The sequence below is a fragment of the Agromyces neolithicus genome, from assembly GCF_039529735.1.
Lineage (GTDB): Bacteria > Actinomycetota > Actinomycetes > Actinomycetales > Microbacteriaceae > Agromyces > Agromyces neolithicus.
Genome location: NZ_BAAANJ010000001.1, coordinates 113,784 through 226,492, shown reverse-complemented (window position 1 = coordinate 226,492; position 112,709 = coordinate 113,784). Strand labels below are relative to the sequence as shown.

The 112,709-nt window shown below is 70.0% G+C and carries 109 protein-coding genes (2 of these 109 cut by a window edge); 59 read left to right on the top strand and 50 right to left on the bottom strand.

Going from position 1 to position 112,709, the window contains the following annotated elements; translation table 11 throughout:
• Nucleotides 1–754: the 5' portion of a LysR family transcriptional regulator gene (locus ABD164_RS01065; RefSeq protein WP_344292530.1), read on the bottom strand. Its footprint begins 164 nt before the window's first position; the window shows 754 of its 918 coding nt (coding positions 1–754); it begins with the start codon at nucleotides 752–754; the stop codon falls past the left edge of the window.
• Between the two features lie 138 nt (nucleotides 755–892).
• Here ABD164_RS01065 and ABD164_RS01060 point away from each other — a divergent pair, with 138 nt between their 5' ends.
• From ABD164_RS01060 to ABD164_RS01040, 5 genes are all read left to right on the top strand, one after another.
• Nucleotides 893–1,015 carry a hypothetical protein gene (locus ABD164_RS01060; RefSeq protein ID WP_344292528.1) on the top strand — a complete coding sequence of 41 codons (123 nt, stop codon included), beginning with the start codon at nucleotides 893–895 and terminating at the stop codon, nucleotides 1,013–1,015.
• Between the two features lie 206 nt (nucleotides 1,016–1,221).
• Nucleotides 1,222–1,794, top strand: a complete 573-nt coding sequence (gene pyrE, locus ABD164_RS01055; protein WP_344292526.1) for an orotate phosphoribosyltransferase — start codon at nucleotides 1,222–1,224, stop codon at nucleotides 1,792–1,794.
• Complete coding sequence (locus ABD164_RS01050; RefSeq protein WP_344292523.1) at nucleotides 1,794–4,310, top strand: hypothetical protein; 2,517 nt, start codon at nucleotides 1,794–1,796, stop codon at nucleotides 4,308–4,310. The genes pyrE and ABD164_RS01050 overlap by 1 nt, the downstream gene beginning before the upstream one ends.
• A 1-nt stretch (nucleotide 4,311) precedes the next feature.
• Complete coding sequence (locus ABD164_RS01045; protein WP_344292521.1) at nucleotides 4,312–5,256, top strand: ribokinase; 945 nt, start codon at nucleotides 4,312–4,314, stop codon at nucleotides 5,254–5,256.
• A 10-nt stretch (nucleotides 5,257–5,266) separates the two neighbouring features.
• Nucleotides 5,267–6,199 carry a nucleoside hydrolase gene (locus ABD164_RS01040; protein WP_344292519.1) on the top strand — a complete coding sequence of 311 codons (933 nt, stop codon included), beginning with the start codon at nucleotides 5,267–5,269 and terminating at the stop codon, nucleotides 6,197–6,199.
• Between the two features lie 268 nt (nucleotides 6,200–6,467).
• On the opposite strand, the gene ABD164_RS01035 is transcribed toward ABD164_RS01040, so the two are convergent.
• From ABD164_RS01035 to ABD164_RS01025, 3 genes are all read right to left on the bottom strand, one after another.
• Nucleotides 6,468–7,265, bottom strand: coding sequence for an HAD-IIA family hydrolase (locus ABD164_RS01035; protein ID WP_344292517.1), 798 nt, complete (start codon nucleotides 7,263–7,265; stop codon nucleotides 6,468–6,470).
• Nucleotides 7,266–7,329: 64 nt separating this feature from the next.
• Nucleotides 7,330–7,983, bottom strand: a complete 654-nt coding sequence (locus tag ABD164_RS01030) for a metal-dependent transcriptional regulator (protein ID WP_344292515.1) — start codon at nucleotides 7,981–7,983, stop codon at nucleotides 7,330–7,332.
• Nucleotides 7,984–8,019: 36 nt separating this feature from the next.
• Nucleotides 8,020–9,537: an Nramp family divalent metal transporter gene (locus ABD164_RS01025; RefSeq protein ID WP_344292513.1), complete on the bottom strand. Its 1,518-nt coding sequence runs from the start codon at nucleotides 9,535–9,537 to the stop codon at nucleotides 8,020–8,022.
• Between the two features lie 70 nt (nucleotides 9,538–9,607).
• Between ABD164_RS01025 and ABD164_RS01020 the strand changes: the two genes are divergently transcribed.
• Both ABD164_RS01020 and ABD164_RS01015 read left to right on the top strand, forming a co-directional pair.
• Nucleotides 9,608–9,955 carry a hypothetical protein gene (locus ABD164_RS01020; RefSeq protein ID WP_344292511.1) on the top strand — a complete coding sequence of 116 codons (348 nt, stop codon included), beginning with the start codon at nucleotides 9,608–9,610 and terminating at the stop codon, nucleotides 9,953–9,955.
• Nucleotides 9,956–10,065: 110 nt separating this feature from the next.
• Complete coding sequence (locus ABD164_RS01015) at nucleotides 10,066–10,692, top strand: TrmH family RNA methyltransferase (RefSeq protein ID WP_344293359.1); 627 nt, start codon at nucleotides 10,066–10,068, stop codon at nucleotides 10,690–10,692.
• Here the strand turns inward: ABD164_RS01015 and ABD164_RS01010 are convergent.
• A complete protein-coding gene (locus tag ABD164_RS01010; protein WP_344292509.1) occupies nucleotides 10,655–11,971 on the bottom strand; it encodes an MFS transporter in 1,317 nt (438 codons plus the stop codon). The two genes, ABD164_RS01015 and ABD164_RS01010, sit on opposite strands and share 38 nt — an antisense overlap.
• Before the next feature lie 83 nt (nucleotides 11,972–12,054).
• Here ABD164_RS01010 and ABD164_RS01005 point away from each other — a divergent pair, with 83 nt between their 5' ends.
• The 3 genes from ABD164_RS01005 to ABD164_RS00995 all read left to right on the top strand — a co-directional run bounded on the left by ABD164_RS01005 (nucleotide 12,055) and on the right by ABD164_RS00995 (nucleotide 14,235).
• Complete coding sequence (locus tag ABD164_RS01005) at nucleotides 12,055–12,705, top strand: TetR/AcrR family transcriptional regulator (RefSeq protein WP_344292507.1); 651 nt, start codon at nucleotides 12,055–12,057, stop codon at nucleotides 12,703–12,705.
• A gap of 67 nt (nucleotides 12,706–12,772) precedes the next feature.
• Nucleotides 12,773–13,789 carry a magnesium and cobalt transport protein CorA gene (locus ABD164_RS01000; protein ID WP_344292505.1) on the top strand — a complete coding sequence of 339 codons (1,017 nt, stop codon included), beginning with the start codon at nucleotides 12,773–12,775 and terminating at the stop codon, nucleotides 13,787–13,789.
• A gap of 77 nt (nucleotides 13,790–13,866) precedes the next feature.
• Nucleotides 13,867–14,235: a nuclear transport factor 2 family protein gene (locus ABD164_RS00995; protein ID WP_344292503.1), complete on the top strand. Its 369-nt coding sequence runs from the start codon at nucleotides 13,867–13,869 to the stop codon at nucleotides 14,233–14,235.
• A gap of 26 nt (nucleotides 14,236–14,261) precedes the next feature.
• On the opposite strand, the gene ABD164_RS00990 is transcribed toward ABD164_RS00995, so the two are convergent.
• From ABD164_RS00990 to argG, 3 genes are all read right to left on the bottom strand, one after another.
• Nucleotides 14,262–14,930: a GAP family protein gene (locus ABD164_RS00990; protein ID WP_344292501.1), complete on the bottom strand. Its 669-nt coding sequence runs from the start codon at nucleotides 14,928–14,930 to the stop codon at nucleotides 14,262–14,264.
• Nucleotides 14,931–14,951: 21 nt separating this feature from the next.
• Nucleotides 14,952–16,424 carry a cardiolipin synthase gene (gene cls / locus ABD164_RS00985; RefSeq protein ID WP_344292499.1) on the bottom strand — a complete coding sequence of 491 codons (1,473 nt, stop codon included), beginning with the start codon at nucleotides 16,422–16,424 and terminating at the stop codon, nucleotides 14,952–14,954.
• Nucleotides 16,425–16,589: 165 nt separating this feature from the next.
• Nucleotides 16,590–18,017, bottom strand: coding sequence for an argininosuccinate synthase (gene argG, locus ABD164_RS00980; protein WP_344292497.1), 1,428 nt, complete (start codon nucleotides 18,015–18,017; stop codon nucleotides 16,590–16,592).
• Nucleotides 18,018–18,215: 198 nt separating this feature from the next.
• Here argG and ABD164_RS00975 point away from each other — a divergent pair, with 198 nt between their 5' ends.
• From ABD164_RS00975 to ABD164_RS00965, 3 genes are all read left to right on the top strand, one after another.
• Nucleotides 18,216–19,661: a S8 family peptidase gene (locus ABD164_RS00975; protein ID WP_344292495.1), complete on the top strand. Its 1,446-nt coding sequence runs from the start codon at nucleotides 18,216–18,218 to the stop codon at nucleotides 19,659–19,661.
• A gap of 99 nt (nucleotides 19,662–19,760) precedes the next feature.
• Entirely contained in the window at nucleotides 19,761–20,306 is a 546-nt protein-coding gene (locus ABD164_RS00970) for a DUF3151 family protein (protein WP_344292493.1), read from the top strand.
• Between the two features lies 1 nt (nucleotide 20,307).
• Nucleotides 20,308–21,594, top strand: coding sequence for an adenylosuccinate synthase (locus ABD164_RS00965; RefSeq protein WP_344292491.1), 1,287 nt, complete (start codon nucleotides 20,308–20,310; stop codon nucleotides 21,592–21,594).
• 67 nt (nucleotides 21,595–21,661) lie between these two features.
• Here ABD164_RS00965 and ABD164_RS00960 read toward each other — a convergent pair whose 3' ends face one another.
• Nucleotides 21,662–21,883 carry an Rv0909 family putative TA system antitoxin gene (locus ABD164_RS00960; RefSeq protein ID WP_344292490.1) on the bottom strand — a complete coding sequence of 74 codons (222 nt, stop codon included), beginning with the start codon at nucleotides 21,881–21,883 and terminating at the stop codon, nucleotides 21,662–21,664.
• 119 nt (nucleotides 21,884–22,002) lie between these two features.
• On the opposite strand from ABD164_RS00960, the gene ABD164_RS00955 reads away from it, so the two are divergent.
• Nucleotides 22,003–22,647 (top strand): GNAT family N-acetyltransferase, encoded by a 645-nt coding sequence (locus ABD164_RS00955; RefSeq protein ID WP_344292488.1) that lies wholly within the window; start codon nucleotides 22,003–22,005, stop codon nucleotides 22,645–22,647.
• Nucleotides 22,648–22,675: 28 nt separating this feature from the next.
• Here the strand turns inward: ABD164_RS00955 and ABD164_RS00950 are convergent, their stop codons facing one another.
• The 5 genes from ABD164_RS00950 to ABD164_RS00930 all read right to left on the bottom strand — a co-directional run bounded on the left by ABD164_RS00950 (nucleotide 22,676) and on the right by ABD164_RS00930 (nucleotide 27,372).
• The gene (locus tag ABD164_RS00950) at nucleotides 22,676–23,416 is read right to left on the bottom strand and encodes a TSUP family transporter (RefSeq protein ID WP_344292486.1); all 741 of its coding nucleotides are present in this window, start codon (nucleotides 23,414–23,416) and stop codon (nucleotides 22,676–22,678) included.
• Nucleotides 23,417–23,466: 50 nt separating this feature from the next.
• Entirely contained in the window at nucleotides 23,467–24,930 is a 1,464-nt protein-coding gene (locus ABD164_RS00945) for a sodium/solute symporter (protein ID WP_344292484.1), read from the bottom strand.
• Nucleotides 24,927–25,277, bottom strand: a complete 351-nt coding sequence (locus tag ABD164_RS00940) for a hypothetical protein (protein ID WP_344292482.1) — start codon at nucleotides 25,275–25,277, stop codon at nucleotides 24,927–24,929. Before ABD164_RS00940 ends, ABD164_RS00945 begins: the two co-directional genes overlap by 4 nt.
• A 161-nt stretch (nucleotides 25,278–25,438) precedes the next feature.
• Complete coding sequence (locus ABD164_RS00935; RefSeq protein WP_344292480.1) at nucleotides 25,439–26,185, bottom strand: LytR/AlgR family response regulator transcription factor; 747 nt, start codon at nucleotides 26,183–26,185, stop codon at nucleotides 25,439–25,441.
• A complete protein-coding gene (locus ABD164_RS00930) occupies nucleotides 26,182–27,372 on the bottom strand; it encodes a sensor histidine kinase (RefSeq protein WP_344292479.1) in 1,191 nt (396 codons plus the stop codon). Before ABD164_RS00930 ends, ABD164_RS00935 begins: the two co-directional genes overlap by 4 nt.
• A 193-nt stretch (nucleotides 27,373–27,565) precedes the next feature.
• Here ABD164_RS00930 and ABD164_RS00925 point away from each other — a divergent pair, with 193 nt between their 5' ends.
• Nucleotides 27,566–27,940 (top strand): DUF485 domain-containing protein, encoded by a 375-nt coding sequence (locus ABD164_RS00925; protein WP_344292477.1) that lies wholly within the window; start codon nucleotides 27,566–27,568, stop codon nucleotides 27,938–27,940.
• On the top strand, nucleotides 27,940–29,553 hold the full coding sequence (locus ABD164_RS00920) for a solute symporter family protein (protein ID WP_344292475.1): 1,614 nt from the start codon (nucleotides 27,940–27,942) through the stop codon (nucleotides 29,551–29,553). Before ABD164_RS00925 ends, ABD164_RS00920 begins: the two co-directional genes overlap by 1 nt.
• A 107-nt stretch (nucleotides 29,554–29,660) precedes the next feature.
• Here the strand turns inward: ABD164_RS00920 and lpdA are convergent, their stop codons facing one another.
• Together lpdA and lspA are read right to left on the bottom strand one after the other, a co-directional pair.
• Entirely contained in the window at nucleotides 29,661–31,061 is a 1,401-nt protein-coding gene (gene lpdA, locus ABD164_RS00915; protein WP_344292473.1) for a dihydrolipoyl dehydrogenase, read from the bottom strand.
• A 10-nt stretch (nucleotides 31,062–31,071) separates the two neighbouring features.
• The gene (gene lspA, locus ABD164_RS00910; RefSeq protein WP_344292471.1) at nucleotides 31,072–31,635 is read right to left on the bottom strand and encodes a signal peptidase II; all 564 of its coding nucleotides are present in this window, start codon (nucleotides 31,633–31,635) and stop codon (nucleotides 31,072–31,074) included.
• A 111-nt stretch (nucleotides 31,636–31,746) separates the two neighbouring features.
• Between lspA and ABD164_RS00905 the strand changes: the two genes are divergently transcribed.
• The 14 genes from ABD164_RS00905 to erm all read left to right on the top strand — a co-directional run bounded on the left by ABD164_RS00905 (nucleotide 31,747) and on the right by erm (nucleotide 42,098).
• A complete protein-coding gene (locus ABD164_RS00905; RefSeq protein WP_344292469.1) occupies nucleotides 31,747–32,745 on the top strand; it encodes a DMT family transporter in 999 nt (332 codons plus the stop codon).
• A 94-nt stretch (nucleotides 32,746–32,839) separates the two neighbouring features.
• Nucleotides 32,840–34,324, top strand: coding sequence for an HNH endonuclease signature motif containing protein (locus ABD164_RS00900; RefSeq protein WP_344292467.1), 1,485 nt, complete (start codon nucleotides 32,840–32,842; stop codon nucleotides 34,322–34,324).
• Between the two features lie 154 nt (nucleotides 34,325–34,478).
• Nucleotides 34,479–34,838 carry a GntR family transcriptional regulator gene (locus tag ABD164_RS00895; RefSeq protein ID WP_344292465.1) on the top strand — a complete coding sequence of 120 codons (360 nt, stop codon included), beginning with the start codon at nucleotides 34,479–34,481 and terminating at the stop codon, nucleotides 34,836–34,838.
• A complete protein-coding gene (locus ABD164_RS00890) occupies nucleotides 34,835–35,743 on the top strand; it encodes an ABC transporter ATP-binding protein (protein ID WP_344292463.1) in 909 nt (302 codons plus the stop codon). Before ABD164_RS00895 ends, ABD164_RS00890 begins: the two co-directional genes overlap by 4 nt.
• Nucleotides 35,740–36,507, top strand: a complete 768-nt coding sequence (locus ABD164_RS00885) for a hypothetical protein (RefSeq protein WP_344292461.1) — start codon at nucleotides 35,740–35,742, stop codon at nucleotides 36,505–36,507. The genes ABD164_RS00890 and ABD164_RS00885 overlap by 4 nt, the downstream gene beginning before the upstream one ends.
• 100 nt (nucleotides 36,508–36,607) lie before the next feature.
• Nucleotides 36,608–36,937 (top strand): chorismate mutase, encoded by a 330-nt coding sequence (locus ABD164_RS00880; protein WP_344292459.1) that lies wholly within the window; start codon nucleotides 36,608–36,610, stop codon nucleotides 36,935–36,937.
• Entirely contained in the window at nucleotides 36,934–37,866 is a 933-nt protein-coding gene (locus ABD164_RS00875) for an SDR family NAD(P)-dependent oxidoreductase (protein WP_344292457.1), read from the top strand. The genes ABD164_RS00880 and ABD164_RS00875 overlap by 4 nt, the downstream gene beginning before the upstream one ends.
• Complete coding sequence (locus ABD164_RS00870) at nucleotides 37,863–38,057, top strand: hypothetical protein (protein WP_344292455.1); 195 nt, start codon at nucleotides 37,863–37,865, stop codon at nucleotides 38,055–38,057. The genes ABD164_RS00875 and ABD164_RS00870 overlap by 4 nt, the downstream gene beginning before the upstream one ends.
• A gap of 182 nt (nucleotides 38,058–38,239) precedes the next feature.
• Nucleotides 38,240–38,911 (top strand): HAD family hydrolase, encoded by a 672-nt coding sequence (locus tag ABD164_RS00865; protein ID WP_344292453.1) that lies wholly within the window; start codon nucleotides 38,240–38,242, stop codon nucleotides 38,909–38,911.
• 9 nt (nucleotides 38,912–38,920) lie between these two features.
• Nucleotides 38,921–39,373: an alcohol dehydrogenase catalytic domain-containing protein gene (locus ABD164_RS00860; RefSeq protein ID WP_344293357.1), complete on the top strand. Its 453-nt coding sequence runs from the start codon at nucleotides 38,921–38,923 to the stop codon at nucleotides 39,371–39,373.
• Nucleotides 39,374–39,400: 27 nt separating this feature from the next.
• Nucleotides 39,401–40,081 (top strand): zinc-binding dehydrogenase, encoded by a 681-nt coding sequence (locus ABD164_RS00855; protein WP_344292451.1) that lies wholly within the window; start codon nucleotides 39,401–39,403, stop codon nucleotides 40,079–40,081.
• A gap of 42 nt (nucleotides 40,082–40,123) precedes the next feature.
• A complete protein-coding gene (locus ABD164_RS00850; protein ID WP_344292449.1) occupies nucleotides 40,124–40,543 on the top strand; it encodes a pilus assembly protein CpaE in 420 nt (139 codons plus the stop codon).
• The gene (locus ABD164_RS00845) at nucleotides 40,540–41,085 is read left to right on the top strand and encodes a hypothetical protein (RefSeq protein ID WP_344292447.1); all 546 of its coding nucleotides are present in this window, start codon (nucleotides 40,540–40,542) and stop codon (nucleotides 41,083–41,085) included. Before ABD164_RS00850 ends, ABD164_RS00845 begins: the two co-directional genes overlap by 4 nt.
• A 200-nt stretch (nucleotides 41,086–41,285) precedes the next feature.
• A complete protein-coding gene (erm, locus tag ABD164_RS00840; RefSeq protein ID WP_344292444.1) occupies nucleotides 41,286–42,098 on the top strand; it encodes a 23S ribosomal RNA methyltransferase Erm in 813 nt (270 codons plus the stop codon).
• 12 nt (nucleotides 42,099–42,110) lie between these two features.
• Here the strand turns inward: erm and ABD164_RS00835 are convergent, their stop codons facing one another.
• Nucleotides 42,111–43,742: a glycerol-3-phosphate dehydrogenase/oxidase gene (locus tag ABD164_RS00835; protein ID WP_344292442.1), complete on the bottom strand. Its 1,632-nt coding sequence runs from the start codon at nucleotides 43,740–43,742 to the stop codon at nucleotides 42,111–42,113.
• Complete coding sequence (locus ABD164_RS00830; RefSeq protein WP_344292440.1) at nucleotides 43,709–44,341, bottom strand: TetR/AcrR family transcriptional regulator; 633 nt, start codon at nucleotides 44,339–44,341, stop codon at nucleotides 43,709–43,711. Before ABD164_RS00830 ends, ABD164_RS00835 begins: the two co-directional genes overlap by 34 nt.
• A gap of 20 nt (nucleotides 44,342–44,361) precedes the next feature.
• Here ABD164_RS00830 and ABD164_RS00825 point away from each other — a divergent pair, with 20 nt between their 5' ends.
• From ABD164_RS00825 to ABD164_RS00810, 4 genes are all read left to right on the top strand, one after another.
• Nucleotides 44,362–45,990: an FAD-binding oxidoreductase gene (locus ABD164_RS00825; RefSeq protein ID WP_344292438.1), complete on the top strand. Its 1,629-nt coding sequence runs from the start codon at nucleotides 44,362–44,364 to the stop codon at nucleotides 45,988–45,990.
• A 1-nt stretch (nucleotide 45,991) separates the two neighbouring features.
• A complete protein-coding gene (locus ABD164_RS00820) occupies nucleotides 45,992–46,906 on the top strand; it encodes a YegS/Rv2252/BmrU family lipid kinase (protein ID WP_344292436.1) in 915 nt (304 codons plus the stop codon).
• Nucleotides 46,903–48,555, top strand: coding sequence for a GMC oxidoreductase (locus ABD164_RS00815; protein ID WP_344292434.1), 1,653 nt, complete (start codon nucleotides 46,903–46,905; stop codon nucleotides 48,553–48,555). Before ABD164_RS00820 ends, ABD164_RS00815 begins: the two co-directional genes overlap by 4 nt.
• A gap of 107 nt (nucleotides 48,556–48,662) precedes the next feature.
• Nucleotides 48,663–49,610, top strand: coding sequence for a leucine-rich repeat domain-containing protein (locus ABD164_RS00810; RefSeq protein WP_344292432.1), 948 nt, complete (start codon nucleotides 48,663–48,665; stop codon nucleotides 49,608–49,610).
• Nucleotides 49,611–49,692: 82 nt separating this feature from the next.
• Here ABD164_RS00810 and ABD164_RS00805 read toward each other — a convergent pair whose 3' ends face one another.
• From ABD164_RS00805 to ABD164_RS00775, 7 genes are all read right to left on the bottom strand, one after another.
• Complete coding sequence (locus ABD164_RS00805; protein WP_344292430.1) at nucleotides 49,693–50,067, bottom strand: hypothetical protein; 375 nt, start codon at nucleotides 50,065–50,067, stop codon at nucleotides 49,693–49,695.
• Nucleotide 50,068: 1 nt separating this feature from the next.
• Nucleotides 50,069–50,569 (bottom strand): NUDIX hydrolase, encoded by a 501-nt coding sequence (locus ABD164_RS00800; RefSeq protein ID WP_344292428.1) that lies wholly within the window; start codon nucleotides 50,567–50,569, stop codon nucleotides 50,069–50,071.
• A 64-nt stretch (nucleotides 50,570–50,633) separates the two neighbouring features.
• Nucleotides 50,634–52,967, bottom strand: coding sequence for a phosphoribosylformylglycinamidine synthase subunit PurL (gene purL / locus ABD164_RS00795; protein ID WP_344292425.1), 2,334 nt, complete (start codon nucleotides 52,965–52,967; stop codon nucleotides 50,634–50,636).
• Nucleotides 52,968–53,092: 125 nt separating this feature from the next.
• On the bottom strand, nucleotides 53,093–53,326 hold the full coding sequence (locus tag ABD164_RS00790) for a hypothetical protein (protein WP_344292423.1): 234 nt from the start codon (nucleotides 53,324–53,326) through the stop codon (nucleotides 53,093–53,095).
• A 114-nt stretch (nucleotides 53,327–53,440) separates the two neighbouring features.
• Nucleotides 53,441–54,271, bottom strand: coding sequence for a shikimate 5-dehydrogenase (locus ABD164_RS00785; RefSeq protein WP_344292421.1), 831 nt, complete (start codon nucleotides 54,269–54,271; stop codon nucleotides 53,441–53,443).
• A gap of 22 nt (nucleotides 54,272–54,293) precedes the next feature.
• Nucleotides 54,294–60,329 (bottom strand): toxin TcdB middle/N-terminal domain-containing protein, encoded by a 6,036-nt coding sequence (locus tag ABD164_RS00780; RefSeq protein ID WP_344292419.1) that lies wholly within the window; start codon nucleotides 60,327–60,329, stop codon nucleotides 54,294–54,296.
• Between the two features lie 9 nt (nucleotides 60,330–60,338).
• On the bottom strand, nucleotides 60,339–63,404 hold the full coding sequence (locus ABD164_RS00775) for a SpvB/TcaC N-terminal domain-containing protein (RefSeq protein ID WP_344292417.1): 3,066 nt from the start codon (nucleotides 63,402–63,404) through the stop codon (nucleotides 60,339–60,341).
• A gap of 266 nt (nucleotides 63,405–63,670) precedes the next feature.
• Here ABD164_RS00775 and ABD164_RS00770 point away from each other — a divergent pair, with 266 nt between their 5' ends.
• Together ABD164_RS00770 and ABD164_RS00765 are read left to right on the top strand one after the other, a co-directional pair.
• Nucleotides 63,671–64,876 (top strand): AAA family ATPase, encoded by a 1,206-nt coding sequence (locus ABD164_RS00770; RefSeq protein ID WP_344292415.1) that lies wholly within the window; start codon nucleotides 63,671–63,673, stop codon nucleotides 64,874–64,876.
• A 208-nt stretch (nucleotides 64,877–65,084) separates the two neighbouring features.
• Complete coding sequence (locus ABD164_RS00765) at nucleotides 65,085–66,305, top strand: MFS transporter (protein ID WP_344292413.1); 1,221 nt, start codon at nucleotides 65,085–65,087, stop codon at nucleotides 66,303–66,305.
• An 11-nt stretch (nucleotides 66,306–66,316) separates the two neighbouring features.
• On the opposite strand, the gene ABD164_RS00760 is transcribed toward ABD164_RS00765, so the two are convergent.
• The gene (locus tag ABD164_RS00760; RefSeq protein WP_344292411.1) at nucleotides 66,317–66,802 is read right to left on the bottom strand and encodes a DUF3817 domain-containing protein; all 486 of its coding nucleotides are present in this window, start codon (nucleotides 66,800–66,802) and stop codon (nucleotides 66,317–66,319) included.
• Nucleotides 66,803–66,931: 129 nt separating this feature from the next.
• On the opposite strand from ABD164_RS00760, the gene ABD164_RS00755 reads away from it, so the two are divergent.
• The 4 genes from ABD164_RS00755 to ABD164_RS00740 all read left to right on the top strand — a co-directional run bounded on the left by ABD164_RS00755 (nucleotide 66,932) and on the right by ABD164_RS00740 (nucleotide 70,198).
• Nucleotides 66,932–67,651, top strand: coding sequence for a flavodoxin family protein (locus tag ABD164_RS00755; RefSeq protein WP_344292409.1), 720 nt, complete (start codon nucleotides 66,932–66,934; stop codon nucleotides 67,649–67,651).
• A 20-nt stretch (nucleotides 67,652–67,671) separates the two neighbouring features.
• Nucleotides 67,672–68,040, top strand: coding sequence for a DUF1801 domain-containing protein (locus ABD164_RS00750; RefSeq protein WP_344292407.1), 369 nt, complete (start codon nucleotides 67,672–67,674; stop codon nucleotides 68,038–68,040).
• A 178-nt stretch (nucleotides 68,041–68,218) separates the two neighbouring features.
• Complete coding sequence (locus tag ABD164_RS00745) at nucleotides 68,219–68,659, top strand: Fur family transcriptional regulator (protein WP_344292405.1); 441 nt, start codon at nucleotides 68,219–68,221, stop codon at nucleotides 68,657–68,659.
• A 78-nt stretch (nucleotides 68,660–68,737) separates the two neighbouring features.
• On the top strand, nucleotides 68,738–70,198 hold the full coding sequence (locus ABD164_RS00740; protein ID WP_344292403.1) for a catalase: 1,461 nt from the start codon (nucleotides 68,738–68,740) through the stop codon (nucleotides 70,196–70,198).
• A 59-nt stretch (nucleotides 70,199–70,257) separates the two neighbouring features.
• Here the strand turns inward: ABD164_RS00740 and ABD164_RS00735 are convergent, their stop codons facing one another.
• From ABD164_RS00735 to ABD164_RS00720, 4 genes are read right to left on the bottom strand one after another with little or no spacing between them, the layout of a single operon-like run.
• Nucleotides 70,258–70,593 (bottom strand): hypothetical protein, encoded by a 336-nt coding sequence (locus tag ABD164_RS00735; protein WP_344292401.1) that lies wholly within the window; start codon nucleotides 70,591–70,593, stop codon nucleotides 70,258–70,260.
• Nucleotides 70,594–70,615: 22 nt separating this feature from the next.
• On the bottom strand, nucleotides 70,616–71,521 hold the full coding sequence (locus ABD164_RS00730) for an ATP-grasp domain-containing protein (protein WP_344292399.1): 906 nt from the start codon (nucleotides 71,519–71,521) through the stop codon (nucleotides 70,616–70,618).
• 5 nt (nucleotides 71,522–71,526) lie between these two features.
• A complete protein-coding gene (locus ABD164_RS00725; protein ID WP_344292397.1) occupies nucleotides 71,527–72,390 on the bottom strand; it encodes a hypothetical protein in 864 nt (287 codons plus the stop codon).
• Nucleotides 72,391–72,402: 12 nt separating this feature from the next.
• On the bottom strand, nucleotides 72,403–74,340 hold the full coding sequence (locus ABD164_RS00720; RefSeq protein WP_344292395.1) for a M6 family metalloprotease domain-containing protein: 1,938 nt from the start codon (nucleotides 74,338–74,340) through the stop codon (nucleotides 72,403–72,405).
• 170 nt (nucleotides 74,341–74,510) lie between these two features.
• Between ABD164_RS00720 and ABD164_RS00715 the strand changes: the two genes are divergently transcribed.
• A complete protein-coding gene (locus ABD164_RS00715) occupies nucleotides 74,511–75,164 on the top strand; it encodes a DUF6624 domain-containing protein (protein WP_344292392.1) in 654 nt (217 codons plus the stop codon).
• A gap of 33 nt (nucleotides 75,165–75,197) precedes the next feature.
• Here the strand turns inward: ABD164_RS00715 and purQ are convergent, their stop codons facing one another.
• Nucleotides 75,198–75,896 (bottom strand): phosphoribosylformylglycinamidine synthase subunit PurQ, encoded by a 699-nt coding sequence (purQ, locus tag ABD164_RS00710; protein WP_344292390.1) that lies wholly within the window; start codon nucleotides 75,894–75,896, stop codon nucleotides 75,198–75,200.
• A gap of 16 nt (nucleotides 75,897–75,912) precedes the next feature.
• Entirely contained in the window at nucleotides 75,913–76,245 is a 333-nt protein-coding gene (gene purS, locus ABD164_RS00705) for a phosphoribosylformylglycinamidine synthase subunit PurS (RefSeq protein WP_344292388.1), read from the bottom strand.
• A gap of 192 nt (nucleotides 76,246–76,437) precedes the next feature.
• Here purS and ABD164_RS00700 point away from each other — a divergent pair, with 192 nt between their 5' ends.
• Together ABD164_RS00700 and ABD164_RS00695 are read left to right on the top strand one after the other, a co-directional pair.
• On the top strand, nucleotides 76,438–79,089 hold the full coding sequence (locus tag ABD164_RS00700; RefSeq protein WP_344292386.1) for a choice-of-anchor Q domain-containing protein: 2,652 nt from the start codon (nucleotides 76,438–76,440) through the stop codon (nucleotides 79,087–79,089).
• Nucleotides 79,090–79,109: 20 nt separating this feature from the next.
• Nucleotides 79,110–80,408, top strand: a complete 1,299-nt coding sequence (locus ABD164_RS00695) for a wax ester/triacylglycerol synthase domain-containing protein (RefSeq protein WP_344292382.1) — start codon at nucleotides 79,110–79,112, stop codon at nucleotides 80,406–80,408.
• Nucleotides 80,409–80,433: 25 nt separating this feature from the next.
• Here the strand turns inward: ABD164_RS00695 and ABD164_RS00690 are convergent, their stop codons facing one another.
• Genes ABD164_RS00690 through kynA form a run of 3 tightly spaced genes read right to left on the bottom strand, consistent with a single transcriptional unit; the run spans nucleotide 80,434 to nucleotide 83,562 of the window.
• Complete coding sequence (locus ABD164_RS00690) at nucleotides 80,434–81,657, bottom strand: kynureninase (protein ID WP_344293355.1); 1,224 nt, start codon at nucleotides 81,655–81,657, stop codon at nucleotides 80,434–80,436.
• 32 nt (nucleotides 81,658–81,689) lie between these two features.
• Nucleotides 81,690–82,679, bottom strand: coding sequence for an amidohydrolase family protein (locus tag ABD164_RS00685; protein ID WP_344292379.1), 990 nt, complete (start codon nucleotides 82,677–82,679; stop codon nucleotides 81,690–81,692).
• Between the two features lie 4 nt (nucleotides 82,680–82,683).
• Entirely contained in the window at nucleotides 82,684–83,562 is an 879-nt protein-coding gene (kynA, locus tag ABD164_RS00680) for a tryptophan 2,3-dioxygenase (RefSeq protein WP_425545876.1), read from the bottom strand.
• A 134-nt stretch (nucleotides 83,563–83,696) separates the two neighbouring features.
• Here kynA and ABD164_RS00675 point away from each other — a divergent pair, with 134 nt between their 5' ends.
• On the top strand, nucleotides 83,697–84,662 hold the full coding sequence (locus ABD164_RS00675; protein ID WP_344292377.1) for an acetylxylan esterase: 966 nt from the start codon (nucleotides 83,697–83,699) through the stop codon (nucleotides 84,660–84,662).
• A 21-nt stretch (nucleotides 84,663–84,683) separates the two neighbouring features.
• Here ABD164_RS00675 and ABD164_RS00670 read toward each other — a convergent pair whose 3' ends face one another.
• Nucleotides 84,684–85,469, bottom strand: coding sequence for a FadR/GntR family transcriptional regulator (locus tag ABD164_RS00670; protein ID WP_344292375.1), 786 nt, complete (start codon nucleotides 85,467–85,469; stop codon nucleotides 84,684–84,686).
• Between the two features lie 77 nt (nucleotides 85,470–85,546).
• Between ABD164_RS00670 and ABD164_RS00665 the strand changes: the two genes are divergently transcribed.
• The 7 genes from ABD164_RS00665 (at nucleotide 85,547) to ABD164_RS00635 (ending at nucleotide 93,697) form a co-directional block, all read left to right on the top strand.
• Nucleotides 85,547–87,136 (top strand): ABC transporter substrate-binding protein, encoded by a 1,590-nt coding sequence (locus tag ABD164_RS00665; RefSeq protein ID WP_344292373.1) that lies wholly within the window; start codon nucleotides 85,547–85,549, stop codon nucleotides 87,134–87,136.
• A gap of 89 nt (nucleotides 87,137–87,225) precedes the next feature.
• A complete protein-coding gene (locus ABD164_RS00660; RefSeq protein WP_344292371.1) occupies nucleotides 87,226–88,182 on the top strand; it encodes an ABC transporter permease in 957 nt (318 codons plus the stop codon).
• A gap of 1 nt (nucleotide 88,183) precedes the next feature.
• On the top strand, nucleotides 88,184–90,283 hold the full coding sequence (locus ABD164_RS00655) for a dipeptide/oligopeptide/nickel ABC transporter permease/ATP-binding protein (RefSeq protein WP_344292369.1): 2,100 nt from the start codon (nucleotides 88,184–88,186) through the stop codon (nucleotides 90,281–90,283).
• Nucleotides 90,280–91,077, top strand: coding sequence for an ABC transporter ATP-binding protein (locus ABD164_RS00650; RefSeq protein WP_344292366.1), 798 nt, complete (start codon nucleotides 90,280–90,282; stop codon nucleotides 91,075–91,077). The genes ABD164_RS00655 and ABD164_RS00650 overlap by 4 nt, the downstream gene beginning before the upstream one ends.
• Nucleotides 91,078–91,134: 57 nt before the next feature.
• Nucleotides 91,135–92,058 (top strand): dihydrodipicolinate synthase family protein, encoded by a 924-nt coding sequence (locus ABD164_RS00645; RefSeq protein WP_344292364.1) that lies wholly within the window; start codon nucleotides 91,135–91,137, stop codon nucleotides 92,056–92,058.
• The gene (locus tag ABD164_RS00640; protein WP_344292362.1) at nucleotides 92,058–93,023 is read left to right on the top strand and encodes an ROK family protein; all 966 of its coding nucleotides are present in this window, start codon (nucleotides 92,058–92,060) and stop codon (nucleotides 93,021–93,023) included. The genes ABD164_RS00645 and ABD164_RS00640 overlap by 1 nt, the downstream gene beginning before the upstream one ends.
• Entirely contained in the window at nucleotides 93,020–93,697 is a 678-nt protein-coding gene (locus tag ABD164_RS00635) for an N-acetylmannosamine-6-phosphate 2-epimerase (RefSeq protein ID WP_344292360.1), read from the top strand. Before ABD164_RS00640 ends, ABD164_RS00635 begins: the two co-directional genes overlap by 4 nt.
• 60 nt (nucleotides 93,698–93,757) lie before the next feature.
• Here the strand turns inward: ABD164_RS00635 and ABD164_RS00630 are convergent, their stop codons facing one another.
• From ABD164_RS00630 to purD, 3 genes are all read right to left on the bottom strand, one after another.
• Nucleotides 93,758–94,600: a VOC family protein gene (locus ABD164_RS00630; RefSeq protein WP_344293351.1), complete on the bottom strand. Its 843-nt coding sequence runs from the start codon at nucleotides 94,598–94,600 to the stop codon at nucleotides 93,758–93,760.
• Between the two features lie 266 nt (nucleotides 94,601–94,866).
• Nucleotides 94,867–95,817, bottom strand: a complete 951-nt coding sequence (locus ABD164_RS00625; protein ID WP_344292358.1) for a phosphoribosylaminoimidazolesuccinocarboxamide synthase — start codon at nucleotides 95,815–95,817, stop codon at nucleotides 94,867–94,869.
• Nucleotides 95,818–95,920: 103 nt separating this feature from the next.
• Entirely contained in the window at nucleotides 95,921–97,255 is a 1,335-nt protein-coding gene (gene purD, locus ABD164_RS00620; protein ID WP_344292356.1) for a phosphoribosylamine--glycine ligase, read from the bottom strand.
• A 233-nt stretch (nucleotides 97,256–97,488) separates the two neighbouring features.
• On the opposite strand from purD, the gene ABD164_RS00615 reads away from it, so the two are divergent.
• Both ABD164_RS00615 and ABD164_RS00610 read left to right on the top strand, forming a co-directional pair.
• Nucleotides 97,489–97,881 (top strand): sterol carrier family protein, encoded by a 393-nt coding sequence (locus tag ABD164_RS00615; protein WP_344292353.1) that lies wholly within the window; start codon nucleotides 97,489–97,491, stop codon nucleotides 97,879–97,881.
• 41 nt (nucleotides 97,882–97,922) lie between these two features.
• Entirely contained in the window at nucleotides 97,923–98,312 is a 390-nt protein-coding gene (locus ABD164_RS00610) for a potassium transporter Trk (RefSeq protein WP_344292351.1), read from the top strand.
• A gap of 7 nt (nucleotides 98,313–98,319) precedes the next feature.
• Here ABD164_RS00610 and purF read toward each other — a convergent pair whose 3' ends face one another.
• From purF to ABD164_RS00595, 3 genes are all read right to left on the bottom strand, one after another.
• Entirely contained in the window at nucleotides 98,320–99,777 is a 1,458-nt protein-coding gene (gene purF / locus ABD164_RS00605) for an amidophosphoribosyltransferase (protein WP_344292349.1), read from the bottom strand.
• 167 nt (nucleotides 99,778–99,944) lie between these two features.
• Complete coding sequence (locus ABD164_RS00600; protein WP_344292347.1) at nucleotides 99,945–100,379, bottom strand: hotdog fold thioesterase; 435 nt, start codon at nucleotides 100,377–100,379, stop codon at nucleotides 99,945–99,947.
• Nucleotides 100,380–100,673: 294 nt separating this feature from the next.
• On the bottom strand, nucleotides 100,674–101,285 hold the full coding sequence (locus tag ABD164_RS00595; protein ID WP_344292346.1) for a zinc-binding alcohol dehydrogenase: 612 nt from the start codon (nucleotides 101,283–101,285) through the stop codon (nucleotides 100,674–100,676).
• 184 nt (nucleotides 101,286–101,469) lie between these two features.
• Here ABD164_RS00595 and purM point away from each other — a divergent pair, with 184 nt between their 5' ends.
• Together purM and ABD164_RS00585 are read left to right on the top strand one after the other, a co-directional pair.
• Nucleotides 101,470–102,573, top strand: a complete 1,104-nt coding sequence (gene purM / locus ABD164_RS00590; RefSeq protein ID WP_344292344.1) for a phosphoribosylformylglycinamidine cyclo-ligase — start codon at nucleotides 101,470–101,472, stop codon at nucleotides 102,571–102,573.
• 7 nt (nucleotides 102,574–102,580) lie between these two features.
• Complete coding sequence (locus ABD164_RS00585) at nucleotides 102,581–103,360, top strand: LLM class flavin-dependent oxidoreductase (RefSeq protein ID WP_344292342.1); 780 nt, start codon at nucleotides 102,581–102,583, stop codon at nucleotides 103,358–103,360.
• Nucleotides 103,361–103,448: 88 nt separating this feature from the next.
• Here ABD164_RS00585 and ABD164_RS00580 read toward each other — a convergent pair whose 3' ends face one another.
• Nucleotides 103,449–103,661 (bottom strand): DUF3073 domain-containing protein, encoded by a 213-nt coding sequence (locus ABD164_RS00580; protein WP_344292341.1) that lies wholly within the window; start codon nucleotides 103,659–103,661, stop codon nucleotides 103,449–103,451.
• A 185-nt stretch (nucleotides 103,662–103,846) separates the two neighbouring features.
• On the opposite strand from ABD164_RS00580, the gene ABD164_RS00575 reads away from it, so the two are divergent.
• Nucleotides 103,847–105,022 carry an FAD-dependent oxidoreductase gene (locus tag ABD164_RS00575; protein ID WP_344292339.1) on the top strand — a complete coding sequence of 392 codons (1,176 nt, stop codon included), beginning with the start codon at nucleotides 103,847–103,849 and terminating at the stop codon, nucleotides 105,020–105,022.
• A gap of 259 nt (nucleotides 105,023–105,281) precedes the next feature.
• A complete protein-coding gene (locus ABD164_RS00570; protein ID WP_344292336.1) occupies nucleotides 105,282–105,947 on the top strand; it encodes a copper resistance CopC family protein in 666 nt (221 codons plus the stop codon).
• Here ABD164_RS00570 and crcB read toward each other — a convergent pair.
• From crcB to ABD164_RS00545, 5 genes are all read right to left on the bottom strand, one after another.
• Nucleotides 105,933–106,313 carry a fluoride efflux transporter CrcB gene (gene crcB, locus ABD164_RS00565; RefSeq protein ID WP_344292334.1) on the bottom strand — a complete coding sequence of 127 codons (381 nt, stop codon included), beginning with the start codon at nucleotides 106,311–106,313 and terminating at the stop codon, nucleotides 105,933–105,935. The two genes, ABD164_RS00570 and crcB, sit on opposite strands and share 15 nt — an antisense overlap.
• Nucleotides 106,310–106,729, bottom strand: coding sequence for a fluoride efflux transporter FluC (locus ABD164_RS00560; RefSeq protein WP_344292332.1), 420 nt, complete (start codon nucleotides 106,727–106,729; stop codon nucleotides 106,310–106,312). Before ABD164_RS00560 ends, crcB begins: the two co-directional genes overlap by 4 nt.
• 9 nt (nucleotides 106,730–106,738) lie before the next feature.
• A complete protein-coding gene (locus ABD164_RS00555) occupies nucleotides 106,739–107,245 on the bottom strand; it encodes a GNAT family N-acetyltransferase (RefSeq protein WP_344293349.1) in 507 nt (168 codons plus the stop codon).
• A 69-nt stretch (nucleotides 107,246–107,314) separates the two neighbouring features.
• Nucleotides 107,315–107,950, bottom strand: coding sequence for a PadR family transcriptional regulator (locus ABD164_RS00550; protein ID WP_344292330.1), 636 nt, complete (start codon nucleotides 107,948–107,950; stop codon nucleotides 107,315–107,317).
• The gene (locus ABD164_RS00545) at nucleotides 107,947–108,864 is read right to left on the bottom strand and encodes a DUF4097 family beta strand repeat-containing protein (protein ID WP_344292328.1); all 918 of its coding nucleotides are present in this window, start codon (nucleotides 108,862–108,864) and stop codon (nucleotides 107,947–107,949) included. The genes ABD164_RS00550 and ABD164_RS00545 overlap by 4 nt, the downstream gene beginning before the upstream one ends.
• Nucleotides 108,865–109,129: 265 nt before the next feature.
• On the opposite strand from ABD164_RS00545, the gene ABD164_RS00540 reads away from it, so the two are divergent.
• The gene (locus ABD164_RS00540; protein WP_344292327.1) at nucleotides 109,130–109,888 is read left to right on the top strand and encodes a MerR family transcriptional regulator; all 759 of its coding nucleotides are present in this window, start codon (nucleotides 109,130–109,132) and stop codon (nucleotides 109,886–109,888) included.
• Nucleotides 109,889–110,060: 172 nt separating this feature from the next.
• Here ABD164_RS00540 and yczE read toward each other — a convergent pair whose 3' ends face one another.
• Nucleotides 110,061–110,762 carry a membrane protein YczE gene (gene yczE / locus ABD164_RS00535; RefSeq protein WP_344292326.1) on the bottom strand — a complete coding sequence of 234 codons (702 nt, stop codon included), beginning with the start codon at nucleotides 110,760–110,762 and terminating at the stop codon, nucleotides 110,061–110,063.
• A gap of 62 nt (nucleotides 110,763–110,824) precedes the next feature.
• Here yczE and yczR point away from each other — a divergent pair, with 62 nt between their 5' ends.
• Nucleotides 110,825–112,306: a MocR-like transcription factor YczR gene (yczR, locus tag ABD164_RS00530; protein WP_344292324.1), complete on the top strand. Its 1,482-nt coding sequence runs from the start codon at nucleotides 110,825–110,827 to the stop codon at nucleotides 112,304–112,306.
• A gap of 78 nt (nucleotides 112,307–112,384) precedes the next feature.
• On the opposite strand, the gene ABD164_RS00525 is transcribed toward yczR, so the two are convergent.
• Nucleotides 112,385–112,709: the 3' end of a hypothetical protein gene (locus ABD164_RS00525; RefSeq protein ID WP_344292322.1), read on the bottom strand. The gene runs 905 nt beyond the window's last position; only the last 325 of its 1,230 coding nucleotides appear in the window; its start codon lies off the right edge, out of view; its stop codon occupies nucleotides 112,385–112,387.

The following is a 112,709-nucleotide window of genomic DNA, read 5'->3' as shown; positions in this document are numbered from 1 at the left end:
CCGTGCCGGATGTGAGCCGGGGCACGAACGCGATGCCGAGTCCGCCGACGATGAACGCCTCGATGATGCGCATGTCGCTGAACCGCTGGCTGACGTTCGCCCTGCGGCCGGCCTGTTCCTCGATCGCGTGCAGGATGCGCTCGAACGGGAAGCCTGGCGGGACGCCGAGCCAGGTCTCGTCGACGAGGTCGGCGGGGGTGACGTACGCGCGGTCGGCGAGCCGGTGGTCGGCAGGCAGGCCGATGTCGAGCGGCTCGGTGAGCAGCTGCACGGCCTTGAGGCCTCGTCCGCCCCAGGGCAGCACCCCGGGCATCGTGTGGGCCAGGACGATGTCGTAGTCGCTCGTCAGGTCGGCGAACTCTGCGAGTTCGGGGTCGAGGTCGGTCGCCTTCACCACGAGCCCCTCGACGTTCGCGAGCTCGGCGAGCACCCCCGGCAGCAGCGCCGCGCCGATGGTCGGGAAGGTCAGCAGGGTGACCTCGCCGCTCGGGTCGTTGCGGAACTCGTCCCACAGGGCCGTGGCACGCTCGAGCGCGATGGCGACGTCGGCGGCGCTGCGGGCGAGTGCATGGCCTGCGCTCGTGAGTACGAGCCCCCGGCCGCTGCGCTCGGTGAGCGGCATGCCGGCTTCGCGCTCGAGGACCTTGAGCTGCTGCGAGACCGCTGACGGCGTGCGCCCGGTGGCCTCGGCCACGGCGGTCACGGAGCCGCGCTCGGCGAGTTCGCGAAGCAGATCGAGACGGCGCACATCCATGAAGCAAGACTACATCGTCATTGTAGAATTGTGAGCTTGTGCTGAAAAGTTGTCAGGTGCACAATTGAAGAGTCGAACACGTGCAACGGCGCATCGGTCGCTCGACCAGCCACGCAACGTCATTCGAAAGGGTTCATCATGATCGGCCTCCTCATCCTGCTCGGCGCCGTCTCGGTCGTCGGCATCGTCAGCTCCTTCGTCGTCACCGCACGCGACGGCTACCGCCGTCAGCCGCGCGAGACCTTCGCGCTCACCGTCTAGGTCGCGCGATTCATCCCGGGGTTTCGTCCTCGGGAAGCAGGGCCGCAGTGCGGGGGAGGGACACCCCGCAGTGCGGCCCTTCGCCGTCCCTGTGGGGCGGACGGCGCTCGAAGCGCTCGGCGTCGCGGGCGCCCGATCGACGAGAATCAACATCGGACGAGACATCCTCGCCTTCCTCTCAGGCGCCTGCGCCGTAGAGTATTCGGGTGACCTCAAGCGCACCGCACGCCGCAACCGACGCACGTCGGCAGCTCATCGACTTCATCTCGGCCGACGCCGTGTTCCACGGGGACTTCACCCTGACCAGCGGCAAGAAGGCCAGCTACTACGTCGACCTGCGCAAGGTCAGCCTCGACCACCGCGTCGCACCGCTCATCGGGCAGGTCATGATCGACCTCATCGCCCAAGTGCCCGACGTCGCAGCGGTCGGCGGCATGACGATGGGCGCCGACCCGATCGCCGCCGCCATCCTGCACCAGGGCGCGGCGCGCGGACTGGCCTACGACGCGTTCGTCGTGCGCAAGGAGCCGAAAGATCATGGTCGCGGCAAGCAGGTCGAGGGGCCCGACCTCGCAGGCAAACGAGTGATCGTGCTCGAAGACACCTCGACCACGGGGGGTTCGCCGCTCAAGGCCATCGAGGCGTTGCGCAAGGTCGGTGCAGAGGTTGCAGCGGTCGCCGTCGTCGTCGACCGCGCCACGGGCGCGCGCGAAGTGATCGAGGCCGCGGGCGTGCCCTACCTGTACGCGATCGGTCTCGACGACTTGGGATTGACCTGATGGCTCGCAAGAAGAACGACGACCACGACCACGACGATGACGGCACCGACTGGCTGCTCGCCCAGCTCGTGACCGGGCGCATCCCCGAGCAGCAGCAGCAACAACAGCCGCCGCCCGCCGCGCCGAGTCAGCCCGAGCCCGAGCCCCAGCCCGAGCCCGAGGCTGTGGTTCCGGCGCCGGCAGCTGCAGAGCCCGACCTGCCCCTGCGCCCGCCGGCACCCCGGCGAGACGAGGAGCTCGACTGGTTCTCGCTCGCCGAACCGCCGGCACCGAAGGCCGATGCAGCCACGCGAGCGCTGCCGGTGGTCGGTGAGCCCGGCGCCCTGCCGGTGGTCGGCGAGCCCAGCGCGGTGCCGCCGCCGCCCGCCGCCGCCCCCGAGCCTGCGGCACCCTCGGTGGGTGGCCCGCCCGAGCCGACGCCCCCGCCTGGGCTGCCCGCCTGGTCGCCGCCGTTCGTCGCGGCCCCGCCGCCACCCGGCACCGAGCGCGTCGGCCGTGTCGAACCGCCTGCCGGTGAGCCCGTTGGTGGGGCCGAGCCCGCTCCCGGCCCGGTGACGCCGACCGGGCCGTTCGCACTGAGGTGGGGCTCGAACGAGCCCGAAGCCGCCGACTCCGCCCCCGAAGGTGAGCCAGCTCGGCCCGCCGCCGACGCGTTCGAGGGCTTCACCCCTCCGCCCGTCGGGCGCGGCTCATTCCCTGCCGAGAATGCCGTGTCGCGGCATCCGACGGCACCGGATTCGGCTCCCCGCGGTTGGGATGAACGCGCGACCGAGCCGTCGCAGCCGGCACCGTACGACGACGAGCTCTGGGCGGCGCTCAACGAGCCCGAGCCCGAGCCCGAGTCCGAGACGCCTCGTTCCGACGATTCTGCGTCGACGCCGTCGGCACCGACCCACCCCGGGATCGCCCTGAATCTGCCCATCGTTCCACCGCCGGCGCTGCCGACACCACCGCCGGCAGCGCCTTCCCCGTTCCCGGCATTCGCTTCCGGCGAGCAGCCCGCCCAGCCGCAGAGCGGCGAGCAGATCGACGACCTGCTCGCCGAGCTCGGCAATCGGTGGGCGGCGCGTGAAGCCGGAGCCGACGCCGCACGGGCAGCCGATGCCACGCCGATCGCCGACGCCGATGCCACGCCGATCGCCGACGCCGATGTCGCCGAGCCGACAGCCGAGCCGTTCGTCGAGGAGACCGGCGAGCCCGAGTCGCCGATCGCCCGGCAGGTCGCCGAGGCCGGGTACTTCTGGAACCTCACCCCCGACCCGACGGCCGCCGACCCCGAGGCCGATGTCTCGGGCGCAGCGGCGACGATCAATCGCCTGCGTGCGACGTCGCCCGGGTCCGAACCCGAACCCGAGTCCGAGTTCGAATTCGAATCCGACGGTGAACTCGCGACCGAAACCGAGCCCGGGCCCGAGTTCGGATGGACCGCCGAGCCGCAGCCCGAGCCCGGGCCCGAGTTCGAATGGACCGCCGAGCCGCAGCCCGAGCCCGAACCCGAGTTCGAGTGGCGGCCCAGCCTCGAGTCCGAGTCCGAGTCCGAGTCCGAGTCCGAGTCCGACTACTCCGACCTCCCGATGGGGCAGCCTGAACCGGCTCCAGATCCGGCCGCCGACACCGCGACGACCGGTCACCACGAACCCGACGGCAGGCCCGACGACATCGACCCGCTCGCGGCACTCTTCAGCGGCGCCGCCACGACGCCTCCCCAGACCCCGCCGGCGGCACCGCTCAATGACCCGTTCGCCCACCTGGCACCTCCGGTGGCAGCGAAGGCCGCGGCAGCGACCGCCGGAAACCCGTTCGCGACCGTGCCGCCCGCGGCGGCGAACGCCCGTGCAGCCGCCCCCATCGTTGCCGCTTCCACTGCACGCAGCGCCTACGACGTCTCGGGTGGCACGCCGGGTGGCACCGGCGGTGGCTCGGGCACCACCGGCTCCGGCACGCCGGGCCGCCGCAACAGCCCCGCCCGAGTGCTCACCTGGATCGCCGGCGCCCTCGCCGCGGTGCTCGTGCTCGCAGGACTGTTCTGGCTCGGCACCCAGCTCGGCGGCGGGGGCTTGGCCGCACCGGCCGAGACGCCCGCCGCGAGCGCCACGCCGACCCCGACCCCCGAGCCCACGGCCGCACAGCCGGTCGGCGTGCACGCGTGGGACACGCTCTTCGGCGGCGAGTGCCTCGAACCGTTCGAGGGCCCGTGGCAAGAGGAGTTCACCGTCGTCGACTGCGCCGCACCGCACGCCGCACAGCTCGTGTACCGAGGGGTGCTTCCCGGTGACGCGGCCGCGCCGTTCCCCGGCGAGGCCGAGCTCGCCTCGCAGATGAACCTGCTGTGCACCGCGACGGGCGTGGTCGACCTCGCCGTCGTCGCCGGCATGGAAGACCTGCAGGTGCAGGCCTCGTACCCCGTGACCGAGGCCCAGTGGGCCGAGGGCGAGCGCAACTACTACTGCTTCGCGAACCGTGCCGGTGGCGAGCCGCTCACGGCCAGCATCGCCGGGCCCGGGCCCGCCGCCTGACATGGCGGCCGGGCCGGGCGCGCTCGTCGTCGTGGGGTCGCTGAACGTCGACTCCACGAGCTACGTCGCCGCGTTCCCCGAGCCCGGCGAGACCGTCACGGCGCACGGCTTCGTCGTGGCCCTCGGCGGCAAGGGCTCGAACCAGGCGGTCGCCGCGCACGTCGCGGGCGCCGACGTCGAACTGGTCGCCCGAGTCGGCGACGACGCGAGCGGCGACTTCGCGCTCGCCGCACTCGGTCGATTCGGACTGCCGGTCGACGCGATCGAACGCGTCACCGATGCGCCCACCGGCGTCGCACAGATCACCGTCGCCGACACGGGCGAGAACACCGTGATCGTGACACCGGGCGCGAACGCCGAGCTCACGCCGGCCGTCGTCGACGCCGAGCGCGACCGCCTCGCGAGCGCGCGCCTGGTGCTCACGCAGGGTGAGTTGCCCGTCGCCACCATCGAACGGCTCGCCGAAGTCGCATCGGGCGAGGGTGCACGGTTCGTGCTGAACCTCGCGCCGCCGGTGGCTCTGTCGCCGGCGACGCTCGCGGTCTGCGATCCGCTCGTGGTCAACGAGCACGAGGCGCGCGCGGTCGGCATCGGCGCGGATGTCCCTGCCGGGGCATCCCTCGAGACCTGGTCTCCGCTCGCCGCCGACGCGGCGGGCCGCCTCGCCCGATCGATCGTGATCACGCTGGGCGCCGCCGGCGCGGTGGCGGCCTCGGCCGACGGCACGTACGCGGTGCCCGCGCCACGCGTCGACGCGGTCGACTCGACCGGCGCGGGCGACGGCTTCACCGGAACCCTCGCCGCCTACCTCGCCGAGGGCCGCACGCTCGACGAGGCCGTGCGCATCGCGGTCGCCGCCGGCTCGCTCGCCGTGCAGGCCCGCGGCACCGTCGACTCGTACGCCCCCCGCGCCGCCGTGCTCGCCGCCGCCGGCCTCACCGAGTGAATCGAGCCGCATGAGCATCCCCGTCATCGTCGACTGCGACCCCGGGCACGACGACGCCCTCGCGCTGTGGTTCGCGGCGGGACATCCGTCGCTCGATCTGCTCGCCGTGACGACCGTCGGCGGCAACGTGCCGCTCGAGCACACGAGCCGCAACGCGCGCGTCGTGCTGTCGGTCGCCGGCGTGACCGACGTGCCGGTCGCCGCCGGGGCCGAGGGCCCGCTCGCCCGCGTGCTCGAGACGGCGGAGTGGATCCACGGAGCCAACGGCCTCGGCGGGCCGGTGCTGCCCGAGCCGACGGTTCCGCTCGACCCGCGCACGGCGACCGAACTGATGGCCGACGTGCTGCTCGCGGCCGGCGAGCCCGTCGCGATCATCGCCACGGGGCCGATCACGAACGTCGCCGTGCTGCTGCGGGACCGGCCCGAGCTCACCGACCGCATCCGCGAGATCGTCTGGATGGGCGGCTCCACCGAGCGCGGCAACGCGACGCCCTACGCCGAGTTCAACGCGATGGTCGATCCCGAGGCGCTCGATCTCGTGGTGCGCAGCGGCGTGAAGTTCACGATGGTCGGCCTCAACGTCACGCACCGCGCGCTCGTGACCCCGGCGGTGCGGGCGCGGCTGGCCGCAGTCGGCAACCGCACCACGGCGTTCGGCGACGAGCTGCTCGAGTTCTTCTGCCGCACCAACGCCGAGGTGTTCGGCATGCCCGACGGCCCCCTGCACGACCCTGTTGCGGTGGCGGTGCTCGCCGACCCCGGCTGCGTCGACGTCGTGCACACGCGGCTCGACGTCGAGCTCACCGGCACCCTCACGCTCGGGGCCACGAGCGTCGACTTCGACGGCATGCTCGGCCGCGAGCCGAACGCCTGGATCGCGACGGGCATCGACGTCGACCGGTTCTGGGCCGCGGTCGAGTCATCCGTCGCCCGTCTCGCCTGAAATCGCTCTGGCCGAGCGGGCGCCGCAGGATCACGAGCGCGTAGCTGGCGACGCCGATCCACGCGCCTGGCGCTTCATGGGGGTTGATGAACCAGTACGAGTAGAAGTCGGTGAACGTCCCGACGATCAGCGAGTAGACCACGCCCGAGAAGACCGTCACCGTGATGTCGCGCGAACGGTCGCCTCTCGCGGGTGAAGCGACGATTCGCGCGACATCACCGCATTCGGGACCGTGAGGGACGGGACGTGAGTGCGGGACCCAGACTCGCTACAGCTCGGTCTCGACCGGCGTCGCCGCGACGAGTTCGTGCACGCCCGTGAGGATCTCTTCGGGCCGGAACGGATACTTCTCGATCTCGGCCTGATCGCTGATGCCGGTGAGCACGAGCACGGTGTGCAGGCCGGCCTCGATGCCGGCGACGATGTCGGTGTCCATGCGGTCGCCGATCATCGCCGTGTTCTCGGAGTGCGCGCCGATCTTGTTCAGTGCCGACCGGAACATCATCGGGTTCGGCTTGCCGACGACGTAGGGCTCTTTGCCCGTGGCCTTCGTGATGAGGGCGGCGATCGCGCCGGTCGCAGGGAGGGGTCCATCGGCCGACGGCCCGGTCGCGTCGGGGTTCGTCACGATGAAGCGCGCGCCGGCGCCGATCAGGCGGATCGCCTTGGTGATCGCCTCGAACGAGTAGTTGCGGGTCTCGCCGACGACGACGAAGTCGGGGTCGGTCTCGGTCATCACGAACCCCGCCTCGTGCAGGGCTGTGAGGATGCCGGCCTCACCGATGACGAACGCCGACCCTCCGGGCAGCTGCTGCTTGAGAAAGTCGGCAGTCGCGAGTGCCGACGTCCAGATGCGGTCTTCGGGCACGTTGAGGCCCGAGGCGCGCAGCCGCGCCGACAGGTCGCGCGCCGTGAAGATCGAGTTGTTGGTGAGCACGAGGTAGGGCGTTCCCGCATCCTCCCACTGCGCGAGCAGCTCGGCGGCGCCGGGCAGCGCGTGGTTCTCGTGCACGAGCACGCCGTCCATGTCGGTGAGCCAGCACTCGACCTCTTCACGTCGTCCCATGCGTCAAGCCTAGGCTGCGCACGTTACGCGACGATTGCGGCCGTGTGAGAGCGGATGCCTCCGGCTACGCCGCCACCCAGATGGCGAGCGCGGCCTCTGCGGGCAGCCGACGGGCTGCGCCCTGCGCCTGGACGGTGATGGTCTCGGTCGAGACATCCGTCACCGTGAGCACCGTGCCGGGGCCGATGCCGAGGTCGTGCAGCAGGCGGAGCACGGCGGGGTCACGGTCGCTGATGCGGATGACGGCCCCCGAGTGGCCCTGCGGCGCGTCGCCGAGCAGCACCCACGGCTCGCTCGCGAGTGTGCCGTCTGCGGCGGGGATGGCGTCGCCGTGCGGGTCGCGCGCCGGGCGACCCAGCCGCGCGTCGATGGCCTCGAGCAGACGGTCGCTGATCGCGTGTTCGAGCACCTCGGCCTCGTCGTGCACCTCGTGCCACGCGTAACCCATCTCGCGCACGAGCCAGGTCTCGATGAGGCGATGCCGACGCACGACCGCGAGCGCCCGTGCGAGCCCCGCTTCAGTGAGGCGCACCGCACCGTAGGGCACGTGCGACACCAGGCCCGCGGCGGCCATCTTCTTGACCATCTCGGTGACCGACGACGGGGCGATGCCCAGCGCGTCGGCGAGCACCTTGGGGGTTATGGGGTCGGGCTGCCACTCGGTGTGCGCGTACACCGTCTTCAGGTAGTCCTCGATGGCGGGGCTCGTGGGGGGCATCGGCCTCAGGATACCGGTCGCCCGCGCAGCAGGAGATCAGGCCCCCGTGAACACCAGCCAGAGCAGCACCCCGTTGAGCGTGATGAGGAACACGGATGCCGCGACTCCGGCCGCGGTCGTCGCCCAGTGGTTCTTCCAGCGGCCGAGCACTCCGGCCTTGGCCGTGAGCGAGACCAGGGGGATCAGCGCGAACGGGATGCCGAACGACAGCACCACCTGGCTGAGCACGAGCGAGGTGGTCGGGTCGAACCCGAGCGCGAGGATCGCGAGTGCCGGGATGAGCGTGACGAGGCGGCGGAGGATCAGTGGCACCCGCACGTGCAGCAGCCCGTACATGATCTCGGCGCCCGCATAGGCGCCGACCGACGTCGACGCGAGCCCCGAGGCCAGCAGCCCCACGGCGAACATCGTCGCGATGGCCGGACCGAGCGCGACGCCGAGCGCCGCATAGGCGCCCTCGAGGCTGTCGGTTCCCTCGACGCCGGCGAGGTTGACCGCCGCGAGCAACAGGATGCAGAGGTTCACGGTGCCCGCGATCGCCATGGCGATCGACACGTCCCACCGGGTGGCGCGCACGAGCGTGTCGGTCGGCAGCGCGGTCGCCGTTCCGGGAAGAAGTTCGGGTGCGACATCCGTGCCGCGCCTGATGCCGAACCCCATCGAGTGGGCAGAGATCAGTCTTCCTGCCTTCGCGAAGGACGATCTCTGCCCACTCGATGCCGCACCACCCGTACCCACGCGGCCTACGCGAGCCGCGCCACCCGCGCCAGCCGCGCCACCCGCCCTGCCTGCCTGCTCACCGCGGCGCGTCGCGAATCGGTCGCGACTGAGCGCCGAGTGCGCGTAGATGGCGTGCGGCATGATCGTGGCGCCGAGGATCGACGCCGCGAGCAGCACCGAGTTCGCGTCGGCGAAGCGAGGCACGAGCCCGCCGAGCACACCCTCGGGACTGGGCGGGGCGACGAAGACGCCCACGGTGAAGCCGATCGCGATGATCGCGAGCAGGCCCATGATGACGAACTCGAATGTGCGCGGTCCGCGCCGCGACTGCAGCACGAGCAGCACGAGCGAGACGGTTCCGGTGATGAGGCCGCCCCAGATGAGCGGCACGCCGAAGAGCAGGTTGAGCGCGACCGCGCCGCCGATGACCTCGGCGAGGTCGGTGGCCATGGCCACGAGCTCGGCCTGCAGCCAGTAGGCGCGCCGCCCCCAGCGATTGTGGATGCGCCCGCCGAGCACCTCGGGCAGGCTGCGCCCGGTGACGATGCCGAGCTTCGCCGAGAGGTACTGGATGAGCCACGCCATGACGTTGCCGAGCACGACCACCCACACGAGCAGGTAGCCGTACTGCGCGCCCGCGGTCATGTTGCTCGCGACGTTGCCGGGGTCGAGGTAGGCGACGCCCGCGACGAGCGCGGGCCCGATCAGCCAGGCGGCGCGCGGCACGCTGGTGCGCCGGTCGTGGCGAACGGATGTCGCGCCCGCGACGTCTTCGGGTGGCGTCGGTTGTGCGGCTCGGTCGGGTGCGATCTCACCATCGAGAGTTTTCGGCATGCCGAAATCGTAGCAATATTTCGGTACGCCGAAAGGCACGGATGCCCGTATCGTTGGAAGAGGGGAACATATGGCGCTGCGTCTACGGGTCTGGCGATCCCGTTCGCGACTGGAGGCGGCCGAACCGCCGCTCGCGGACGACGATCCGTATGCGCTGTACCTGCGCTGGGTCGAGGCGGGGCGCCCGGCGCTCGATGACTCCGAGCCGGGAGCCGGAGCGGGGGCAGAGACCCCGCGGGCCGGTGACCCCGATGACTTCGCGACCGACGACGAGACGGTCGACGAACTCGCCGACGCCCCTTCGGCGGGCGCCAGGGCGGCCGCGACGCCGAGCGCCCGCCATGTCAACGCCGTCGACGCCTCGACGGGCGCTACCTCGTCATTCCAACGCCGGTTCCGGCTGTTCGGCCGGCGCTGAGGTCGAAGCGATCGCCGCGCGGGGACCGGCCGCGTCTGCGCGCGATCCGGTCACGGCGCGCAGCCCCGTACGCTTGCAGGGTGGAACCCGAACCGACCCCCGAGCCGCCCATGGCGCATGGCGTCGGCCCGTGGCCCGGCGGCAGCGAAGATTGGCCCGACGATCCGCACTACGATCCCGAGCTGCTCGCACACGGCGACACCCGCAATGTCATCGACCGCTACCGCTACTGGCGCATGGAGGCGATCGTCGCCGACCTCGACGAGCGCCGACACGGCTTCCACGTCGCGATCGAGAACTGGCAGCACGACATGAACATCGGCTCGATCGTGCGCAGCGCCAACGCCTTCGCCGCCGACACGGTGCACATCATCGGCCGCCGCCGCTGGAACAAGCGCGGCGCGATGGTCACCGACCGCTACCAGCACGTCGATCACCACGCGGATGTCGCGGGGTTCGCGGTCTGGGCGCGCGAAGCCGGGCTGCCGATCATCGCGGTCGACAACGTGGCCGGTGCCGTGCCGATCGAGGCGTTCGAGTGGCCCGAGCACTGTGTGCTGCTCTTCGGCCAGGAGGGGCCCGGGCTGTCGGCCGAGGCGACCGAGGCCGCCGACGCGATCGTCGAGATCACGCAGTTCGGCTCGACCCGCTCGCTCAACGCAAGCGCGGCCGCGGCGATCGCGATGCACTCATGGGTGCTCACTCACGCCCGTCCCGGGCCGGTCGAGCCCCGATAGCCTCCAACGCCGCAGCCTCCTCGGTCGATCGCGTGCGCTCGAGCCCGTCGACTGGGCGGCGAGCCTTCGCTGCGTGCACCACGAGCAGTCCGCCGGCCGCGACGAGCACGACGACGATCGCGGTGCCGCCGAAGAGCGCGAGCGGCCCGCCCGCGTCATACGCGATGCCAGAGAGCGCGGCGGCGATCGTCGCGGTGAGCAACCCGAACGCCCGCATGAGGCCCTGCGACGCGCCGGCCCGCACCGGGGGCACCGCCTGTGCCATCGCGGCGGCCGCGCCGATGAACGCGAGCGCCTGGCCGCTCGACTCGACGAGCCCGACCCCGGTGGCCACCCACGGATTGCCGATCACGCCGTAGAGCGCCACGATCGGCACGAGCACGATCGCACCGCGCATGAACGCCGAGACTCCGCCGCGCCGGTCGGCGAGCCGCCCCGCCCACCCGGCGACGAGCGCGAACGGCACGGCGAAGAGGGCGTAGCTGAGGGCGGTGAGCCATTCGCTCGCGCCGATGTCGGTCATGAATCGCGGCCAGATGCCGTCGTACGCACCGGTCGGCACCATGATGGCCCCGTGCAGCAGCAGCACGCCGACCACCGTCGGTGAACGCAGCAGGTCGAGGCTCATGCGCGGCGGCCGGGGCGCAGTGCCGACGGATGCCGCAGCCCCCGACCCAGTCGGCTCCGGCGCCCCGCGCTCCCGGAACGTCAGCATGACCGGCACCACACCGAGCACGACGGCCAGCCCAGACCAGGCGAGGATCGCGCCCGGGGAGGCGAACGCGATCGTGAGTCCCGAGGCGAGCGGGCCCAGCGCGATGCCTGCGAGTTCGGCGGCGCCGAGGCGGCCGAGCGACTCGCCGGCGCGCGCGGGATCGACGCGAACGAGGAGGGCGCTCGCGGCGGCCATGAACATGCCGAAGCCGAATCCACCGACCGCGCGGCCGGCGATGAGGTGCCAGGTCTCGGTGGCGAGCGCGGAGCCGATGAGGGCGACGGCCATGAACAGCACGCCGGCAACGCCCATCGTGCGCGCGCGGCCGCGATCGGCGTACGGGGCGACGACGATCTCAGCCACGAGGGCCGCGGCGAAGCCTGCTGCCGCGACGAATCCGATGTCGGTGGTCGAGATGCCGAGCTCGGCCTGCAGGGTCGGCAACAGGGGGAAGATGACCAGGGAACCCGACGACATGAGCACGGTCGCGGTCACGACCCCGACGGTCAGCCGGCGACGCTCGATGTCTGCGACGTCGATGCTCGCCATCACTGTTGTCCGCATGGACAGTAAGATACTCCTCTTGTCCACGTGGACAAGAGATTCAGGCCAATTGTCCATCCGGACAAGAGCGGTACGATGGAGGCATGGCGACCAGGTTGCACCCGGCGGAGCGGCGCGAGCAGATCCTCGACGCGACGATGCGCCTCGTTGCCCGCGATGGCTTCGCGCGGGTGACCCTGCGCGACGTCGCCGCAGAGGTCGGCGTGGTGCACGGACTCATCCGGCACTATTTCCCCACTCGCGAGCAACTCGTCGCCGAGGCGTTCGACGCCGCGGTGCGCACCGAACTCGCGGGCGACGAGGAGGTCGCCGAGCGGGTAGAACCCTTCGAGGCGCTCGCCGACTGGCTCACCACGACACCGAGCGACCACTACTTCGTGTGGATGGACGCCTGGAGCGAGGCGCAGCGCAACCCCGAGCTCCTCGCATCCCTCACCCATCACCACCGCGACTGTGAGCACCGCCTCGCGCGCATCATCGAGCGCCTCACCGAGTCGGGCCTGGGCGCGAGCGACGACCCCGCGGCCGACGCCAAGATGCTCACCGCACTCGTCGACGGCATCGCCGTGCAGCACCACGCCATCGGCCTCATCGACCGGGCACAGGCCGATCGGGTCGTGTACCACGCGGCCGAAGACCGGCTCGGCATCCGGCCCGGCACGCTCACCCGTTCTCGCCCCACAGCGGCCCGCGGGCAGTGGGTGGCCGCGGCCGCCGGCGGCACCGCCGACTGACGCTTTGCGCCCCCGGGTGCCGCGTGTCAGCCGCCCTTGAGCCGACGGGCGCGCGAGACTTGGGCCGATGCCGGTCATCGACAATGCGATCTACCGTGGCGGCGCACGCGTCGCGACGCCGTCGACCCTCGAGGAGACCTTCGAGACGCGTGAGGCGCACGGCGGATTCGCATGGATCGGGCTCTACCGACCCACCGAAGGGGAGCTCGCAGCGGTGGCCGCCGAGTTCGGCCTGCACCCGCTCGCCGTCGAAGACGCGGGCAAGGGCCACCAGCGAGCGAAGCTCGAACGCTACGGTGAGACGCTCTTCGTCGTGCTGCGGCCGGCACGGTACCTCGACGACGTCGAGCAGGTCGAATTCGGCGAACTGCATGTGTTCGTCGGTCCCGGCTTCGCCATCACGATCCGGCACGCCGAGTCCCCGAACCTCGCAAAGGTGCGTCATCGCCTCGAGGCCACGCCAGAGTTGCTCGCGAAAGGCCCAGAGGCCGTGCTCTACGCGGTGCTCGACGAGGTCGTCGACGAGTACTCGCCGGTCGATGCCGGGCTCGAGAACGACATCGACGAGATCGAGGAGCAGCTCTTCTCGGGCGACCCCGAGGTCACCAAGCGCATCTACGACCTCGCGAGCGAGGTCATGGAGTTCCAGCGGGCCACCCGGCCGCTCGTCGACATGTTCATCGCACTCGAGCGCGGCTTCGAGAAGTACGACGTCGACCTCGAGCTGCAGCGCTACCTGCGCGACGTGAAAGACCACGTCATCCGCATCGTCGAACGGGGGGAGTCGTTCCGCCAGCTGCTGCAGAACGCGCTGCAGGTGCACGCGACGCTCGTCGGCCAGCGCCAGAACGAGGAGATGAAGCGCCTCACCGAGACGAGCCTCGCACAGAGCGAGCAGACGAAGAAGATCTCGAGCTGGGCGGCGATCATCTTCGCCCCGACGCTCGTGGCCTCGGTCTACGGCATGAACTTCACGCACATGCCCGAACTCGACTGGGGCATCGGCTACCCGGGCGCCCTGGCGCTCATGGGCGCCTTCGCGCTCACGCTGTACCTGATCTTCAAGCGGCGCAACTGGTTGTGAGCGAGCGGATGTCGCGACACGACGGCGATTCGTCGTGTGCCCTTCCCGCGGCATCCGATCGCGGTTAGCGTTGGCACATGACCGAGATCACCGACGATCTGCCCGCCCGTCTGCTGCACGAGGAGCACGCCGGATGGCGGGCGATCGTCGAAGGGCGGGGCGGTGAGCACTACCAGCGGGCGATGACCCGCGACGCGCTCATGGTCGTCGAGGGGGCGATGCTCGGGCGCAACGAGATCCTCGCGCGGTTCCGAGCGACCCCGCCATGGGAGTCGTACGAACTGCACGAGCCCGCGGTCATCCGACTCGGAGACCGTGCCGGCATCGTCGTCTACCGCGCCGTCGCCCGGCGTGGCGACGACTCCGTGAACCTGCGCATGTCGACGACATACCTCTACGACGACGGCGCGTGGCACGTGGCCGCGCATCAGCAGACTCCCGCCTGAGGCGCGAGCGCAGCCGGGCATCGGCCTCAGAGACCTGCCAGACCCGTGCCGATGATGAACACGCCGATGAGGAAGACGATGAGGGCAGTCACCGTGCCCTGGTTGGCGGTGATCCAGTCCTTCATCTCGAGCAGCCTCGGCTGCATGCCCTTGGGATCGGCCAGCGCGAGGATGACCGGCACGGCCACGGTCGACGCTCCGATGATCGTGTAGATCACGATGACGATCGCCGATTCGCCGACCGACAGCTCGGGCGCGCGGATCGCCAGTCCGGCCGCGATCGCGAGCAGCAGCCCCTTCGGGCGAATGTTCAGCGCGACGGCGATGCCGAAGGCGCTCCACGGGCCCAGTTTGTCGACCGATTCGAGCCATTTCGGCATCGCGTCCGACGGATGTCGCCGAGCACGGCGCCATTCGACGACCGCGAGCACGACCAGTGCGACGCCCACGAGGATCTCGATGGCCGCGATCACCGTGTCGGGGCGTCGGTTGGAGCGGGGCGACGGAATCGCCTGCGCGCCGAGGGTGAAGGCGGTGACGACGACGGCCATGCCGAGCACCCAGCCGATCAGGAACGGCAACGCCGTGCGCTTGCCCTTCGGCGAGAGCAGGATGACGACGGTCGCCATGATGGGCACCGAGCTGATCGCCACGGCGAGCGCTATCGGGAGGATGTGGCCGATCGCCTGCAGCATGCTCGCCTCCGCCCGCTCGCGCTACTGCAGCGCCGAGGTGAGTCGGGCGATGCCGTCGAGGAAGGTCGCCGTCGCCGGCTCCTGCTCCCACTCCTCGAGCGTGAGCTGTCGGCCGATGGCACGATAGCCCTCCTCGACCTTGCGCATGTCGGCGACGAACGACGGGCCGCGCACGAGCATGCAGACCTCGAAGTTGAGGTTGAACGAGCGGATGTCCATGTTGCTCGACCCGATCACCGCCACGTCGTCGTCGATCGAGAGGTGCTTCGCGTGCAGGATGTACGGGCCCGGGTAGAGCCAGATCTGCACGCCCGCGCGTAGGAGGGCGCCATAGTACGAGCGCTGCGCATGCCACACCGAGCCCTGGTCGCCGATCTCCGAGACGAACAGCTGCACGTCGAGTCCGCGCAGCCGCGCCGACGTGATCGCGTACATCATCGCCTCGTCGGGTACGAAGTAGGGGCTCGTGATGATCACCCGCTGCTGCGCGGAGTTCACGAGCGAGAGGAACAGGCGCAGGTTGTTCTCGCCGTCGAATGCCGGCCCGCTCGGCACGATCTGGCAGTCGAGCGCATCGGGCGAGGTGTCGAAGTGGGCCGCTGTCGCGCGCACGTTCTCGTCGTTGTCGAGGAGTTCGTCGGTTTCGGCGTACCAGTCCGAGAGGAACACGGCGTTCAGGGCGGTCACGGTCGGACCGGTGACGCGGGCCACGAGCTCCTGCCACGCCAGCCCGCGCTTGATGTTGCTCTTCGAGTTGTAGCTGCGATCGATGAGGTTCTGCGAGCCGGTGAAGCCGACGCGCCCGTCGACGACCACGATCTTGCGGTGGTTGCGCAGGTCGGGTCGCTGGTACTTGCCCTTGAACGGCTGCACCGGAAGCATGAAGCTCCACTTCGCGCCGATGCGGTCGAGCTCGGCGTAGGTCGCCTTGTGGGTCGCCGAGCGGCCCGTGGAGATGTGGTCGAGCAGCACCCGCACCACGACGCCACGTTGCACAGCCCGTTCCATCGCCGCGAAGAAGCCGCGCGTCGTGTCGTCGAGCGAGACGATGAAGAACTCGACGTGCACGAACCGTTCGGCGGTGTCGACCTCGGCGGTCATCGCGTCGATCGACGCCTGGTAGTCGCCGATGAGCGTGGCCGTGTTGCCCCCGACGACGGGCAGCGCGCCGAGGCGCCGGTTCTGCTCGGCGATCGTGGCGAACCAGGCCGGCCACGTCGACCGGTCGGGGGCGAGGTCGACGCCGTCGCTGCGTTCGGTGATCATGCGGTTGACCTCGGCCTGGCGCACGCGCCACTTCTTCGGCAGCTTGATGTTGCCGATGACCAGGAACAGCACGATGCCGATGAACGGGATCAGGAAGATCGCGAGCAGCCACGCCATCGAGGCCGTCGGCTTGCGGTCGCGCGGGATGACGACCAGCGCGATGATGCGGATGACCCAGTCGAAGAGTACGAGCACGAGGCCGAGGATCGCCGCGGTCTCAGTGCTCACGACAGGTCATCCGTTCGCGTGAACGTGACGCCGGCCATGTGACCTCCCGAGGAAACCTGCCCGTCGTCGCTGATCGTCGACCGGCCAGTCGTCTGAGTATGGCACCGCCCCCGGCTGCACAGAAGGAGGCGGCGGCGGGTGCGTCGGTCGTGCCGCGGGGTGGCGTCAGTCGGTGCCGAGGTCGAACGCCGCGGCCTCGAGTGCCGCCTCGGTGGCGTGCTCGAGTGCGGTCTCGGGCTCGCCGGCCGAGATCTCGACGCCCTCGCCCGACTTGAGGTCGCCCACGAGCTCGGCGGTCGCGCCGCCCACGATGCCCTGCATCGCGTACTGCTCGAGGCGCGCGCGCGAGTCGGCGATGTCGAGGTTGCGCATCGTGAGCTGGCCGATGCGGTCTTCGGGTCCGAATGCGGCGTCGCCGACGCGCTCCATCGAGAGCTTGTCAGGGTGGTAGCTGAGCGCCGGACCCTCGGTGTTCAGGATCGTGTAGTCGTCGCCGCGGCGCAGGCGAAGCGTGACCTCGCCGGTGACGGCCGAACCGACCCAGCGCTGGATCGACTCGCGCAGCATGAGCGACTGCGGGTCGAGCCAGCGGCCCTCGTACATGAGGCGGCCGAGGCGGCGGCCCTCGGCGTGGTAGTTGGCGATCGTGTCTTCGTTGTGAATGGCGTTGAGCAGGCGCTCGTAGGCGATGTGCAGCAGCGCCATGCCCGGAGCCTCGTAGATGCCGCGGCTCTTCGCCTCGATGATGCGGTTCTCGATCTGGTCGGATGCCCCGAGCCCGTGCCGCCCGCCGATGGCGTTCGCCTCGTAGACGAGGGCGACGGCGTCGGGGAACTCGACGCCGTTGATCGCGACGGGACGCCCGGCCTCGAAGCGCACCGAGACCTCTTCGGTGGCGGTCTCGACGTCGTCGCGCCAGGCGGCGACGCCCATGATGGGCTCGACGATGTCGAGCCCGGTGTCGAGGTGCTCGAGCTTCTTGGCCTCGTGCGTCGCGCCCCAGATGTTCGCGTCGGTCGAGTAGGCCTTCTCGGTGGAGTCGCGGTAGGGGAACCCGCGCGCGACGAGCCACTCGCTCATCTCTTTGCGGCCGCCGAGCTCGGTGACGAACGCGGCGTCGAGCCACGGTTTGTAGATGCGCAGCCGCGGGTTGGCCATGAGGCCGTAGCGGTAGAACCGCTCGATGTCGTTGCCCTTGTAGGTCGAGCCGTCGCCCCAGATGTCGACGCCGTCTTCTTTCATCGCACGCACGAGCAGGGTGCCCGTGACGGCGCGGCCGAGCGGCGTGGTGTTGAAGTACGTCTTGCCGCCCGAGCGGATGTGGAACGCACCGCACTGCAGGGCCACGAGCCCCTCTTCGACGAGGGGCGCCTTCGCATCGACTGCGCGCGCGATCTCGGCGCCGTACTCCTTGGCGCGGTCGGGCACCGCCGCGATGTCGGGCTCGTCGTACTGCCCGATGTCGGCGGTGTACGTGCAGGGCACGGCGCCCTTCTCGCGCATCCACGCGACCGCGACCGAGGTGTCGAGGCCGCCCGAGAAGGCGATGCCGACACGTTCGCCGACGGGAAGGGAGGAGAGGACTTTCGACATGCCCTCCAGCCTACTTGCGCGGCATCTTGCACGACGACGCCGCACATGTCCAGCATGTGCACCCCCAGTACGGGGGCATTAGACTCGCGCCACCGGCCGTGCGGCACCATCGTCGCCGCCGCTCGTCGCCTCCACCGGACAGGCCGGGCCGCCGACTGACCCGGTCGGCGGTGCTCCACTCACGTCGAAGGAGACTGAATGAAGAACCACAAGGTGATCGGCGCGGTGTCAGCCGCTGCCCTCGCCGTCGGCCTCATGGGGGCGGCTGTCGCACCGGCAGCAGCCTCCGGACCCGAATCCACCTACCTCGTGCTCGCGCCGCAGGGCAAGAGCACCAAGGCCGCAGAAGCACGCGTGGCCGCCGCCGGCGGCACGGTCGTGGCCGCCTACGACCAGATCGGCGTTCTCGTCGCGAAGTCGACGAACACCGCATTCGCCGGCGCGGTCGCCGGTGCGGGCGTCGAGTCGGTCGCCTCGACCGACGGTCTCGGCACCACGCTCATTGATGACGACATCAGCGAGACGGTTGACGCGACCGCAGTCGAGGCCACCGGCGACCCGACGCTCGAGCCCCTGTGGGGCCAGCAGTGGGACATGGAGCAGATCGACGTGCCGGCGGCGCACGCCGTGACGACCGGCGACCCGTCGGTCGTCGTGGGAGTGCTCGACTCGGGTATCGACAGCTCGCACCCCGACCTTGCGACCCAGGTCGCCGAGGACCAGAGCGCCTCGTGCATCGGCGGTGTCGTCGACACCGATGAGGCCGCGTGGAACCCGACGACCTCCGACCATGGCACGCATGTCGCGGGCACGATCGCCGCGGCGATCAACGGCGTCGGCATCGCGGGGGTCGCGCCGGGCGTGAAGGTGGCCTCGGTGAAGGTCGTCAACGACGACGGGTTCATCTACCCCGAGGCGGCGATCTGCGGCTACCTGTGGGCGGCCGACCACGGCATGCCGGTCACGAACAACAGCTACTTCATCGACCCGTGGGAGTTCAACTGCGTGAACGACCCGCGTCAGCGGCCGGTCTGGCAGGCCGTGCAGCGCGCGCTGCGGTACTCGAACGCCCAGGGCACGCTGACGGTCGCCTCGGCGGGCAACAGCAACGTCGACCTGCAGCACAAGTTCGTCGACTCGGGCAGCCCGAACGACGGGAGCTCCCCCGTCGAAGACCGCACGATCACCGGCGCCTGCCGCGACATTCCGGCCGAAGCGCCGGGCGTCGTGACGGTCTCGGCGGTCGGCCCGACCGAGCAGAAGAGCTACTACTCGTCCTACGGACTGGGCGTCGTCGACGTGACGGCACCCGGCGGCGACACCCGCTTCCGCACCGGCGGGGCCTCGTCCACGCTGACCGACGCCGTGCTCTCGACCACGTATCCCGGTCACGGCTGGCGCTACAAGCAGGGCACCTCGATGGCCGGCCCCCACGCGGCCGGTGTCGCGGCGCTCGCCGTCTCAGCGCACCCCGGCCTCAAGCCGGGCGCACTCGCCTCGCTGCTCGAGCGCGCGGCGACGCCGCTCGAGTGCCCCGAGGGCGTGTACGAGCCGCGCCCGGGCTACCCGGCAACCTGCACCGGTGGTGAGCGCAACGGCTTCTACGGAGCCGGCAACATCAATGCATTCAACGTCGTGAAGTAGCATCCGAACCGTTGAACGGGCGAGGGGCCGGACCGCGAGGTCCGGCCCCTCGTGCGTGCGGCCGCAGGTTGCGCGAATACCTGCGCGATAGGGTGAAGTGTGACTCCAGAAGAATCAGCGCCGGCGCGCGACGGCCACCTCGCCGACGAACCGCAGGTGCGGCAGGCGCTCGCCGACGCCGATCGTGGGTCACTCGCAGCGGTCGTGGCGGCGCACCCCGCGTCGCCACTCGCCTGGACCGAGCTCGCCGACCTCGCCGACTCCGAGGGTCGAGCCATCGAGGCATTCGCCTATGCCGCCGTCGCCGTCGACCTCGCGTGCGACCAGCTCACGCGAAGCGGGTGGGTTCCGGGCACGCCCGTTCCGTGGGTCGACGAGCCGAACCGCGCCTACTTGAGGGCTCTCGACACGCAGCGCCGCGCGGCCGAGCAGCTCGGGCTCGACGATATCGCCCAGCGTCTCGCGGGCGAGCTGGCCTCTGCCGATGCCGAGGCGCCCGCCCGCATCGCGAGCGAGTTCACCCCCACCCAGCTCATCTCGATCGTGTCGTCCGACGACGCGTTCGCGCCCTCGTCGTCGACCTCGGCGTACGAGGGCGAACCGCTCGCAGAACCCGCCGCGGCCGACGCGGCAGGAGAGGACTGACATGCCCGCCGCCGTACTCATCGGAGCACAGTGGGGAGACGAGGGCAAGGGCAAGGCGACAGACCTGCTCGGCTCGCGCCTCGACTACGTCGTGAAGTTCAACGGCGGCAACAACGCCGGCCACACCGTGGTCATCGGCGAAGAGAAGTACGCACTGCACCTGCTGCCGTCTGGCATCCTCACCCCCGGTGTCACCCCCGTCATCGCGAACGGCGTCGTGGTCGACATCGAGGTGCTCTTCGAAGAGCTCGAGGGCCTCGAGAGCCGCGGCGTCGACGTCTCGAAGCTGCGCATCTCGGCGAACGCCCACCTCATCACGCAGTATCACCGCACGCTCGACAAGGTCACCGAACGCTTTCTCGGCAAGCGCCAGATCGGCACGACGGGCCGGGGCATCGGTCCCGCATATGCCGACAAGATCAACCGCGTCGGCATCCGCATGCAAGACCTCTTCGACGAGAACATCCTGCGGCAGAAGGTCGAGGGCGCACTCGACCAGAAGAACCACCTGCTGCTGAAGGTCTACAACCGCCGGGCCATCGGCGTCGACGAGGTCGTCGACGAACTGCTCGGCTACGTCGACCGGCTGCGGCCCATGGTCACCGACACGGCGCTCGAGTTGCACCAGGCGCTCGATCGCGGCGAGACGGTGCTCTTCGAGGGCGGTCAGGCCACCATGCTCGACGTCGACCACGGCACCTACCCGTTCGTCACCTCGTCGAACGCCACGAGCGGCGGCGCCATCACCGGCTCGGGCATCGCGCCCAACCGCATCGACCGCGTGATCGCCGTGGTGAAGGCCTACACGACGCGCGTCGGCGCGGGGCCGTTCCCCACCGAGCTGTTCGACGAGTGGGGCGACTTCCTCACCGAGCAGGGTCACGAGTTCGGCACCACCACCGGCCGCAAGCGCCGCACCGGATGGTACGACGCGCCCATCGCCCGCTACGCGGCGCGCATCAACGGCGTCACCGACTTCGTGCTCACCAAGCTCGACGTGCTCACCGGCATCGAGCGTATTCCGGTCGCCGTCGCGTACGAGGTCGACGGCGAGCGTTTCGACGAGCTGCCGGTCTCGCAGAGCGACTTCCACCACGCGAAGCCGGTCTACGAGCAGTTCCCCGGCTGGACCGAAGACATCTCGGGCGCCCGCGAGTTCGACGACCTGCCGCCGAACGCGAAGAGCTACGTGCGCGAGCTCGAGGCGATGAGCGGTTCGCGCATCTCGGCGATCGGCGTCGGCCCGGGCCGCGACGAGATCGTCACCCTGCGCGACCTGCTGAACTGACTGCGCGCTCAGGCGCGAAAACGGGCGGCGGGGTCGATGCCCCCGCCGCCCGTTCGCGTGTCTGCGACTACTTCTCGGTGCCGATGGCGCCGTCTGCGGCGTCGCGGGCTCCGTCGACCTTGTCGTGGTGCTCTTCGGGAACGACCTTCTTGGCCAGGTCGGATGCCCCGTCGAGCACCTTGTCGCTGATCTCCTCGGCCTGCTCACTATTGAGCGCGTCGGAGATCTTGTCTTTGTTCTCTTCGATGAAGTCGGTTGCCTTCTTCGTGATGTCGTCGAATGCGCCCATAGGTCGCCCCCACCTTTCGTTCGGGATCTGCACTTGCTCTCGTCATGTTAGAGGGCGGATGTCGCGTGCGGAAGCCTTTCGGTGATCTGCGGCATCACGCCGCGTGGCAGACTCGACGGGTGACCGCGACCCGCCCCGCCGATGCCGAACTCGTCGGCCGTTTCATCCGTCTGACGCCCTTCTCACCCGCCGACGTCCCGGCGCTCCACGAGGCGATCGGCGTGCCCGAGGTCTTCGCGGGCGGCTACGGCGGCGGGTCCGCCGGTTGGCCGGCGGACCTCGCAGCGTACGAGGCATTCGCGCGTGGGTACTACGCGAGTGGACCCGATTCGATGCCGTGGACCGTGCGCCTCAACGGCGGCCCCGACGACGGTCTCGTGGTCGGCGCGACCTGGTTCGGCGATCTCGATCTCGGCAACGAGTCGGCGCACATCGGTGCGACCGGGTACGACCCGCGCGTGTGGGGTACCGCAGTCAACCCCGAGGCCAAACTGCTGTTGCTCGGACTCGCCTTCGATCACGGCTTCGGCCGCGTCAAGCTGCAGGCCGACTCGATCAACGCCCGCTCGCGCGCGGCGATCGAGAAGCTCGGCGCGACCTTCGAGGGCGTGCTGCGCCGGCACAAGCGGCGCGCCGACGGATCGTGGCGAGACTCAGCGGTGTACTCGATCATCGTCGACGAGTGGCCCGAGGTGCGGGCGGGTCTCGAAGCGCGGCTCGCGGCGCGCGGCGATGAGCCGGTGCGGGTCACTCCGACGAGCTGACGCCGGGTCGCGGCATCCGATCGCCTGATCAACCGGCCAGGTCGACCAGGCCGTCGACAAGCGCCGCGACGCCGCCCACGTACGCGATCGCGATGACCGCGATGCGCGCGACGCGGTGGCTGACGCGGGGGCTCAGGAACTCACCGATCACGAGTCCCACGACGAGCGCGCCGATCACGATGGGCCAGGCAGCGAGGTCGAGCGCGGGCGCCGCCCACCCGGTCGCGCCGAGCTTGCCGACGAGTGAGGCGACGCCGATCACGACGAAGTAGGGCTGGGCCGTTGCCGCGAAACCGACCTGCGACCAGCGCGTGGCGACCGCGTACACGCTGAGCGCCGGGCCGCCGACGCCCGCGGCGGCGTTCATCACTCCCGAGGCCGCGCCCGCGGTGAGTGCGGGCATCGCACCCGACGCGACGTGCGACGTGCGCGTGACGACGAGGGTGACGGTGAGGGCCGCGATGACGAGCACGCCGACACCGACCTGCAGCACCGGCGCCGGCACGTGGGTCGCGAGCAGGGCGCCTGCGACGGTGCCGACGAGGGCCGGCACGGTGAGCCAGCCGAACCGCCGCCACTCGATATGGCGCCACACCCGCGGCAGGATCAGCAGCGACGAGAGCACGGCGCAGAGGTTCACGATGACGACGCCGTCGAACGGGCCGAGCAGAATGACGAGCGCCGGCGCGGCGATCAGCGCGAAGCCCATGCCGGTGATGCGCTGCGCCATCGCCCCGATGAGCACTGAGAGGGCGACGGGCAGGAGCACCGGGACATCCTATTCGTGCCTCACGGCGAATCGGCCGCGAGCGCGCGCTCTCACCGCTCGGGCACGTGCAGTCGGGTGAGGAACGCGTCGGTGCCGGCCGGCGTGCCACGCCGGTCGAGCCGCGACACGGCGACCGTCACGATCACCGCGAGCGGCACCGTCCATGCGGCCGGCTGCTCGAGGAACGGCGCGATGGCCGGCACGGATGCCGCGACGAGCGGCCCCCCGAGGATCGCGGCGCCCGACAGGACGCCCCCGGTGAGCATGCCCGCGATCGCGCCCCGCGACGTGAGTCCGCGCCACCAGATGCCGAGGATCAGCATGGGGCACAGGGTCGAGGCGGTGAACGCGAACACGAGGCCCACGCTGCCCGCGAGGCCCGACGACTCGGTCGCGAGGGCGACGAGCAGCGGCACGATCGTCGAGACGATCGCCGCGATGCGGAACCCGCGCACGCTGCCGCCGAGGAGGTCTTGGCTGATGACGCCCGCGAGCGAGACGACGAGTCCCGACGACGTCGAGAGGAACGCCGCGAACGCCCCCGCGATGACGAGCGCGGTGAGCACGTCGCCGAGCGGGCCCGGCACGAGCCGGTCGGGCAGCAGCAGGATGAGCGCGTCGGCTTCGCCTGACGCCGCGAGGTCGGGGGCGAACGCTCGCCCGAGAAGGCCGAGAATCGTCGGGAAGAGGTAGAACACCGACAGCAGCACGAGCACGATGACCGTGGTGCGGCGCGCGGCGACGCCGTCGGGGTTCGTGTAGAAGCGCACGAGCACGTGCGGCAGGCCGAGCGTGCCGAGCAGCAGCGCGACCATGAGCGACACCGTGCGGTACACGTCGAGCTCGCCCGGCCCGGCCGACGCGGGGAACGCCTCGGCCGGGGGAAGTTGTGCGGGCGGCTCGCCGCCGCCGACGACGAGCAGCAGTGCGACGACGGGCACCGCGAGCGCAGTGAGCTTCAGCCAGAACTGGAACGCCTGTACGAACGTGATCGAGCGCATGCCGCCGGCGGCGACCACGACCGCGACGATCACGGCGACGGCGAGCGCCCCTGCCCACGAGGGCAGCCCGGTCGTGATGCGCACGGTGAGTGCCGCGCCCTGCAGTTGCGGCACGATGTAGAACCATCCGATGACGATGACCAGCAGGCTCGTGACCCGCCGTGCCCATTGCGACTCGAGGCGCGCCTCGGTGAAGTCTGGGATCGTGTAGGCGCCCGAGCGACGCAGCGGCGCCGCCACGAAGAGCAGCAGCATCAGGTAGCCGCCGGTGTACCCGATCGGGAACCACAGCGCGGCCGACCCGGTCAGCAGGATGAGGCCGGCGACGCCCAGGAACGACGCGGCCGAGAGGTACTCGCCGCCGATCGCCGACGCGTTCCACCACGGACGCACGGTGCGGCTCGCCACGTAGAAGTCGCTCGTCGTGCGCGAGACGCGCAGGCCGTAGAAGCCGATGAGCGCCGACACGAGGGCCACGCCCACGATGGCCGTGTATCCGATCGCGGGATTCACTCGTGCTCCGCGAGCGAGCGGTACCGCGCCTCGTTGCGTGCGGCGGCGCGCTGGTACAACACCGCCACGGTGATCACGAGCGGGTAGATGCCGGCGCCGAGCAGCACCCACGACACCGGCACGCCGGCCAGGTAGGTGTCGTCGAGTCCGGGCACGAGCGCGATCACGAGCACGAAGAGCACGGTCGCGACCGCGAATCCGACGGCGACCGTGACCGCGAGCCGCAACTGCGACCCGATGAGCGAACGCACGTACACGGCCGCGATGTCGCCGGCAGGGTCATCGGTGCCGCTCGATCGCAACGGCCGAGCGGATGCCGCGCCGCCGGCACTTCGCGGAGCCGTCACGCGCACCCGCGGTGGCGCTCCCGTCGGTCGAGTAGCCGCCCGCGGCGTATCGAGACCCTCACCGCGCGAAGGTCTCGATACGCGCCCTCCTTCGTCGGGTGCTAGATCTCGATACGGCGCTGGCGCGCCTACTCGATCCGGCGCTCGACCGGCGTCGTCACTCACGGTCGTGCCCGCAGGATCGCGGTCTCGAGCCGGTCGCGCAGCGCCGGCAGGAGGCGGCGGCTCACGGGCAGCTCGGCGCCGCCGACGGTGACGCTCGGGTGGTCGGCACCGAGCCGCACTCGGCTGACGTGCCCGAGCGCCACCAGATAGGAGCGGTGCACGCGCACGAATCCCGCGTCGGCCCACTGCCGCTCGAGGTCGGCCATCGGCACGCGCACGAGGTAGCTGGCCTCTTCGGTGTGCAGGCGGGCGTAGTCGCCCTGCGCCTGCACGTAGCGCACCTCGTCGCGGCGGATCATGCGGGTTGTGCCGCCGAGGGTGACGGCGATCACCTCGGGCTGGGCGGTGTCGGCGGGTGCCGGGTTCGACGGGCTGCCGATCTTGAGCGCCTCGGCGATGCGCCCGACCGAGCGCTGCAGTCGCTCGGCGCGCACAGGTTTCAGCAGGTAGTCGACGGCGGCGAGGTCGAACGCCTCGAGCGCCCCCTCTTCATCGGCCGTGACGAACACGAGCACCGGCCGGTGCTCGAAGCGCGCGAGCGCGCGGGCGAGGTCGAAGCCGGTGAGCCCCGGCATGTGGATGTCGAGGAACGCCGCGTCGACCGGCTCTCGCGTGAGCAGTCGGATCGCCTCGGCGCCCGACGAGGCCTGGTGGATGACGCCCACGCGCGGATCTTGGCCGAGCAGGAACGCGAGCTCGTCGATCGCGGGCTGCTCGTCGTCGGCGATGAGCACGGAGATCATGGACCAGTCCTGCCGTCTCGTTTCGGGCCCGCCTTCGGAACCCGCATGCGAACGAGGGTACCCGCCCCCACGTTGGTCTCGACGACGAGTCCGTGCTCGTCGCCGTAGACCTGCCGCAGGCGGGCATCGACGTTGCGCAGGCCCACGTGCTCACCCGTCGACGGGTCGCCTGCGAGCGCGCGGGCGAGCGTCTCGGGGTCGATGCCGACGCCGTCGTCCTCGACGGTCAGCTCGGCGAACGCGCCCGAGTCGGCGGCCGTGATGTCGATGCGACCGCCGCCCTCTTTCGATTCGAGCCCGTGTCGCACGGCGTTCTCGACGAGCGGCTGGATCGAGAGGAACGGCACCACGGTCGAGAGCACCTCGGGCGCGATCTGCAGGGTCACCGTGAGCCGGTCGCCGAAGCGGGCGCGCTCGAGCTTCAGGTAGCTGTCGATCGAGCGCAGCTCTTCGGCGACCGTCGTGAAGTCGCCGTGGCGACGGAACGAGTATCGCGTGAAGTCGGCGAACTCGAGCACGAGTTCGCGGGCCTTCGAGGGGTCGGTGTTGATGAACGACGCGATCGCGTTGAGCGAGTTGTAGATGAAGTGCGGGCTGATCTGCGCCCGGAGCGCCCGCACCTCGGCCTCGGCGAGTGCCGTGCGCGAGGCATCCAATTCACCCAGTTCGACCTGTGCCGCGACCCAGTCGGCGACCTCGCCCGTCGCTCGCACGAGGCCCGCTCGCACGGGAGACGAGAACGCGACGATCGCACCGAACGGGCCGGCGCTGCCGAGCACGGGCGCGACGATGGCGTCGGTCTCGTGCCCGCCGATCGCGAGGTGCCGCTGCACCTGCGGCTTGCCGCTCGCGATCGCCGCGGCGGCGAGCTCGGACGCGATCACACGGACGTCGTCGTCACCGTCGACCGTGACCCGGCCGGTGCGGTCGACGATCGCGAGGCTCTCGCAGCCGAGCAGCGCCCGCAGGTGCCGGCCGGCGCGCAGCACCTCGGTTTCGCCGCCGCCGCCGCGCAGGTGCTTCGCCGCCCGCGACGCGAGGTGCAGGGTCTGGTAGGTCGCCCGCTCGGCGTCGGTGCCGAGCTCTTTCGACGCGAGCACGATGCGCCGCAGGAACACGACGAGGCCGACGGCGAGTGCGCCGCACACCACGCCGAGCGCGGCGGCGAGCAGCGTCGACTCGGGCATGCAGGCCAGCGTATCCGTTCGACCCGGCGCCGTCGTTCGTCGTCGCACGGCAACCGTTCGTCGCACGGTTCCTGCCGTTGGGCGACGACGAGCGGCAGGCGCCCCCGGCCGTCGCACCGCCACGCCAGAGTGGGCGAACCGCAAAGCAGCGGCGCGGGCCACGGCTCGCCACATCCCCCACGAAGGAGACGCAATGGGCAACGAAGCCCTGAGTGCGCAGGACGAGACGGCCCCACCGGTCGACTACCGCGCAGTGCAAGAATCCCCCGAGTTCCAGCGACTGCGTTCGAGGCACCGGAGGTTCGTCTTCCCCGTGCTCGCCGTGTGCCTCGTGTGGTACTTCGCCTACGTGCTGCTGGCCGGCTACGCGCACGACTTCATGTCGACGCCCGTGTTCGGCAGCGTCAACGTCGCCATCCTGCTCGGCCTCGCGCAGGTCGTCACGACGTTCGCCGTGACCACCTGGTACGTCAGGTACGCCAACCGGCAGCTCGACCCGGTCGCCGAGCAGATCCGCGACGAGATCGAGTCCGGCGCGACCTTCGCCGCCGAGGGGGTGACGCGCTGATGCTGCACCTCGCTGCTTCGACGACACAGGCAGGCGAGCCCTGGCTCAACATCGCCATCTTCGGCGCCTTCGTCGCGATCACGATGATCATCGTGTTCCGTGCGAGCCGCAACAACAAGACCGCGGCCGACTACTACGCCGCCGGGCGCTCGTTCACCGGTGGCCAGAACGGCTCGGCCATTGCGGGTGACTACCTGTCTGCGGCGTCGTTCCTCGGCATCGTCGGGGCGATCGCGATCAACGGGTACGACGGGTTCCTCTACTCGATCGGCTTCCTCGTGGCGTGGCTCGTGGCGCTGCTGCTCGTGGCCGAGCTGCTGCGCAATACCGGCCGGTTCACCATGGCCGACGTGCTCTCGTTCCGACTGAAGCAGAAGCCGGTGCGCATCGCGGCCGCGACGACGACGCTCGTCGTGTGCTTCTTCTACCTGCTCGCGCAGATGGCCGGAGCGGGCGGGCTCGTCTCGCTGCTGCTCGGCATCGGCGACCAGGTCGGCCAGGCCGTCGTCATCACGGTGGTCGGGGCGCTCATGATCCTCTACGTGCTCATCGGCGGCATGAAAGGCACCACCTGGGTGCAGATCATCAAGGCGGTCCTGTTGATCGCCGGTGCCGGTGTCATGACGGTATGGGTGCTCGCACTCAACGGATTCAACTTCTCGAACCTGCTCGACAACGCGGTGGCGGCGGCGAACAACCCCGAGATCCTGAACCCGGGCCTCAAGTACGGGGTTTCCGAGGTCGCGAAGGTCGACTTCCTCTCGCTCGGCCTCGCCCTCGTGCTCGGCACGGCCGCTCTGCCGCACGTGCTCATGCGCTTCTACACGGTGCCCACCGCGAAGGAGGCCCGCAAGTCGGTCGTCTGGGCGATCTGGCTCATCGGCATCTTCTACGTGTTCACGCTCGTGCTCGGCTATGGCGCGGCCGCCCTCGTGGGTGCCGACGTCATCGCCGCGGCACCCGGCGGCCCGAACTCGGCGGCCCCGCTGCTCGCGTTCGAACTCGGCGGCCCGCTGCTGCTCGGACTGATCTCGGCGATCGCGTTCGCGACGATCCTCGCGGTCGTCGCGGGGCTCACCATCACGGCAGCCGCGTCGTTCGCGCACGACATCTACGCGAGCGTCGTCAAGAAGGGCAAGCCCGAAGCCGGCGCAGAGGTCAAGGTCGCCCGCCGCACGGTCATCGTCATCGGCATCGTCGCGATCATCGGCGGCATCGGCGCGAACGGCCAGAACATCGCGTTCCTCGTGGCGCTCGCATTCGCGGTGGCGGCGTCGGCGAACCTGCCGACGATCGTCTACTCGCTGTTCTGGAAGCGGTTCACGACCAAGGGTGCGCTCTGGAGCATGTACGGCGGCCTCGCGTCGGCGATCATCCTCATCATCTTCTCGCCGGTCGTCTCGGGCTCCGTGACGTCGATGCTGAAGACCGAGGACATCGACTTCGCGATCTTCCCGCTGTCGAACCCGGGCATCGTCTCGATCCCGCTGGCGTTCTTCCTGGGCTGGCTCGGCACCGTGCTCGACAAGGGCACCGAAGACCCGGCGAAGCAGTCCGAGATGGAGGTGCGTTCGCTGACCGGCGTCGGTGCCGAGAAGGCGGTCGACCACTAGCCGAAAGCTTCGACGCGGCGGGAACGCCTGCCCGTGCCGCGTCGTCGAATGAAGGGGCGGATGTCGCAGCACCGTGCTGCGGCATCCGCCCGTCTTTGCGCGTGGGGTCACATGTTGATCATGTGACCGGCGAGGCCGTGGAATCCTTCCTGCAGTGCCTCGGAGAGTGTGGGGTGCGTGTGTACGTTGCGGGCGAGCTCGAGCGCGCCGAGGTCCCACTTCTGGGCGAGGGTGAGCTCGGGGAGGAGCTCCGCGACGTCGGGGCCGATGAGGTGGCCGCCGAGCAGCTCGAGGTGCTTCGCGTCGGCGATGAGCTTCACGAACCCGGTCGGCTCGCCCAGTCCGTGCGCCTTGGCATTCGCCGAGAAGGGGAACGTCGCGACCTTGACGTCGTAGCCCTCGTCGCGCGCCTGCTGCTCGGTGAGGCCGAAGCTCGCGACCTGCGGCGCACAGAAGGTGGCACGCGGCATCATGCGGTAGTCGCCGAGCGACATGGTCTCTGCACCGCCGATGGTCTCGGCCGCGACGACGCCCATCGCCTCGGCGACATGCGCGAGCATGAGCTTCGCGGTGACATCGCCGATGGCGTAGATGTTCGGCACGTTGGTGCGCATGAACTCGTCGATGCCGATCGCGCCGCGGTCGGTGAGTGCCACGCCCGTGGCCTCGAGGCCGAAGCCGTCGACATTCGGCGCGAAGCCCACGGCCATGAGCACTCGGTCGACCTCGAGCGAGCCGGGCTGGCCGTCGGCGCCGGTGTAGGCCACGGTGACGGATGACCCGTTGTCGGTGACCGTCTGCACCTTCGTCGACGTGAGGATGGGCACGCCGAGCTTGCGGTACTGCTTCGTGATCTCCTTCGAGACGTCGACGTCTTCGTTGGGCAGCGCGCGGTCGAGGAACTCGATGATCGTGACATCCACACCGTAGTTGCGCACGATGTAGGCGAACTCCATGCCGATCGCGCCCGCGCCGATGACGGCGATCGAACGCGGCAGCTCGCGGTCCATGATCTGCGTTGCGTACGTGACGATGTTCGGCGACAGCTCGACGCCGGGCAGGAGCTTCACCCGCGAGCCCGTCGCGATGATCGCGTTGTCGAACGTGACGCTTTCGGTCGATCCGTCGGCCTTCGCCACGTCGATGGCGTTCGCATCGCGGAACGTGCCGCGACCGTCGATCTCGGTGATCTCGTTCTTCTTCATCAGGTAGTGCACGCCCTTGACGCGCCCCTCGGCGACCTGGCGGCTGCGGTCGTACGCGGCGCCGTAGTCGAAGGTCGCCTCGCCCGAGATGCCGAACGTGGCGGCCTGCGCGGTGAAGATGTGCGCGAGCTCAGCGTTGCGCAGCAGGGCCTTCGAGGGGATGCACCCGATGTTCAGGCACACCCCGCCCCAGTACTTCTGCTCGATCACCGCGGTGCGCAGGCCGAGTTGTGCGGCGCGCACCGCGGCGACGTACCCGCCGGGGCCGGCGCCGAGGACGACGACATCGAAATGGCTGGTCATGCCGCCCAGCCTAAGGGCGTGGCTGCCCTTCGGGGCCGGTCACCTCGTCGGTGCCGGCCGGCTCGTCGGCGACTTCCGGTTCAGCCGGGGGCCGCCACGCCACGCCACGCGCAGTGAGCACCAGGACCATGACCGCTCCGGCGAAGATCGCGATATCGGCGACGTTGCCGATGAACCAGTCGAAGTAGGCGATGAAGTCGACGACGTGTCCCTGGCCGAATGAGGGTGCCCGCAGCAGGCGGTCGAGGAAGTGCGTGACGGCGCCGCCGAGCAGCAGCCCGATGCAGATCGCCCAGGCCCGTGACCGCACGCGCCACGCGAACCACAGCGCCACGATCGCGCCGATGCCCGCGAGCACGGTGAAGATCCACGTCGTGCCTGCACCGAGCGAGAAGGCGGCGCCGGGGTTGTAGACGAGCTGGATGCCGAGCACATCGCCGAGCAGCGGCATCCGCTCACCGAGCGTCAGCGTCTGCTCGGCCCAGAACTTCGACAGCTGGTCTGCGGCGAGCACGGCGACGCCGATCGCCACGGCGATCCATGGCGCGGCGGCTCGGGTCGGTGTGTCGCTCATCGCCACCCATCCTTGCAGCCCGAGTGCCGCGACTGCCGACGTTCGGCGGATTCCGGACAAGCACCCCTTCCACCGGGTGCCGCGGTCGGTGGTCGGGTTTACGCTCGACCGGTGAGCACCAGCACCGCGCAACAAGCCGCCGTAGCGGCATCCGCACCGAAGGGTTCGGGCCGGCTGTCGACGTGGGTGCAGTTCCTCGCCATGGGCATCGTGTGGGGGGCGAGCTTCCTCTTCATGAAGGTCGCCCTCGACGGCGTCTCGTTCGGGCAGATCGCATGGTCGCGCACGGTGCTCGGGGCGCTCGCACTCGGCGTCATCGTGCTCGTCACGCGGCCGCGGGTGCCCGCGACCGACGGCACGCCAGGGCCGGTGCTGCCGCGCGAACGGGCCGTGTGGGGCCACTTTCTCGTGGTGTCGCTCACGACCTGCGTCATTCCCTACCTGTGCTTCGCGTGGGCCGAGCAGTACGTCTCGTCGAGCCTCGCGTCGATCTACAACGCGACGACGCCGATCATGACCGCCCTCATGGCGACGGCAGTCTTCCGGGTCGAGCGGCTCGGGCTCAGCCGCTGGGCGGGCGTCGGCGTCGGCATCGTCGGCGTACTCGTCATCATCGGCCCATGGCAGTATCAGGCGCTCACCGGCAGCCTCGCCGGGCAGCTCGCGTGCCTCGTGGCGACCCTCTGCTACGGCTTCACGTTCGGGTACCAGCGCCGCTTCCTCAGCCAGCGGCCGATCGCGCCCGCGACGTTCGCGTTCCTCTCGATCGGCGTCTCGGCGGTCGTCATGCTCGCGCTCACGCCGTGGCTCGCGCTGGCCCCCGTCGACCTCGACTGGGCGATCGTCGGCTCTCTGCTCGCCTTGGGCGTGCTCGGCACAGGTCTCGCCTACATCTGGCTCATCAACGTGCTGCGCGCGTGGGGACCGACCGGCTCGTCGACGGTCACCTACGTGACGCCGGTCGTGGGTGTCGCGCTCGGGGTGCTGCTGCTCGGCGAGACCTTCTCATGGCACGAGCCGGTCGGCGCGGTGCTCGTGCTGCTCGGCATCCTGCTCACGCAAGGACGGCTGCGCCTCGCGCGGCGGCGTGCCGCCCCGCTGGTCGGGTAGCTTCCGGTGGTCGGGTAGCGACGAAGGAGCGTATCGAGACTCAGCGTCGTGCGAACGTATCTGCGATGTCGGTGGCTGATGTGATGATCGTTGTATGGCAGAAACGTTCGATACCGGGTGGGGTGTGGTCGGGGTGCTCGACCCGCTTGCCGATATCGACATGGCCGTGCTGCTCGGCCTGCGCGACGGCCGGTTCGATGACGGCCGGTTCGATGACGGCCGGTTCGATGCGGCTGATGTGGGCGTGCGCCCCTCCGTGCTGGATGTCGAGTTCGAGTTCTCGGGTTTGGCGGCCTCGTTCGACGGGTTCGCCGAGTTGTGTGCCGAGTTGGATGCTGCTGAGCAGGCCCTGTTCGCGGTGAACCGGGCGATGGCCCAGCATTTGGCGGCGTGCCGGCGGGCGCTCGACGTCGCCGCGCGCAACCCCGCCCTGTACCTACACCCCGGGCAGGTGGGTGCGGCTGACGCGTCCGAGCTCGCGGTGCGGGCGGCGGCGACCGAGCTGTCGATGAGGTTGCACGTCTCGGCGGGCACGATCCGCTCCCGCGCGCACGAGGCCGCAGTGTTGCATGACCGGTTGCCGCGGGTGTGGGCGCGGTTCGCCGCCGGCGTCGCGTCGTATGTCGATGCCCGGGTCGCGGTCGACGCGGCCGCGGGGTTCCTACCCGGTGATGCTCGCCTGACCGAACTCGACGAGCAACTGGCTGCGGTGATCGGCATGGTCACGACGACCCGGTTCCGCCAGCGCGCCCGCACGGTGCGGGCCAAGCTTGAACGCGATCTGGTCGAGGCCCGGCACACCCGTCCGTACGCGTTGCGGCGGGTCGTGGTCGAGCACGTCGACGACGGCATGGCGTGGGTGAACCTGTACACGTCGCAGGTCGACGCGGCGAAGATCAGTGCCCGGCTCGATGCGACCGCCCGCCGTGACGCCGGTACCCCGCGTGAGGCCCGCACCCTCGACCAGTTGCGCGCCGACGCCGCGACCGGGTGGCTGACCGGTGCCGGCACCCCGACCGCGGCCCGCGCCGAGATCATCGTCACCATCCCGGTGCTGAACCTCGCCGGCATCACCGGCTCCGCCACGGGCGACGCCGGGCACGGCGCCGGCGCCGGAGGCGGGGTCGGCGGCGGGCACGGGGTCGGCGGCTTGCCAGTGACACTCGTCAGCTCCGGGTCGGCGATGCTCGACGGGGTCGGCCCGATCGACGACGCGACCGCCCGGCAACTGTTCGCCGACGCACCCTCGTTCCGCCGGCTCATGGTCGACCCGATCACCGCGGCGCCGCTCGCGCTCGATCGCACCAGGTACCGGCCCAGCAAGGCGCAGCGCCTCTGGCTCGCCCTCACCCACGGCCGCTGCACCCGACCGGGCTGCGACCGGCTCGCAGTCCGCGCCGACCTCGACCACCAGATCGACTGGCAACACGGCGGCCCCACGAACACCGACAACCTCGACCCCAAATGCCGGGCCGATCACCGTCTCAGACACGCCACCCGATTCATGGTCGCCAAGAACACCACCACCGCCTGGCGAAGCCCCACCGGCCGCAGCTACACCGACCCACCACCCTTCTGAGCCGCGAGTGTTCGAAGCGGTGAATAGCCCGGCCCCTGCCCTGTCGAGCGCGGGCGAGGGCAACGCGCCTCTTGACAGATCTGGGCGAGCATGGTTGGTTAGTTACACAACTAATGAACCAACGAGGTTCACGACCGGAACCAGATAGGCCCGAATGGACGAATCGCGACCGATCTTCATCCAGATCGCAGAACAGGTCGAGAACGACATCATCGAGGGGTCGCTTCCCGAGGGCAGCCAGATCCCATCGACGAACGAATTCGCCGCGTTCCTCAGGGTCAACCCGGCAACCGCATTGAAAGGGGTGAATCGTCTTGTCGACGACGGAATCGTGGAGAAGCGACGGGGAATCGGCATGTTCGTGATCGCCGGCGCCCGACAGCGCCTCATCGAGCGTCGCCGCGCCGAATTCGCCGCCGAGTACATCAGACCGCTCATCATCGAGGCCGAGAAGCTCGGCATCGACATCGACGAACTCGCGGGGCTTCTCCGCGCCGAAAGGATTCAATCATGACCCGCACCGTGGTCCGCGCCAGCGGGCTGACCAAGCGATACGGCTCATTCACCGCGGTCGACGACGTCGACTTCACTCTTGCAGAGAACCGTATCTACGGTCTCCTCGGCCGCAACGGCGCCGGCAAGACCACCGTGATGCAGATGCTCACCGGGCAACTCTTCCCCGACGGGGGCGAGCTCGACGTCTTCGGCCGCGATCCCGCCGAACACGCAGACGTGCTGCGCCGGCTCTGCTTCATCGCCGAGTCGCAACGCTACCCCGACAGTTTCAAGCCCTCGCACGTCTTCAGGTCCGCCCCGTGGTTCTTCGAGCACTGGGACGCCGAGTTCGCCGAACGGCTCATCGACGACTTCCGGCTCCCGCTCAACCGCTACATCAAGAAGCTCTCGCGTGGCCAGCTGTCGGCCGTGGGCGTCATCGTCGGCCTGGCGTCACGGGCGCCGCTGACGTTCTTCGACGAGCCCTACCTCGGCCTCGACGCCGTGGCGCGGCACATCTTCTACGACCGCCTCCTCGAGGACTACGCGAAGCACCCGCGCACGATCGTGCTCTCGACCCACCTGATCGACGAGGTCGCGAACCTGCTCGAGCATATTCTCGTCATCGACGAGGGGCGCATCCTGCTCGACCGCGACGCCGATGAGGTGCGCGGCTCGGCCACCACCGTGGCCGGCGGGCGGGCGGCCGTCGAGTCGTTCGTCGCCGACCGGGCGGTGATCGGCCGTGAGGGCATCGGCGGGCTCTCCTCGGTCACGATCGACGAGCGGCTGAATCAGGCCGACCGCATCAAGGCCGCCGAGCTCGGCCTCGAGCTCGCCCCGGTCTCACTGCAGCAGCTCATCATCCACATCACGGGCACCGATCTTCGCGCCGACTCGACCGAACAGGAGGCCGCAGCATGACCGCCGTCATCGACCAGCAGGTCGTCCGAACCGAGCCACGCTCGCGTTTCACCGAGATCTGGCGCATCGTGCGCCTGCACGCCGTGACACCCTCGGTGTTCTTCGGAATCCCGTGGATCATCCTCGGCGGCGCGTGGCTCGTGTCGATCGTCGTCGGCATCATCGTCACCGGGGCGGGTGCCGACGCCACGAAGATGGTCGAGGGCATGCGGTACAGCTGGGCGGTGCTGTCGCCCCAGTGGTATCTCGTCGTCGTGGGCGTGCAGTCGATCGGCATGACGCTGTCGTTCGCCCTGGGGTTCGGTGCGACCCGGCGCGACTTCTGGCTCGGCACGAGCATGATGTTCGGCATCGTCTCGCTGCTGAATGCCGTCGCCATCGCCACGCTCGTGCAGCTCGAGAAGGCGACCGACGGCTGGTGGGTCGGCATCTCGATGTTCGACGCCCTCTGGTACGGGCAGAACGGCTGGGGGGTCGACTTCTACACCACTCTCGCGCTGCAGCTGCTCGTGCTCTTCATCGGGGCGAGCATCACCACCGTGTACTTGCGGTGGCGTATGCGCGGCATGCTGATCCTGGTCTTCGGCGCCATCGCCCTCGCGCTCACATTCGTCGCCATCGCCACGTTCACCGAGAGCTGGCCGGCGATCTTCGAGTGGCTCGGCAGCGTCGGCATCGTGGGCGTATTCACGGTCGTGCTCGGACTCGCCGCGTTCTTCGCGGTCGGCGGCTATCTCGTGATCCGGCGGGCGACGCCCCGCTGATCTCAGCCACACAGCCATTCAGGCCGCGGCGCGGCATCCGGGGGGACGGATGCCGCGCCGCACGCTGTGTCGATGCCGGCTCGCCAAGTACGCTCAAACCATGACTGATGGGGCCTTCGACGACCGCGATGCCGCGCTGAGCGCGTTGCTCGGCATCCGCTCGAGCATCGACAACATCGACGCCGCCCTCATCCACCTGCTCGCCGAGCGGTTCAAGTTCACCCAGCAGGTCGGCCGGCTGAAGGCGCAGCACGGCCTGCCGCCGAGCGATCCCGATCGCGAGAAGCGGCAGATCGCCAGGTTGCGGGCGCTCGCCATCGACGCCCACCTCGACCCGGCATTCGCCGAGAAGTGGTTCAACTTCGTCGTTGCCGAGGTCATCCAGCACCACGAGGAGCTCGCCGGCGGCGCAGCCTCGGGCGAACTGTGAGCTGGTACCCGGCCGCGCTGCCCGCGCAATCGGGTCGTCGCGTGCTGGTCACCGGCGGGAATGCAGGCATCGGGTTCTTCACGGCCGCACGCATGGCCGCCGCCGGCGCCCACGTCGTGCTCAGCGGGCGCAGCCCTGAGCGGCTCGAGGCGGCGGCGGCCGCGATCCGCGACGCGAGTCCGGCGGCGCGGTCCCTGAGCTCGGTCGAGACCCTCGTCATCGATACTTCGTCGCTCGACTCGGTGCAGTCTGGTGCCGATGTGCTCGTCGCCGGGCCGCCGCTCGACGGCGTCGTCGCGAACGCCGGCATGGTGCACGCCCCCCGCGAGCGCCGCGAATCGGTCGACGGCAACGAGCTCGTGCTCGCCACCAACGTGCTCGGTCACTTCGCGCTGCTCGCCCGCCTGCTGCCGCACTTCGCGCCTGGCGGCCGCATCGTGACGGTCGGGTCGCTCTCGACGATGCTCTCGACGTTCCGCACCGACGACCTGCAGCTCACGCGCAGCTACGATTCGTGGCGTGCCTACGCGCAGTCGAAGATCGCGTCGCAAGTGGTCGCGTTCGAGCTCGATCGACGGTTGCGCGCATCGGATGTCCCGGTGTCGAGCATCGTCGCCCACCCCGGCTACTCCATCGGCGGGCGAACGCCGCGCGTGCCGGGCGTGAACGCGCCGACCGCGGGCAAGCGTTTCGCCGACTCCATGCAGGCCATGTGGGCCCAGGGCAAGCACCGCGGCGCCGAGACGATACTGCACGCACTCACCTCGCCCGGCGTGGAGGGCGGTCAGTTCTGGGGTCCGAGATACGTGACGAAGGGCCCGCCGGTGCTGCACCGGCCGACTCGCACGTCGACCGACACCGCGATCGCCGCGCGGGTCTGGGGCTTCGCCGAGCGCGCGACCGGCGCAGAGTTCACGGTGGCACGATGAGCGCGCCTGACCCGAAGCCGGGATTCTTCTCGCGCCGCAAGGTGCGGCTGGTGATCGCGCGCGTGCTCGTCGCGATCGGCGTCGTGCTCGCGGTCATCGCGATCATCACGGGCCGAATGGGCCTGCTCGTCGCCGCGATCGTCACCGTCGGCGTCGGAGCGGCGTTCGGGCCTGCTCGCATCCGTCGCTGAGCGCGGCGCGGGTCGACCGGCGACGCCTGTCCGGTGGCAGCCGCCTCACGCGGTTCACCTTCTCGTAACCAACCCGCCCTCGGTCGTTGACGGTCGCTGAATACGGTCGAAGCACCGGAACCGCGGACGCTGCCGAGCACCCGCGACGAGGCCCCTCCGGTGAGCCCGCAGAAAGGCGCGCCATGACCACGAACTCGACGGATTCCGCGCCGGCGGAGGAGCTGCTCGATGCCATCGCCCCGCTCGGGGACGACGAGCTCGCCGAGATCGATGAGCTCGCCGAGCTCGGCGACGGCATCGACGACGATACCGACGACCCCGATGAGTTCGACGACCAGGTCGAAGACGAGGATGTCGACGAGTACGACGAGGATGACGACGACGAAGACGGCGACATCGAGCTGGTCGTGCTCGACATGGCCGGCACGACCGTGACCGACGGGGCCGAGATCCCCGGCGCGGTCGCCGTGATCGAGGAATTGCGCGAGGCAGGGGCATCCGTCGCTCTCATCAGCGACCTGCCGCCCGTCGAACGCGACGCCCAACTCGACGCACTGGGCTGGCACGGACTCGCCGACCTCGTGCTGTCGCCGGCAGACGCAGGACGTGCGCGGCCCTACCCCGACCTGCCCCTCACGGCACTGCTGCGCACCGGCGCGAGTGCGGTCGACGCGATGGTCGTCGTCGGCGACACCACGACCGACATCGAGACCGGCGTGAACTCGGGCGCGGGCTTCGTCGTCGGCGTGCTCAGCGGCGAACACGACCGGGAGGCGCTCGAAGGCGCCGGTGCCGACGCGGTGATCGAGAGCATCGCCGACCTGCCCGCACTGCTCGGCCTGCGCGGCGAGTAGCGCCGGGTGATGCACACCGTCGTGCGCGTCGCAGGACCCGATCTCATCCTGAGACCGGCGCCCGTCGCCATGGTCTGGAATGAGCCGGGTCGACCTCATGATGCGCTCGCCGCTCCCGGTGTGCATCTCTCGCCAGGCGAGGCGCTCGTCGAGGTCGAGCTCGCCACGATCTGCGGATCAGACGTGAACACAGTGCGCGGTTCGCAGCCGGCGGCGGCGCCGCTCGTGCTCGGGCACGAACAGGTCGGTCGAGTCATCGCGGTCGGCGAGGGAGCGGTGCGCAGCGACGGCTCGTCGCTCGAACTCGGCGATCGCGTCGTCTGGTCGGTCACTGTGAGCTGCGGCGAGTGCGACCGCTGCCGTCGTGGCCTCACGCAGAAGTGCCGGTCGCTCGCGAAGTACGGCCACGAACGCGTGCACCGCGGCTGGGAGCTGTCGGGCGGCTTCGCCACCCACGTGTAGTTGCGTGCGGGCACCACAGTCGTGCGGGTGTCAGAACGGCTGCCCGCGCCCGTCGCGGCGCCGGCGTCGTGCGCCACCGCGACCGCGGTCGCCGCGCTCGATGCCGCATCGACGCGTGTTCGGCTGTCGGGTTCTGGCGTACTCGTGACCGGCGCCGGCATGATCGGCCTCAGCGCCACGGCGCTCGCGATCGAGGCGGGGGCGACGGTACTCGTGTCGGAGCCCGACCCAGCCCGGCGGGCGTTCGCCGCGCGACTCGGGGCGATCCCCGTCGACCCCGGCGCCCGCGGCAGCGCGCCCGAACGCCTCGAGGCGGCGCTCGAGGCGTTGGGGGGTCGTGGCATCCCCGAGGTGCTGACCTCGATCGAGGCATCGGGTGCGCCGGCGGCGGTGCAGACCGCGGTGCGCGTGCTCGGCATCGGCGGCGTGGCAGTGCTGGTCGGCAGCGTGACCCCGGGTTCCGAGGTGCACGTCGACGCCGAGGCCCTGGTGCGGAGGCTCATCACGATCACCGCCGTGCACGACTACTCGGCCGATCACCTCGTGCGGGCGGTCGCGTTCCTCGAGCGGGCGTGGCACGGGCTGCCCTTCGATGAGCTCGTCGGCACCACCCATGCGCTCGCCGAACTCGATGCCGCGCTCGCCGAGGCCGCCACCGGTGAACACGTGCGCGTCGGTGTCGCACCGGGACGCCGCATCCACCGTTGAACTCGGGCCGTCGGCGTGGTGGTGTCGTGTACCGTGACGCAGATGATCACACGCGAACTCGCGCTCGCCCTGCGCGACTCGGGCCTCGTCTGGCATCCCGAGTCGGGCGACCGGTTCCAGCTCGACCTGCCGTCGAATGTCGAGGCCGAGGCAGAGGCCGACGTGTTCACGGTGAGCGACATGACCATCGACACGCTGCCCACCCCGACCGGCGCGATTCTCGCCTTCAACGGCACCACCGAGTGGGCGCTCGACTCGGTCGCGATCGCCGATGCCGTGTGGCTGCCGCGCGAAGATCAGCTGCGCGAGCTGCTGCGCGGGGCGTTCAGATCGCTGCGACGCCTCGACGACGCGTTCGAGGTCGTGGTCGACCTCGGTGGCGAGGAGCGGCCGTTCGAACACCCCGATGCCGCAGAGGCCTATGGGCTGGCGCTGCTCGCACTCATCGGCAGGTCGCGATGACGGATGCCGCGACACCGGCCGATGGCGCACCGACGGGTGTCGGTCGAGCGCGCGAGCACCTGAGCCGTTCGGCGATCGCGCTCGCCGAGGCGGGAGCCCGCCGCGAGGTGCTCGCGCAGTACGTGCCCGGGCGGCGGGTGCTCGGAGTACCGCGGGCCGCGCGGATGGCACCAACCGGCCGCGTGTGGCGACTCGGGGTGCTGCTGCTCGACGAGACGGGCTCGGCCTGGGCGACCGGCCGGGTCGTGCGTGCCGAGCGATCCGCGCGCAAGAGCATCACGGCCGAAGCCGTTGCCGAACAGCGCGCATATCGCGCGGCCGCGGTGAAGGGCGGCATCGCCGAGGGCGAGTCTGTGAACTTCGATGCGAGCCCGATCGACCTCGACGAGCTCGCGCGGGATGGGACATCCGGCCCTCTCATGCTCGTCGACGAGCAGGTGTTCGTACGCTGGAGCGCGACGCAGCCCGATGCGCTCACGCCGCTCGAACGGTATCTCGCCGATCGCGTCGAACTGCTCGCGAACCCGCCCGCGGGCGCGTGACTGTCGCGTGGCCACGTCGACGGCGTTCTGCTACCGTCGAACCTCGTGTGTAGTCAGTTCGCCACGATGATGATCGCCCGGCCCCGCACCGCCTGAGGCGGAGCGACCCGATCATCCACGTCACTCCGCCTCGGCCATGACCATGGCCGCGGTGCGGTCACGCGTACCCGGCCGACCATCCTCGGCAGCGGAGCAGACTCTTGCGCACACGCGAACACCCTTCTTCATCCCCATTTCCCGGCGGACGTCACGAGCTGGGACAGAACTTCCTCGTCGATCGGGCTGCGATCGAGCGGTTCGTCCGCCTCGTGGCTGCGACCGATGGCCCGATCATCGAGCTGGGCGCGGGCGGCGGCGCGCTCACGACACCCCTCGCAGGGCTCGATCGACCCCTGACCGCACTCGAACTCGATCCGGCCCGGGCCGTCGCGTTGCGTCGCAGGCTCGCCGGCCGGGTGCGGGTCGAACAGGCCGATGCACTGCGTTGGCGGTATCCGGCCGCGCCGCACGTCGTGGTGGGCAACGTGCCGTTCCATCTCACCACTGCGATCCTTCGGGCGCTGCTCGATCGTGCGCACTGGACCGACGCCGTACTGCTCACCCAGTGGGAGGCGGCGCGACGGCGCTGCGGCGTCGGCGGTTCGAGCCTGCTGACTGCGCAGTCCGACCCGTGGTTCACGTTCCGGCTCGAGCGGAGAGTGCCGGCTCGCGCGTTCCGGCCGGTGCCATCGGTCGATGCCGGACTGTTCACCGTGCGACGCCGTGCAACGCCGCTCGTGCCGGAGTCGGAGCGACGAAGGTACTGCGGCTTCGTCGCCGCCGTCTATCGAGGACGCGGTCACGGAATGGCGCAGATCCTCACGCGAATGCCGAGGCCGATGAGCGCCGCCCGGGCACGGGAGTGGCTGCGAGAGCGGGAGCTCGCGCGGGAGGTGTTGCCGGGGCGCCTCTCGGCCGATGACTGGGCATCGCTCTGGAACGAGGTGCGGAAGGGCGGCCCCGGTGGGCCGTGATCACGAAGCGCCTCAGGGCACCCGGGCGAGTGCCTCGTCGACGAGCGCCGCGACCTCGTCGTGGGCGCGCTCACTGTCGGCGGCCACGAGGCCGATGCGGGTGCGCCGGTCGAGCACGTCGTCGGCGTCGAGCGCGCCCTCGGCGAGCACGGCGAACTCGACCTCGGCACGGGTCACATCGATGCCGGGTGCGACCGGAGCCGACGGTGCGCTCGCGCGGGCCGACGCCAGCACCACGGGGGCCTCGGCGCCGAAGCGCGCGACGAGCGACGGCGGCAGGGCAGCGGTGGGAGTGGATGTCGCGGGCGCCGCCGCCGATACCGGCGAACCGGGTGCGCCGACGAGCGGCAGCGAGCGCGTGCGGCATTCACCGGCGGCGAGGGCGCCGTGCCGCACTGCGATGTCGACCGCATCTTCGGCCATCGCCCGGTAGGTGGTGAGTTTTCCGCCCAGCACGTTCACGATGCCGCCGTTCGACACGGCCACATGGTGGCGTCGCGAGAGGTCTGCCGTCGAACCCTCGCCGGAGTCCACGAGCGGACGCAGTCCTGCGAACGATCCGAGCACGTCGCCGCGACCGAGCTGCCGCTCGAGCGCACGCGAGAGCGTCGCGAGCAGGAAGTCGATCTCGCCGTCGCTCGGCGTCGGCACGTCGGGCACCTCGCCCGGGGCATCTTCGTCGGTCAGGCCGACGACGACCCGCCTGAGCTGTTGCGGCAGGGCGAACACGTAGCGGCTGATCGACCCGGGGTGCGGCACCGTGAGTGCGGCGACGGGGTCGCCCATCGCCGCTGCGTCGAGCACGAGGTGCGTGCCGCGGCTCGGGCGCAGGCGGATGCTGTCGTCGATCTCGCTCGCCCAGACCCCGGTTGCGTTCACCACCACACGTGCGCCGACCCGCAGTGAGCCGCCGCCCAGGCTGTCGGTGAGTGTCGCGCCGTGGGCACCGACCGAGGTCGCGCGCATGCGGGTGAGCACGACGGCGCCGAGGGCGGCCGCCGTTCGAGCCAGTGCGATGACGAGCCGGGCATCGTCGACGAGCTGTCCGTCGTACGAGAGCAGCCCGCCGCGCAGCCCGTGGCGCCGTGTGGCGGGCGCAAGCCGCAGCACCTCGTCGCGACCGATGCGGCGAGGACGCGGCAGCATCGTGCCGGGGGTTCCGGCGAGCAGGCGCAGGCCGTCGCCGAGGCCGAGGCCGATGCCGCCGACCACGCGCTGGCGGGTGGTCACCGTGTCAACGAGGGGCAGCACCTGGGGGAGCGGGTGCACGAGGTGCGGCGCGATGCGGGTCATCAGCAGGTGGCGTTCGGCGGCGCTCTCACGGGCGACGCCCACGTCGCCGGTGGCGAGGTACCGCAGGCCCCCGTGCACGAGCTTCGAGCTCCACCTGCTGGTGCCGAAGGCGAGGTCGTGCGACTCGGCCAGCACGACCGAGAGGCCGCGAGCCGCAGCGTCGAGGGCGACCCCGGCGCCCGTGACGCCGCCGCCGATGACGAGCACGTCGACGGGGCGATCGCTCGCGCTGAGCGCGTCGAGTTCGCGCGCCCGGCGCCCTGCGTTGAGTGCGGCGGCCGAGGAGGGAACAACCGATGCCGGAGGGATGGCCGTGGTCAGGGGCGAAGGTGCCCGTCGAGTGCGTGCCACAGTTCAGTGCTCCAATGCGCCTCGTCGATGAGAACGGAAACGGTGTTGTGCGAGAGGATCGCGGACTGCGCGATGAGCAACAGCATCACGGCGATGTCGCCCGGCGGGCCGGAGCGCACCGTGCCGCCCCGCTGTGCGGTCGTGATCGACGCGGCGAGCCAGTGCAGGATCACCCGCTGGCTCGAGCCGATGCGCTGCAGCGTGTACCGGGTGAACACTTCGGGCTCGCGCTCGAGCAGGCGGCCGTACAGCGGGTCGTTGCGGAAGAGGTCGGAGAACCGCATCACGTCGCGCACGATCTCGGCTCGCGTCGTGGCGAGGGTGTCGAACCGGTCGATGATGTCGACCACACCGCGCAGAAGCGCGGCACGCACGAGGTCATCGGCGCCCGCCCAGCGCCGGTAGACCGTTGGACGGCTGACCGAAGCGTTGCGGGCGACCTCGGCGATGGTGACGCCGCGCACGCCGCGCGCCACGATGAGTTCGACCGCCGCATCGAGCATGCGCTGCTCGGTCTCATCCCATTGGGGGCGTTCGGCGGCTCCCCAGACGGATGACGTGCCGGCCCCGGCATCGACGACCGCTTGACGTTCTTCCATGATGTGTCACACTGTAACGCATGCTCGACGATGACGCACCCGACGATCTCGACCCGCGCGCCCAGATGCGCTGGAACGGTTGGGGTGACCACGCCGAGGCGAAGCAGTTGCCCGCGGCGGTGAAGGCGCTGTTGCCGGTGATGCTCGGCCGCATCCCGCGCCGCGCGCCGGCCGCGGCACTCGAAGACGTCGACCTGAGGCCGTCCGTGCTCGACGAGGCCGACCGCCTCGCACTCGCCGGAATCGTGGGCGACGCCCACGTGCGCACCGACCACGACACGCGCATCCGACACTCAGGCGGCAAGTCCACACCCGACCTGTTGCGCCGCCGTCGATCGCAGCAGGACGCCCCCGACGCGGTCATCGACCCGGCCGACGACCGCCAGATCGCCGCAGTACTGCGCCTCGCCGGCGAACGCGGCATTGCCGTGGTGCCGTTCGGCGGCGGCACGGGCGTCGTCGGCGGGCTCGATCCCGATGCCGGCGGTCAGCGTACCGTCATCAGCCTCGACCTGCGCCGCCTCACGGGACTCGTCGCACTCGACGAGGTCAGCGGCGAGGCGACGCTGCGGGCGGGCACCCCCGCTCCTGAGGCCGAGGCGCTGCTCGCCGCCCACGGGTTCGAGCTCGGCCACTACCCGCAGAGCTTCCGCTACGCGACGATCGGCGGATTCGCGGCCACCCGCTCGTCGGGGCAGAACTCCGCCGGGTACGGCCGATTCGACGCGATGGTCACGGGGCTTCGGGTCGTGACGCCGACCGGCGAGCTCGACCTCGGCCGGGCACCCGGCTCGTCGGCCGGTCCCGACCTCGTGCGGTTGTTCCTCGGTTCTGAGGGCGCGTTCGGGGTCATCACCGACGTGCGGCTACGTGTGCACCCATTGCCCGAGGTGCGGCTGCACGACGCGTGGACATTCGCCGACTTCGCCGCCGGGGCCGATGCGCTGCGTCGGGTCGCGCAGCTCGGAACAGGGCCCACCGTCATCCGCCTCTCGGACGAGGCCGAGACCGGCGTGAGCCTCGCCCAGGTCGGCCGCCTCGGCAAGGCGCTCGCACGCGGGTGCAGCCTCATCGCGATCTTCGAGGGCGAGTCCGAACTCGCGGCAGAGCGGCGTGTGCGCACGTCGGCGGTGCTGGCGGCGGCCGGCGGCACAAGGACCGGCGAGCAGCCTGCCGTCGAGTGGGTGCACGGCCGTTTCAGTGCGCCGTATCTGCGTGACGCGCTGCTCGACCACGGCGTGTTCTGCGAGACCCTCGAGACCGCCACGACCTGGTCGAACCTCGAGCGGCTGAAGCGTGAGGTCACCGAGGCGATCACCAGCGGCTTCGCCGCGCACCGGGCGAAATCGCTCGTGCTCTGCCACGTCTCGCACGTCTACCCCACTGGCGCTGCGCTCTACTTCACGATCCTCGCGGGCGTGAAGGGCGACGACCTCGATGTGTGGCGCGACGTGAAGTCGGGTGTCAACGACGCCATCATGGCGGGCGGCGGCACGATCAGCCACCACCATGCGGTCGGGCGCGATCATGCGCCATGGCTGGAACGCGAGATCGGCGAAGTCGGGCTGCGTGTGCTGCGAGCGGTGAAGTCCGAACTCGATCCCGCAGGCATCATGAACCCCGGGGCCCTGATCGCGTCGGATGCCTGAGATGGCGGAGCACATCGCCGTGCTCGTGAACCCGACGGCGGGTCGTGGTCGCGGCGCTGCGGCGGCCGACGCCGCGCTCGGCCGGTTGCGCGAGCTCGGCGCCGACGTGCTGACGTTCGCCGGAGCATCCGTCGACGACACCCGCCGCCTGGCCGCCGAAGCCGTCGCCGGTCGCCCCCGCGCACTCGTCGTCGTCGGCGGCGACGGCACCCTGTCGTCGGTGCTCGACATCGTCGTCGATGCGGGCATTGCGATCGCACTCGTGCCCGCCGGCACCGGCAATGACCTCGCCCGGGCGCTCGGGCTGCCGCACGAGACATCCGATGCCGCAGATGCCGCCGAACTCGCGGTACGCGGCCGTGCGCGCCGCATCGATGTCGGCGTCGTCGAGTCGAACGGGCCGGCGCGGCACTTTCTCACCGTCGCCGCGCTGGGCTTCGACGCCCGGGTGAGCGAGCGCACCAACACCCTTCGATGGCCGCGGGGCAGGGCGCGCTACTACCTCGCGCTGCTCGTCGAACTCGCGAGGCTTCGGGCGGCGCCGTTCGTGATCGGCGTCGACGGTGACGCGCCGAAGCACATGCCCGGAACGCTCGTGGCCGTCGGCGTCACGGCGAGCTACGGTGGCGGCATGCGGATGTGCCCGGCCGCCGACCCGAGCGACGGACGGCTCGATATGACCCACATCGGCCCGCTCGGCCGCATCAAGCTGATCCGCCTGTTCCCGATGCTCCTGGCGGGCCGCCATGTCGAACGCGCAGAGGTGACGACCCGTCGCGCGACCGTGGTGCGCGTCGACGCGCCCGATCTCATCGTGTACGGCGACGGCGAGCGCCTCGGTCACGGCCCGACGACGATCTCGGTGCGCCCGAGCGCCCTCACCGTGCTGGTACCTCACTCGGCGGTGCCCGAATGACCGCGACGCGCTTCGACCACGACGTCGTGGTCATCGGATCGGGGTTCGGCGGTTCAGTTGCTGCCCTGCGCCTGCGCGCCAAGGGCTACGACGTGCACGTCTACGAGGCCGGGCGCCGGTTCGCAGATGAGGACTTCGCGAAGACCTCGTGGAACGTGCGCCGGTACCTCTGGGCCCCGGCGCTCGGATGCTTCGGGGTACAGCGCATCCACAAGCTGCCCCACGTCATGGTGCTCGCCGGAGCCGGGGTCGGCGGCGGCTCGCTGAACTACGCGAACACGCTCTACGTGCCAGGCGAGGTGTTCTTCGGCGACCGTCAGTGGGCGCATCTCGCCGACTGGCAGACCGAGCTGGCACCGCACTACGCCACCGCGAAACGCATGCTCGGCGTCGTCGAGCAGTACCCGCACATGGGGCCGGTCGAGCGCATCATGGAGGCTGCCGCCGGCGACTTGGGCGTCGGAGACACCTTTCGGCGCGCGCCCGTCGGCGTGTGGTTCGGCACCCCGGGCGAGACGGTGCCCGACCCGTTCTTCGGCGGAGCCGGCCCCGAACGCACCGGATGCACGCTGTGCGGCAACTGCATGGTGGGCTGCAGGGTGGGCGCGAAGAACACACTCGTCAAGAACTACCTCGCGCTCGCCGAACGGCTCGGCGCCGTGATCGAGCCGCTGCGTACCGTGACCGAGGTACGCGTGCGTCGCGGCGGCGGGTACCTCGTGACGACGCAGCGGTCGGGCGCCTGGTTCGGTCGCGACCGGCGCACCGTCACCGCCGAGCAGGTGGTGTTCGCGGCGGGAACGTGGGGCACGCAGCAGCTGCTGCATCGCATGAAGGACTCCGGCGCACTCCCCGGGGTTTCCGACGCACTCGGCCGCCTTACCCGCACCAATTCCGAGGCGCTCGACGGCGCGGTCGCGGTCTCGATCCCCGAACGGCTCGAACTGGCGCGGGGCGTCGCGATCACGACCTCGTTCCACGTCGACGAGACGACGCACGTCGAGAATGTGCGCTACGGGCCGGGCTCGAACCTCATGGGCATGCTCGCGACCGGACTCGTGCCGGGCGATCGCGGGCTCGGCGGGCGCCTCGCCGCCCTCGCCGCCGGCATCATCGCGGCCCCGCTCACCGCGCTGCGCCTCGCCGTACCGCGGCGATGGAGCGAGCGCACCATCATCGCCCTCGTCATGCAGACCGCCGACAACTCGCTGACCGTGTCACTGCGAAGGCGCTTCGGGCGGCGTGTGCTCACGAGCGTGCAGGGTCACGGCGAACCGAATCCCAGTCACCTGCCGGGCGCTCATCGGGCGGTGCGGGCGATCGCCGCCCGCGTGGAGCGCGACGGCGGCGTGCCCACCGCAGCGCGCGGTTCGTGGCCCGAGGTGTTCGGCATTCCGATGACGGCGCACTTTCTCGGCGGCGCCGTGATCTCGGACTCGCCGCGCACCGGCGTCGTCGACTCGTATCACCGCGTGTGGGGGCATCCGGGCCTGCATGTCGTCGACGGCGCCGCGGTTCCGGCGAATCCGGGCGTGAACCCCTCGCTCACGATCACGGCGATGGCCGAGCGGGCGCTGTCATACTGGCCGCGTCGCGGAGCAGCCGACGCGCGGCCCCCGCAGCGTGAACGGTCGGATGCCCCGGGCTGACGGTTGCTCGTAGCGCTCGGCGCTCTCGCGGGTGAACATCGGAGTTCGCGCTGCATCAAGGGGTGTCCCCGAGCCGTGCCATCGTGGGGCGCGTATACGCTGATGCGATGCGAGCCTCTCGAAGATGGCCGGCCCGGCAGACGGTAGGCCTGATCGCGGCGGTCTGGGCGGTGGCCGTTCTGAGCGGTTGTGCACCTGTCTCCGAAGAACCCGTCTCCGAAGATCCGGCCTCCGCCGAACCGTCGACCACTCCCACCTGGCCGCCGACCCTACCCACGGATGGCAACGTGGAGGAGTGCCTTCAGTACAGCATGGCTCTGTTCGGCGTCGAGGACCCTGAGCAGCTGACCGAGGTGGACTGCAGGGGAATGGCGACCCTCGATGGGATCGAACAGCTCGCCGCACTTCCGAATCTCACCGAGCTGAAGTTCATCGATAACCCGGCCCTCACAGATTTCGCCCAGTTGTCCGAACTGGCCGGCCATCCCACCCTCGACACCCTCTGGCTGGTGAACAATCCGCACTTGAGTGATCTCACGCCGCTTGCAGGGATGACCGGTCTCACCTCCCTCGAGGTGACCGACGGCCCTCTCGCCGACGTCAGTCCGCTGCGGGAACTGACCGGCCTCGACAAGCTGACGCTCGCCGGTCTAGGCAACCTCACCGATGTCAGCCCGTTGGCTGATCTGACCGATCTCACCGAACTCGTGCTGTCCAGGAATCCTGCTGTCACGGACCTCACGCCGTTAGCCGGGCTTGGTGGCCTCAGCAGGCTCCTTGTAACGGAGAGCCCGGACTTGACCGACCTCACGCCCCTGGCCGAGCTGACCGGCCTGATCGAGCTTCACCTGACGATCAACGTGAGCCTGTCCGACCTGACACCCCTGGCCGGGTTGACGAATCTCGAGCGGCTCTACCTCTCGGGCAACACGTCCCTCACTGATCTCTCCCCGTTGTCCGGACTGACCAACCTCACCGAACTCAACCTGAGCGGCTCAGCAGTGCAGGACGTCAGCCCACTCGCCGGATTAGAACGACTGTTCATCTACCAGTGACCCGCGATCGAATCCGTTCGCGGTTATCGAGCGGCACTCTCGCCGCATGCTCCAGTGACACACAGCCGCGATGCGCCGACCGTTAGCGCGTCGACGGGTCGGCGTCGGAGTCGGGCCTGTCGTCCTCACCACCCCGCTCGGGCGTGCTGCGCTCACCCCGCTCGGGCTTGCTGCCCTCGCCGGTCTCGTGCTTGGCGCCCTCGCCGGTCTCGCGCTTGGCGCCCTTCGTCTCCTGCTCCTGGATCGACTCGATCACCGAGTCCTGCAGGCCCTTCTGCCCGGTGTGCAGCTCCTGGTATTTCTCGCCGGCGCCCATGAGCGGGCCGAACGCGTGGCGCCACCGTGCTCCGCTCGGCGCCTTGACGAAGCGCATGACGATGCCGATGACGATGACGAGCGCGAAGAGCGCCAGCGCCCCCGCTGCGAGCATTCCGTAGAACGCGAGATCGCCGCCCATGTCAGAACCCGAACGTGGTGATCGGGGCGAGACGACGCTCGCGCAGGGCCTCGATGACGGCGAGTTCGTGCGGTACGACGGGGTCGGGCAGCGCGTCGAGCGGGAACCAGCCGAGGTCGGCGGCCTTGTCTTCGACGAGGTGGGGGTCGCCCTGCCACTGTGACACCTGGAAGAACACGTCGATGCGCTCGTCGATAGCGAGGCCCGTCGCACCGGTGCGGTGCATGACGGTGAGCACCTCGAGGTCGGACTCGTCGACCTCGACCCCAAGCTCTTCGAGAGCCTCGCGGGCGGCGCCGGCGAGCAGCGTCTCGCCACGCTCGACGTGGCCGGCGGCCCCGCACGCCCAGTGGCCGTCGTAGTACCCCGTGCCGCGTCGCAGCTGCAACAGCACCTCGTCGCCACGGCGAAGCAGCACGTAGGCGGCTGGAATCACGGCGAAGCGGCCGTGGTCGGCTGCGTACGCCTCGGTGTACTCGCGATTGTCGGTGTGTTGGGTCATGCGGTCTCGATACGCTTCTCGATCTCGATACGCTTCGCTGCTCGATCCAAGCCTCGACCGGCGCTCAGTACCCGACGACCGGTCCGAACGCGTCGGCCAGCGGCGCCCGGTTCACCGAGCGCAGTTCGTCGATCGTCACGGTGAACGCGTCTTGCACCTCGAGGGCACCGGATGCCGCGTCGGTGACGCCGATGCGCCGTACCGGGTAGCCGCGGCCCTCGCAGAGACCCCGGAACTTCACGTCGTCTTCGCGGGGGACCGACACGATGACCCGGCCGGTGGACTCGGAGAACAGCGCGGTTGCGACGTCGATGCCGGCATCACCGGTGACCTCGCTGAGGAACACCCGGGCGCCGACACCGAAGCGGCTGACCGCCTCGGCGAGGGCGATCGCGAGGCCGCCGTCGCTCAGGTCGTGCGCCGAGTCGATGAGGCCCTCGATCGCCGCCGCGCTGAGCAGCTCGGCGAGGCGCTGCTCGCCGGCGAGGTCGACGGCCGGCGGGCGCCCGCCGAGGTGGTCGTGCACGACGCCGGCCCAGGCCGAGCCGTCGAGCTCGGCCTTGGTGTCGCCGAGCAGGTAGATGTTGTGGCCGTCGTCCTGCCATCCACTCGGGATGCGGCGGGCGACGTCGTCGATGACGCCGAGCACCGCGATCACGGGCGTCGGGTGGATCGGCACGTCACCGGTCTGGTTGTAGAAGCTCACATTGCCGCCGGTGACGGGAATGCCGAGCTCGAGGCATCCGTCGCTCAGGCCCTCGACCGTCTCTGAGAACTGCCACATGACCTCGGGGTTCTCGGGGGAGCCGAAGTTGAGGCAGTCGCTGACGCCCATGGGCTTCGCTCCGGTCACGGCGACGTTGCGGTAGGCCTCGGCGAGCGCGAGCTTGGCCCCCTGCCGCGGGTCGAGTTGCGAGTAGCGGCCGTTCGCGTCGGTCGCGACTGAGACGCCGAGGCCGGACTGCTCGTCGACGCGCACCATGCCCGCGTCGTCGGGGTAGCTGAGCGCGGTGTTGCCGAGCACGTAGTTGTCGTACTGGCTGGTGACCCATGCGGCGTCGGCCTGGTTGGCCGAGCCGACGAGCTGCAGGAACTGCTCGCGCAGTGCCTTGGACTTCGTGGGGCGCTTGAGGCCGGCCGCGGTGTCGGCCTGCAGCGAGTCGATCCAGGTGGGGTAGGCGACGGGGCGCTCGTAGACCGGGCCGTCGACGGCGACGGTGCGCGGGTCGACGTTCACGATCTCTTGACCGTGCCACATGATGCTCAGGCGGCCCGTGTCGGTGACCTCGCCGAGCACGCTCGTCTCGACGTCCCACTTCTCGACGACCTTCAGGAAGCCCTCGAGCTTCTCGGGGCGCACGATGGCCATCATGCGCTCTTGGCTCTCGCTCATCAGGATCTCTTCGGGCGTGAGGGTGGGGTCGCGCAGCAGCACGTCGTCGAGCACGATCGACATGCCGCCGTCGCCGTTCGACGCGAGCTCGCTCGTCGCGCACGAGATGCCGGCCGCGCCCAGGTCTTGGATGCCCTCGACGAGGTCGCCCGCGAAGAGTTCGAGGCAGCACTCGATGAGCACCTTCTCGGCGAACGGGTCGCCGACCTGCACCGCGGGGCGCTTGGTCGGGCCGCCCTCGGCGAACGTGTCGGACGCGAGGATCGACGCGCCGCCGATGCCGTCACCGCCCGTGCGAGCGCCGAACAGCACGACCTTGTTGCCCGCGCCCTTGGCGTTCGCGAGGTGCAGGTCTTCGTGGCGCAGCACGCCGACCGCGAGCGCGTTGACGAGCGGGTTCGCCTGGTACACCGGGTCGAACCAGGTCTCGCCACCGATGTTCGGCAGGCCGAGGCAGTTGCCGTAGAAGCTGATGCCGCTCACCACGCCGTGAACCACGCGGGCGGTGTCGGGGTGGTCGATGGCACCGAAGCGCAGCGCGTCCATGACGGCGACCGGGCGGGCGCCCATCGAGATGATGTCGCGCACGATGCCGCCGACGCCGGTCGCGGCGCCCTGGAACGGCTCGATGTACGAGGGGTGGTTGTGCGACTCGATCTTGAAGGTGACGGCCCAGCCCTCACCGATGTCGAGCACGCCCGCGTTCTCACCCATGCCGACCATGAGGTGCTTCTTCATGTCGGGCGTGACCTTCTTGCCGAACTGGCGCAGGTAGATCTTCGAGGACTTGTACGAGCAGTGCTCGCTCCACATGACCGAGTACATCGCGAGTTCGGCACTGGTGGGGCGGCGGCCGAGGATATTGCGGATGCGCTCGTACTCGTCGGGCTTCAGGCCCAGCGCAGCGTACGGCTGCTCCTTCTCGGGCGTGCCCGCAGCGACCTCGACGGTGTCGAGCACCGGGGTCGTCGGTGCAGCGATGGTGGCGGGAGTTTCGATGGTCACGAGTGGCGAGCTCCAGAAGACGGCGGCGAGGCGGATGCCGCGGGGCGAATGCCTGACCGTGCCAGTCTACTTGCCCCCTGTCGGTCGAGTAGCGACGCAGGAGAGTATCGAGACCCGCGTGACGCTCAGCCGCGGTCGATGCCGAAGGTGTGCTTCACGAGTGCCTGCACATCGCGGTCGAGGGCGTCGATGCGCCGGTTGACGCCCGCGAGTTCCGCGATGATCTCGCCGCGGAGGCCGCCGATCTCGCTGCGGATCACGCGGACGAACATCGTCGCAACAAGGGTGATCACCCCGAACAATGCGGCAGCGAACACCCCGATGAGTGTCCACACCTGCGGTTCGTTCAACTCGATCACTCCTTCATCTTGCGCCTGTCCGGGCAAGGATTCCAGTGGCGAGGCGGTGGGAGCGAGAATTCGCACGAGAAGCACAGAGATTCACATCGTGGCCGCGTGTGGAGGAGGAGTCGGCTACTCGGCGCGCGAGAACGCCGCCGCGCGGGCGATCTGCTCGGGCGTGATTGACACGCCCGTGTAGCGCTCGAACTGTGCGGCGGCCTGCATCGCGTGCACCTCGGCGCCCGAGATCACCGTCTGGCCCGCGGCGCGGGCGGCGACGATGAGCGGCGTCTCGGCCGGGAACGCCACGACATCGAACACGACGGATGCCGCGGCGATGAGCTCGAGCGAGAAGGCGAGGGCCGAGGCATCCGCCCCCTGCATGCCGAGCGGAGTGACGTTCACGATGACGTCGAAGACGCGGGCAGGGTCATCCGCCGCCGGCTCATCGGCGACCCACGCGTACCCGTACTTCGCCGCGAGCGCCGGCCCGGCGGCCGCATTGCGCGCGAGCACCGTGACGTCGTCGAATCCCGCTGCGCGGAACGCGGCGACGACCGCGTTCGCCATGCCGCCCGATCCGCGCACGAGCACGCGCGACGCCGGGTCGAGCGAGTGCTCGGCGATGAGCCCCGCGATCGCCTCGTAGTCGGTGTTCGACGCCGTGAGCACACCGTCGTCGTTGACGATGGTGTTCACCGACTCGATCGCCGCCGCCGAATCCTCAATCACGTCGACGAGCGGGATGACCGCCTCCTTGAACGGCATCGAGACGCTGCATCCGCGGATTCCGAGGGCACGGATGCCGCGCACTGCGCCTTCGACGTCGTCGGTCGTGAATGCCTTGTAGATGAAGTTCAGGCCGAGTTCGTCGTAGAGGAAGTTGTGGAACCGCGTGCCGAGATTCGACGGGTGACCGGCGAGCGAGATGCAGACCTGCATGTCCTTGTTGAGGATGGGCATGCGCTCATTGTCTCGCGCGGGGTCACTTGAACTTGCGCAACGTCTTCTTGGCGTCGCCGTATGGGGCCTGGATCGACAGCTTCTTCGTGTTCTTGTCGTACTCGAAGAGCGCGTTCGGCTCCGCCTTGTCGGCCAGCTTGTAGTTCGCCTCCCAGCGCGAGTTCCAGCCCGGCAGAGGCTTCGACCCGAACTGCGCCTTCGCCTGCGCCACCACGGTGTCGGCCGTATCGGCCGTGAAGAGCTTCGCCTTGAGCTTCATCGGTCCGGCCTGCTGCTGGTTTTGCGTCGAGGGCTTGCCCACCTTTGCCTTGGCGCCTGCCTTGACGGTCGCCGCTGCCTTCGCCGTCGGTCCGGCGGCCGCGGCAGGCTTCGCAGCGACGGCTGCGGCGCGACTGGCCTGCACCTTCGCGACGAGCTGGCCGATCTTCGACTTGAGCGCCGTAAACGGCCTTGCCACATTCTTCAGCACTGCGCCGAACCGGTCGCCGCCCGGGTCGACGAAGGCGAGGGCGTTGGCGCCCGCATAGGTGTATGCGGCGCGGAGGTCGGGCTGGCCGACCATCGCGGTCGGATCGTCGACCAGCGCCGGGTCGGGCGACGTGAAGAGCTCCCTGCGCGTGTCGTACCAGCGCTCGCCGAACGCGATGAGGTCGCGTCGTTCGTCGGCGTAGCCGCCGCCGTACTGGTACGGCGTTCGGTAGACGGTGCTCGACTCGTCGACCCAGACCTCCCCGGTCGGGAAGTACTCGTGGTGCTGGAACGTGTTGCCGTTCACATCGGTCAGCAGGTTCGTGCTCTCCTGCAGGTCGGTGTGGATCCAGTACCGCTGCCGCTCCTCCTGGTACGGGTCGTCGCCCGGATCGCGCTGGCTCGCGATCCGCTCGTCGTCGAGCCAGATGTGCTTGACGAGCTCGTTGCCGTTGCGCACCGTCGCCCACTCGTTGATGAACGCGGTCTCGCCGTTCGGCCCGCGCTCGATCGCCAGCCGGCCCGCGTCGTCGTAACGGTAGTCGGTCGAGGTGTTGCCGTCGATGACGCGCGTCATCCGGTCGGCTGCGTTCCACTCGATCTGCCGCACCCACCGGTCCCTCGAGTCGCTGATGCCGGTCAGGTTCCCGTTCGCGTCGTAGTGGTAGCGGTCGGCGCCCTGCGTGCTGACCTGGTGCGGGCGATCGGCCGAGTACGTTCGGTCGAACGAGTACGAGGTCTCCTTCTGCGCTTTGCCGTTGACCGTGTGCACCTGGGTCTTCGACTCGACGTTGCCGTCGTCGTCGTACGCGAGGTCGAACGAGTAGCGGTGGAGCTGCTTGGGCGCCTGCGCCCACTCGCCCGAGGCGAAGTCGAGGCGGTCGTAGCCGTCGTACTCGTATGTCTGCTTCACGACACCGCCGAAGAGACTCGCCACGTCGGCGGGGAGGTCGTTCGCGTAGGTCTTCGGATTGCCGACGAGGTCGTACGTGTAGTGGAGGTCCATCACCTCCTGGTAGTCGGGTCCGCGATCGCCGACACCACGGTTCGGCGAGACGGTACGGATGCCGGCGAGCCAGGTCGTGTCCGCCTCGTAGGTCCAGTCGGTCTCGACCCCGTTGCCGAGTGCGGTCGCGGTCGGCCGCAACAGCTCGTCGTAGCCGCGGTCGAGCACGTAGTCGTACCGGCGCATGACCGGGCGGTCGACGTAGATGGGTTCGCCGAACTCGTCGAAGCCGACCAGTTCGCGCTCGAGGCCTGGCTCGGCCCCGTATACGGACTGCGGGAGCCCGCCCGAGTCGTAACCGAAGTGGAGCGTCTCGTCGTCGGGGAGGGTGACATTCGTCAGTCGCCCGAGCGGATCCCTCGTGAAGCGCGTCGTCCATTGGAAGCGCTCCGGATCCGACACATCCGGCCCCCAGTTGTGCAGCTTCATCTCGGCCGTCTCGATCGCCACCTCGCCGAGCTCGTCGTACTCGCGGGTCAGGATGCGCGAGCCGTCCTCGATGCCCACGACACGCCCGGCGCCGCCGCCGTCGGCGGCCTCGCCGTACTCGTACCGCACCGACGGCGTGCCTTGGGTGTAGTCGATCGATACCAACCGGTCAAGCTCGTAGGCGTACCGCGTCGGCTCCTGCCCTGTGTCGCGCAGCTTCGGGGTGAGCTCGGTCGAGAGCCGCCCGACCGCGTCGTAGGCGAACTCCACGAGGCCGCCGTCGGGGGTCGTCGTCTCGGTGCGCTGGCCCATCAGGTCGTACGCGTGCGTCGTCGCTCGGTCGGCGTAGTCGGTCACCCCGACGAGCAGCCCGGTGCCGTCGTACTCGTACGAGGTCGTGCGTGCGATCTCGAGGGCCGGGTCGTCCTCGAAGGCACGGACGTTGCCGCGTACGTCGATCCATCCGGTGCTCACGCGGTTCCGCGGGTCGGTCTCGACCGCGGTCATGACCGTCACGCCGTCGACGGAGTCGAATCCGTACTCGGTCGTCGTGTCGCGCCCGCCGGGCTTCGCGACCGACGGCTCGATGCGCAGCGTCTCGCGATCGAGGAGATCCCAGGTGGTGGCGGTCTTCAGCGTCGCCGGCGCCGAATCCTCGAACTCCGTGGCGGATGCCGCAGTGTCGACGGTCGGGCGGTACTCCTCGATCGGACGCCCGAGCGAGTCGGCCACGATCCGGCCGTTCACGATCCGGGTGTCGACCGCCTGCCCCGCGTCATCCGTCACCCTGGCGTCGCGCTTGGTCTGGATGACGCGGCCGAGCCCGTCGACGAATTGGACCGTCTCGATCGCGTCCGGCTTCGGCGGAGCCGGCGACTGCGGAGCGCACGGGTCGTCCAGGGTCCGGTCGGGAGGCGTGGCGGAGGCGTCGTCGAGATGCGCCGCGACGCCGTACGAGTACCCGGACGTGCTCGGCGCGTACGCGTACTCCACCACGGCGCAGGCCTTCGGGTTGTCGACGCGGATGAGCCGGGCGAGCGAGTCGTAGGCGTAGCCGGTGACCAGCCCGCCGCCGTCCGTGCGAGTCCGCACCTTGCCGGCCAGCGGGTCGAAGGTCGCCTCGCTCGTGAGACCCACGCGCATGGGCGCAGGAGTGGTGTCGTCGTCGTAGTCGAGGAAGACCTGCGCCTCGTCGTCGGTGAAGTCGTACTCGGTCGTCTTCGCGATGTCGGAGTGGCGGTCCTCGTCCCACGCGTACTCCACGGCGTAGCGGATGCCGTCCGCGTCCTCGGGGTAGACCACGCGATCATAACTGCCCCACGAGTCGTACTGCAGGTCGGTGATGGCGACCGCGCCGTCGCCGTCGATGGATTCGACGAGGTGCGTGACCGATTGGTTGTTGCAGAGGTCGACGGATCCGTCGACGCGGCGGTAGTCGACGCGGTCGGCGCCGGTCTTGCCGTTGCTCTCGGTCAGGATCGCGGGGGTGTGCACCCAGGTGGGGCAGACGTCCGCGGACCACAACGGCGAGGGCCGGTCGGGTTGCGGCGGGCACTGCGGGTCCATCGACGACGAGATGCCGCAGTCGGACCACACGATCTCGGTCAGCAGGTCGTCGTCGGGATCCTCGAGCTCGGCGTGGTCGTGCGTGCGGAGGGCGTCGCCGTACCCGTCGTAGACGTAGGAGGTATGGGTCTCCTGCCGCACGATGCCCGCATCGTCGTGGAAGCGGGACTCGTCCTCGACCATGAGCGCGGCGATGGAACGCCCGAGGGCGCCGGACGCCGTGAGGTCGCCGAGGTCGCCCAGGTCAGCGAGCGCGACCGGGTCGACGGCCTCGACGGGCGAGAAGTCGCCCGGCACGTCCCGGATGTCGCGGAACGCCCACTGCTGCACGGAACTGCGCAACGCCGTCCCTGCGGCATCTTGGACCGTCTCGGAGGTCTGCAGTCCGGCCACGAAGACGTTGTCGTTGAGGTACGTGCGCACCGTCGATCGCTGCACCGACCCGTCGGTCGGGTCGAGTTCATGCGCGGTGACCTCCGCGAACCCGAGGGGCTGTCGGAACAGCCGGTCGAACTTCGGGTCGTCGTACTCGTACTCGAACGCGAGGTCGTTCGCGTCGGTATCGGTGCGTCCGTCGTCGAGCCGCACCTCCGCCATCGTGAACACCGACCCGGGGTGGTCGCGCTCGTTGCCCTCGCGGTCGTACCCGATCTCGATCGTTCCGCCGATCGGGTTGTGCACGGCCGCGAGCAGGTTCGTCTCGCCGTGCTTGTTCAGCCGGGCCGTGACGTTCTCGTCGCTCCTCGACGAGAGCGAGTCGGGGAACCCGTCGCCGTCGATGTCCTCGAGCGTGACCTCGCTCGCGCTGAGCGAGTTCTGGTACGAGGCGCCCGGGTTGATGACGAGGTAGCACAGGGGCGACGGCAGGCAGAGCGGCCCGATGTAGAGCGTGAAGTCGAAGCCGCCGCCGATGCTGTCGCTGCGGTCGAAGCTCATCTGCTGGCCCTGCGGCGCGCCGGAGATGTCGGAGGCGACCACGAAGTCGCCGTAGGGCTTCGGCACGGTGAAGCTCGAGCCCGTGCCGTACTGCACCATGGGGCTGCCGCTCGTTCCGAGCTGGTGGAGCTTGTCGAGGATGCCGTCGCCGTTCACGTCGATCCAGGCGTACTGCGAGCGGTCCCAGTCCCAGTTCAACGCGAGCCCGCCTGAGAACTCACCGACCGGCGTGGAGAATCCGGCGCTCAGCGACGCGCCGCTCGAGGTCTGCGTCTCGAATCCGCCGGTCGCGATCTGCACCGCCGCAGGCGCGAATCCGTAGCCCAGGTTGTAGTTCACGAACACGCCGTCGCCGTTCGCGACGACCCGGTCGGGCAGTCCGTCGCCGTTCACGTCGGCGAACTCCTGCTCGAGGATGGCGGGGTCGTCGTCGCCGCCCTTCTCGCCGATGTCCGCGAGGCTTCCCCCGTGCTTCGCCGTCGGGCCGGCCGGGTCGTGCCCCTCGGACTCGTTCGGGTTGGTCCAGCTGAAGTTCGCGTCGCCGCCGAAGCTGACCCCCGGGCTGCCGGCGAGGCCCGAGTCGCTCGAGTTCGCCTGCTGCCCGCTGGTCGCAGACGACGACTTCGTGCCGGTGCCGCTCGAGCCGTTGTTCTTCGTCCCGTTGGTGTTGCCCTTGCTGGTCGGCTTGATGTCGAGCAGGCCGGCCGAGAACCCGGCCTGGGCGCTCACGGTGAAGTTCTGGCTCGTGTAGTCGACCAGCGGGGCCGGGATCTCCGTCTTGGGCAGCAGACCGCCGCGCGGCCCGGTGTATTGGATGAGGCCCCGGCGGATGGAGTCCGGGAACCCGTCGCCGTTCATGTCCTGGTAGTCCTGGTAGCCGAAGCTCGGGCCGACGCCGACGGATCCACCGAGCGGGCCGAGCCCGACCGCGAGCGACACCGATGGGCCGGCGACGCTCAGTCGGGTCATCAGCGCGCCGAGCGTTCCGCTGCCGGCCGCGCCGCCGCCGCCCGGGGCGCCGGCTGTTCCACCGATCGCGATGCTGTCCGCGCCGAGCCGCGAGGAGCGCATCGACTCGGCCCCCGCGGCGAGATTCGTGCGCGGTCCCTGCCATTGCGCTCCCGCGAGCGGAGTCGGGGGGCACGTGGCGACCTGGGAGCCCGGCGTCGGCTGGCAGGCGAGCACGGGCGGTTCGACGACCGGCACATAGGCGTGCGCGGGGTCGGGCTCCGCCGCCTGCGCGTTCACGTCGTCGACGCTCTGCGGTCCGCCGATCCCCGTGCTCGCCTGCACCGCGTCGGGGTCGAGGACGAAGCCGGACTCCACGATCGGGGTGGTGGCGCGCGCACCGGCGGCCGTGTAGCCGGCGACAGCCCAGCCCCGGTAGGGGAGCGCGAAGTAGCCCTGCGGTCCGGTCCAGTGCACGGTGACCGGTGCGTCGACGACGGCGAGATCTCCGCCGACCGTCGACGGCCGGAGGTCGAGCTGCTCGAATTCGACGAACTCGAGATCTGCGGTGCTGCTGAACGTCAGGTCGATCCAGTAGTCCTTGTCCTTGTCGAGCTCGACGTCGAGGTCGAGGAAGTGGTCTCCAGCCGTCGGCGTGAACGACTGCTTCGCCACCAGAGCGCCGGCGGACTTGATCGTCAGCACTGCTTCACCCTACGTGTGGCCGGGCGGGGACGTCGGCAGGGGCGTGCCGGTGCTGACGAGTTCCACGTTCGCGTCGACCTTGCCCGTGGCGTCGGGCGACCAGGACTCGGAGACGCCGCCGTCGTCCATCGGGTAATGGTCGACCTCAGGGGGGAGGTCGATGTTGAGGTTCGTGACGTCGACGGGGTCGCCCTCGCGGTCGAACGCCGACACGTAATCCAGCCTCGGCTGCCAGTCGAACGCGTGGAGGTCGATCGGCGAGTCGACGTCGAGCCACGCCGACACCCGGTCGGGACCGGCCTGGGGGTTCGGATCGGATGGCAGCTCCGGTGTCGCGACGTCGAACGCGGCCTCCACGACGATCGAGCCGATGAAGTCGGCCGGGATCACCACGTCGTTCTCGGTGGTCGTGGTCGCGGTTCCGCCGTCGGGGGTGCGGGTGACCTCGAAGCCGCTGACGTCGAGCGTGTCGACCTCATCCTTCTTGACCGTCCGGGCGCGCTGCAGTTCCAACTGCAGGTCGTCGGTCGTGGTCGCGGTCTTCTCGATCGTGCCGGTGAACTGCACCTCGCCGCCGAGCGGCATGCCGACCGCGGTGCCCGGCCGGCCGCTGAGCGTGAAGTCATGCGCCGAGTCGAATTCGACCTGCGAGAGGCCGTTGACGTCGAGCGGCACCGCGGAGAGTTGGTCGAACCCGTCGACCGCGAGGTACCGGATGACGGGCGCCCACGTCACCTCGTCCCCTACGCCATCGTCGATCGAGTTCAACCGGAAGTAGAGACGATCGCCAGCCGAGACCTTCTGCTCGACCTTCGTTGTGAAGGCGGACTGGCCGATGCCCAGCGTCGCCGGGTCGTCGAGGTCGGTGACGCCGTCGGCCGTGCCGTGTTCGAGCGAGACGCGCACGCCGTCGACCGACGTGCCGACGAGCGTCACGGGTGCGTCGATCTCGACGGTGCCGTCGAACGGTGCGATCCAGCGGCGAACGGTGTCGATGAGCGGTGACTGGGCGGCGAGCCGCCCGCGGATCGCCTCGATCTCGGGGTCCACCCCCGTGGGAGTCTCGCCGTCGATGATCGGCACGTACGTGCCGGCGCTGCCCTCGCTGAAGGTCGGCACGCCGTTCACGAGCTTGTTGAACAGCACCTTCGATCCGGTGATGAAGTCGGGCAGACCGTCTGCGTTCACGTCGAGGAAGTACGCGTCGCCCCACGCCACCGACGCGCCGACTCCCAGCGCAACGGTGACGATCGGGTACGCCTCGCCCGAGATCTGGAAGGAGAGCTCGCTCTCACCCGAGAGCCGGTCGAGGCCCGAGATCGTGTTCGTGGATGCCGGGCTGAACATCGTCCCGCCGTCGGGGCCGCTCTGGTTCAGGCGGAACTTCACCCCGCCGCCCTTCACGGCGAACACCTTATCGGGCAGGCCGTCGCCATCGAGGTCGATCCACTCGCTGATGGCGTCGGTTCGGCCGCCGCCGACCTGGAACGACCCGCCGAACGATCCGGTCTTCTGCGGGAACGCGGTCGGGTTGAACCCGATGTAGGCATGACCCTCCGCGGAGTTCGACGTGGACATGCCCAGCGCGCTGCCCTGCGCGTCGACGTCGAGCATCGCGCGCGGCTCGATGTCGATGGCGTCGCCGGTGTCCCAGGCCTGCTCCGCGGTGTCGAACCCGCTGTACTCGCCGGCGCCGTCGGTCACGAGGTCGTGGTAGTCGAACGTGTGCGTCGCGGATGCCGCCGGGTCGACGCCCTGCACGACCGCCGAGAGCAACGACTTGCCGAACGGACCCGCCACGTAGTCGAGCCGGTATCGAGCGGCGACCTGGTCGTGGGTGCGCGCGAAGCGGCTCGGTCCGAGTTCGGGTCGGGCGGGATCGAAGGGGCGGTTGGCGTAGGCGCCGTCCTCGACCGGGTCGAAGTCCGGGTTGACGACGACGTCGCCGTATCGCACCTCGATGTAGGCGAGTCGTTCGGCGACCAGGTCGAGGTAGCGGCCCGTCGCATCGAGGATCGTGTCGGCTCGCAGCGTCGGGTCGGCATCAGCCGTGACCGGGTCGGGGTCGGTCTCGAGGATGAACTTCACCTGGTAGGCGGGGTCGGCCGGCTCGCCCGACGCCTGGGCGGCACCGGTGTACGAGATCGAGTCGAGGTAGGTGTGACGCGCGCACAGCACGGTGTCCGAGTCGACGCAGGAGTCGTTCCGGACCCACTTCCCCTCCCACTTGTATGTGCGCGTTCGGTAGTCGTACGTCATCGTGTTCACGCCGACGTCGCGCTCGGCCGAGAGCAGCCAGCGCACCTGGTTCCCGTTCTCATCGGTGACGATGGCGTCGCGGTCGATCACGGGGGGCACGGAGATGCGGTCGTCGTCGTTGTCCGAGTTCGGGTCGTCGATCGTCCCGTCGGGCCCGCCGCCGTCGAGCGTGCCGCCGTACCACCGCACGCCGCCGTTCTTGTCGCGCACCTCCCAGAAGTAGTCGTCGGGGCCGCCGTTGCCGGCCTCGTGCCGGATGATCCGCTCGTAGTCGCCCTCGACCTGGTGCGTGTAGTCCTCGCGGTCGCCCCGCACGCGCGGCTCCCAAGCGTCGCCGAGCGCGTTCGGCACGAGCATCGCGCCGTCGAGCAGGTAGCTCTCGCTCTCGCGAGCCGCGTCGAAGTGCGGCGCGCCGAAGGCGGTGTCGACCGAGATCTCGCCGACCGAGAGGTCCCACCCGAGACCAGTCCAGCCCTCGCCTCCGTCGGAGTCGTACTCGAGCGAGAGCTCGGGCATGAGTCCGCGGCCCCCGGGGATGACAAGCGGGTAGCTGAGGTGCGCGCCGCCGTCGCTCGACGGCGTCGGCGCGCCGACGAGCGAGAGTCCCTCCGCGGCATCCGCGTACTGGAGCCAATCGACGTTGCCGTCGCCGAGGTCGGCCGGGGTCACCTGCTCCTCCCGCGGGAGGATCTGCCCGTCGTCGCCGGCGGCGCCGCCGCCGAGCAGTTCGGCGGCCACGGCGGCCGTGCCGGCGACGAGTGCCACCGTTGCGACGATCGCGATGACGAGCCTGCGCTGGGTGCGATGACGAGACACGGGGTGCCCCCTTCCGACGAGCGGCACGGAAGCACCGTTGCTTCCGCGCACGAGGCCAGTCGACACCCGGACAGGGCTGCATGTCCTTACAGAGTTCTTCGAGTCGCTTCAAGAGACGGCCTGGGGAGCCCGCCGGCGCGCGAGAACACCCCCGAAGGGGGAGTGTGTCGGCGAACCGCCTGACCAATACGCTTCGAGGAGGCGGGTCCCTACGCCCCGTCGAGCGCGCGGCCGGGTGTGCGCCGTGCATGCGATCGGCTAGGGATATGGATGCGTCGGAAAGCAGCACCGAGGGCTTGGTCGCACCAACGCCGTTCTGCTTCGCCGAGTACTGCTTCGATGCGTCGAGCCGTCTGCTGACTTCGCCATCGGGCACCGTCCAGCTCCGGCCGAAGACCGCCGGCGTGCTCGCGTACCTCCTCGGCCGGGCCGGCGCGGTCGTGTCGAAGTCCCGGCTGATCGGGGCGGTCTGGGGTGAGGCCGTCGGCGATGACGCGCTCGCGGTCTGCGTGAACGAGCTTCGTCGCGCGCTGCACGACGTCCCGCACGCGCCTCGGTTCATCGCCACCGCGCACGGCGTCGGCTACCGCTTCGTGGTCCCTGTCTCGGTCGGCGTCCTCCCGGGCCGGCCCGACGCGTCCCTCGTGGCGGGTCGGTCGGCGGAGCTCGGGCGAATGGATGAATGGTGGTCGCAGGCGACCGCGGGCACCCGCCGCGTCGGCTTCGTCGCCGGGGAGACCGGCGCCGGCAAGTCGGTGCTGCTGGGCGCGTACGCGGCCCGGGTCGCCGACCGGCCCGACGTGTTCCTCGGCGAGGGCAGGAGCATCGCGCAGGCCAGCGATTCTGAGGCATTCCTGCCGTTTCTCGACGCGTTCGAGGCGATCTGCCGACGACCGGGCGGGAACGCCGCGATCGAGGTGCTCTGGACGCATGCGCCCTCGTGGCTGCTGCAACTGCCGGGCCTGCTCTCCGACGACGCGATCACGCGCCTGCGAGCCCGAGCCTCCGACGGATCCCCGGCCCGCATGCTGCGGGAGGGGGCGGGCGCGCTCGAGACGCTCGCCGCGCGCGGACCGGTGGTGCTCGTTCTCGACGACCTGCATGCGGCCGATCCGGCGACCTGCGAGATGCTCGCATTCCTCGCCCGGCGACCGGCGAGGGCGCGCCTGCTGGTGATCGGGGCCTATTGCGACGACGGACTGCCGCGCTGGTCACCGTTCGCCGCCGTGCTCGAGGCCCTACGAAAGAGCATGGCCTGCGAGCACCTGGATCTGGCACCCTTGACACGCGAGGGCGTGCGTGAGTTCGTGGCCGGATGCCTCGCGCCGGTGGAGCCGACGCCAGACCTGGTCGACTCGCTGCACCGGCGAAGCGGCGGGCGGGTGCTTCACCTCGCGCGGCTCATGAGGGGCATGCATGAGGGCGCAGTCAGGGTGATCGACCAGCCGTCTCCGCGTCCGGGCGTGCGATGACGTGGGCAGGGTTCCGCCGGATGCTCCGGGCGCGGTGTGCGACGGATGCTCCGAGGGCGACGCAGGCGCTGTCCCGGTAGACTGGCCCGTGGTCGCCGCATCCCGGTGGCCCTGGGCGCGCACATCGGCGCGCAGTCGACCCGCCGTCGTGCGCCATGCGGAGCCCCGCACCGCGCCCGCGGGAGACGCTCTTCCGCTCAGGTTTCACATGACGTCGTCAACTCCCGTCACTCCCATCCCCCCGCACGACCCGGCCACCGCACCCCCCTTCCCATGGGTCGGGCTGCTCGTGCTCGCCGCCGCCGTGTTCCTCTCGGTCACGATCGAGATGATCCCCACCGGGCTGCTGCCCGACATGAGCCGCGACCTCGGGGTGAGCGAGCCGCTCATCGGCCTGCTCGTGACCGTGTTCGCGGCCACGGTCGTGGTACTCACCGTGCCGCTCTCGGCCCTCACGAAACGCGTGCCGCGGCGCACCCTCATCGTGATCGCACTGGCCGTGCTGGCCCTCAGCTGCCTGCTCACGGCGATCGCCCCGAACTACCCCACCGTCGTCGCCACCCGCATCGTCGGCGGCGCCGCGCACGGCATCTTCTGGTCGGTCGTCGGCGCCTACGCCGGGCATCTCGTGCCGAAGGAGCAGCTCGCCCGCGCCGTCTCGATCAGCGTCGCCGGCGGATCGCTCGCGTTCGTGCTCGGCGTTCCGCTCGGCACGGCCCTCGGCCAGGCGTTCGGCTGGCGCCTCGCGTTCGCCGCCATCGGCGCGCTCACGCTGGTGGGTGCGGTGCTCGTGCAGCGGTACCTGCCGCCGGTGCGGCATCATGCCGGCGAAGCGGATGCCCCTCCGCTGCGCCTGCGCTCGGACCCGACGTTCGTCTCGGTCATCGTCGTGTGCCTGATCACGTCGGTGACGATGGTGGGTACCTACACCTTCTACACCTACGTGGCGCCGTTCATCACCGACGTCATGGCGATGCCGGCGAGCGCGATCAGCCCGATGCTGCTGGCATACGGCATCGCGGGCGCCCTCGGCCTGGTGCTCGCGGGCACTGTGCTCGGCCGACGCCCCACGATCGGGCTCACGGTGGCGCTGCTCGCGACCGCGCTCGGCGTGGCGCTGCTCGCCCTGTTCCCGCAGGTGCCGCTCGTCGGTGTCGCGGCGTTCCTGCTCTGGGGCACCGCGTTCGGCGCGCTGCCGCCGCTGCTCAACACGCGGCTGCTGCACTCGGCGTCGGCGCGCATCCGCGACGCTGCGGCGTCGTTCTACACGACCGCGTTCAACGTCGGCATCGGCGGCGGCGCGCTGCTCGGGGCCGTGCTCTACGGCGTCATCGGACTCGGCGGGCTGCCGTGGGTGTTCGTGACGCTGCTGTTGTGCTCGACGACAGCGCTCGTGTGGACCGCGCTCGTCAACCGCGTGCACCGCTGAAGGCTCGCTCCTCAGCCCACCTGAGGCGGGCCGATGACGAGCAGCGCCGAGAACACGACGGCGATGCCGGCCACCGCGACCACGGTCAACAGGATCGGACGGGCGAGGAACCAACGGAGCATCCGATTCACCCAGTTCTCGTCGGCGGGGTGATCGCCGGCCTCGAGGCGCCAGTCGCCGTCGAGGTGGCCCTTGCGCACGAGCCACGCCTCGAACGGCACGGTCGCATACGGCACGATCGCCGTGAGCACCGCGAACGCGATGCGGCCGACGTTCCAGCGCTGGTTGACGCCCACGAGCACCGCCGAGAACGCGTACGCGAGGAACACGAACCCGTGGATCGAGCCGCCGACGAGCACCGCCCACTCGACACCCGCGGCGTACTTCAGGATCATCGCGGCGATGAGGATCGTCCACGTCACCGCCTCGGCGAAGGCGAGGCCGCGGTAGAGGCGCTTGGGGGTCACGGGGGTGGCGACAGGGGTCACGACGGTCACGGATGCTCCAGAGTTCGGGATGCTTCCATGCTCTCAGGCCGCGCTGGGGGCGCGCATCGAACGAATGATTGATCTCGATCATCTCGATCATCTCGATCGTGAGGAGCCGTCGCGAGTAGCATCGGGCCCATGGCAACGACGCCGCAGTTCGACGATCTCAGGGCGCTCTTCATCAACTGCACGCTCAAGCGAAGTCCCGAGCCCAGCCACACCCAGGGCCTTATGGATGCGAGCGTTGCGCTCATGCGGGCGAACGGCGTGAGCGTCGATACGATCAGGTTCATTGATCACGACGTCGCCACCGGGGTCTATCCCGACATGCGAGAGCACGGATGGCCCACCGACGCGTGGCCCGATGAGATCTGGCCGCTCGTCGAGGCATCCGACATCCTCGTGATCGGCGGGCCGATCTGGCTGGGCGACAACGGTTCGGTCACCCGCAAGCTGATCGAACGGCTGTACGCCATGAGCGGGGAGCTCAACGAGCAGGGCCAGTATGTGTACTACGGCAAGACCGGCGGCGCGATCATCACGGGCAACGAAGACGGCGTGAAGCACTGCGCGACGTCGATCCTCTACAGCCTGCAGCACATCGGCTACACGATTCCGCCGGGCGCCGACGCCGGCTGGATCGGCGAGGTCGGGCCGGGCCCGAGCTACCTCGACCCCGGATCGGGCGGCCCCGAGAACGAGTTCACCAACCGCAACACGACGTTCATGACCTACAACCTGCTGAACGTCGCGCGGTTGCTGAAGGACGCCGGCGGGTTCCCCGCGATCGGCAACTCGCGCGCCGCGTGGAACGACGGCGAGCGCTACGGCTTCGTGCCGAATCCCGAGCATCGCTGAGTCGCGGGGGAGGCTTGAGCATGGGCAACCGGAGCCCGGACGTCGACGAGTGGTTCGCGGCGTACGACAACCCGCAGCGCGACCTCGTGCTCGCTGTGCGTGCCGCGGTACTCGATGCCGACGACCGCGTCAGCGAGACGATCAAGTGGAAGGCGCCGACGTTCGTCTACAAGGGCAACATCGCCTCGTTCTATCCGAAGACGAAGACGCACGCGAGCCTCATGTTCCACCGCGGCGCCGAGATCCCCGACCCTGACGGGCTGCTCGAGGGCGAAGGAGATGTCTCGCGCGTTGCCCGCTTCCTCGACGCCGACGATCTCGAGGTGAAGCGACTGGCGTTGCAGCAACTCATCCGGGCGTGGATCGCGTTGCAGGACGGCGAGGGCTGAGCGAGCCCGGTCGCGCGGGCGCCGAGCGAGAACGCGTGCACGCGTGGGATGCGGAGCGAGTCGGGTACGGTCACCGAATCGACCCGGTGGTCGAGGACGAGTCCGCGCCGCGCAAGTTCGGCCCCGAGGCATCCTCGGTGTTTTGAGTTATTCAAAACAACTCGGCTAGGATCGAGTCATGACCTCCTCGATCCCGGCCGTTCGCGACGAGGCATCCGCCCGTCTGCGCGCCGCCGGGCTCAAGGTCACCGAGCCGCGTCTCGCGGTGCTCGACGCGTTCACGCCCGGCGAGCACCTCGGCGCCGACGAGGTGTTCCGGCGCGTGTCGCGCTCGCTGCCGACCACGTCGCCGCAGGCGATCTACGGCGTGCTCGGGGCGCTCAGCGGCGCCGGCCTGCTGCGACGCATCGAGCCGGCAGGTTCCCCCGCCCTCTACGAGAGCCGCATCGGCGACAACCACCACCACCTCGTGTGCTCGTCGTGCGGCAAGGTGACCGACGTCGACTGCGTCGTCGGCGAGCCGCCGTGCCTGGCGCCGTCGGCGACCAACGGCTTCGTGCTGCACACCGCCGAGGTCACGTTCTGGGGCCTGTGCCCCGAGTGCCAGCCAGCCGGGTAGCTGGCCCATTCGACGACCGCCCGTCAGGGGCGGTGTTCGGCGTGCCCGCACGCCGATTCCCACCACGAGAGGAAATCGATGACCGAGTTCACGACCACCCAGACCGGAGCGCCCGTCGCGAGCGACGCGCACTCCCTCACGGCCGGGCCCGACGGCGCGACGGTGCTGCAAGACCGCTACCTCGTCGAGAAGCTCGCGCAGTTCAACCGCGAGCGCATCCCCGAGCGCATCGTGCACGCGAAGGGCGGTGGTGCGTTCGGTGAGTTCGTCGTCACCGAGGATGTCTCGCAGTACACCAGGGCCGCCGTGTTCCAGCCCGGCGCGACGAGCGAGCTGCTGCTGCGCTTCTCGTCGGTCGCGGGTGAGCAGGGCTCGCCCGACACGTGGCGCGACGTGCGCGGCTACTCGCTGAAGTTCTACACCACCGAGGGCAACTACGACATCGTGGGCAACAACACCCCGGTGTTCTTCATCCGTGACGGAATCAAGTTCCCCGACTTCATCCACTCGCAGAAGCGCCTGCCCGGTTCGGGACTGCGCGATGCCGACATGCAGTGGGACTTCTGGACCCTCTCGCCCGAGTCGGCCCACCAGGTGACCTACCTCATGGGCGACCGCGGCCTGCCGAAGTCATGGCGCACCATGAACGGCTACGGCTCGCACACCTACCAGTGGATCAACGCGGAGGGCGAGCGGTTCTGGGTGCAGTACCACTTCGTCTCGCGGCAGGGCGACCTCTACCTCTCGCCCGACGAGGCCGAGGCGATCGCCGGCGCCGACGCCGACTACTACCGCCGCGACCTGCACGAGGCGATCGAGCGCGGCGAGTTCCCGACGTGGGACGTGTACGTGCAGGTCATGCCCTATGAAGAGGCGAAGACCTACCGCTTCAACCCGTTCGACCTCACGAAGACCTGGTCGAAGAAGGACTACCCGCGCATCAAGGTCGGCCACTACACGCTGAACCGCAACCCGCAGAACTTCTTCGCCGAGATCGAGCAGGCGGCGTTCTCGCCGGCGAACATCGTGCCGGGCATCGACCTCAGCCCCGACAAGATGCTCATGGCGCGCGTGTTCTCGTACCCCGACGCGCAGCGCTACCGCGTCGGCACGAACTACAACCAGCTCCCGGTGAACGCGCCCCACGCCGCGCCCGTGCACAACTACTCGCAGGACGGCGCGCAGCGCCACGCGTTCAACCACCCCGACGTGCCCGTCTACGCGCCGAACTCGTTCGGCGGCCCGGTGGCCGATCCCGCTCGCGCGGGCGAGGGCAGCGGGGAGTCCGACGGCGCCCTGACCCGCGCCGCCGCGACGCTGCACGCAGAGGACGACGATTTCGGGCAGGCCGGCACGCTCTACCGTGAGGTGTTCGACGACGCGGCTCGGGCGCGGTTCCTCGTGACCCTCACCGGCCAGGGCGATGCGATCACGGTCGACGCGATCCGTGAGCGCTTCTTCCAGTACTGGACGAACGTCGACGCCGAGCTCGGCGCTGCGTTGCGCGCAGAGGTCGGCGACGAGGCATCCGCCGCGTAGCAGGCTGACGGATGTCGCGGGCGCCCGGTCTCGTCGTGAGGCCGGGCGCTCGCACGCGCTCAGCCGAACGGGGCGCCCGGATTCTCGGAGGCCTCATCCTCATCCGAAGGGTCCGGCTCGGCGGCGGGGCCCTTGACCGCAATGCGGTGCGGCCCCACGAGCTCGGCCTCGACGTTCCAGATGGCCTCGGCGGCAAGCTGCGGCGAAACCTGCGGCGGCACGATGGCCGTGTACTCCCGGCCGACGGCCTCGGCGAGGAGGTTCGGCCACCCCGGCAGCTCGGTCACGCGCTCGACACGAACGGTCTGGGTCGTCCACTCCGGGGCCGGCCCCGGCCGCGGGGGACCGATCGGGCGGCACTGCACGCCCGCCCTGTTCTCGATGGGCTGCACCATGTCGCCCTCCCCTCGGGCACCGTCATGCGGCGTCGCGACCAGCCAACCACGTGGCGAGCGACCGGGCAATCGGCAGGCCCGTCGGCTCCTCGAAGCAGTTGTAGGCGGGTGACGGGTTGACCTCGAAGCACCACCACTGCGCATCCTCGTCCCGCAGCAGGTCGATGCCCGCGAGGGGCAGCTCGAGTTCGTGCGCCAGGTCGACACAGCGCTCGCGAACCGCGTCGGGCAGATCGACCGCCGTCATCTGCGCCGCCTGCTCGCCCTCGGAGTAGCGGTAGTCGATCGTTCGGGAGCTCACCTCGCAGGCGTGGACATCCCGGCCCACGACGTGGACGCGCACGTTGACCCCCGTGAGCAGGCGCTGGAACTGGGTCGGAAGGGCGCGAACCCGGTCGAGGTCGTCGATCCTCGGCCCGGTGAGTTCGTGCACGATCGATCGGATGCCGCTGATCGACTTGTAGACGATCCGGCGGTGCTGACGGCGGAATGCCAGCACCTCCGCCGGGTCGCTCGTCACGATCGTCTCGGGCACGCCGAATCCTGCGGCTCTGATCAGGGCGGCCTGGTAGGGCTTGGATCCGTTGCTGCTCATCGGAGCAGGTCGGTTGGCCACCCTGAGCGGCGCCACGTCGGCCCAGGAGGCGAGCAGGCCGAGCGCCGCGACGTGGCGGGCCTCCCGGAGCGGATCCGCTGGAGCGCCGATGACCTCTGGCGACGTGAGACGCAGGTAGAGCCCGGTGGCGGCAGACAGGTCGACACGCCGGCCCTGCTGCATGACGTGGGCCCGGATGGCGCCGCCGTCGGCCTCCACCTCGAGCTGCCAATCCGCCGCCCGCTCCTCCTCGAGAAGGAGGACGTCGAGCCCGAGTATCGCCGCCTCGTCGAGGAGGAGTTCGACGGGGCCTTCGGTCGGACTTCCGGCCACGACGATCATGCGACTGCCCGTCCCCGGTGTGCCGAGGCCCGCAGCTCGAGGTCGGTCGCCACGGCGCGCAGGTGCGCGGCGCTCTGCAGCGCGGGGACCGGGCTGATGCCCACGACGACGACGCCCTCCCGGTCGGCCGGCCGGGCGAGCCGGATCTCGGCAAGCGGGAGTCCGACCGCCTCGGCCAACTGGCGAAGACGGTCAGCGAGGGCCGGCGGTGCGTCGACGAGACGGTCCCGGCAGACGAGCACCCGACGCCGTTCGGGCAGGAGTTCCTCGATCCAGAGCGCCGGTGCAGCAAGCGGGGGTCCCCCGTCGACGGGCGCGGCATCATAATCGCCCGGCACGACCCCGACCCACGGTCGACGGGTCGGGCCGGCGAGCCGTGCGCGGTCGACGCGTGCCGCGTCGGTCGCGAGCAGCACCGCCGGCGTCGCCAGGCCGACCGCGGCACATGCGCGCGCGACGCCCAGCAGGTCGGGTGCGCTGCCGCTGAGGCAGGCCGGGGTGGGTGGATTGACGACGATGTCACGCCGACTCCAGAGCCAGCTCAGCCCGAACGCGTGCATCTCGACGGCGGCGTACTCGTCATCAGCGGGGCGGCCGAACCTCCTCGGGCGCAACGTCGGCGTCCGGCAGAGGATGACGTCGTACGGTCGCTCCAACCTCCCACCCGCGTGCCGAGACACAGCTCTCTCGGCCGGGCCCACGCGCCCCGACTCGGGTGCGTGGAACACTGCATCGCGGGAGAACGCGAACTCGTCGGCGAGCGTGACCTCGCAGACGGTGCGCTGACGCAGGAGCGCGGCGATGGCCATCGCTCCCACGTCATCGCGCTGCGCCAGCAGCAGCACCGATGGGCGTGTCATCAGGTCGACCCGCTACTGGGGCGGCAGCGCGTCGAATGCGCGCTTCGCCTCGGCGGCGCCGGCCTCCATCGCCTCGCGAAGCGCACTCACGTCGGCGCCTCCGACCTGATGGCCGAGCTGCGGTCGTTCGTCGCCGCCGATGAAGGGCTCGGATGACATCAGGGCGTTCGCGTCCTGCTCGCCCCACGCCTGTCCGCCGCCGCTGTCGGCGGCGAACGCCGCGAGCAGCGCCTGGACGGCGGCCTCGAGCGATGCAAGTCGGGCCGAGATCTCGTCGGTGCCACTTCCGTACGCTTCGTGGGGGGTGTGCCCGACAGGCCATCCGGCCGCCTGCATCGGTGGGGGGCTCTCGAACGGCTTGCCGTCGGTGAACTTGTTCTCGCCGAACTCCTTGCCTTCCTTGCGCTCTTTGAACTCCTTGAACTCCTTGAATTCCTTGCGGGCCTCCTTGCGGTCCTTGAAGTCCTTGAACTCCTTCGGCCGCTCCTTGAAGATCTCCTTGCGGATCTCCTTCGTGGTGTCCTTCAGGTCCTTGGTCTCCTTCGGCGTCTTGGTGAGACAACGCACCCCGAGCTTGACGGTCATCGTCGTCGCCGACGTGGGGATGCTCGTCACCGACACACACGTGTTGGAACCTGCGTAGGACTTGCTGTTCGGTGTCGTCGACGACGAGAACGCCGTGTTCGACGCGCTGCCCGGATAGGGGTCCCCGCCGTCGCCGCGGTTGGCGTTGTTCTCGAGGTGACGCTGCCCGTCGGCCTGCACGAGGGCGACCTTGTAGTGCGCCTCGTTCTTGTTGTTGGCGATGGCTTCGTCGATGTGCCAGATGAGCAGGCCCTCGCCGGGCAGCGAGGCGTCGTAGCCGTCCTGCTGGCGATTCTCGACGAGGAAGTACTCGTTCCCGCCCGCCCCGTCTTTCCAAAGCCGGTAGGCTTTCCGGCTCGTCTTGACGTCGGTGACGGCGACGGTCGCGTTCGTCGCCTGGCTCACGAGGCTGATCCAGCCTTGGTTGGCCTTGCACCAGGCAGATGGATGTGTCGGGCGATCTCCGCCGAGCCCCCACGAGCCGCCGGCCATGAGGCACCAGTTGCCGATGCCCTCGGACGTGCCGTCCGTGTCGTAGAGGTCGGGCCAACCGAAGACCAGGTGGCCGATCTCGTGGGCCGATACGCCGATCTTCGCGTCTTCCGGGATCGTCAGGTAGGCGAAGATCTTCACTCCGTCGACGTTGCGCTCGGCGGGCACCACCCACTTGTGCGACCAGATGTCGGCCGAGCTGCCCGACTCCTCGGCACCGCGGCCGGCGTGCACGACGATGAAGGCATCGACGTACCCGTTGCCGTCGTTGTCGTAGGGCGCGAAGTCGACGTCTGCATCGGCGGCCGAGATGGCATCGTTCGCAAGGGTGCGGGCGTTGGGCTGCGTCACCTGAAGGCCGTTGTCGGCGCCGACGTAGGTCGCGAGCGTCTGCGGCATGCGGTACGGACCGACCACCTCCCCGGCGAGCGAGATGAGGCCGCCGGACACGTCGGTGAAATATTCTTTGACGCTGCCGTGCGTCAACTGCCCGGAGGAGAAGAAGAGCTCCTCGAATCGAGTCGCGGCCCCCGCAGCCATCTCCTTGTCGGAGAAGTCGACGAGCACGACGACGACACGAACCGTACCGCGCAGCGGCGCGCGGTCGAGTGCCGCCCGCTGCGCGACGGCTGCTGTCGTACCGGTTGGAAAGTACGTCCCCGGGTAGATCAGGCCGTCATTCAGCCCGACGTGCTCGGGCGGCCCACCTGGCATCAGCTGGTGCGAGAGCAACTCGGGCGCGCGCTTGCGCAGCCGCTCGAACTGCTCCTTGAGCTTGTCGTTGAGGTCCGGTGCCGGCGCGACGACGCACAGGTCGTCGACGTGGTGCACCGGAACGGTCAGCGGGCGTGCGAAATCACTGCGAATCTCCATGATGAATTCCCCCGATTCATGCTCCGCGATCGTCGCATCGAGGCGGTGATCCCCCCGATCACGGCGCTCCGCACGATACTCCTGAGCAATCCTCGTGTCGAGAGGGTTCTCCCTGAGTTGCCGTCGCCGAGGCGGGTGACGCACTGACTTCGGTCCGGCATAATCGACCTATGCGTGCGGCGGTGGTGGCGTGCCGGGTGGCGGCCGTCGTCGTCGTGGCCGGCCTGGCCCTCACTGGGTGCACGACGGGTGCCGGCGTCCCGACGAGCGCTCCCGTATCGTCGGCCGCGTCGTCGGCGCCGCCGCTCATGCCGGCAGGGGCCGATCCCGACGGGGCGCTTCGAGCCGAGTTGCTCGCCATGCTCGAACGCGACCAGGCAGGTCGCACGGGAGGCGTCGACGAGGAGGGCGACGCGCGCCGGATCGCCCGGCTGGCCGAGATCATCGACGAGCACGGCTGGCCGACGGTATCGGCCGTCGGCGAGGAGGCGGCGACCGCGGCATGGGCGATCGCGCAGCACGCAGACCTCGATCCGGAGTTCCAGCAACGGGCCCTCGAGTTGCTCGAACTCGCCGTCGAGGAGGGCGAGGGCTCCGCGGGCGACCTCGCGTACCTGACCGACCGCGTGGCCACGAACGCCGGTCAGCCGCAGACGTACGGCACTCAGATCGGGTGCGGGGCGGAGGGGCCGGTGCCCGGGGTGCCGATCGAGAACGAGGCGACGGTCGACGAGCGGCGCGCCCGAGCGGGGTTGCCGCCGATCGCGGAGTACTACGCGGAACTCGAGAAGATCTGTGCCGAGGACGTGCCGCCGACCGGGTGAGCGGATGCCGCGGCATCGGCTCGATCGGAGTCGCTACGCTTCGACGAGCGCCTGTCGAACGACGCTCGTGAAGAACCCGAGGCCGTCGACACCCGACCGCATCGCGGCAGGGGTGTCGGGGCCGAAGCCGGGCTCGACGGCGTGCTCGGGGTGGGGCATGAGCCCGACGACGTTGCCGCGCTCGTTCGAGATGCCGGCGATGTCGCGCAGCGACCCGTTCGGGTTCACGTCGACGTAGCGGAACACCACGCGCCCCTCGCCCTCGAGCCGGTCGAGCGTCTTGTCGGAGGCGATGAACCCGCCCTCGCCGTTCTTCAGCGGGATGGTGATCTGCTGCCCGGCCTCGAACTCGGCGGTCCATGCGGTCGATGCGTTCTCGACCGAGAGCACCTGGTCGCGGCAGATGAACGAGCCGTGGTCGTTGCGGATGAGCCCGCCTTCGAGCAGCCCCGCCTCGGTCAGCATCTGGAAGCCGTTGCAGATGCCGAGCACGGGCATGCCGGCGTTCGCGGCCGAGACGACCTCGGTCATGATGGGGCTGAGCGAGGCGATCGCGCCGCACCGCAGGTAGTCACCGTAGCTGAAGCCGCCGGGCAAGATGAGCGCGTCGACGCCCTCGAGATCGTGCGAGCCGTGCCAGAGCGCGACGGGCTCACCGCCCGCGAGTCGCACCGCGCGCTGCGCGTCTCGGTCGTCGAGCGAGCCGGGAAAGGTGATGACGCCGATGCGCATGTCGCCTGCCCGCCGCTCAGTGGGTCTCGCCCGCGGGGGCGCCGAAGCCCTCGTCGGTGACGGATGCGGCTTCGACGGCCTCTTCGGCGAGCTCGACGTTGGTCACCTCGTAGTGGATGCCCACGACGTCTTCGATGACCTGGTTCGAGAGAATCTCTTCGGCGATCTGCTTCACGCTCGCGCGGAGCGCGTCGTCGACGGGCCCGTCGACCGTGAGCTCGAAGCGCTTGCCGAGGCGCACGCCGGTGAACCCCGTGTGTCCGGTGCGGGCGAGGGCGCCGGCGACGGCCTTGCCCTGGGGATCGAGCAGTTCGGCCTTGGGCATCACTTCGACGACGATGGTGGGCACCGCGGTTCTCCGTCCGGTGAGGGGGTGGATTCCTCGATTCTATCCGTCTCGGTGTGCCCCCCAGATCTGGGGCCAAAACACGAGCACTACTCATCTGTTGCGACGAGCGCAAGAAGAGGATGATCGCGATCAGGCGAGTGGCTCCCCGGCGAACAGGACTTCCTGTCCGCGTGACTCGCCGAGGAGGTCGCCATGCGCATCCCATCGACACGCCGCAGCCCGGTTGCGATTGCAGCAGCGACAACGACCGCTGTGCTCATCGGCGGGGTGCTCAGTGCATTCGCGCCGACGAGTCCTGCGCACGCTGACGCCGTCATCGTCGTCGATTCGACCTCGCAGGCGCTCGGAGGCCCGGGCTGCTCGCTGCCTGAGGCGATCCTCGCCGCCAATCAGGATTCGAGCCACGTGCAGCATCCGATGGCGAACGGGTTGTCCTTCGAGACGGAGTGCGCGGCGGGCAGCGGCGTCGACGTGATCGAACTCGCGCCGGCCGGCGTCTATGCGTTCGGCTCCGTCATCGACGACGCGTTCAACCACGTCGGGCCCACCGCGACGCCCGTCGTGACGTCGCACCTGATCATCGAGGGGCGCGGCGCGGTGATCAATCGCACCGGTACGACGCTCATGCGCGCGTTTGCAGTGCAGGACGGCGGGTTCCTCGACCTGCGCGAGGTGCACGTCAAGGACTTCGCCGCCAAGGGGGGCAACGGTGCCGGTCGCGGTGGCGGCGGTGGACTCGGTGCGGGCGGAGCGATCTACGTGCATGCCGGGTCTCTGCTCGTGCAGTGGAGCACGTTCGAGGCGAACAGTGCGACGGGAGGCAACGGCGGAGGCCGATCCGACACCGGCGGTGGCGGTGGCGGTGGCGGTGGCGGCCTCGGTGGCCGCGGCGGCGGGAGCACCAGCGACGGCGGCGGTGGCGGAGGATCCCGGGGTGCCGGCGCGTCCGCGCAGGCCTTCGATGACGCCGGCGGTGGAGGTGGAACCGTCGAAGATGGTGGGGCACCGTTCGATGCCTACGTCGGCGGCTATCGTTGCGGCGGAAGGGGCGCGGTCGGAGAAGACCTGGTCGACATCTTCTTCGGAGAGAACGGAGAGTCGGGTCGTTGTGCCGGCGGCGGCGGTGGCGGCGGCAAAGACCTGGCCTCCACCAGCGGTGACGGCGGCGACGGTTCCTACGGCGGGGCGGGCGGCGGCGGAGCCAGCGACGATGGCGACGGCGGCGTCGGCGGCTTCGGTGGCGGCGGAGGAGGAACGACCGTCGATATCGTCGACGGGTGCGGATACTGCGGCGGCACGGGCGGCGACGGCGGCTTCGGTGCGGGCGGGGGTGGCGGGCCCGGCGGGTTCGTGTTCGGCGGGCCGGGCACGGGTGGCACGTTCGGCGGCGACGGCAGCGAGCTCTACGGTGGCGGCGGCGCGGGCCTCGGTGGCGCGATCTTCGGCCACAGTTCGACGATCGCGGTGAGCAACAGCACGTTCGTCGGAAACTGGGTCGTGCGCGGGATCGCGGGTTCGGGTGCGTACCCTGACGTCGAGGCCGAGAACGGCGCGGATGCCGGTGGCGCGATCTTCTCCGTCGGCGGCGCGCTCACCGTGACGAACTCGACGATCACGGGCAACGAATCGACCGGCAGAGGTGCGGGACTCGTGGTCTACAAGCCGACCACGGGTGAGGCCACCTCGCTCGTACTGCGGAATACGATCATCGCGGGCAACACCTGGCTCGACGAGTGCTACCTGCGGGGAGGCGTCGCGGCATCGGGTATCAGCAACATGATCACGCCTCACGACGACGACGCCTTCACGGCGTGCCCTGCGGTCACGCAGACGGGCGACCCGCTGCTGGGCGCGTTGGCCGTCAACTCCCCCGGGCGCACCCCGACGATGGTGCCCGGACTTCTGAGTCCGGCGATCGACACGGGCGATGCGGCAGCGGCGCCGCTCGACGATCAACGCGGCGTGCTGCGACCTCAGTTCGCGGCTCCCGACATCGGTGCCGTCGAGGTCGCCCCGAGCGACTACGCCGTGTTCGATGCGACTGCGCCGACTGCGCTGCCGTCGGCCTCGCCATCACCGAACGGGAACGGATGGAACTCCGGCGACGTGACGGTCACGTGGAACTGGGCCGAGGAAGCCGGGGGGTCGGGCATCGACTCGGCGAACTGCACGACGAGTTCGACGTCGTCGGGTGACGGAGTCGACCTTCTGCTGAGCGCTTCGTGCGCCGACCTGGCCGGCAACAGCGGCTCGGCCGAGCACCGAGTCGACGTTGACGCGACCGAGCCGACGGTCACATGCGCAACGACGCCGACCTACGTCATCGGCAGCACGCCGACAGCCGGTCTCTCGGCGACAGTGACCGACGGGCTCTCGGGTCCGGCGGCCTCGCCGGTCATCGCCGACGTGATCGCCGCAGACGTGGACGAGCCGGGCGCGTTCACGAAGCCGCTCACGGGATCGGATCTCGCAGGCAACGAGACCACAGTGAACTGCGAGTACCTCGTCGCCTACGACTTCCTCGGGTTCTTGCAGCCGATCCCGCAGTCGTCGGTGAAGCGCGGCGCAACCCTCCCGGTGCGGTTCCAGTTGGGCGACGCGAGCGGCGACCCGATTCCGGATGCCGCGGCGGCGGCACTGCTCGCCCCGACCTGCCTCGTTCACGTGACGCTCGATGGCGCGGTGAAGGGCTGCGCCCGCTACAACGCCGTCTCCGACACGTTCCAGTTCGATCTCAAGCTCCCGAAGGCACAGTCTCGCGGCGAACACATGGTCGGCATCAGAGTCACGACGGCGGGAGGAGACACCGTCAACACCGACGCGACCGCGATCTTCGTGCGCTGAGGCACGCGCATGATCATCCCGTGACCAGCGCAGCGCGCGAGCGGTTCGAACGACTCTCGACCGCCGATGCCGCGAACATCGCGATCGACGCGCCAGACCAGGTCAACGTGTACATCATGGCTGGTGTGCTCGAGCCGGGCGGACCTGTCGCGCCCGACGGCTCCGTCGACCTCGATGCCCTGCGCTCGGCGATCGCCGAGCGTCTTCCCCGTGCGAAACGGCTCGGCCAGCGTGTGCGTCGCGACGGCCGGCACCTCGTCTGGGAGCCGGTGACGCCCGACCTCGCGCATCACGTTCGCAGCGTCGACCCCGTCGACGGGGTCGCCGGACTCGAAGCGCTCTGCGCTCGCCTCATGGTCACGCCCGTCCCGCGCGACCGGCCGCTCTGGGAACTGCTCGTCGTTCCCGGGGTCGCCCCGCGGAGCGTGGGAGTCGTGCTGCGGATCCACCACGCGATCGCCGACGGCTACGCCGCGGTGCGGCTCGGCGAAGTGCTCATGGACCCCGTGGATGCTTCGGCGACGATCACCCCCGCGGGAGCGAATCCGGAATCCGCCGCACCCGGGTGGACGCCATTCAGCGGGTCGCCCGGTGCGGCCGAGTTGCGCATGATCGCATCCGGACTGTGGCGCACCGCGACGATGTTCTGGCACCGCGTGCCGCGCACGCGACTGCTCGGCCGCATCGGGCCCCGACGGGGTGTCGGGTTCGCCGAGTCCGACCTCGCCGCCCTCGGCGCCGCGGCCCGCGCAGTCGACGCCACGGTGAACGACGCGCTGCTCGTCGCGGTGGCGGCGGCCGTGGAGGCGGCCCTGCGTTCGCACGGCGAGTCCGTGCCCGAGACGCTGCTCACGAGTGTTCCGGTCGCGCTTGCCCGCCGCGGTGACTCGGGCAATGCCGTGGGCGTGATGCTCGTTCCCCTGCCGACGCACGAGGGGGATCTCGGGCGGCGACTGCGGCACGTCGCTGCGCTCACTCGCAGGGCCAAGCACGACGCACGGTCGCGCGGCACGTTCGAACTCACGCGAACCCGGCTCGGCGCGCGGCTGTTCATGCGGCTCGCCCATCACCAGCGTGTGATCGTCATGTTCGTCTCGAATGTGGCTGGGCCGAGGCATCCGCTCGCCTTGGCCGGCGCCCGCCTGCGGCGCGTCTGGCCGATCACGGCGATCCAGGGCAACGTGCGACTCGGCGTCACCGCCATCTCGTACGACGGCCTACTGCGCTGCGCGGTGCACTGCGACGCCGACGCGCTCGACGCCGTCGTACTCGCGACCGCCCTGCATGACGAGCTCGCCCGCATCGCGGCGCTCGCCTGAGCATGCACCGCGGGTGGGCGGGTCGCTATGCCAGACCGGCCCGCTCGAGCAGCACCGTCTTCAGCACGTCGCGCGTGGCGGCGAGCCCGCGGTGCACCTCTTCGAAGCTCGTCGACAGCGGCGAGAGGCCGATGCGAAGGCCGCCGGGATCGCGGTAGTCTGGAATGACGTCGCGCTGCCACAGCCGCGCGGTCACCTCGCGCATCGCGGGGTGGTGCAGGGTGACGTGCCCGCCGCGCTCCTCGGAGTCGGCGGGGGAGGCGAGCGTGACGCCCAGCGGGCCCAGCCAGTCGTCGGCGAGGGTGATCGCGAACGACGTCAGCGCGACCGACTTGGCGCGCAGCGCCGGCATGCCGGCCTCCTCGATCATCGCGAGGGTCTCCTCCATCGGCAGCATGGCGACGATCGGCGACGTGCCCGAGAGGAATCGGCGAATGCTCGGCTCGGGCTCGTAGTCGGGGCCCATTGCGAACATGTCGCGCGTGCCGAACCAGCCCTGGATCGGCTGCGTGAGCACCGCCTGCAGGTCGTCGCGCACATACGCGAACGCGGGCGAACCCGGTCCGCCGTTCAGGTACTTGTAGGTGCATCCGACGGCGAGGTCGAACCCCCAGGCATCTGCTCGAATCGGAACCGAGCCGGCCGAGTGGCAGAGGTCCCACATGATGAGCGCGCCGGCGTCATGCGCGATGCGGGTGAGTTCGGGCGCGTCGGCGAGATACGCCGATCGATAGGCGACGTGCGAGACGACCACGAGGGCGGTCTCGGGGCCGACGGCCTCGGCGAGCTGCTCGGAGGTCACGCCCGTCGACGTGTCGACGTCGATCCAGCGCAGCTTCAGGCCGCGCTCATCGGCGATGCCGTCGAGCACGTACCGGTCGGTGGGAAAGTTGTCGGTGTCGACCACGATCTCGCGTCGCCGCGGGTCGCGCGCGACCTGTGCGTCGACGGCCGCCCGGGCGAGCTTGTAGAGCAGCACGGTGGTGGAGTCGCCGATGACCGTCTGCCCGGCCTTCGCCTCGATCACGGCGCGGCCGATGCGATCACCGATCTCGACGGGCAATTGCAGCCAGGCCTCGTCCCACCCGCGGATGAGCCGCTCGCCCCACCCGTCGCGCATGAAGTCGCCCATGCGCTCGATCGCCGACAGCGGCGGCCGCCCGAGCGAGTTGCCGTCGAAGTAGACGAGATCGGTCTCTGCGCCCGCGAACCGCTTGCGGTAGTGCGCGAGGCCGTCGACGCGGTCCATGCGACGGGCGAACGCGAGATGCGGGTCGAGGCTCACAGGGTCTCCAGGTCTTCGGCGGGCACGACGCAGGCGGTCGCCAGCCAGTCGGGCAGGTCGTCGAGGGTTGCGGGCGGCGGGCCGGGCACGAACGTCGCGATGCCCTCGGCACGGGATCGGCGCGGCCATGGGTCGGTGATGGTCGAGATGAGGTCGGATGCCCCGAGCCCCGCCTCGGCGAGCAACCCGAGTTCGGCGGGGTTGACCCCGAGCGGCTGATCTCCGTTGCCGAGGTCGGTGCCGTAGAGCACACGCCCGCCCGCGGCGCGGAAGCGGGTGAGGTTGTCGATCGCTCGTTCGCGCTCGGGCGTCGCCGACCCGTAGCCCGTCACGAACAGCGTCGAGATCCACCGCTGCCCGGCGGCGACGGCGCGCGCGATGAGGGCGTCGTCGATGCGCTCGGTGAACGGGGTGTGGGCGAGCGCGTCGACGCCCGCGTCGACGGCGAGTGCCGTCATGCCCTCGCCTTCGACATGTGCGACGACCGGCAGGTCGAGTTCGCGCGCGGCGGCCACCACGGCCGCGAGCGTGGCGTGGTCGAATACGGGCCCTGCGTCGGCATTGAGGGCGACCTTGATGACGGATGCCCCGAACGCCTGCTGCTCGCGCACCGCGGTCTCGGCGGCTCGGGGAAGGGCGGCGCGGCGGTCGGCACGCTCGGCGTCGAGCTCGCGCACGCTGCCCGGCGACGCCCACGGACGTCCTGCCGGGTAACCGCCGCGTGCCGTGAGGAAGTTGCCGGCGTAGTCGATGCGCGGGAACCCGTCGCGGCGTCGGCCCGCCGAAACGACGTCGAGCGGCGACCCGAGGTCGACGGCGCCGGCGAGGCCCGTTTCGGCGAGTGCGTCGACGCCGATGATCATGAGGTGCACGTGATGGTCGATGAGGGGCGGCAGCATCGTGCCGGTCTCGCCGGGGTGGTCGCCGTTCAGCGACCGGCGCCTGGGAGTGGCGAGCGGTCCGAGGGCGAGGGCCGGCCGGGTCATCCGATCACCCTGGAATCTCGGTGCGCACGGCGTACAGCTCGGGGAAGAAGGTGAGCTCGAGTGCGCGCTTGAGGAACGGGGCACCGCTCGATCCGCCGGTGCCGGGCTTCGAGCCGATGATGCGCTCGACGGTCTTCAGGTGCCGGAAGCGCCAGAGCTGGAAGTTGTCTTCGAGGTCGACGAGCTCTTCGCACGTCTCGTAGGCCGCCCAGTGCGCGTCGGTGTCGGAGTAGATCGCCGCGAACACCGGCACGAGCTCGGGCCGGAACGTCCACGCCTGGGTGACGTCGCGGTCGAGCACCGGCTGCGGGATCGGGTAGCCGGCCCGTGCGAGCAGGCGCAGGAACTCGTCGTAGAGGCTCGGCGTCTCGAGCTCGCGCGTGAGCAGGGCGTGTGCGGCCGGGTCGGACTCGAACACCGACAGCATGCGCGCGTTCTTGTTGCCGAGCACGAACTCGACCGCACGGTACTGGTAGGACTGGAACCCGCTCGCGTTGCCGAGCACCCCGCGGAACTGCGCGTACTCCGACGGGGTCAGCGTCGCGAGCACCGACCACTGCTCGGTCAGGGTCTTCTGGATGTGCTTGACCCGCGCGATGCACTTCAGTGCGCGCGCGAGTTCGTCGTCGCGCAGCAGGTCGCGCGCGGTCTCGAGCTCGTGCAGCACGAGCTTCAGCCACAGCTCGGTGGTCTGGTGCTGCACGATGAACAGCAGCTCGTCGTGGTGCTCGGGCTGCGAGATGGGGCGCTGCGCGCTGAGCAGGGTCGGCAGGTCGAGGTACCCGCCGTAGCTCATGCGATCGCTGAAGTCGGTGACGACCGACGACTCGATGGTGCGCGTGTTCGCCTCGACGCCGTCGCCCACGCCTTCGTGTTCTGTCACGCCCCCAGCCTACCGACGCGCATCCTACTCCCGGTGGTCGAGTAGGCGCGCCGGCGCCGTATCGAGACCTCGCGAGACATCGCGACACCGTCGGCCTGGTTGGATGTCCCTACCGAAACGAGAGGCCTGGCCACATGTACGTCGACCTTCCCGAAGCCGAACTGCGCGCCTACCGCGGCAGTGGCCGTGAGCCCGCCGATTTCGACGAGTTCTGGGCGGGCACGCTCGCCGAAGCCCGCAGCCACGACCTCGCCGTGACCGTCGAGCGAGTCGCGACGCAACTGACCACGCTCGACGTGTACGACGTATCGTTCGCGGGCTTCGGCGGACAGCGCGTGCGCGCGTGGCTGCGAGTGCCGGCAGGCACCGAGGGGCCGCTGCCCACCGTCGTGCAGTTCCACGGCTACGGTCGCGGTCGCGGCGACGAGGTCGAGAACCTGCTCTGGGCTTCGGCCGGCTACGCCCACCTCGAACTCGACACCCGTGGGCAGGCGTGGAGCGGATCGCGCGGCGCGACGCCCGACGAGGTCGGCTCCGGGCCGCAGGTTCCCGGGTTCCTGACGCGCGGCATCGAGAGCGCGGCGACCTATTATTTTCGGCGCCTGATCACCGACGCGGTGCGATTGACGGATGCCGCGCGCGAGCTGTCGCTCGTCGACGCCGGGCGCATCGCGATCTTCGGCATCAGCCAGGGCGGTGGGCTGACGCTCGCGGTCGCTGGGCTGGTTCCCGATCTCGCCGGCGCGATCGCGCGCGTGCCGTTCCTCTGCGATTTCCCGCGTGCGACGGTCATCACCGACGCGAAGCCGTACAAGGAGATCGGCGAGTACCTCGCCTGGTATCGCGACCGCACCGAGCGGGTGCTCGACACGCTCTCGTACTTCGACGGCGTGAACTTCGCGCGCCGAGCGAAGGCGCCCGTCTGGATCACGGCCGCGCTCATGGACGCGGTCTGCCCGCCGTCGACGGTGTTCGCGGCCTACAACAACTACGCGGGGCCGAAGCAGGTCACTGTGTGGCCCTACAACGGGCACGAGGGCGGCGGAGTCGACGACGACCTGCTCACGCTCGGCGCGCTGCGCGAGGTGCTGGGCCGCTGACGCGGTCGGCGACCGGGAGCCTCAGGGCCTGACGCCGGCCTTCTCGAGTGCGCGGCGCAGCGGCAGGTAGTGCTCGACGACGGCCTTGCGATACCGCTCGGCGTCGCCCGCGACGGCGGCGTCGAGCATCGCCCCGTGAGCGCGCGCCGTGTCGGCGATGTCGGCGGCCGGCGGGAGGCCGAGCATCGGGTAGACGACGGTGTTCACCTCCCAGAATGCGGCGACGAGTTGGCCGACGAGCGTATTGTCGAGGTATCCGAGCAGACGTGTGTGGAACGCGAGGTCTTCGACGGCGAACGGTTCGCCCAGGGCGGCCTTCTCGGCCATGGCGGCGACGAGCCCGGTGAGCTCAGGGTCGTCGACGCCCTCGAGGGCCGCGGCGATCTGTTCGGCCATCGCGAGGTCGAGCGCCTCACGAACCTCGACGACTTCGCGCAGCGCCGCAACGCTGTCGTCCTGGTCGACGACCCCGCGGAAGACAAGTCCCTCGACGAGGGGAGCAAGCGAGAGTTGGCCCACGTAGGTGCCATGACCGTGGCGCACTTCGACGATGTCGAGCGCGGCGAGCATTCGCATCGCCTCACGCACGCTCGACCGGCTCACCTCGAGCCGAGCGCAGATCTCGGCTTCGGTGGGCATCAGGTCGCCGGGGCGGAGGCCCTCAGCGAGGATCAGGCCCTTGATCTGGTCGGTCACCGACTCCCGCTTGCGTGGGGATGCGGAGTAGACCTGGGTCACGGTCTGGTCACGTGTCGTCATGCCCGGCTTGACCTTCCACTTGATGAGTATTACCTTCAGTGTACTCACGTAGGATGTCTGATGTCCGATATCACCAAGAATGTCCTCACCAGACGCCTCCCCGAACACCATTTGGATATGGAGCAATGATGATCCAAACCACAAGCCGCAGACGAGCGAAGTGGGCCGCCGCGTTGGCCGGCACCGTCGCCGTCACGGTCGCGCTCTCCGCATGCACGCCGCCGTCCCAGAACGACGACGCAGCCCCCGCCGGCGAGGTCGATCCGTCGGCCACGATCGAGGCCGGCATCTCGTATTCGCTCGGCGGCAGCTTCGACCCGATGCTCGCGTCGGGTGCGGTCACGCTCGCGGCGAACTGGCACATCTTCGAGGGTCTGGTCGACCTCGACCCCGTCACCCGCGAGCCGTATGCAGCCCTCGCCGCCGAAATGCCGACCGAGGTCGACGAGACCACCTACGAGATCGACCTTCGCGAAGGCGCGACGTTCCAGAACGGCGACCCCGTCACCGCCGAAGACGTCGTCTTCAGCTACGAGCGGGTCATGAACCCCGACACCGGTGGCTTCTTCGCCAGCTTCGTCGACTTCGTCGACACGGTCGAGGCCGTCGACGAAGACACGGTGCGCATCACGACCGAGTACCCGTTCGCACTCTTCAACGAGCGCCTCGGCGTCGTGAAGATCGTCCCGAAGGCGCTCGTCGAGGCTGACGCAGAGGCCTTCGGCGCGCAGCCGGTCGGCAGCGGCCCCTACTCGCTCGTCTCGGCCACTCCGAACGAGGCCGTCGTATTCGAGCGCTACGACGACTACAACGGGCCCCGTCCGGCATTGGCCGCCGGCATGAACTGGAACCTCCTGAGCGACCCCGCGGCGCGCGTCACCGCGATGTCCTCCGGCACGATCCAGGCCATGGAGGACGTTCCGTACATCGATACCGATGCCCTCACGGCGACCGCCGACGTCGAGACGGTGCAGTCGTTCGGCCTTCTGTTCATGATGTTCAACACGAAGCTCGAGCCGTTCGACGACCCGCGCGTGCGGCAGGCGTTCTTCTACGCGCTCGACATGGACAAGATCATCGAGACGGGCATGCTCGGCAACGCCGAGCCGGCCACGTCGTTCCTGCCCGAGTCGCACCCGAACTACCACGAGGCATCGACGGTCTACACGTATGACCCCGAGAAGGCCGAGGAACTCCTCGCGGAGGCCGGCGTCGACGGCATGGACCTGACCCTGCTGACCACCGACACGGGCTGGGTGCGCGAGGTCGCGCCGCTGATCAAGGAGTCGCTGGACGCCGTCGGGATCAACACCACGCTCGACATCGGCCAGACCCCCGCCCAGTACACCAAGGTGGATGCGGGCGACTACCAGGTCATGGTCGCCCCCGGCGACCCGTCGGTGTTCGGCAACGACCCCGACATCCTGATGCGCTGGTGGTACGGCGACAACGTGTGGCCGAACACCCGGTTCAACTGGGCCGACAGCCCCGAGTTCGCCGAACTCACGCAGATCTTCGACACCGCGATCGCCGCATCCGGCGACGCGCAGCAGGAGTCCTGGAACCAGGCGTACGACCTCATCTCGGAGCAGGTGCCGATGTACCCGCTGTTCCACCGCAAGCTGCCCACCGCGTGGAACGCGGACGAGCTGGTCGGCTTCGCCCCCGTGCCGACGACCGGACTGTCCTTCCTGGACGTCGGCGTCGCGCAGTAGCCCCACGACCGGGGCGGGACGACGTCCCGCCCCGGTCCTCCCCTCCGACCGCACCGTAGCGGTCCCGTTTCAAGCCGGAAGGACGGACCGTGTCGAACACGCTCCGACTGATCGGGCGCAGACTCATCCAGTTGCCCCTGATGATCCTGGGCATCACGTTCCTCGTCTTCTTCGTGATGTCCTTCTCCCAGGTCGACCCCGCCATCACCGCGCTCGGTGAGGGTGCGTCGATCGAAGACCGCGAGAGGTATCGCGAAGAGCACGGGTTGAACGAGCCCCTGTTCGTGCGCTATGTCATCTTCCTGGCAGGCCTCGTGCGACTCGACTTCGGCACGTACACGGCCAGGCAGCTGCCCGTGGGCGATGCAGTGGCGAGCGCGTTCCCGGTCACGCTGCAGCTCACATTCCTCGGCCTCTTCATCGCCATCATCGGAGCAACGCTCCTGGGCGTGGCGGCGGCGCTCTACCGCGACCGGTGGCCCGACCAGGTCATCCGCGTGCTCTCGGTCGGTTCGCTGTCGATGCCGTCGTTCTGGCTCGCCGTCCTGCTGATCCAGCTCTTCACTCTCCAGCTCGGCCTGCTCCCGGCATCAGGCCCCCTTCCCCCGTTCACTGAAGACCCTGCCGGGTGGCTCGCCAGGATGACCCTGCCGGCCATCTCGCTCGCCGTACCGGTGATCGGCCAGCTCTCACGCGTCGTTCGCACGGCGATGGTCGAGGAACTCGACCGCGACTACGTGCGCACCGCCATCGGGGCCGGCGTTCCCAGGCCCGTCGTGATCGCCCGCAACGTCTTCCGCAACGCGCTCATCACCCCGGTCACGGTGCTCGGCCTGCGCGTCGGGTACCTCATCGGCGGCGCCGTGGTCATCGAGATCATCTTCGCGCTGCCCGGCATGGGCACGCTGATCCTCCAGGGCATCACCAACAACGAACCCAATCTCGTGCAGGGAGTCACACTCACGGTCGCTCTCGCGTTCGTCGTGATCAACATCATCGTCGACCTCCTGTACGTGCTCATCAATCCGCGGATCAGGTCGGTGTGACATGCGACGCAAACTGACAGAAAAGCTCACCAAGCCCGGTCTGCGATTGGGAGGGTTGTCACTCAGCGCGAAGATCGCGCTCGGCTTCCTCGTGCTGATCGCGCTGGCCGCGGTGCTCGCGCCGTGGATCGCGCCGTACGACCCTCTGGCATCCGGAGCGCCCGTGCAGCCGCCCAGCCCCGAGCACTGGTTCGGCACCGACCGCCAGGGCCGCGACATCTTCTCCCGCCTCATGTACGGCGCCCGCTACTCGCTCACCATCGGTCTCGGAGCCACCCTCGTCGCCCTGCTGGCCGCTGCGGTGTTCGGCACGGTCGCCGCGACGGCGCCCAAGTGGCTCTCCGAGATCGTGATGCGCGTGATGGACGTCATCATGTCGTTCCCCGGTATCGCGCTCGCGGCCGTCTTCGTCACCGTTTTCGGTCAATCGTTGCCGGTCCTCGTGCTGACGATCGCGTTCCTCTACACTCCGCAGCTGACGCGAGTGGTGCGCGCGAACGTGCTCGACCAGTACGGCGAGGACTACGTCTCGGCGGTGCGGGTCATGGGCGCCTCCACGGCGCGCATCATCACCAAGCACGTCGTGCGCAACAGCCTCGCGCCGGTGCTCGTGTTCGCCACGGTGCTCGTCGCCGACGCGATCGTGCTCGAGGCATCCCTGTCGTTCCTGCAAGCCGGAGTGCCCGCACCCGAGCCGTCGTGGGGCAACGTGATCGCCGACGGCCGGAACCTCGTGATGAGCGGCTACTGGTGGGCGACCTTCTTCCCGGGTCTGCTGATCCTCCTGACGGTGCTCAGCCTGAACGTCCTCTCCGAGGGCATGACCGACGCGATGATCTCGCCTCGCGCACGAAAGCTCACGGCTGACGCCGCCTCGACCGAGGAGTCGACGCACGACCTCGAGGCCGCGCAGGCGCCCCTGCACGAAGGCGCGACGCCCGAGCAGGTCGCCGCAGGCATCGATGAGCTCGAGGTGCTCGAGACCTCGATCGTCGGTGAGACGGCGCTCGCCGAGGATCGCGCGGACGAGGCATCCGCACTGCACATCACGACGAATGTCGTGCCGCTGGATGTGCGGCTCTCCGAGCTCAGGGACCGCGAGCAGGCGCGCAGCGACCGGCTCGTGTACTCGAGCGACGCGCCGCCCCTCCTCGACGTGCAGGATCTGTGCATCTCATTCCCCCGCCACGGCGATGTCGACGTCGTCGACCACGTGAACTTCACCGTTCGCCCGGGCGAGACGATGGCGCTCGTCGGCGAGTCGGGATGCGGCAAGTCGATCACGTCGCTCGCGATCATGGGACTGCTCGACCCCCGCGCGAACATCCGCGGCCGGATCATGTTCGACGGCACCGACCTGCTGAAGATGTCACCGGCCGAGCGCAACGCGTTGCGGGGCAACGACATCGCGATGATCTACCAGGACGCGCTGAGCTCGCTGAACCCCGCCATGCTCATCCGCTCGCAGATGAAGCAGCTCACGGCACGCGGGGGAACGCGCACCGCCGAGGATCTGCTCGAACTGGTCGGCCTCGACCCCAAGCGCACGCTCGCGTCGTACCCGCACGAACTCTCGGGCGGACAGCGACAGCGGGTGCTGATCGCGATGGCACTGACCCGCGACCCGCGCCTCGTGATCGCCGACGAGCCGACGACGGCGCTCGACGTGACGGTGCAGGCGCAGGTGATCGAGCTGCTCAACCGGCTGCGTGACGAGCTGGGCTTCGCGATGCTCTTCGTGTCGCACGACCTTGCGCTCGTCGCCGAGCTCGCACACCGCATCACGGTGATGTACGCGGGCCAGGTCGTCGAACAGGGCACGACGACCGAGCTGCTGACGCAGCCGGTGCACGAGTACACGCGGGGGCTGCTCGGCGCCGTGCTCTCGATCGAGTCCGGTTCCGATCGCCTCCACCAGGTGCCCGGCGTCGTCCCGTCGCCGCGTGATTTCCCCGTCGGTGACCGTTTCGCGCCGCGTTCGTCCGACCCGGTGCGCAACCGCGGGGTCGTCACGGTGCGCCGCCGCATCGACGGCACCGACCACTACTACGCCGGGCATCCCGATGATGCTCCGGTCGAACCGATCGGGGCACGACGATGAACGAACCCGTCATCGAGCTGCAGGACGTGCATGTCCGCTACAAGGCTCGCAACTCGACGTTCAGGAACCGCCAATACGTGGACGCGCTCGACGGCGTCTCGCTCACCGTGCGCCGCGGGCAGACGCTCGGGATCGTCGGCGAGTCGGGCTCGGGCAAGTCGACCTCCGCGAAGGTGCTCGTCGGACTCGAGCGGCCGACCTCGGGGCAGGTGAAGTTCGGCGGCGAGCCGGTGCGGTCGTTCACCGCCTCGGTACGCCGCCGCCTCGGCCGCATCCTCTCGGTCGTCTTCCAAGACCCCGCCACCGCGCTGAACGCGAGGATGACGATCCGCGACGCCCTGCTCGACCCGATGCAGGTCCACCGCATCGGCACACGGGCGCAGCGCGATGCGAAGGTGCGCGACCTGATCGGGCTGGTGGGGCTTCCGGCGTCCACCCTCGACGCCCTTCCCGGCCAGCTCTCGGGCGGCCAGCGCCAGCGCGTCGCGATCGCACGCGCCCTCGCGCTCGATCCACAGGTGATCATCGCGGACGAGCCGACGTCTGCGCTCGACGTCTCGGTGCGAGCGCAGATCCTGAACCTGCTCACCGACCTGAAGAACGAACTGGGTCTCGGGATGGTGTTCATCTCGCACGACATCCAGACGGTGCGCTACCTCTCCGACGAGATCGCCGTCATGAACACGGGGCGTGTCGTCGAGTTCGGCACCGCGCAGCACGTCTTCGACGAGCCCTCCGACGACTACACCCGCACGTTGCTCGGCGCAGCGCCGAGCCTGTTGGCTCCGCGCTGAACCAGAACCGAACCACGAACCACGAACCACGAACCACGAACCACCAGGAGTTCCACCGTGACCACCACTGACTTCCGCGGCGTCATCCCGCCCGTGCTCACCCCGCTCGACGAATCGGGCGCCTTCGACGAGGCGGCGTTCGAGCGCCTCGTCGATCGGCTCATCACCGCAGGCGTGCACGGGCTGTTCGTGCTCGGCTCCTCGGGCGAGGTCGCGTTCCTCTCCGATGACGAGCGCACTCGCGTGCTCGAGGCATCCGTTCGCATCGCCGCCGGCCGTGTGCCGGTGCTCGCGGGCGTCAACGACATGACCCCGGTGCGGGTGATCGACCAGGTGCGCCTCGCCGAGCAGGCCGGCGTCGACGCGATCGTCGCGACCGCGCCGTACTACAGCCGCCCGAGCGCCGGTGAAATCGAGTCGCACTTCCGCCTGATCGCCGCGTCGACCGCGCTGCCGGTCTTCGCCTACGACGTGCCGGTGCGCGTGCACAACAAGCTCGACCACACGATGCTCGTGCGTCTCGGCGTCGAGGGCGTGCTCGCGGGGGTCAAGGACTCGAGCGGTGACGATGTGGCGTTCCGCCGCCTCGTCATGGCCAACCGGGCGGCGGGCAGCCCGCTTGCGATCTTCACCGGCCACGAGATCGTCGTCGACGGGGCGCTGCTGGCCGGCGCCGACGGCGTCGTTCCCGGCCTCGGCAACGTCGACCCTGCACGTTACGTCGAACTGTACGAGGCGGCATCCGCCGGCGACTGGGTGCGCGTTCGCGTGCTGCAGGACGAGATCGCCGACCTCTTCGAGATCGTCTTCCAGGCGAACGGCGTGAGCGGCGAGGCGGCCGGGCTGGGCGCGTTCAAGACGGCGCTCGCGCACCTGGGGGTCATCGGCACGAATCGGATGTCGCAGCCCGTGCCGCCGCTCGAAGGCGAGGCGGTCGACCGCATCACGGCGATCGTCGACCGGTCGCAGGTCGCGGTCTGATGCGCGCCGCGGTCGGTGTCGACCTCGGCGGCACGAAGATCGCCGCCGGGATCGTCGACGCCGACGGCATCGTGCACGCGCGCGGCTCGGTGCCGACCCCGGCGGCGCACGGCCCGGGCGCGATCCTCGACGCGGTCGTGGCGCTCGTCGGGGAACTGCTCGAGGGGCTGGCGCGATCGGCATCGGTCGATGCACCCTCATTCGAGATCGTCGGCTGCGGTGTCGGCTCGGCGGGCGTCATCGACGTCGAACGCGGCCGGGTCGCCTCGTCGACCGACACCCTCACCGGGTGGGCGGGCACCCCGGTGCGCGACGTGCTGCAGGCCGGGCTCGGCATGCCCGTCGCCGTCGTCAACGACGTGCACGCGCATGCCCTCGGCGAAGCCGTCCACGGCAGCGGTCGCGACGCGCGAACGGTGCTCATGATCGCCGCCGGCACGGGTGTCGGCGGTGCGCTCGTCGTCGACGGTCGAGTGCACACCGGGCGACATGGCGCGTCGGGACACTTCGGGCACATCCCCTCACCCGAGGCGGCAGGGCGCGCCTGCACGTGCGGCGGCGCCGGGCACCTCGAGGCGGTCGCCTCGGGGCCGGCGATGTGCGCGGTCTATCGCAAGCTCAGCGGTGACGGGTCGGTCGACGACGGACGCGAGGTCGTGCGGCGCGCGGAATCGGGCGACCCCCACGCCGGGGCATCCGTCGACCTCGCCGGCGCCGCCATCGGGCGGGCGATCGGCGCACTCATGAACGCGCTCGACCCCGATGCGGTGATCGTCGGCGGCGGGCTCGCCGGCGCGGGGGAGCGCTGGTGGCACGCGCTGCGTTCGGGCGCCGAGCGCGAGCGCCTCACCCTGCTTGCCGACACGCCGATCGTCGCGGGCTCGCTCGGCACCGATGCCGCGATCGTGGGAGCCGCCGTGCTCGCCATGTCGCAGGCACCCGATCTCGTCGAAGGAACAGCATGACCGCCTTCTCGCTCGAGTCGCTTCGCGGCGGACTCATCGTCTCGTGCCAGGCGTATGCCGGTGAGCCGATGCGGAACCCCGAGACCATGGCGCAGGTCGCCGAGTCGGCGGTGCGCGGCGGGGCCGTCGGCATCCGCGCGCAGGGCATCGCCGACGTGCGGCTCATTCACGAGCGCGTCGCACTGCCCCAGATCGGGCTCTGGAAGGACGGTGACGGCGGGGTGTTCATCACTCCGACGTTCGGGCACGCGCTCGCGGTGGCCGAGGCCGGCGCCGAGATCGTCGCGATCGACGGCACCCGGCGCGAACGACCCGACGGGCTCACGCTGCGCCAGACCGTCGAGCGGTTGCATGCGGCGTCGCCGGCCCTCGTGATGGCCGATGTCGGGTCGATCGACGACGGGCTCGCCGCTGCCGACGCCGGGGTCGACGTCATCGGCACCACGCTGTGCGGATACACGGGCGAGCGGCCCAAGACCGACGGGCCCGACCTCGAAGTGCTCGCGGAACTCTGCCGACGGCTCACGCTGCCGGTCATCGCCGAGGGCCGCGTGCACACGCCCGCGCAGGCCTCGGCGTGCATCGACGCCGGGGCGTTCGCGGTCGTCGTCGGCACCGCGATCACGCACCCCGCCACGATCACCGGATGGTTCGCCGAGGCCGTCGCGCGCTGAGGGGAAGACCGTCGGTCGAGTAGCCGGCGAAGCCGGCGTATCGAGACCCCGGGCGTCGCGCTACTCGGCCGCGCGCACCTCGACCAGGTTCGACCAGGGGTCGTCGAAGGCGAGCGTGCGACCGTCGTCTCGGGTCGGTACCTGGTGGTGCGACATCCGCTCGCCCAGCTCGCCCAGATCGTCGGCGGTCGGCACGACGATCTCGACCTTGCCGAGCCCGAGTGCGAGCTGGCGGCGGCCCGCACCGCGGCTGTTCCACGTGTTCATGGCCATGTGGTGGTGGTAGCCGCCCGCCGAGACGAAGAGCGCCTGGTTGCCGTAGGTCGTGGTCTGCTCGAAGCCGAGCCGGTTCACGTAGAACTCGCGGGCGCTCTCGACGTCGCCCACCGAGAGGTGCACGTGGCCGATGACCGCGTCGCCGAGCCCGGTGCCGGTGGCGGCTGCCTCGGCGCCGGCCTCGGTGAGGTGCTCACGCAGGTACTGGTTGGGGTCGAGGAAGATGGTCGACATCTCGACCTGGCCGTGCACCCAGCTCCACTTCGACCGGTCGCGGTCGAAGTAGAGCTCGACACCGTTGCCCTCGGGATCGTTGAAGTAGAACGCCTCGCTCACGAGGTGGTCGGAGCTGCCGGTGAACAGGCCCGGGTACTTCGCCGCGATCGAGTATACGGCCGTCGCAAGCGCTGTGCGCGTGTCGAAGAGCACGGCGGTGTGGAACAGCCCGGCACTGCTCGGCGAGGCGTGCTTGAGTTCGGGGGCATGCTCGAGGATGAGAAGCGGCGTCGTGCCACGGCCGAGCACCGCGACGGGTCCGTCGTGGCTCAGCAGCTCGAGGGTCACGCCGTCGCGGTAGTAGCGAATCATGCCGTCGAGGTCGCCGACGCGCAGGGTCACTGCGCCCATGCCGGTGTCGGCGGCGAGCAGTCCGCTCTTCGGAGTCTCATTGGTTGTAATCACAACTAATGATAACCCGCGACCGCGGGAACCTATTCCCGGCACGCTCCGGACGCGTACAGATGCGCGTGGGAGCAACCTTCTGCGACAGGAGCAAGCTTCGGCAATTGCTCCCATCGCGCAACATTGCTCCCACGGAGAAGCGGGCGGGGCAGGGCCGGGTGAGGCGCAGGGCAGGCGGGTGGGGCGCGTGGCAGGGCCGGGACGGGCCCAGGCTACGCGCTGGCCGTCAGGCGCTCGAGCAGCTCGCGGTACCGGGCGGCGGTCTGCGCGACGATCTCGTGCGGCAGGGTGGGCGGCATCTCCGACACGTGCTGGTCCCAGTTCGCGGCGAGCCAGTCGCGCACGATCTGCTTGTCGAAGCTCGCCATGCGCAGCTCGGGCGTCGCGCCGGTGGCGTACGCCGCGGCATCCCAGTACCGGCTCGAGTCGCTCGTCAGCACCTCGTCGGCCAGCGTCACGATGCCCAGGGTGCGGTCAGCGCCGAACTCGAACTTCGTGTCGGCGAGGATGAGGCCTCGGCCCTCGGCGATCGCCGCCGCGCGCTCGAAGATCTCGATCGACAGCTCACGCAACTGCGACGCGACGACCTCGCCGACGAGCTCGACGGTGCGCTCGTACGAGACGTTCTCGTCGTGCTGACCGAGTGGGGCCTTCCACGCGGGCGTGTACAGCGGCTCGGGCAGGCGATCGCCGTTCGAGAGGCCCGCGGGCAGCGCGATGCCGCCGATGGCGCCGGTCTGCTGGTACTCCTTCCAGCCGCCGCCGGTGAGGTAGCCGCGTACCACGCACTCGATCGGGAACATGTCGAGCGTGCGGCAGAGCGTCGCGCGGTCGGCGACGACGGCCGGCACGTCGGGCAGCTCGAGCTTCTCGAGGCGGTCGTCGAGGTGGTACGCCAAGTGGTTCGGCACGTCGGGCAGCTGGTCGAACCACCAGTGCGTGAGTCGCGTGAGCATGGCGCCCTTGCCGGGGATCGCCGGTTCGAGCACTGTGTCGTAGGCGCTCACCCGGTCGCTCGCGACCACCAGCACCACGGGCGAGAGGTGCATCGGATCGCCCGTCCACGAGTCGTCGTCCTCGAGCAGTTTGGAGGGCACGTACAGGTCGCGCACCTTGCCCGAGTACACGTGGGTCCAGCCGGGCAGTTCGCCGTTGTCGCTCATGGGGCTCAGTCTACGAGCGCGCGTGGAGTGCGCGATCGGCGAGCGAGGGCCCGGCAGGAACGTTCGGGCCGCCACTCCCGCGCCGATCGGGTACTCGTGCGGGCTATTCGGCGACGCGCGCGGCGATGTCGGTGCGGTACTGGCCGCCTTCGAGCCGAACGTGACCGAGCGCCTCGTAGGCGCGCCGACGGGCCTCGGCGAAGTCCTTGCCGGCGGCGACGACGTTGAGCACGCGCCCACCCGTGGCGAGCAACGGCGGGTGGGGGTGCGGCTCTCGCATCGAGCCGATCGCGGTCGCCGCGTGGGCGACGTGCACGCCGGGTACGGATGCCGCGGCCTCGAGCCCCTCGATGGCGCGGCCCGTCTCGGGGGCCTCGGGATACCCTTCGCTCGCGAGCACGACGGTCACCGCGGCATCGGGTCGGAACGTCGGCCGCGGCAACCCGCCCAGCCGCCCGGTCGCGGCCGCGAACAGCAGGCCCGACAGCGGCGTCTCGAGACGCGGCAGCACGACCTGCGTCTCGGGGTCGCCGAACCGCGCATTGAACTCGATGACGCGGACGCCGCGCGACGTGAGGATGAGCCCGGCATAGAGCAGGCCGATGAACGGCGTCTGCTCATGCGCGAGCCGGCGCACGGTGGGCAGTGCGATCGTCTCGATGACCTCGTCGACGAACGCCTGCTCGCTGCCGAATCGTCCGCCTCGACCGTCGACGGCGTCGGCGAGCCACGGCAGCGGCGAGTACGCGCCCATGCCGCCGGTGTTCGGGCCTTGGTCGCCGTCGCGCAGGCGCTTGTAGTCCTGCGCGGGCGAGAGCGGCAGCACATTGGTGCCGTCGGAGAGCAGGAACAGCGAGACCTCTTGACCGTCGAGGAACTCCTCGACCAGCACCGGACCCTGCTGCAGGTAGTGGGCCGCGTGCGCAAGCGCCGCCTCGCGATCGTCGGTGACGAGCACGCCCTTGCCTGCCGCCAGGCCGTCGGCCTTCACCACATAGGGAGCGCCGAACTCGTCGAGCGTGCGGCCGACCTCGTCGAGGGTATCGGCGAGCGTCGCGCGGCCGGTCGGCACGTCGGCCGCCTCCATGATGCGCTTCGCGAACGTCTTCGACCCCTCGAGGGCGGCCGCCGCCTTGCCGGGACCGAACACGGCGATGCCGCGGGGGCGCAGGGCGTCGGCCACGCCTGCGACGAGCGGCGCCTCGGGCCCGATGACGACCAGCTCGATGTCGTTGTCGAGGGCGTAGTCGGCGACGATGACGGGGTCGGTCGGGTCGAGCGCGATGGTGATCACGCTGCCACGTGCCGATGAGGTGTGGGATGCCCCGATGCCGGCATTTCCCGGAGCCGCGATGATCTCGTGGCCGGCCTCTTCATCGAGGAGCGCGAGGATGATGGCGTGCTCGCGCGCGCCCGAGCCGAGGACGAGGATTCTCACTGCCTCAGGCTACCGGATGCGCGTTCGACCGATCGGGCTCACGGGCGCGGAGGCAAGCGGCTGAACGGCCGAGAGTACGTGTCAGCGTCATTTCGAATCCGCCTCGATCGAGGCGGATTCGAAATGTGCGCGTTGCACTGGAGGTGCGGGTTGCACTGAATATGGGCGTGCGCGTCGCAATGTCATATGAGTCGACGCGGTGACGCGTCGGCCACTGCTGGTTGGATGGGGGCATGGCACGGGCGAGGATCGATGGCGAGATCGGGCGGGCGGCGATCGCCGCCATCGCGGCGATCGGGGCGCACAACGACGTGGACATCGCCGAGGCTGCGGCATCCGTCGACCGCACGACGCTCGCACTCGCGGTGCGCTATTCGCTGCAGCTGCTCGCCGAGCAGGCACCGGGCGCCACGGTCGAGGTGCGAGTGCCGCCGTATGCGGCGGTGCAGTGCGTCGAGGGTCCGAAGCACACGCGCGGAACACCGCCGAACGTGATCGAGACCGATGCCTCGACCTGGCTCGCGCTCGCCACGGGTGCGCTCTCGTGGGGCGACGCACGCGCCGCCGGCCGGGTTCAGGCCTCGGGGCAGCGAGCCGACCTGAGCGGGCTGCTGCCGATCGTCTGAGATCGAGGGCCGCCTGCCCGAACATGCGGGACAATGGAGGGGTGAGCGATGCGCAGAACCCCGCCCGACCGTCAGAGCACGACGATGACGACATCCTCGTCGTGCGCGAAGACGAGGTCGAGACCGACGTCGCGAACGACACGGTCACGGTGCGCCGCGCGCCGCGCTATGGGCGGTTCATCACCCTGGGCGCAGTGCTCGGTGCGATCGTTGCGCTGATCCTCACGTTCACGTTCGACGGTCAGCCGGCCTCGCCCGAGCTCGGGCTGCAGTTCGACAAGGGCCAGGTGTTCGGCTTCCTGCTGCTGCTGTGCGGTGTCGTCGGCGCGGCGGTCGGCGCCATCGTCGCACTGCTCATCGATCGCGCCAGCACACGCCGCGCGAAGTCGGTCGTCGCCGAGCACTCGTCGACGCACCACATCGGCGAATAGGCGGGGCTCAGCTGAGCTGGGTCTTCTCGACCCACTCGAGGTACTCCTCGGTGACCGTGCCGGTGACGTAGTCGCCTGTGAAGCACGACATGTCGAGTTGCTCGATCGAGGTGCCCTCGGTGATCGCAGCCTGCAGGTCGGCGACCTCTTGGTAGATCATGTGGTCGGCACCGAGCTCGCGGGCGATCTCGGGGATCTTGCGTCCGTAGGCGATGAGCTCTCGACGGCTCGGCATGTTGATGCCGTAGACGTGCGGGTAGCGCACCGGCGGCGCCGCCGACGTGAAGGTGACCTTGTTGGCGCCGGCTGCGCGGGCCATCTCGACGATCTGCTGCGACGTGGTGCCACGCACGATCGAATCGTCCACGATGAGGATGTTCTTGCCCTTGAACTCGGTGCCCATGGCGTTGAGCTTCTGGCGCACCGACCGCTTGCGCTCGGACTGGCCGGGCATGATGAACGTTCGGCCCACGTAGCGGTTCTTGTAGAAGCCCTCGCGGTACTCGATGCCGAGCTTGCGCGCGACCTGCATCGCCGACGGTCGTGACGAATCGGGAATCGGCATGACGACGTCGATGTCGCCCTTGCTCATATGGGTCTCGACAGTGGTCGCGAGCCGCTCGCCCATGCGCAGTCGCGCCTCGTACACCGAGACGCCGTTCATGACCGAGTCGGGGCGGGCGAGGTAGACGTACTCGAACGAACACGGCACGAGCCGCGGGTTCGTGGCGCATTGGCGCGAGATCATCTCGCCGTCGAGCGTGATGAAGATGGCCTCGCCGGGCTCGACGTCGCGCACGATCTCGTAATCGCCGTTCTCGAGCACGAGCGACTCCGACGCCACGATCCACTCGGGCTTGCCGGCATCGGTCATGCGGCGACCCAGGATCAGCGGGCGGATGCCGAACGGATCACGGAAGGCGAGCAGGCCGTAGCCGGCGATCATCGCGATGACCGCGTACGAGCCCTCGACGCGCTGGTGCACCTGCGAGACGGCCTCGAACACCTGGTCGGGGTCGAGCTCGAGGCCCTTGATCTGCCCCTGCAACTCGGTGGCGAGCACGTTGAGCAGCATCTCGGTGTCACTCGTGGAGTTCACGTGACGGCGGTCGATCGAGAACAGGTCGCCCGACAGCTCGCGCGTGTTCGTGAGGTTGCCGTTGTGCACGAGGATGATGCCGTACGGCGCGTTCACGTAGAACGGCTGCGCCTCTTCTTCGCGTTCGGCCGCGCCCTTGGTCGTGTAGCGCACATGGCCGAGCCCCATGTCGCCGATGAGCGAGCGCATGTCGCGGGTGCGGAACGCCTCGCGCACCTGCCCGCGCGCCTTCGCCATGTGGAAGACGGGGCCGTCGGCCGTGGCGATGCCCGTCGAGTCCTGACCGCGATGCTGCAGCAGCAACAGGCTGTCGTAGATCTGCTGGTTGACGGGTTCGGTGGAGACGATGCCGACGATGCCGCACATTCGAGCGATGGCTCCTCGTGGGGTGTGGTGATGCGCCCGAGTTGGACGTTCCATCCTCCCACACGCGCGCGTGTGAGCCGCCTGAGCGGCGCCTGCTGCTCAGCTGAGCGGCATCAGTCGGTCGAGTAGCGCGCGACGAAGGAGCGTGCGTATCGAGACCCCGCCTGCTAGTACTCGGACGGCTTCGCGAGCACCGCCATCGTGCACCGCGAGATGCACACGAGCCTGCCCGCCTCGTCGGTGATCCTGATCTCCCACACCTGCGTCGTGCGCCCGCGGGTGAGCGGCTTCGCCTCGCCGTAGACCCAGCCCTCGGCCACAGGGCGCACGTGGTTGGCGTTGATCTCCATGCCGACGCAGTAGTTGGCGGCCGGGTCGACGGTGAACGTCGCGCCCCAGCTCGCGAGCGTCTCTGCGAGGGCGACGGATGCTCCGCCGTGCAGCACTCCGCCCGGTTGGCGTGTGCGCTCGTCGACGGGCATGCGGCCCTTCAGGGAGTCTTCGGTGAGCTCGGTCATCTCGATGCCGAGCTCGTTGAGGAGGGTGCCGCCGCGACGCGAGTTCGCCCAGTCGATGGAGGCGCCGTCGAACCAGATGCTCATGCCTCGAGTCTGGCACGCGTCGTGGGTTGAGGAGCGAGCGCAGCGAGCGTCTCGAAACCCGATTGCGCACGGGCCCGCTTCGAGACTGCGCTGGCGCGCGCACGGCGGGCTTCTGCTCCTGTCCACATTTCGAATCCGCCTCGATCGAGGCGGATTCGAAACGAGGATTCCAGGACAATGCATCGTGCCCGGCGCGCCGGACGCCCCGGTGCACGCGACGCCCCGGCTCACCGGACGCCCCGGCTCACGCGAGGCCCCGGCGCACGCGACGCCGATGCGCGGGTGGGGAGCCTGCTACGCGAGTTCGGCGATGATCGGGTGGATGGCATCGTCGAACGCCGAGGCATCCGATCGCAGTGAATCGGTGACGGCGACGCTCATCGCGCCGATCCACCACACGCCGACCGCTGCGAACGGCACCACCTCGACGTTGAGCTCGAACGAGTGCGCGCGGCGGCCGACCTCGCGTTCGTGCTCGGCGATCGTGCCGGCGTAGGCACGGTAGGAATCGCCGCGGCGCGCGGCCGACGCGTTGCGATAGCCCTCGTGCGCCCACTCGGCCCACGCCCGGGCGGCCTCGGCGTGCGGAACGATCGCGGCCGCGAGCACTTCGGCCTCGGAGACGGGTAGCGCGACCTCGGTGTCGTACGCCTCGACGAGCTCGAGCGGCACGGGCGACGGATGCGCCTCGGGCTCGACGGTCATCGCCCACCATGCGCGCCACTGCCGCTCGAGCAGGTCGTGCTGGTCGATCTCGAGTCGAGCGCCGACCGCGCCGACGTCGCGCAGCCGCGGCAGCTCGACGGGCGAGGCGATGGCGAGCACCTCACGCAGGTAGAGGGCGAGCAGAACCGGGCGACTCGCATTCTCACGGATCACCCACGACGGCGTGCCCCCCGGCTGCATGCCCGAATTCTACTCGCGACCCCCTCCCGCCACCCGGGATTGTGCGCAATTCAGGTCGGGAGGTGTGTCGTGGGCTGCGCGGCACGGTGTGTCGCGCGACACACCGTGCGCGTACCTGAATTGCGCACGGGCGGATGGAAGGGGCGGGCGGGGCCCGACACTGGCGCGCGGGTACGCTTGGGGAGTGACCTCGAACTCGTCGTATGCTGCCGCCGGAGTCGACACCCGGGCGGGTGACCTGGCCGTCGAACTCATGAAAGAGGCGGTCGCCGCCACGCACGGTCCGAACGTGATCGGCGGGTTCGGCGGGTTCGCCGGGCTGTTCGACCTCTCGTTCGCGAAGGACTACGCGAAGCCCCTGCTCGCGACCTCGACCGACGGCGTCGGCACCAAGATCGCGATCGCGCAGGCGCTCGACACGCACGACACCATCGGGCAAGACCTCGTGGGCATGGTCGTCGACGACATCATCGTGGTCGGCGCGAAGCCGCTGTTCATGACCGACTACATCGCGTGCGGCAAGGTCGTGCCCGAGCGCATCGCCGCCATCGTCACCGGCATCGCGCGCGCCTGCGCCGACACCGGAACGGCTCTCGTCGGTGGCGAGACCGCCGAGCACCCCGGGCTCATGGGCGCCGACGACTACGACGTCGCGGGCGCCGCGGTCGGCGTCGTCGAGGCCGACCGCCTGCTCGGCGCAGAGCGCGTGGCCGACGGCGACGTCGTGATCGCCATCGAGTCGAGCGGCCTGCACTCCAACGGCTTCTCGCTTGTCAGGCACATCCTGGATTCGAAGGGCATCGGGTACACGGATGCCGCGCCTGAGCTTTCGACGACGTGGGGCGAGGCGCTGCTCGAGCCGACACGCCTCTACACCGGCCCGCTCGTGCAACTGCTCGCCGGCCCTGACGGCGACGCCGTGCACTCGCTCTCGCACGTCACGGGCGGCGGCATCGCGGCCAACCTCGCGCGCGTGCTTCCCCGCGGGTCGTGGGTCGAACTCGACCGGTCGACGTGGTCGCCCGCCCCGGTGTTCCGGGTGCTCAACGAGCTTGCCGGCACGACGCTCGAGTCGACCGAGGGCACCTGGAACCTCGGCATCGGGTTCTTCGCCGTGGTCGCGGCCGAGGCAGCGGCATCCGTGATCGCCGAACTCGGCGGCCTCGGGTTGCCGGCCTGGCAGGCGGGAACCGTCACGATCGGCGCCCGCGACCTCGCCGGCTTCGAGCAGGGAGCGAAGGGCGTCGACGGCGGTGCGGTTCGGCTCGTCGGCAGTTACGCGGGCTGAGCGGCGCGTGTCGGTGAACACGGCCGTCTCGATCGGCCTCGTCGGCACCACTCCGCTCGAGGTGGTGCGCGCCCTCGCGCCGCGCGTCGAGCGGCTCGGGTTCACGACCCTCTGGATCAACGACATCCCCGGGGGTGACTCACTCGCCGGGCTGCGGGCGGCGGCCGAGGTGACCTCGACGCTCGGCCTGGCCTCGGGCGTGATTCCCCTCGACCGTCGACCGGCCGACTCGCTCGACCTCGCGAATCTGCCCACCGAGCGCCTCACGCTCGGGATCGGCTCGGGCAAGGTGGCCGTTCGCCCGGTCGAGTTCGTTCGCACGGGCCTCGCGACCCTGCGTGAGCTGACCGACGCCCCCATCGTCGTCGGTGCGCTCGGGCCGCGCATGCGTAGGCTCGCGGCCGAAGAGGCCGACGGCGTGCTGCTCAACTGGTTGACGCCGGGCGCCGGCAGCCTCACCGCCGGCGAACTGCGACGCGACGCGGGCGGTCGCGCCGACCCGAACCGCGTGCGGGCGACGCTGTACGTGCGCACGATCACCGACGAGTCGGCACGACCTGCGCTCGACCGCGAGAGCACGCGGTACGAGTCGGTGCCGGCCTATGCCGCGAACTTCGAGCGGCTCGGCTTCGGAGCCCGTGAGGCGACGATCACCGATGCCGCGCGGCTCGCCGAGTACGTCGACGCCGACCTCGACGAGATCGTGTTGCGCGCGATGACGCCCTCGAACTCGCTCGCCGAACTCGCCGCGTTCGTCGAGACCGCCGCAGCCTGGCGTGATCGCTGACGCATCGACCCGGACGGGGTCAGCTGATCGGAACGATCAGATGAATGCGGCGAACTGCGCAGGGAAGGTCGGCGACGATCGGCGAGGGCTACGCGCGCTGTTCGCGCTGCTCATCGCCGGTGACGTAGGTGTCGTCGTCTTCGGCAGCGTATTCTGCCCACTTCGACGCCTCGTCGCTGTAATCGTCATGCTGCGAGCCGGTGAGCTCGCGCTCAAGCGCGTTGTAGTCGGTGTTCGGGCTGAAGTACTTCAGCTCGCGAGCGACTTTGGTGTGCTTGGCTTTCTGACGGCCGCGCCCCATGCGTGACCCCCTTACGACATCTGGCCGGGTGGGATGGTCTTCACCCGGCGCTCATCTGATAGTTGAATTTCGTCCGGATGCCAGTTTAGCACCGCGCCACGCCACCTTCGGTGGTATCCACACCCCCGCCATGACGTGCCGGAATCGTGGTGCGGGCACACAGCAAGCCGTGTTGAGATTGTCACGTGATACCCGCCCCTGAACGCACCAAGGTCGTGGTGATCGGTACAGGGCAGGCGGGGCTGTCGGTGGCCTATTACCTGCGCCGTTTCGAACTCGTCGCCGACGAGGACTTCGTCATGCTCGACCGCGCGCCGGGTGCCGGCGGAGCATGGCAGCACCGCTGGTCGTCCCTGCGTCTCGGCACCGCGCACCGCGTGAACGACCTGCCGGGCATGGCCGAGCTCGGACTGAGTTTCGACACCGCCGACCGCGACCTGTCCGCGAGAGAGGTCGTCGCCGACTACTACGGCCGGTTCGAGGAGCACTACGAACTTCGGGTGCACCGGCCGGTCGACGTGCGTGCCGTCGTCAACCGGGGGGCCGACCTCGTCGTCCGCTATGAAGACCTCTCGCCGCAGCCGATCGAAGAGCTGCGCTCGCGCGGGCTCTTCGGGCGCCGCCGCAAGAGCTTCGAACCCCCGGCGACCCAGCGTGCGCCGCAGCACGAGATCGCCACGAGCTTTCTCGTGAACGCCACCGGCACCTGGGGCTCGCCGTTCGTGCCCTTCTACCCGGGAATGGGCGAGTTCGCCGGCCGGCACCTGCACACATCCGACTTCGTCGCCGCCGAGGAGTTCCGCGACCGGCATGTCGTGATCGTCGGCGGCGGCACCTCGGCGATCGGGTTCATGCTCGAGCTCGAGAACGTCGCGGCGGGCCTCACCTGGGTGTCGCGTCGTCCGATCGACTGGATCGACCGGCAGGAGCTCGACCTCGAGGGGGCGTCGGCCGCGGTGGCCATGCAAGACGAGGCCGCCCGCTCGGGTCGCGCCCTGCCGTCGATCGTGAGCGGTACCGGCGTGCCGAAGAGCCGTCGCATCGCCGCCGGCATCGAGCGCGGCCTGCTCGTCGCGCGCCCCATGTTCGACCGCATCGAGGCCGACCGTGTGGTGTGGCATGGCGAGAACTCGGGCATGGCGCGCGCCGACGCGATCATCTGGGCCACGGGGTTCCGCCCCGAGCTGCGCCACCTCGCGCCACTCAGGCTTCGCGAGAAGACCGGCGGCGTCACCGTGGGGCAGGGCGCGGCGTGGAGCGATCCCCGTGTCTTCCTCGCCGGCTACGGCCCGCAGGCGTCGACGATCGGCGCGAACCGCGCCGGTCGCATGATCGCCCGCCAGATCATGGCGATGCTCTAGCGAGCGGATGCCGCGACGCGGTCGCACCCCTCGACGCGGGCGCATCGAAAACAGGAACTGGTCCAGCCCCGCCCGGCGTGTCTTCCTGTTTCGGAGGCGGCTGCGGCGCGCCTTCCTGTTTCCGGAGCGCGAGCCCCTGATCGCCGCCGAGTTCGGCGTCATCTCAGGCACGATTGCTAGGTTGGGCACCGAACTCATCGCCCTTGGCCCTCGGCCACGGGACATCCGTTCGGTATCGCGCCTCAGGAGGCCTCCTTTCATGCCCATTTCGCCCACCGCCGTCGCACGCGCCGCGACCCGCACGAGCCCCGTCGTTCGCCTGCGCGCCGTCGTGCTCGCCGCCGCCGCGCTCACCGTCGCCCTCGGCATCGCCCTCGCCGGTGCCGCCGCGCCCGCGTTCGCGCACGACGAGCTCATCGCGTCGAGCCCCGAGCCCGGTGAGGTGTTCGACGCCGCGCCGTCCGAGGTGGTGCTCACGTTCTCGGGCAGTGTCATCGAGGCGGGTACAGCGGTCGTCGTCGTCGACCACCACGGCGAAGAGGTCGAGGTCGGCGCGCCCGCGATCGCCGGCTCCGACGTCACTGCGGCGCTGCCCGCCGACCTCGCGGGCGACTACCAGGTGCGCTGGCGCGTCGTCTCGTCCGACGGCCACCCCATCGAGGGCACCATCGACTTCGGCGTCGGCGCCGACGCGACCGGCACGTGGACCGAAGAGGCACCGCACGACGACGCGCCGTCCGACAGCGAGGCCGCCGGCGACGCCGAGCAGGCCGAAGACACCGCGTCGACCGGGGCCGACGGCTGGACGATCGCCGGCTTCGTCGTCGGCGCGCTCGGCATCCTCGCGCTCGCCGCGGCACTCATCGTCGCCGCTCGCCGCAAGAGTGCTGGGCCCGGCGGTCCGAGCGGCTCAGGTGACGAGTAGGTAGCCGCCGACTGCGGCCGCGATGCCGAGCGCGAGCGTCACGATGACGTTGAGCATCGCGGCGCGCCAGCGCCCGCCGTCGACGAGCTCGATGGTCTCGACGCTCCAGGTGCTGAAGGTCGTGAGCCCGCCGCAGAACCCGGTGACGAGCACGAGCCGCAGGTCGCCGTCGAGCGTTGCCCGCTCGGCGAGGCCGATGAGCGCGCCGGCGACCGCCGAGCCGACGACGTTCACGATCAGGATGCCGCCCGGCAGGTGCCCCGGTCGCACCGGCAGTGCTCGCGAGAGGGCATAGCGCAGCACTGCGCCGATCGCGCCGGCGACGAGCACGGCGGCGACCACGAGTGGCGAGAGCGCGCCGGTCACAGGGTCTCTCCGGCGTCGGTGACCTCGGTCGGCATGGGGCGGTGGGCGATGAGCGAGCCGATGCGCAGACCGGCGGCCGCTGCGGCGAGACCGCCGGCGACCGAGGCGAGCAAGTACGCGCTCGCTGTCAGCCACTCGCCCTCGCGGCCGAGCACGAGCAGCGACGCCATCACTGCCGAAAGAGTCGTGAACGAACCAAGCACGCCCGGGCCGAGGCCGGCCTTGAGCCACATCGGGGTTGTCGGCCTGGTCCAGGGCCCGCCGACCAGCCACCCGAGCGCGAAGGCGCCGACGAGGTTCACGACGAGGGTCTCGACCGCGAACGCGTCGTCGGCGTGCGGGAACGCGAGGTCGCACGCGAGCCGCAGGCCGGTGCCGATGAGGCCGCCCACGGCGACGGCGAGATACGAGCGCACTCCCAGAGGCTACGCCCGAGGCGGCTCGGCGAGCTCGTACACCCAGTCGTTGGTGCGCAGCACGCGCCCTGCGGCCTCGAAGTCCTCTTCGCCGAGCAGGGTGAACCCGGCCTTGCGGCACACGGCATTCGAGGCGGGGTTGTCGACCGACGGGTAGGCGTGCACGGAAAGCGTCTCGCCGGCGGCGCGGGCGGCCTCGAGCATGAGATGTACCGCATCGGGGGCGATGCCCTGCCCGCGGTACTCGGCCTCGACCGACCAGCCGCTTTCGAGCGCCGGTTCGCCCCTCCACTCGTGTCGCCAGTAGCCGACGATGCCGACGCCCTCGGGGTGCCCGGGAATCGTGATGCGGAACTGCGCTCCGGTGCCGTCGGGGACCAGTGCGAGGTAGCGCTCGTGACGAGCCCGCACCCGTTCGTCGGTCTCGACCCCGCCGACCCAATCCATCAGTTCGGGGGGTGTTCGCGCGGCGCAACAGGTCGAGGTCGTCTTCAGACCAGGGCTGCAGCTCGACATCGACCATGCGGCCATCGAATCACGCCCCACCGACGACAGCAACGCACGTGCCGGCGCCGCGTCGGCACCTCAGCGGTCGGCGAGTGTCGCGAGCACGTCGGCGCGAACCTGCGCGAGCCGCGCCTTCAGCAGCGTCACCGACTCGGGCGACACACGCCCGCGATGCGCCTGCGTGCGCAGGTCGGTGCGCAGCTGCTGGCGGAACTCGTTGATCACGAGATCGGCCTCGTGCACGGCGCGATTCGAATCGCTGCCTGCGCCGCCGTCGGCGCCGGTCGTGTCGGCTCGGCTCGCCGACGTCGTCCGCGCCGAGCGCTTCGCCTCGCGCGCCGCGCTCGCGAGCTCGGCCCGCAGCGACCGCATCGCATCGTTGACCTCGGCGCGCACCCCGTCGGCGAGGCGACGCACCGAGTCGGTCACCTCGTTCTCGATCGCGTCGAGTTCGGGCCTGCGGGCGTCGAGCTCGGCCCGGCCCGCCGCGGTGATCTCGTAGACGGTCTTGCGGCCGTCGGTCGATTTCGAGACGAGCCCCTCTTCTTCGAGCTTCGACAGGCGCGGGTAGATCGTGCCCGCGCTGGGGCTGTAGGTGCCGCCGAACCGATCGCTGAGCGCCTGGATGAGCTCGTAGCCGTGGCGCGGCTGCTCGTCGAGCAGCGCGAGCAGGTACAGGCGCAGGCTTCCGTGGGCGAAGACCGGCGGTGTCATGCCGCGCCGCCCTCTGCCTGTCGATCGGATGCCTCGGCGCCGGCCGACCCCGCGGACGCCGAGCTGTCGTCGTGGGCGCGGCCCGCGGCATCCGCTCGCTCGTTCGCCGGGATCTCGCGACGCATGACCGAGATCGAACCCGACACGCTGTTGGCACCGAGGTCGAGCCAGCGGCCGGCGAGCTCGCCGGTGACGCGCTCGAAGCCCTTGCCGAGCATGCCCTTGATGGTCGTGTCGTCGAGCAGCACGGTGCCGCTGACGGTGTTGATGCGGTAGCGTGCGCCGCTGCCGGCGTCGAAGCGAACGGTGAGGTCGCCCGACACGGTGTTGGTGTCGACCCGGTCGGGGGTGCCGTAGACGTCGAGCACCATGTCACCCGAGACGGTGTCGGCGTTGAACGCGCGCACGTCTCCGGTGGCGACGATGTCGCCCGAGACCGAGTGCGCGGTGATGCGGCCGGTGTGGTTGCCCGCCGACATCTCGCCCGAGACGCTCGAGAGCTCGACATCGCCCTCGTGGGAGTCGAGCACGACATCGCCCGAGACCGTGCTGAGCTTCGCGTCGGTCGCGAAGCCCGAGACGAGTGCCTCGCCCGAGACGACGCCGAGCTTCATGACGACGTGGCGCGGCGCCATGATCGACACCTGTGCCTTGGCGCTGCCCGCCCAGCCCTTGAACACCTCGATGAAATTGTCCCAGCGCAGCTGCGGGTGGTCGATCTCGAGCACGTCGCCGTCGATCTCGACCTTCAGGTCTTTGCCGGTGACGCCCGTGATCTCGATGCGTGCGCCCGGCTCGTCGTGCGCGATGACGTCGACCTTTCCGCCGATGAGGCTGACTTTGAGCTTGCGCACGAGCTCGAGGTCGATGATGCGGCTCTCCCCGGGGGCGATGACCCACTTCTCGATGGCCATGGTGTGATCTCCTTCGTTCGCGATATATCGCGTTGGTTCTCAGAACACGATATATCGCGTCTGCCCAGCACGCAAGTGCATGTAGTCCGTTCAGGGGATTTGGGCAACACGCCGTGCGTATGGGCGCGCCTGCCGGCGTGTCGCCCAAATCCCCTGAACGCGCAACCAGGCGAGCGGATGTCCCGGGCTTGACATTGACGTAGCGTCAAGCTTTAGCGTGGCAGACGTGGGGTTGACACAGCCCCGGATCGCGAGAGGAGGCGTCGTGGACTGGTCGATCCAGGAGATCGCGAAGCTCGCGGGAACGACGAGCCGCACGCTGCGTCACTACGACGACATCGGGCTGCTCGCACCCGCCCGCATCGGGTCGAACGGCTATCGCTACTACGACGAGCCGGCGCTCGTGCGCCTGCAGCGCATCATGCTGCTGCGCGAGCTCGGGCTGGGGCTTCCCGCAATCGGCGAGGTGCTCGACCGAGAAGAGAGCGCACCGCACGCCCTGCGCAGCCACCTCGAGTGGCTGCAGCAGGAGCAACAACGGCTGGCGCGGCAGATCGCGTCGGTCGAGAACACCATCACGGCATTGGAAGGAGGTGAACGACTCATGGCAGAGAACATGTTCGACGGATTCGACCACACCCGGTACAAGGAGGAGGTCGAGCAGCGCTGGGGCAAGGACGCGTACGCGAAGAGCGACGCGTGGTGGCGCTCGATGAGCGCCGACGAGAAGGCAGCCTGGCAGCAGCGCGTGTCAGACCTCGGCCGCGACTGGATCGCGGCGCACGAGCGCGGCATCGACCCGACCGGCGACGAGGCGCAGGCGCTCGCGCAGCGGCACTTCGAGTGGCTGCGCGGCATTCCCGGCACGCCCGGCGGTGGCGGCTCGGGCCCGACGAAAGAGTACTTCGTCGGCCTCGCCGAGATGTACGTGGCCGATGAGCGCTTCGGCGCGAACTACGGCGGCCAGGCCGGCGCCGAGTTCGTGCGCGACGCGATGACGGCCTACGCCGACCGCAACCTGTAGCGGCAGTCGTCGGTCGAGTAGCCCGCCAGGGCGTATCGAGACCTCGGGGGTCTCGATACGCTCGCTGGCGCTCGCTACTCGACCGGCGGGTTTGCGCTCGCTGCTCGACTGGCGGGTTGGCGCTCGCTACTCGACCGCGGGTTGGCGCTCGCTACTCGACCGGCGGGTCGGGCTACTCGACGACCGGGGTGGCGCGGGGCGTCGGCACGGCGCGCGGGGCCGGCGCCGCGACATCCGCTCGGTTCGCACGGTCGGTTCGCTTGATCGCGAACAGGGGGATCGCGTACCCGCAGATCGGGCCGATGAGCAGCGCGAACGCGACCGTGCCGATGCCGACGTTGCCGCCGAGCAGCCAGCCGGCGCCGAGCACGATGACTTCGATGCCGGTGCGCACGATCCAGATGCGCCAGCCGGTGACGCGGTGCAGGCCGGTCATGAGGCCGTCGCGCGGGCCGGGGCCGAAGTGGGCGCCGATGTAGAGGCCGGTGGCGGCGCCGAGCACGAGGATGCCGGCGGCGAGCAGGCCGATGCGCGCCCAGAGGTCGAGGCCCGAGGGGATCAGCCAGAGGCCGACGTCGGCGGCCGGGCCGACGAGCAGGGCGTTCATGACGGTGCCGAAGCCGAGGCGCTGCCGCAGGGGAATCCAGAGCAGCAGCACGACACCGCTCGTGAGCACGGTGATGAGGCCGAAGCCGAGGCCCGTCTGCTTGGAGATGCCCTGGGTGAGCACGTCCCACGGCGCGACGCCGAGTTCGCCGCGCACGATGAGGGCGATGCCGATGCCGTAGAGGAAGAGCCCGGCGAACAGTTGCACGAAGCGGCGCACGAGCACGGGGGCGGGATCGGTGGAGCGGGGAAGGGTCAGGCGCGGCATTCTGCAATCCAATTCCACGATTGGCCTTATGGCAAGAAGCCAATTGCGATAAAGTGGCTCGCATGGCGGAGTCCATCCTCAGCGCGCGCGCCCTCGACACCCTGCTCGGCGAGTGGCGCGGCGCCGGCAGCGCCTACCAGGCGCTCGCCGAGCGGGTGCGCCTGCTCATCCTCGACGGGCGCATTCCCGTCGACACCCGGCTGCCGGCCGAGCGCGACCTCGCCGAGCGGCTCAGCCTCAGCCGCACGACCGTGACCGCGGCGTACCGCGAGCTGCGCGAGCACGGGCTCGTGCTGAGCGTTCGCGGCTCGGGCAGTGTCGCGCGGCTGCCCGGTATCCCCGCGACCCTGCCTGCACCACCCGACGCCGAGTACATCGACTTCTCGAAGGCCGCGCCGCCGGCGTTGCCGTGGCTGCCCGACGTCGCGCGCGCCGCGCTCGACGATCTTCCGGCCCAGCTCGCCGACTCGGGGTTCGACCCCATCGGCACCCCGGCCCTGCGCGCCGCCATCGCCGACCGCTATACGGCGCGCGGACTGCCGACCACGCCCGAGCAGATCATGGTGACCATCGGCGCCCAGCACGCGATCGCCCTGCTCTCACGGGCGCTCGTGGGGCGAGGCGACCGCGCCCTCATCGAGGCGCCGACCTACCCGCACGCCTACGAGGCCCTGCGCGCAGCGGGCGCGCGACTCGTTCAGGTCTCGGTGACGCCGGCAGGCGCCGATCGCCATGACGCAGATCCGTTCGATACCGACATCCTCGACCCCGACCCCGGCGACCCCGGCGACGAGGTCGAGGCCATGACCCGGGCCATCCATCATTCGAACCCGGTGGCCGCCTACCTCATGCCCGACTTCCAGAACCCGACCGGCCGTTCGATGAGCGTCGGCACTCGCGAGCGCGTGCTCGACGCGGCCGCCCGTCAGGGCACGGTCGTCATCGCCGACGAGACCACCGCCGAGCTCGACATCGATCGTGCCGCGTCGTACCTGCCCCTCGCCGCGTACGGCGACGCGGTCATGGTCGGCTCGGTCGGCAAGACAGTGTGGGGAGGCCTTCGCGTCGGGTGGATCCGTGCAGACAGGCCCCTCATCCGCCGACTGCTCGCCGTGCGCTCGCCCGGCGACCTCGGCACCCCCATCATCGAGCAGCTCATCGCGGCCCGCCTGCTCGAGCGCATGGACGACATTCTCGACCTGCGCCGCGAGCAACTGCGCACCGGCCGGGCTCGCCTCGAGGGGCTGCTCGCCGAGGCGTTCCCCGACTGGCGCGTGCCGCACGTCGACGGCGGCATCGTGACGTGGGTCGGCCTCGGCGCCCCCGTGAGCTCGCAGCTCGCGCTCGCCGCCCGCGCGCAGGGCCTCATCATCGCGGCGGGACCGCGCTTCGGCATCGACGGCGCGTTCGAGCGATTCCTGCGGCTGCCGTTCTGCTATCCGGCCGAGACGACGGATGCCGCGGTGCAGGCACTCGCGCGAGCGTGGGGTTCGCTCTCGCGCACGCCGGTGCCCGAGCAGAGTCTGCTGACGTCGGTGGTCTGACGCGGCGACTTCTGGCCGGACAAGCGGCCGCTGCCGGCCGATTGATTTCGGCTGATTCGCTCACTCTCGCACCGGGGGTCAGCCCGCAAGCCGAGCCAGTACCGCCTCGGCGAGTGCGATCGCCGTGGCCTGGTCGTTCGCGGTCACGTTGTACCAGTCCTGCCCGACCGTGAGGTCGACGGCGCACGTCGTGCCGAACCGCTCGTCGCAGCGAATGGATGCCGCGTCGCCCGCGGCGAGCCCGGCGAGCTCGATCGGCGTTGACGCTCCGGCGTGGATCATCCGCAGGTACGCCCAGCGCCCCTCGTGCAGCCAGTCCACCCGCGCCGCCTGGCTGAGATCGTCGACGCCCCAACCGCAGCCGACGGCATCTGCGTGGAGCCGCGCCTCGGCCCATTCGCTC

Excerpts from the sequence above, each read along its gene's own strand:
- yczE (WP_344292326.1), bottom strand. The coding sequence starts at position 110,762 with ATGCCGCGCCTGACCCTTCCCCGCTCCACCGATCCCGCCCCCGTGCTC.
- ABD164_RS00755 (WP_344292409.1), top strand. The coding sequence starts at position 66,932 with ATGGCAACGACGCCGCAGTTCGACGATCTCAGGGCGCTCTTCATCAAC.
- ABD164_RS00960 (WP_344292490.1), bottom strand. The coding sequence starts at position 21,883 with ATGGGCGCATTCGACGACATCACGAAGAAGGCAACCGACTTCATCGAA.
- ABD164_RS00690 (WP_344293355.1), bottom strand. The coding sequence starts at position 81,657 with ATGGACCGCGTCGACGGCCTCGCGCACTACCGCAAGCGGTTCGCGGGC.
- ABD164_RS00870 (WP_344292455.1), top strand. The coding sequence starts at position 37,863 with ATGAGCGCGCCTGACCCGAAGCCGGGATTCTTCTCGCGCCGCAAGGTG.
- ABD164_RS00555 (WP_344293349.1), bottom strand. The coding sequence starts at position 107,245 with ATGTCGAGCTGCAGCCCTGGTCTGAAGACGACCTCGACCTGTTGCGCC.
- ABD164_RS00700 (WP_344292386.1), top strand. The coding sequence starts at position 76,438 with ATGCGCATCCCATCGACACGCCGCAGCCCGGTTGCGATTGCAGCAGCG.
- ABD164_RS00860 (WP_344293357.1), top strand. The coding sequence starts at position 38,921 with ATGCACACCGTCGTGCGCGTCGCAGGACCCGATCTCATCCTGAGACCG.
- ABD164_RS00770 (WP_344292415.1), top strand. The coding sequence starts at position 63,671 with ATGGATGCGTCGGAAAGCAGCACCGAGGGCTTGGTCGCACCAACGCCG.
- ABD164_RS00830 (WP_344292440.1), bottom strand. The coding sequence starts at position 44,341 with ATGGAAGAACGTCAAGCGGTCGTCGATGCCGGGGCCGGCACGTCATCC.
- lspA (WP_344292471.1), bottom strand. The coding sequence starts at position 31,635 with ATGAGCGACACACCGACCCGAGCCGCCGCGCCATGGATCGCCGTGGCG.
- ABD164_RS00545 (WP_344292328.1), bottom strand. The coding sequence starts at position 108,864 with ATGGCCATCGAGAAGTGGGTCATCGCCCCCGGGGAGAGCCGCATCATC.
- ABD164_RS00825 (WP_344292438.1), top strand. The coding sequence starts at position 44,362 with ATGCTCGACGATGACGCACCCGACGATCTCGACCCGCGCGCCCAGATG.
- ABD164_RS01025 (WP_344292513.1), bottom strand. The coding sequence starts at position 9,537 with ATGCCGAAAACTCTCGATGGTGAGATCGCACCCGACCGAGCCGCACAA.
- ABD164_RS00630 (WP_344293351.1), bottom strand. The coding sequence starts at position 94,600 with ATGGGCGCAGTGACCCTGCGCGTCGGCGACCTCGACGGCATGATTCGC.
- purF (WP_344292349.1), bottom strand. The coding sequence starts at position 99,777 with ATGTGCGGCATCGTCGGCATCGTCTCCACCGAACCCGTCAACCAGCAG.
- ABD164_RS00735 (WP_344292401.1), bottom strand. The coding sequence starts at position 70,593 with ATGGTGCAGCCCATCGAGAACAGGGCGGGCGTGCAGTGCCGCCCGATC.
- ABD164_RS00595 (WP_344292346.1), bottom strand. The coding sequence starts at position 101,285 with ATGCAGCCGGGGGGCACGCCGTCGTGGGTGATCCGTGAGAATGCGAGT.
- ABD164_RS00715 (WP_344292392.1), top strand. The coding sequence starts at position 74,511 with ATGCGTGCGGCGGTGGTGGCGTGCCGGGTGGCGGCCGTCGTCGTCGTG.
- argG (WP_344292497.1), bottom strand. The coding sequence starts at position 18,017 with ATGTCGAAAGTCCTCTCCTCCCTTCCCGTCGGCGAACGTGTCGGCATC.
- ABD164_RS00655 (WP_344292369.1), top strand. The coding sequence starts at position 88,184 with ATGCGACGCAAACTGACAGAAAAGCTCACCAAGCCCGGTCTGCGATTG.
- ABD164_RS00920 (WP_344292475.1), top strand. The coding sequence starts at position 27,940 with ATGCTGCACCTCGCTGCTTCGACGACACAGGCAGGCGAGCCCTGGCTC.
- lpdA (WP_344292473.1), bottom strand. The coding sequence starts at position 31,061 with ATGACCAGCCATTTCGATGTCGTCGTCCTCGGCGCCGGCCCCGGCGGG.
- ABD164_RS00675 (WP_344292377.1), top strand. The coding sequence starts at position 83,697 with ATGTACGTCGACCTTCCCGAAGCCGAACTGCGCGCCTACCGCGGCAGT.
- ABD164_RS00925 (WP_344292477.1), top strand. The coding sequence starts at position 27,566 with ATGGGCAACGAAGCCCTGAGTGCGCAGGACGAGACGGCCCCACCGGTC.
- ABD164_RS01020 (WP_344292511.1), top strand. The coding sequence starts at position 9,608 with ATGGCGCTGCGTCTACGGGTCTGGCGATCCCGTTCGCGACTGGAGGCG.
- ABD164_RS01060 (WP_344292528.1), top strand. The coding sequence starts at position 893 with ATGATCGGCCTCCTCATCCTGCTCGGCGCCGTCTCGGTCGTCGGCATC.
- ABD164_RS00640 (WP_344292362.1), top strand. The coding sequence starts at position 92,058 with ATGCGCGCCGCGGTCGGTGTCGACCTCGGCGGCACGAAGATCGCCGCC.
- ABD164_RS00930 (WP_344292479.1), bottom strand. The coding sequence starts at position 27,372 with ATGCCCGAGTCGACGCTGCTCGCCGCCGCGCTCGGCGTGGTGTGCGGC.
- ABD164_RS00865 (WP_344292453.1), top strand. The coding sequence starts at position 38,240 with ATGACCACGAACTCGACGGATTCCGCGCCGGCGGAGGAGCTGCTCGAT.
- ABD164_RS00900 (WP_344292467.1), top strand. The coding sequence starts at position 32,840 with ATGGCAGAAACGTTCGATACCGGGTGGGGTGTGGTCGGGGTGCTCGAC.
- ABD164_RS00615 (WP_344292353.1), top strand. The coding sequence starts at position 97,489 with ATGGCACGGGCGAGGATCGATGGCGAGATCGGGCGGGCGGCGATCGCC.
- ABD164_RS00995 (WP_344292503.1), top strand. The coding sequence starts at position 13,867 with ATGACCGAGATCACCGACGATCTGCCCGCCCGTCTGCTGCACGAGGAG.
- ABD164_RS01000 (WP_344292505.1), top strand. The coding sequence starts at position 12,773 with ATGCCGGTCATCGACAATGCGATCTACCGTGGCGGCGCACGCGTCGCG.
- ABD164_RS00890 (WP_344292463.1), top strand. The coding sequence starts at position 34,835 with ATGACCCGCACCGTGGTCCGCGCCAGCGGGCTGACCAAGCGATACGGC.
- ABD164_RS00740 (WP_344292403.1), top strand. The coding sequence starts at position 68,738 with ATGACCGAGTTCACGACCACCCAGACCGGAGCGCCCGTCGCGAGCGAC.
- ABD164_RS00570 (WP_344292336.1), top strand. The coding sequence starts at position 105,282 with ATGCCCATTTCGCCCACCGCCGTCGCACGCGCCGCGACCCGCACGAGC.
- ABD164_RS01035 (WP_344292517.1), bottom strand. The coding sequence starts at position 7,265 with ATGGGACGACGTGAAGAGGTCGAGTGCTGGCTCACCGACATGGACGGC.
- yczR (WP_344292324.1), top strand. The coding sequence starts at position 110,825 with ATGGCGGAGTCCATCCTCAGCGCGCGCGCCCTCGACACCCTGCTCGGC.
- ABD164_RS00850 (WP_344292449.1), top strand. The coding sequence starts at position 40,124 with ATGATCACACGCGAACTCGCGCTCGCCCTGCGCGACTCGGGCCTCGTC.
- ABD164_RS00810 (WP_344292432.1), top strand. The coding sequence starts at position 48,663 with ATGCGAGCCTCTCGAAGATGGCCGGCCCGGCAGACGGTAGGCCTGATC.
- ABD164_RS01030 (WP_344292515.1), bottom strand. The coding sequence starts at position 7,983 with ATGCCCCCCACGAGCCCCGCCATCGAGGACTACCTGAAGACGGTGTAC.
- ABD164_RS01040 (WP_344292519.1), top strand. The coding sequence starts at position 5,267 with ATGAGCATCCCCGTCATCGTCGACTGCGACCCCGGGCACGACGACGCC.
- ABD164_RS00800 (WP_344292428.1), bottom strand. The coding sequence starts at position 50,569 with ATGACCCAACACACCGACAATCGCGAGTACACCGAGGCGTACGCAGCC.
- ABD164_RS00935 (WP_344292480.1), bottom strand. The coding sequence starts at position 26,185 with ATGATCTCCGTGCTCATCGCCGACGACGAGCAGCCCGCGATCGACGAG.
- ABD164_RS00665 (WP_344292373.1), top strand. The coding sequence starts at position 85,547 with ATGATGATCCAAACCACAAGCCGCAGACGAGCGAAGTGGGCCGCCGCG.
- ABD164_RS00600 (WP_344292347.1), bottom strand. The coding sequence starts at position 100,379 with ATGAGCATCTGGTTCGACGGCGCCTCCATCGACTGGGCGAACTCGCGT.
- ABD164_RS00820 (WP_344292436.1), top strand. The coding sequence starts at position 45,992 with ATGGCGGAGCACATCGCCGTGCTCGTGAACCCGACGGCGGGTCGTGGT.
- ABD164_RS01005 (WP_344292507.1), top strand. The coding sequence starts at position 12,055 with ATGGCGACCAGGTTGCACCCGGCGGAGCGGCGCGAGCAGATCCTCGAC.
- ABD164_RS00550 (WP_344292330.1), bottom strand. The coding sequence starts at position 107,950 with ATGACACCGCCGGTCTTCGCCCACGGAAGCCTGCGCCTGTACCTGCTC.
- ABD164_RS00685 (WP_344292379.1), bottom strand. The coding sequence starts at position 82,679 with ATGACCCGGCCGGCCCTCGCCCTCGGACCGCTCGCCACTCCCAGGCGC.
- ABD164_RS01010 (WP_344292509.1), bottom strand. The coding sequence starts at position 11,971 with ATGCGGACAACAGTGATGGCGAGCATCGACGTCGCAGACATCGAGCGT.
- ABD164_RS01050 (WP_344292523.1), top strand. The coding sequence starts at position 1,794 with ATGGCTCGCAAGAAGAACGACGACCACGACCACGACGATGACGGCACC.
- purQ (WP_344292390.1), bottom strand. The coding sequence starts at position 75,896 with ATGCGCATCGGCGTCATCACCTTTCCCGGCTCGCTCGACGACCGAGAC.
- ABD164_RS00725 (WP_344292397.1), bottom strand. The coding sequence starts at position 72,390 with ATGACACGCCCATCGGTGCTGCTGCTGGCGCAGCGCGATGACGTGGGA.
- ABD164_RS00815 (WP_344292434.1), top strand. The coding sequence starts at position 46,903 with ATGACCGCGACGCGCTTCGACCACGACGTCGTGGTCATCGGATCGGGG.
- ABD164_RS00880 (WP_344292459.1), top strand. The coding sequence starts at position 36,608 with ATGACTGATGGGGCCTTCGACGACCGCGATGCCGCGCTGAGCGCGTTG.
- ABD164_RS00885 (WP_344292461.1), top strand. The coding sequence starts at position 35,740 with ATGACCGCCGTCATCGACCAGCAGGTCGTCCGAACCGAGCCACGCTCG.
- ABD164_RS01015 (WP_344293359.1), top strand. The coding sequence starts at position 10,066 with ATGGCGCATGGCGTCGGCCCGTGGCCCGGCGGCAGCGAAGATTGGCCC.
- ABD164_RS00745 (WP_344292405.1), top strand. The coding sequence starts at position 68,219 with ATGACCTCCTCGATCCCGGCCGTTCGCGACGAGGCATCCGCCCGTCTG.
- ABD164_RS00650 (WP_344292366.1), top strand. The coding sequence starts at position 90,280 with ATGAACGAACCCGTCATCGAGCTGCAGGACGTGCATGTCCGCTACAAG.
- ABD164_RS00805 (WP_344292430.1), bottom strand. The coding sequence starts at position 50,067 with ATGGGCGGCGATCTCGCGTTCTACGGAATGCTCGCAGCGGGGGCGCTG.
- ABD164_RS01045 (WP_344292521.1), top strand. The coding sequence starts at position 4,312 with ATGGCGGCCGGGCCGGGCGCGCTCGTCGTCGTGGGGTCGCTGAACGTC.
- ABD164_RS00965 (WP_344292491.1), top strand. The coding sequence starts at position 20,308 with ATGCCCGCCGCCGTACTCATCGGAGCACAGTGGGGAGACGAGGGCAAG.
- ABD164_RS00720 (WP_344292395.1), bottom strand. The coding sequence starts at position 74,340 with ATGGAGATTCGCAGTGATTTCGCACGCCCGCTGACCGTTCCGGTGCAC.
- ABD164_RS00765 (WP_344292413.1), top strand. The coding sequence starts at position 65,085 with ATGACGTCGTCAACTCCCGTCACTCCCATCCCCCCGCACGACCCGGCC.
- ABD164_RS00895 (WP_344292465.1), top strand. The coding sequence starts at position 34,479 with ATGGACGAATCGCGACCGATCTTCATCCAGATCGCAGAACAGGTCGAG.
- ABD164_RS00750 (WP_344292407.1), top strand. The coding sequence starts at position 67,672 with ATGGGCAACCGGAGCCCGGACGTCGACGAGTGGTTCGCGGCGTACGAC.
- ABD164_RS00990 (WP_344292501.1), bottom strand. The coding sequence starts at position 14,930 with ATGCTGCAGGCGATCGGCCACATCCTCCCGATAGCGCTCGCCGTGGCG.
- ABD164_RS00580 (WP_344292341.1), bottom strand. The coding sequence starts at position 103,661 with ATGGGGCGCGGCCGTCAGAAAGCCAAGCACACCAAAGTCGCTCGCGAG.
- ABD164_RS00625 (WP_344292358.1), bottom strand. The coding sequence starts at position 95,817 with ATGAGCGACAACGGCGAACTGCCCGGCTGGACCCACGTGTACTCGGGC.
- ABD164_RS00975 (WP_344292495.1), top strand. The coding sequence starts at position 18,216 with ATGAAGAACCACAAGGTGATCGGCGCGGTGTCAGCCGCTGCCCTCGCC.
- ABD164_RS00785 (WP_344292421.1), bottom strand. The coding sequence starts at position 54,271 with ATGCCCATCCTCAACAAGGACATGCAGGTCTGCATCTCGCTCGCCGGT.
- ABD164_RS00635 (WP_344292360.1), top strand. The coding sequence starts at position 93,020 with ATGACCGCCTTCTCGCTCGAGTCGCTTCGCGGCGGACTCATCGTCTCG.
- ABD164_RS00845 (WP_344292447.1), top strand. The coding sequence starts at position 40,540 with ATGACGGATGCCGCGACACCGGCCGATGGCGCACCGACGGGTGTCGGT.